The following is a 99,264-nucleotide window of genomic DNA, read 5'->3' as shown; positions in this document are numbered from 1 at the left end:
TGTATAAGATTTTCAATGTTCTTCAATTTAGCCTTGACTTTTTATTTGCAGGCTTAATTCCAGAGTGGTTCCAGTAACACCTCGATCGTACCGCCGCAGACCATGCCTTCTTCCTCCGCATCATCTCCGGTCATATCCACATATTCTGTCTTTAGTCCTGTATTATTTTCATGCATCATGACTCTCGCTTTTCTTAAAACCTCTGCCTCCATACAGCCGCCTCCGATGGTTCCAACACAGCTGCCGTCTTCCAGGATCAGCATCTTGGATCCCACATTTCTTGGTGCAGAACCCTTTCTTGTAATGATCGTTGCAAGCATCTTCTTTCCCGGATGAACGATATCCAGGATTGCTTCCAGCAAGTCTTCCGGATAACCGCAGACTCTCTTGTTCTGATTCTTTATTTCGATGATTTCCGCCATGATCGCCACACCGATCTCCTCTGGTGTCTCAGCACCGATGTTCAGACCAATCGGACTTTTTATCTCGCCGATTACTTCCTGGCTGCATCCTTTTTCAATCATATTCTGCTTTACCATCGCACTTCTTCGCCGGCTTCCGATCATTCCGATATAAGCATGTTCCTTCCCAACGATCTTCTCCAGACAAACCTGATCATATCTGTGACCTCTGGTCAGTACAACAAAATACGTATCCTTGTCTCCTTCGATCTGATCCAGGGCATCTTCAAACGGCTGGCAGATCACTTCCGTTGCACCCGCATTTCTGGCATGATCGGCAAACTGCGGACGATCTTCAAGAACCGTGACCTTCCATCCAAGCATAATACCGATTTTGATCACCGGCACCGATACGTGACCACCGCCACAAATAACCAGATGCTCCTGCCCTCCAATTATATCACAAAACACCTGCTGCTCTCTGATTTCATAAAGTCCACATTTTTTCAAGTCACCTGCTTCTGAAAAATGTGCGGAAAAGAAACCGTTTTCTTTACTTTCCCAGATTATTTTTTTCTCTGCCAAGATTGCTTTTTCTCCGGCTGCGGATCCTTTTGCCACTGTCAAAAGAACGTAATCCCCAAGCTTTGGTAAATCTTTTAATATCTCAAATACATTTTCCATCAAATCTCATCTACCCTACTACATATTTATTCAGTCTGTCAAATGCTTCTTTTAATACGGTTCCATCCTGAAACGGATCGGAATCTTCCGGCATTTCATCTCTCGCATGACATTTTCTTTTATCCCCATCACATTTTCTCTGCCATGCAATACTTTTATTGTAACAAATTTTTCCGCCAAATGAAATAAGAAGGTGCAGCTCTTTTTGTCTGCACCTTCCCTCTTCCTTTATTTTGTGATCTGATTTTAAAAATACTTTGCATTCAGCTTTTTGACTGTCCATGCAAACCATACCAGTACTGCAAGTACCAGCACTAACATCACCCAGAATAATTTTCCTGTACTCTGCACGTAAGTATTATACAGATCTTCTGCGCCGTACAGGATCAGCACTACCGCAAGCACAAGAAGCTTCGGTCCTGCTGCTGCCCTGTATGCTTCCTTATCTTTACACTTCTTTATATTCGTATCTTTTGGTACAAGAATTGATGTATTGATGATTCCTTTGAATTTAAGCTGAAACCATGCATACAGGCTATACAATCCTGCCCCAATACCAATGATACCGAAAATTCCTTCCATTCCGTTCATTCTTTTGCCTTCTCCTGTCTATTTTACGCCAAGAATATTCTTAACGGTCTGCTCCATCTGATCCACATCACATTCCGTATTGTGACGGATCTCGGCATTCATGATCTCTTTGATGGCATTCGGAAGCTCTGTACCGGATACTTTCTGAAGCTCCTCGATCAGTTTGAAATCATCCTGTCCTTTATACTTCGGATCGATCGCTGACATAACGCTTCCTGCAAATTTGTATGGACTTGCTGTGGATGCGATTACTGTCTTTCTGTCATCTTTACTGTCTTCTCTGTAAGCTTTATACACCGTTGCAGCTACCGCCGTATGGGTATCCATTACATAACCGGTATCTTCATATACATCATGGATTGTCTTTGCGACCTGCTCTTCTGTCGCATATCCTGCCGCAAAATCAGCCAGGTTTGCTTTCATCTCACCTGTAATCGCGTAACTTCCCTTTGTCTTCAGCTCAGTCATAAGATCCGTATCTTTTCTTGCATCTTCTCCTGAGATCTTGTAGATCAGACGCTCTAAGTTGCTGGAGATCAGAATATCCATGGACGGAGATGTTGTAAGAACAAATTCACGGTTACGGTCATAAGTTCCTGTCTGGAAGAAGTCATAGAGAACTTTGTTCTCATTGGATGCACAGATCAGCTTTGCAATCGGGATTCCCATATTCTTTGCGTAGTATGCAGCCAGAATATTCCCAAAGTTACCGGTCGGTACAACTACATTGATCTCTTCATCTTCCGCAATCTCTTCATTCTGAAGAAGCTTCGCATAAGCATATACATAATATACAACCTGCGGAACCAGACGTCCGATATTGATGGAGTTGGCAGATGAGAACTGGTAGCCTGCTTCATTTAACTCTTTTTCCAGCTCTTTGTTCTCGAACATTGCTTTCACACCGCTCTGTGCATTATCAAAATTGCCGTGGATTGCAACAACCGAAGTGTTGTCCCCTTTCTGTGTCACCATCTGAAGTTCCTGTACCCGGCTTACCCCATTCTTCGGATAGAATACAATAATCTTTGTTCCTTCTACATCTGCAAATCCTGCAAGTGCAGCTTTTCCTGTATCCCCGGATGTTGCAGTCAGAATGACGATCTCATTCTTCACCTGATTCTTCTTTGCAGAAGTAGTCAGAAGGTGCGGAAGAATGGAAAGTGCCATATCTTTGAATGCGATCGTTGCTCCGTGGAACAGTTCCAGATAATAAGCATCCTCCACCTTCGCAAGCGGTGCAATCTCTTCGGTATCAAACTTACTGTCGTAAGCCTTTGCGATACAGCTCTTCAGCTCTTCTTCTGTAAAGTCTGTCAGGAATTCCTTCATAACTGTATATGCGATTTCCTGATAGGTCATCTCTTTGAGCTCACCAAGCGACACCGGAAGCTTCGGAATCGAAACCGGTACAAATAATCCGCCGTCATCTGCCAGCCCTTTTAAGATTGCCTGGGAAGCTGTTACTGTCTTTTCTGCATCTCTTGTACTCTTATAAAGTAAATTCATGGTTCTCCACCCTTCTTATTCTTTCTGATTCACTTCAGCAATCTGCTAAAGTATTTTCCTATTTAGCGATTATAGCATAAGAACCTTTCAAGTGCAATGCCATCCTTATCTGCGTTTCCACTTTCGTCCACACATCCGGCTCAGAAGAAAACACAGGAGCAGTGCCCCGGTCAGAATAACGCCGATCAGAAATACCAGAATCTTTACATAAGATCCATCTCCGGTTGCAACCGTCTTTGCTTTCTCAGTTTCCTTTGGCTTTTCCGGACTTTCCGGTTTTTCCTCTTCTGCCGGCTTTTCCTTTTTATAGGTTACACTCTGTCCTTCGTCCTCCAGATCTGCGTGCGCTGCAACCAGCTTTTCCTCCAGATACACTTCCTCAAATACAACAACCTGTTCTCCTTTAAGCTTCGTTGCATCAAACGTAAATTCCATCTGAATTTCTCCGAAATCTATATCCGGGATCAGCTTTTTCTCTGCGGTCACTTCTTTTCCATCCTGAAGAACCGGCTTTTTGGTCTCCTTATCCATTAATGTGCCTTTAACTACATATTCTTTTCCAATCTCCAGATTTTTCCATTTTACCTGATCTATGACCGTTACCTGTTCTGTCCGTTTCCCGTTATGCGTTCCCGTTTCCCGGTCAGATGCTCTTGTCCCGATCTCCGGTACGGGATGTTCATCATTTGTCAGTGTCCCCAGATCAATTACTCGCATTTCCTTTGTTACTTCCACCTCAAACGCAGGAATCAGCATCCGGTCTTCATTATTTTTACAAGACAGTTCTTCCACCAGATACGTTCCGTAAGGAAGCGCTCCTCTTGTATTATCCGGAGTTCCTTCCCCAAACCAGATCCCATCTTCACTTGTCTTCCCCTCATTCGTGTTGACGGTATGTGGATTCCAGTACGCACCGGTCGAAGCCTCCCCGTTTTTGTCCGTCAGGATCACATGGCTCTCCCCAGTTGCCTGCGATGTGATCCGAAATGGGATATCCGCCAGTCTTTTCAAGGTTTTATCTGCCGCTTTCACCAGCTTTAAGTCCCCACGGATGAGCTTTTCCTTTATTTCCACTGGATTCCATATTTTCAGGGCTTTATAGCTTCCATTTTGCTCCGTTCCAGTCCTGATACAATGTGTAACGGTGTCCACCAGATACCCTTCCGGCGCATGCATCTCCCATACCGTAATCGTTCCAAGCGGAAGCTCGTTATTTTCAAAAAACGGATCCCCGCTGATCAGGTGCGCCTCATCCATCCGGACCACACCATCCGCATCCGACTTCAGCTTCCAACTCCTGAGCGGCACCTTCACACCGATCTCATTTTGATTGTCAAAAATGCTATCAAAAAATGCCACATGAAATTCTGCTCCCGCAAGAGAAAGTCCTGCCTGCGCCTGCCCTTTCCCTGTTTCCGCATCCTGCTTCCGGAGCAGGATTTCCACCTTTGTCTTTTCCGGTTCATCCTGACACTCATAGGTCACGGTCTGTCCGGCATTCACCGTGATCTGCCGCAGCTTTGTGTCCAGTACATAACCTTTCGGTGCTTTAGTCTCTTTGATGTCATAGGAACCCTCCGGCAGATTTTCTGCCTTCCCGTATCCTTTCTTGTCTGTCCGGATTACGCAGACTGCCTCGGATGTCCCACTTTTACAGACGGTATACTCTGCCCCTTCCAGTGAGTAGAGCTGATTATCAGCCGTAATCTCTGACCTTGCAGAGCTCTTCATGATCTCCAGGCTTCCGTTATGGGTTGTCTTAAAAAGATATATCGTTGATCTGGATTTTGCCACAAGCTGTGAAATCTGATTGCCACTCGACGGAATAGATGCCGAATGCCAGAACCGGTTATCGTTGCTATTATCTCCCCAGAAAAATCCGATATGGCAGTCTGCATCTTCTTCCTCCCAGGAAACCGGCTCAAAATAGATCACATCTCCTTTTTGCGCTTTTCCGCCCGCAAGCAGCTCCTCAATGGTGTTGTAATGATAGGATTCCACGGCATTGTCTGTCATCCAATGAAACCAGTTGCTCGCATTGACCTTGCCGCCACGGAGACTTCCTTTGTCAATTCCTGACAGATCCGCTCCACATTTTTCCAGAACATAAGCGACAAACCCGGTACAGTTCATTGCCCCATTTCCACCGTAGGCTCCGTTCGGACGCATGCAGTTCTCTGCTGTCAGAGGATATCCGCTGTAAGGCGTTCCCAGATAATAACCGTCCTTTTCGTGGTTTTTTAACTCCTCAAGCACTTTTCCCGGCTCTGCTCCTAATTTTTCATCAAGTTTTACAATCGTTTCTTTCTTTGCGATTCTCTCTGCTGAGTTTGCAGATACGACAGGCATACTGCTGCCCGACAATGATACTACCGCCAGAATCACACTTAGTATTCCGGCAAAATGATTCTTTATATATTTCATAAAAGTTTCTCCTTCTGCCTTTTCAGGTCAGAAAAGAGAATATAAAAGACGAGTACCCTTACTATAAAGGAAGAGTACCCGCTTGTCAATAGTATTTTATTGTTGATCTGCCTCCAGAACGATCACACTTCTCGGTCCCACAAGAATTCTTTCCTCCGAAATCCGTACCGGATTCTGATAAATTTCCTGCTTTTTATCTCCAGTATTTGCCGCCACATGCCAACTATATCCGCCCGGAAGTTGTGGAAGTTCTACCCAGACACCTTCCCAGTATGGATTCATCAGAAGATACACACAGTCTTCTTTTGCCATTTTATTATCATATCCGGCAAACATGACTGCCGCCGTCCGGATCTCCGGTCTGGAAAAATCCAGTTTCCACGGCACTTCACCGTGAAAGCTGATCTCCGGAAATCCAAGACTGCTCGCCCCTGCATCTCCTGTGATCGACGGATGCCGTTTCCGAAATGCCGTCATATAAGCACAAAAATCAAATACATCCTGAAACTTTTCTTTTCTTGTCCAGTCCAGCCAGGAAATCTCGTTATCCTGACAGTAGGCATTATTATTCCCGAACTGAGTATTGCCAAACTCATCACCTGCAAGGAACATCGGTGTCCCTCTGCTGCAAAGCAGGACCGCAAAAGCATTTTTCATCATCCGGTGGCGCAGTTCAACAACCATAACCTGATCGGTGTCCCCCTCTGCCCCACAGTTCCAGCTCCGGTTATCGTCACTTCCATCAAGATTTCCCCATCCATTAGCCTCATTATGCTTCTGGTTATACGAATAAAGATCATACAGGGTAAATCCATCATGGCAGGTCAGGAAATTCACAGAAGCATGTTTTCCGCGGATTCTGGTATCATAGATGTCCGGAGAACCGGCAATTCTCTGAAGCGCTGCTCCTGCTGCCCAAAGTCCCCCTTTTAAATATTCCCGCACGTCATCCCGGTATCTTCCGTTCCATTCTGACCATCTGCGGAATGCCGGAAAACTTCCGACCTGATAAAGTCCGCCGGCATCCCACGCCTCCGCGATCAGCTTTGTGTCTGCAAGCAGCGAATCATAGGCAAGATTCTTTACGAGTGGTGGATTTTCCATCGGTGACCCATCCTCATTTCTTCCCAGGATCGAGGCAAGATCAAACCGGAAGCCGTCCACCCGGTACTCTGCCACCCAGTATCGCAGACAATCCTGGATCATTTTGATCACCACCGGATGATTACAATTCACAGTATTTCCACAGCCACTGAAATTATAATATTTTCCATCGGGTGTCAACATATAATAAATCTGATTGTCAAATCCTTTAAACGAAATAAACGGTCCGCATTCATTTCCTTCTGCCGTATGGTTAAACACCACATCCAGGATTACTTCAATCTGGTTATCATGCAGTTCTCGGATCAGTTCTTTTAATTCTACTCCTTCCCGGTTGTATTCCGTTGATGCTGCATAGCTCGTATTCGGCGCAAAAAAGCTGACTGTATTATACCCCCAGTAATCAATCAGTTTCTTTCCATCAACCTCACGGCTCCCCTGCAGTTCATCAAATTCAAAGATCGGCATTAGCTCCACCGCATTAATCCCCAGTGTTTTCAGATAAGGAATTTTTTCTTTGATTCCGGCAAAGGTTCCAGGATGACGGACACTTTTGTCCATCTTCGTGAATCCCCTGACATGCATCTCATAGATGATCAGTTTTTCCATCGGGATCTTATCTGGCTTTTCACTGCCCCAGAAGAAATTATTCCGGACTACTCTGGCACGATATCCCCCTGTATTTAGTGCTTTTCCCCATACACTCTGCCCGGTAACTGCCTTTGCATACGGATCCAGTAAAATATGCTTTTTATCAAACAGCAGACCTTCCTTTGGTTTCCACGGTCCGTCCAGCCTGTACGCATATTCAAATTCTTCAATATCCAGTCCGAATACCATCATGGAAAATACATCCCCGATCCGGCAGTTTTCCGGAAATGGGATCACCGCATAAGGTTCCGGTTCCTTTCTGTGAAACAGAAGAAGTGCACATGTCACTGCCCCTTTTGAATGCACTGTAAAATTAACTGCCGACTGAAATGCAGTCGCACCCTCATCACGATACAGTCCGGGACAGATTTCAAATCCATTTACATTTTCTGTCGGAACCCATCTTGGCATCATTTCTTCCAGCATTTTACCAGCTCCTTCCATGTCATGTTTTCAGTATAGCACATTTTTCCGTTTACACATCTTTCCTTTCTGTATATAATATAAAGGATTACATATTTTTTTGCAGCAGACTCAAGGAGGTTTTTTATGACTGCACAGCATCTATATTATTTATTTCAGTGCTTCTTTATATATGCCTTTTTAGGCTGGTGTACAGAAGTTGCGTTTGCCGCTTTTAAAGAACATCGTTTTGTCAACCGTGGATTCTTAAATGGCCCGATCTGTCCGGTATACGGTTTCGGCGTGGTTGCAGTCATTCATTTTCTGACACCGCTTCGTTCCAACCTGCTCCTGCTATATCTCGGAAGTGCTATTCTTGTTACTGCAATCGAATGGCTGACCGGGTTCATTCTCGAAAAGGTTTTCCATAACAAATGGTGGGATTATTCTAATATGCCGCTCAATCTGAATGGATATGTGTGCCTTTTGTTTTCTCTGATCTGGGGAGTGTTCTGTGTTTTCATCGTAGATGTATTCCATCCACTGATTGACACACTGCTCTCACACATTCCTTTCCTTGTCGGTATCATTCTTGTATGTATTCTGGTGATTGCCGGACTTGCCGATCTCTATGTAACAGCATCCGGTATCCTGAAGCTCAACAAACGTCTTGAAAAAATGCAGGCCATTGCAGACGAACTTCATCAGATTTCCGACAAGCTTGGTGAATCAATCTACAAGCGCACCATTACAGCTATGGAAAAACAGGAAGAGTTCAAAGATACTGTATCTGAGAAGCAGGAAGAATTTAAATCTGCTATTTCCGAAAAACAGGAAGCAATTTCAGACACCCTTGCCGATGTTTCTGACGAAGTAAAAGAACGGATTACTCTTCTTCGCAGAAGCTACCTGGAAAATGTCAAAGCAACTTCTCATATGCAGAAGCGTATCATGAAAGCTTTCCCGAAAATGCAGAGCCGCAACTACAAAGAATCCTTTGAAGATCTTAGAAACAAACTGAAGGAAATGTCTCTCAAAAAATAACAGGCTGTAAAAAATCCATCTGGTTTTCTTTTAAAAAAAGAAATCAGATGGATTTTTTATCTTTAAAATTATGATGTGAGTGTCAAAAGTAAATTTTGCCACTCACTAATGTTTCCTCTTGATCTTGTCCAGATACGGAATCTCGATTGGATCGATTGCATCAAGTGGCTGTTCTTTATTGATCTTCTTTTTGCGTGTGTGCTTTTTCAGAAGTGCACCACCCCGGTTATAAAACCAGAAAGAAAAGATCAGAAGTTTATTGAATTTTCCAATTTTGTCTTTTGTCGTCTTCGTGTAATACTCCCCACCGGACTGGATCTCTCCTTTTTCCCTGATCTGCCGGATCAGATCCAGCTCTGTCTCAATCCGTACCGGAAATTCCGTATACCCCATGCCGACGCAGTCCAGCTTATGCGCATCACTTCCTCCGGTCCCCGGTTTTCCATATTTTTCAGCAAGATACTTCGCCCCTTCATTGGACTGTGGTGGCTCACATGCATTGAAAGTCTCTATAAAATCAAATTTTTCAATCAACTCCGGAGATTTCTGCCATCTTTTCGTATTCGTAAAACTCAGATACTTTTCCCCACACGGATGTGCCGGTCCACAGATTCCTCCATTGTGATGCACAAAATCAATCAGCAGCGAAAGCGGAAGCCCTCTCAGCTCCAGAAGGCGCATCTTTACTCCCTGTGGCATAATGATCAGAATGTGCCCCGCATCCAGTGTATCATACTCTATTCCTTTCAATACGACAAAATCTTTGTATTTTCTCCCTTTGATCGTATTCTTCCAGTGCCGATATCCATTATAGGTGTCATGATCTGTAACCAGCATTCCGCCAATGCCTTTAGACTGCAGCTTTTTAATAAATTCTTCAATCGGCACTTTGCTGTCAATTGATCCTTCTCTTACATGACAATGCATATCTATCTTCATATTTTCATCTCCAGATCTTATATCGTTGATACTATTTTTATTATACCTCTTTTTTTATAACGCTGCAAGAAATACCGGTTTCTTCCAGCCATTCCTGATCAGATACAAAAGAGGATGTATCACATTCTGATACATCCTCTCATCCATCTTATCTATTCTTCATCCTCGTCATCATCATCCAGATCGATCAGCATGGTTCTTGCCATCTCTATTTCTTCTTCTTTTGATGTTTCTTTCTTGATCGCATTTGCTCTTCGAACCTGCTTCTTGTTGATCTCACTTGACTTCATGATAAACTGGATCACGATTCCGATAAATGTAATCACAATCGAAATGATCCACATGAAAATCACATTTTTCAGACCTGCCAGATCATAGATCATCATTCCTGCTCCAAAACCGCCTGCTAATGCCGTCGCAATAATCACAAACGGTTCAAACCAGATCATCGCAAGGATTGCGAAAATCAGTCCGACTGCTCCGCAGACTGCCAGCATGATCCAGTTTCCCGCATTTGTAATCGCAAGTACTGTGCCAGCCATTCCCAGAAAGCATACCCAGAAAGCTCCGAATTTCTTAAATACACTGTTCAGTATTGCAAAAACCAAACCCGCAACACCGGCTGCGATCAGTACCGGAACAACTTCCAGTCCCATAAGATATGTCACGGCAAATCCAAGCAATGCCCCTGCAACGAATCCAATCACTGCATTCCAGACACGGATCAGCTTCAAACCTAAAATTCCAATGAAAACTGATATAACAATTGATACCGCCGAAACAATCACGGCTTCTTTTCCTGCTATAAATACCGCACTGTTTCCCATGATATCCTTCAATACTATACCTATTGATTCCATCCTAATCTCTCCTCCTGTCGTACTTTCCTGTTGTTAAGTCAGACGCTTATTTTGATGAAGAGTCTGAAGATGTATCTGTATCTTCGGTCGTGCTCTTAACCGTTACGCCCTGATCAGCAAAACTGATCGTATTCCATACTTTTTTATGTACTTTAATATCCGTCTTCTTTTTCCATTTCTTACAAATTGACTGATACTGGTCACTCTTTCTCTGTGATACAATGGACTCTTTCTTGGTATCCGTTGCATCACGGTCAAGAAGGCTGACTACTTTTGCAACATAATAGCCATTGTCTGCTTCGATCACGTCTGTTACTTCGCCTTCTTTTAACTTATCAGCAGCTTTGATCAGATCTTCGTTTGGCGATGTCGTATCCGAGTCAAATGTCAGATCGGTGGCTGATGCACCTACTGCTGTTGCAAATACAGAAAAATCTTCTGCCGAAGCCGCATCTTTCTGGAAATCTTCTGCTTTCTTTTTCACTTCTGCTTTTTCGTCATCTGACATATCTGTCGACTTTCCATCACTGCCCGTTGTCTTTGTAGAGAACAGCACATACTGCATTTTCTTCTGTGCTGCTTCCTCATCGGATACATTCGTATCTACATCCGCAGTCATGGCAGTTTCCATCTTCTTCTGAAGTGTCAGAAGTTCCAGTACTTTCTTTACCGTCTTTTCATCGCCCGATACTGCATCTTTTGCAGCACTGTCATTGCTGTCAGTAAATTTCTTCGCAGCATCCTCGATGCTTTTTTCCTCATCATCACTTAGCGAAACTTTATAATCATCCTTGTGCTCATCCAGAATATACATTTCTTCCAGAGAATCCATGATTGAATCCTTATAATTCTCTTCGTAAGTCTTTCCGTCTGTAACTTCTTTTCCCCAAAAATCATCTCCCAGATAACTGCTATATGTTGTTTCAAACTGCGCCTGCTGATATCTTGCAAAAAAGTTCGCCACATCTGCAGTCACTTTCTCATCTCCGACTTCTACCACTGTATCCTGTCCGTTAAACTTGCTTCCACATCCGTTTAAAGATGCAATGCAGGCAACTGCCAGTATACAGGCAACCACTCTTTTTTTCATTTATAAAATTTCCTCCTTGATCTTCTCTCCATTGTAACACTTCTTCACTATGCACTCGTATAGTATATCTTTTTTTTACCTTACTGGCAATCTTTTTCATAAAAAATACACATTATTCTTCAACAAGTCCCTGTATATCTTCGACAATTTTTCCTGCATTTTCAAGAATCTGCTCTGCTTTTTCTTTTTTATTTTTCCGAAGTTTACAATAAATAAAATATGGATTTTCTGCATCTGTCTTAAATGTCAGTTCTCCCTTATATTTTGCCAACAGTTCCGGAATCTTTGCTACATTTACCCTTGCCTTCTCATACATGGTAAATTTGTATTCATCGCCTTTTTGCTCTACCGAAATTACATAAGCCGCATGTGCTTTCGCCTTCAGCTGCGCGATCATCAGAAGCTGCTGCACCTTGCGTGGTGGATCGCCGAAACGGTCAATCAGTTCTTCTAGCATATCTTCCTGTTCTTCTTCTGTCTCAATTGCTGCGATCCGTTTATAGATATCCAGCTTCTGATACTCATTCGGAATATAAGATGTCGGAATATAAGCATCAATATTCAGATCCACGGTTGTCGCATAGGTTTCTTCCGGGATCTCTCCCTTCAGGTGACGGACTGCCTCACTTAACATCTTACAGTAAAGATCGTATCCCACTGCATCCATATGTCCATGCTGTTCCTCCCCAAGCAGGTTTCCTGCCCCACGGATTTCCAGATCCCGCATGGCGATTTTTACACCAGAGCCAAGATCTGTAAACTCACGAATTGCCGAAAGACGTTTTTCTGCAACCTCCCGGAGCATTTTGTCTCTTCTGTACAAAAGAAATGCATATGCCATACGGTTCGATCTTCCAACTCTTCCACGTAGCTGATAAAGCTGGGAGAGTCCCATCCGATCTGCATCATGGATGATCATGGTATTGGCATTGGAAATGTCAAGACCGGTCTCGATGATCGTCGTCGATACCAGAACATCAATTTCTCCATTGATGAAATCGTACATAATATCTTCTAACTTGTGTTCCCGCATCTGCCCGTGTGCATATGCCACATTTGCATCCGGCACAAGTTTCTGGATCTTCGCTGCCATTTCAGCTATATCCTGGACACGGTTATAGACATAGTACACCTGTCCCTGGCGGGAAATTTCTCTTTCGATTGCCTCCCGGACCATCTCATCATTCTCCTCCATCACATAGGTCTGGATCGGCATCCGGTCAACTGGTGCTTCTTCCAGCACACTCATGTCACGGATCCCGATCAGACTCATATGAAGCGTTCGGGGAATCGGTGTTGCCGTAAGTGTCAGAACATCAATATTTTCCTTCAGCTTTTTGATCTTTTCTTTATGCTGTACTCCAAAACGCTGTTCCTCATCAATGATCAGAAGTCCCAGATCTTTAAATGCCACATCCTTACTCAATACCCGGTGGGTTCCGATGATGATATCAACCTGTCCCTTTTTCAAATCTTCGATCGTTTTTTTCTGTTGTGCAGGTGTGCGGAAACGGCATAACAGATCCACCCTTACCGGAAATTCTTTCATCCGTTGCACAAAAGTGTTGTAATGCTGCTGTGCAAGAATCGTAGTAGGGACCAGATAGACAACCTGCTTGTTCTCCTGCACTGCCTTGAATGCTGCCCGGATTGCAATCTCTGTCTTTCCAAATCCCACATCCCCACAGATCAGACGGTCCATGATCTTTGGACTTTCCATATCCCGTTTTGTTGCCTCGATTGCAAGCTGTTGATCCTCCGTTTCCTCAAACGGAAACATTTCTTCAAATTCTTTCTGCCAGACCGTGTCCTTTTCATAGACAAATCCTTCTTTGGACTGCCGTACTGCATAGAGTTCCACCAGATCTTTGGCAATCTGCCAGACTGCTGTCTTTACCTTGCTCTTCGTGCGATGCCATTCCTGTCCTCCAAGTTTGTTAAGTTTCGGCTTTTTAGCATCTGCACTGGCATACTTCTGGATCTGGTCAAGCTGTGTGGTAAGAATATAAAGATTTCCACCATCAGCATACGAAATCTTCATATAATCCTTTGTCACCTTATCAACTTCTATCTTTTCAATTCCCCGGTAGATTCCAAGTCCATGATTCTCATGCACTACATAGTCTCCCGGTTTCAGATCCGAAAAGCTGCTTATTTTCTGTCCATCATAACTTTTTCGTTTCTTTTTCTTCTTTGTCTTTCCAAAAATATCTGACTCAGATATGACAATAAACTTAATCATCGGGTACTCGTATCCGACTTCTATATGCCCGTAGCATACCATGATCTCCCCTGGATTCACTTCTCGTTCCTGATCCTCACTGTAAAAACTGCTCAGATCATAATCACGTAGATCCTCTGCCAGACGTTTTGCCCTTGTTCTGGACCCAGAAATCAGAACCGCCCGGTATCCGTTCCTTTTCAGTCTTTTGAGATCCTGTGTCAGCATCTCAAAGCTGCTGTTATACGGGTTAACGCTTTTTGCCTGGATCCCAAACCGCTTTTTCACAAAAAATGGCTTACATTTCATTTCCAGAGCACACATCCCGATCATACAGAATTTGTTCAGAAATTTTATAATTTCATCAGTCGTAAAAAATTCCGGAGCTTCTTCCATTTCCCCGGTCCTTTCCATTTCTTCTGCACGGTTCTCTCTCGCTTTTTCCACTTCATTTTCTGCCAGACGCCCTTTTTCCAGAAGCCTTGCTGGTTCATCCAGGAACACCAGTGTGTCCTTCGGATCAAAGTAGTTGATAAAAGAAACTTTCCGGTCACTTCCCAGTCTGTCATCTGCCGGATAAATAACGATCTGTTCCAGATTCTCTACAGATCTCTGGCTGTCCACGTCAAAAGTCCGTATTGAATCCACTTCATCTCCCCAGAATTCAATACGGATCGGCAATTCCTCGGTAAGTGGGTAAATATCAATGATCCCACCACGAACTGCAAACTGCCCCGGACCATCCACCTGGGCTTCCCTGTCATATCCAAGTTTTATGATCTTCTCCTTCAGCGATTCAAATTCCAGCGCCTCCCCATTGGAAATGGTCAGAATGTCCCCTTTTATTTCTGCTTCCGATGGCAGTTCATCCATGAATCCGTCAATCGTTGTAATGACCGTAACCTGACTTTTTACCTCCATCATCATCTGCAAGGTTTCCATCCGCTGTTTGACCAGCTGTTTTCCGTGGATATCTGCCTGATAAAAAAGGAGATCCTTTGCCGGATAATAGCTGGTATTTTCATTTAAAAAACGATATTCTTCGTATAATTTTTTTGCTTTATCTTCACTGGAAAGAACGATCAATGTATGCCCATAATCTTTTCCAAGCGCATACATCAAATGCGTTTTCTGTGATGTCACACACCCGGAAAGAAGCAGCATGCCCGGTTCCCGTCCACGCTCTTCACAGATTTCTTCAATCTCTGCCAGTTCAGATAAAGGAGCCGTAAGTGCATGCATCGCTTTTTGCCTCCTCTTATTCTTTCTTTTTCTGGTTATATTCGTTCATTGCCTGATCGATTGCTCCCTGCAAGATCAGAGCAGAAGCTTCACAGGCAAGATCATATCCTTCTTCCATAAGTACACGGTCCTCTTTGGAAAATTTTCCAAGAACATAATCAGCAAGATCATATCCTTTCGGTTTTTCTCCCACACCTACCTTGATCCGTGGAAATACACTACTTCCTAAATTGGCAATGATATTTTTGATTCCGTTATGTCCACCGGCACTTCCTTTTCTGCGGATCCTGAGTTGTCCGACTTCCAGACTGATATCATCATAAATTACAAGAAGTTCTTCTTCCGGATCGATCTTGTAATATTCCACCAGACTACGGATACTCTCTCCACTCAGGTTCATATAAGTCTGCGGCTTCACAAGAAGCACTTTCTGTCCCTCGATCACTCCTTTTCCGATGAGGGCACGGTGTTTTTTAGTATCGACTGCTATCTGGTATTTCTCCGCCAGGCGGTCCACCACATCAAATCCAACATTATGTCTTGTCCCCTGATACTTTTCATCCGGGTTTCCAAGTCCTGCAATTATAAACATTCTATTCACCTCTGCTTTTTCTCTTTCCTGATTCTACTAAATCCTTTCTCTTTTGTCACGCATTTCTCATGCATAAACTATTTTTTCTTTTCATATAGTTTATTAAGCGGCATAACCTGCCGAAATTCCATACTGCCTAAGGAGGTTCTTTATGAATTCCAAAACAAAAATCATCGTACTTCACATGAAAGAAATTATCTATACTGTTATTTTTGCCACTTTAGGTATTCTCATCCTCTGCCTTTTATTCTTTATGTTCTCCGGAGACCGGCATTCCTCTGTATCCGACAAAAAATATACTCCCGGCGTTTATACCTCTTCTTTTACACTCGGAAATGAAGATCTGGAACTGGAAGTTTCTGTCTCTGACACCTCTATCAATTCCATCCGCATTTCCAATCTAAGTGAGACGGTAACTGCCATGTATCCTCTTCTTCAGCCATCTCTTGAGAATCTGGCTGACCAGATCTGTAAATCCCAGTCCCTTGATCATCTTACGCTTTCAAGTGACAGTCCCTATACTTCTCAGCTTCTTCTCAACACCATCCGTGATGCGCTCAAAAAAGCTGCGGCAACCAACTGATGCCGCAGCTCTTTTCCTTTTATTAACCTTCCACGATCAGATACTGTCCGTTCGGAAGTGCGAATACTTCTGAAGCCTCTTCCAGCTCTTCATCACTCATACCACTGATGTCCGCTCCGCTTTCATCCAGATAATCTCTCACATCCTTGATAGAATCTACAACAACCGCCATACAGTCTTCCAAAAACGCTTCTGCCTCTTCCAGTGTCTCTGCAACCGGCTCATCAAAAAGCTGTGACTGCATATTCAGGAATGTCTGCAGACATTCTTCATCATACTCATACATACAGGCAACCCTCCCTTATCTTTCTCACAGAAAAATTTTCTCATCTGAACTATAAATAGTTAAGCAATTCTTCAGCATGTGCAATTGTTGCATCTGCTCCTGTCTCCACAAGAAGTTCTTTGGTCCGGAATCCCCATTCTGCTCCGACTGTAAACATACCGGCAGCCTTCCCTGTCTTCATATCTACATCCGAGTCTCCTATGTATATTCCTTCTTCCGGCGATACCCCTAATTTATCAAGTATCCACAGAAGTCCTTCCGGATCCGGTTTCTTCGGAAATTCACCCGACTGCCCCTGAATATGGTCAAAATATCCTTTTCCAAATGTACTTTCCACTACATCGATCGCCTGCAAATGTGGTTTGTTGGAAAATACTGCAATCTTTATTCCCTTCTTCTTCAGTGAATCTAACATCTGAACAACACCATCATAAGGACGTACATGGTACATACAATTTTCTCCAAAGATTCTGCTGTACACTTCCATACCTTCTTCAATCCTCTTAAGCTCTGTGTCTCCGGACGCACTAAGTGCACGTTCCATAAGGCATCTGGCTCCATCCCCAACGAAGCTTCGGCACTGGTCTTTGGTAATCGTCTCAAGTCCCATTTCTTCTAACGTCTTATTCGTTGAATAAGTCAGCGAATCCAGCGTATTTGTCAAAGTTCCATCCAAGTCAAAAATACACGCTTTATACATTGCTATTCTCCTGTTCTTCTGTTCTATGATTATAATAGTATGAACCTTGACAAATTTCAACTGGAAATCTCTATTTTTCTATTCACTTCGCAGATATTGTCGCATAGCCCTGAGTGCATTCTTTTCCAGGCGGCTTACCTGTGCCTGTGAGATTCCGATTTCTTCTGCTACCTCCATCTGCGTTTTTCCTTCAAAAAAACGAAGTCTGATAATATGCTTCTCCCTTTTTCCGAGTCGGTCCATTGCCGCCTGAAGAGACAGCTTCTCCACCCATCTGTCTTCTTTGTTCCTTTTGTCACTGATCTGGTCCATCACATACATAGCATCTCCATTGTCATTATATACCGGCTCATTTAAGCTGACCGGCATCTGGATCGCATCCAGCGCATAGACGATCTCTTCCTTTGCGATCCCGATTTCCTCTGCAATTTCCTGAACAGTAGGTTCTTTCTGGTTTACTTTGACATAATTTTCTTTCGCGTAAATGGCTTTATATGCCGTATCACGAAGTGACCTGCTAACACGGATCGAATTATTGTCCCGGATGAACCGCCGGATTTCTCCAATGATCATCGGTACCGCATAAGTTGAAAATTTTACTTCCAGCTCCGGATTGAAATTATTGATTGCCTTGATCAGTCCGATGCACCCGATCTGAAACAGATCATCCGGATTTTCACTGCTTCCCGAAAAGCGTTTGATCACACTGAGTACCAGACGCAGATTTCCTTTGATATACTGTTCTTTTGCCTCCTCATCCCCCGCTTTGATCTTCTCAAAAAGCACCTCTTTTTCCCTGTCGCTAAGCAGGGGAAGCTTTGCTGTATTTACACCACAGATTTCTACTTTATTAAGTACCATCTCAATAAACCTCCAAATCTTTACTGGTATAAATTTTTCTCAAAACTGTTTTTATTTATTCGATTCCCACTAAAATATTAAAAATATCGCTCCTTGACTTTTCCCATACTCTTCTGAAAGAATATACATCTTAGTAATATTGTCTGATTTTCTATCATTTTTCTTTAAATTATAGTATAATATACTAAAATAATTTTTACGCAAAGGGGTTGAGTATATGAAACTTACTTTTATCGGTGCCGCCCATGAAGTAACTGGAAGCTGCCATTATCTTGAAGCATGTGGAAAACATATTCTAATAGACTGTGGACTGGAACAGGGACCTGATCTGTATGAGAATCAGGAAATCCCGATCAATCCTTCCATGATCGACTATATCCTCTTAACGCATGCACACATTGACCATTCCGGCAAGATTCCTCTGCTTGTAAAAAATGGTTTTAAAGGAGAAATCATCTGTACATTCGCCACCTCTGATCTGTGCAGCATTATGCTCCGTGACAGTGCACATATCCAGGAATCCGAAGCAGAATGGCGGAACCGAAAGGCACTTCGTTCCGGTGCTCCGCTTTACGAACCACTTTATACTGTACAGGACGCCATGAATGCAGTCGCACTTCTTGCGCCGATCGATTATAACCAGACGATCCAGCTCTGTGAAGGAATCGAACTCCGCTTCACAGATGTCGGTCATCTGCTTGGTTCTTCCTGCATTGAAGTCTGGATCACAGAAGACGGTGTAAGCAAAAAAATCGTATTTTCCGGAGATGTCGGAAATATTGACCAGCCGATCATCAAAGATCCGCAGCATGTGGATGCAGCCGATTATCTTGTCATCGAATCCACCTACGGAAACCGGGTCCATTCTACTGTAAAACCGGATTATATTAAGGATCTTACCAGAGTCCTGCGCGAAACCTTTGCCAAAGGTGGAAATGTAGTCATTCCATCTTTCGCAGTAGGAAGAACCCAGGAGCTTTTATACTTTATCCGTGAGATCAAAGAAAATAATCTTTTGCCGGAATATCAGAATTTTGAGGTTTATGTAGACAGTCCTCTGGCGATCGAAGCAACCAACGTTTTCCAGAAAAATGTACAGTCCTGCTTTGATGAGGATGCAATGGCTCTGATAAGTAAAGGAATCAACCCTCTTCTTTTCCAGGGACTGAAAACCACGATCACCAGTGAAGAATCTAAAATGATCAACTTCAATGACAAACCAAAAGTAATCATCTCTGCTTCCGGAATGTGTGAAGCCGGCCGTATCCGCCATCATCTGAAACACAACCTCTGGAGAAAAGAATGCACGATCCTCTTCGTAGGCTATCAGGCAGTTGGCACTCTTGGTCGCAAGCTTGTCGAAAGCAAACCGGAATCAGTCCGGCTCTTTGGCGAAAATGTAGAGGTTAATGCCCGTATTGAAGTCCTTGCAGGGATCAGCGGACATGCCGATATGAATGGTCTTCTGAACTGGATTGATGGATTCAAAGAGAAACCATCCCACATCTTTGTTGTACATGGAGAGGATTCGGTTACAGATTCTTTCGCTGCTACCATCACAGACCGTTTCGGCATTCCGGCATTTGCACCATACTCCGGAGGCTGTGTTGATCTCGCAACCGATACCATCCTTTCTGAAGGTATCAGGCTTCCGAAAAAAGCAGTTGAAAAGCCGGCCAAAGCACGTGCTCTTACTGCATTCAACCGCGTGGTTGCGGCAGCCAAACACCTCATGGATGTTGTGCTTAAAAATGAAGGTCTTGCAAACAAAGATCTTGCAAAATTCGAGTCACAGATCCAGAATCTTGCCGACAAATGGGATCGTGACGACAGATAAATACCGATCTTATCTTTCCAGAGACCGGCTTCCGACATGGAACGCCGGTCTTTTTCTGTCTTTTTCGACAATTCTTTAAAAAAATCCAGCATTTCAGCATGTCGAATAAAATTATTCTGTTTTTCCCATCTTCTGACAAAATCTGAAACACATCTTTTCTATAATAAAGCATGCTTAAGTACCAAATCTATTTAGCAGCTAAAGAGAAAGAAGGATAAGACTATGCAGTATGAAGTATATCTGGATGTATTGTTTCTGGAAAATATGATGATGGATTTTCTGATTCTTCTGGCAGTAAAAAAAGTATTTCCATGTTCTGCCACTTATGGAAGTCTTCTTGCCGGTTCCTTTACCAGTTCACTACTGACCTGTGCCATTTTATTTTTTCCATGCCCGGTATGGACCCGCTATATCCTGCTGTTTTTCCTGGTAAATTCCTGTATGACAGTGATCGGATTGAAAATCCGGACATTTCCCGTTTTTTTCAAAGCATGGATTCTGCTCTATCTTGCAAGCTTTCTTCTTGGAGGTATCATGAGTTGGCTCCGTCTTTATTTTGGAAAATTTTTCCGGATCATATCTTTTCTTTTCACCCTTGGCATCTGTGGTTTTTTTCTTTTATATCATGGACTTTTGTTTCTAAAGAAACTATGGAAATCACAAGATCATAGTTTTGATGTGATTTTAACTGTAAATGGAAAAGATTTTCATCTGAAAGCCTTTCTGGACAGTGGTAATCATCTTTCTGATCCACTGACCGGAAAGCCGGTTCATATTATCAGCAAAGACGCCTGTCAGAAGATTTCTTCCCAAATCTCACCTGGAAGACTCCGGTACATCCCGTACCGGACTATACAGAAGACGACCAGTATTCTTCCTGTTTTTTCTGTCAAGAAGATGAGAATAACAGGAGAATCTGAATTTTTGATCCATTCTCCACTGATCGGTATTTCCGAACAGAAGAATTTTGGAAACGGAAAATATGAAATGCTATTGCATCCTGAAGATTGTTAGGAGGATTATAATGATGATAAAAGTTGCTGTTTCAGATTGTTTTAAATTGAAAATGATTCCCTCTTTCCGCAGTGTTTTCTTCCCGGAAAAGCAGGAAATCCATTACATAGGAGGGACAGATATCCTGCCGCTCCCACTTAGCAGTGAAGAAGAAGGTCATGCCATTTCCCTTCTCGGAGGCGGGCAGGATGAAGAAGGAAAAAAGCTTCTTATTGAACATAACCTGCGTCTGGTTGTATATATAGCGAAAAAATTTGACAATACCGGTGTAGGCGTAGAAGACCTGATCTCCATCGGCACGATTGGACTGATCAAAGCAATCAATACCTTCAATCCAGAGAAAAATATCAAACTTGCCACCTATGCCTCCCGTTGTATTGAAAATGAGATCCTCATGTATCTGCGCCGGAATAACAAGACCAAACTGGAGGTCTCCATCGATGAACCGCTCAATGTTGACTGGGATGGAAATGAACTTCTTCTCTCCGATATTCTTGGAACTGAAGAAGATACCATTTATCGTGATATGGAAACCGAAGCAGAACACAAACTTCTTGGGAAAGCCATCGGACGGCTTTCAAACAGGGAAAGGGTAATCGTGCAGATGCGATTCGGACTCGGAACCCCCGACGGGGAAGAAAAAACGCAGAAAGAAGTGGCCGATCTTCTTGGAATCTCCCAGTCTTACATATCAAGACTTGAAAAGAAAATTATGCAGAGACTGCGACGCGAAATGGTACGCTATGAACAGTAAATTATGAAAAACAGGGAAACAGTAATTTCTTACTGCTTCCCTGTTATTTCATTCTTATTTCTTGAAGAAATCCGGAATCTTGATAGACTGCTCTTTCACCTTGCTCTGTGGAGTTCTTGCACTCTGAAGCGGTGGTACCTGTGTAGTCTGCTGCTGTACCGGTCTGCCTCCGTATACCGGTCTTTCTACATTGCTGTATTCTCCCGGATTAAACTGTGGACGTGAAATATTGCTTGCTCCCATTCCAGATCCACCGTTCATCATAGCTGCTTTATGTTCCAGTCTTGACTGAAGCTTGCTCTGTGTTCCACCTACATTGTGAAGACCTGTTGCGATAACTGTGATAGTTGCTTCATCTGACTTGGAATCATCATACATTGCACCGAAGATGATGTTTGCATCTTCACCTGCAAGATCCTGTACATATTCTGCTGCATCACTCGCATCCATAAGTGTGATGTCACCTGAAATGTTGATGATAACGTGAGATGCACCTGCGATGGTTGTCTCAAGCAGAGGGCTGGCAACTGCCTGCTTAACTGCTTCAAGAGCCTTGTCATCACCTTTGCCCTGTCCGATACCAATATGAGCAATTCCTTTATCTGTCATAACTGTCTGTACATCGGCAAAGTCAAGGTTGATCAGTGAAGGTACATTGATCAGGTCTGTAATACCCTGGATACCCTGCTGAAGAACTTCATCAGCTTTCTTAAGTGCTTCCGGCATAGTTGTTCTTCTGTCTACAATTTCAAGAAGCTTATCATTCGGAATAACGATAAGTGTATCTACATTTTCTTTTAATTTTTCGATTCCGGCAAGAGCGTTGTTCATTCTTGTCTTGGATTCGAATTTGAAAGGCTTGGTTACAACGCCAACAGTAAGTGCTCCCTGCTCTTTGGCAATACGCGCAACAACAGGAGTTGCTCCTGTTCCTGTTCCGCCACCCATACCACAGGTAACAAATACCATATCAGCTCCCTTGAGTGCTGACTGGATCTCTTCGGCACTTTCCTCAGCTGCTTTTTCACCGATCTCCGGTTTAGCCCCTGCACCAAGACCCTTTGTAAGCTTGTCTCCGATCTGCATAAGAGTCGGAGCTTTACATAACTGAAGAGCCTGTTTGTCTGTATTGATTGCAATAAATTCAACACCTGCAATCTGTTCATCGATCATGCGGTTGACTGCATTGTTTCCGCCGCCACCTACACCGACTACAATTATTTTAGCTGCTGCTTCTGATTCATTTGTTTTAATTTCTAACAAGAGTTTCTCCTCCTTCGTCACCTTATTATATTATACACCCTAAATGTCAATATGCGCTTAGTTATACATAAGACTATAATATATTTTTTTCCGAAAAATATCAATAGAATTTTGTATATTTTCCTATTTTTTTATTCACTTGACACAGATTATGTCCCAAGGTCCGGAATCACATCTTTTTCGAAGGTAATTGTAATATTATCTGTGTTAAAATCTTCCAGATGCAGGGTTCCTCCCTGATCTCCCAGCTTCTCAAGGATCGGCGATATCTGCATGATCCGTTCTTCCAGATTCGTGTGCCCGACATTGACGCATTTGTTTCCAAAAAAAAGATACAGATCTGAACCGGAACAAACAATCTTATCCGGCGCGAGATCACATTTTTTCAGTGTCATCGTCATATCCAGAAGGTTTCCAAATGCTTTTTTGTTCGCCTTGCTGACCGGAAGTGCTTTGTAAAGCTGTACTTTCTTTACTTCCAGCCCTTCAATGCACGGGATCCCATCCCACAGTTCCTTTGTCTTTGCAAGTACGATACCATCCTTGTCAAAATAAATACATTCATCACCTGACACGATATAACCGGCCACACGCTTCTCTTTGATCGTCACCTTCACAGTCCACGGATTCTTCATCGTCACATTTGCCTCTTCCATTGCCGGAAGCAGCTCGTGATTCATCAGGTGGTTCCTGATCATCACATACAGAGAATTGGAAGACCAATTATCATCCTGCACCCAGTCTGCAATCTCCTGTCTGCTAAGATACTGATTTCCTGATACTTCGATTTTCCGCACTTGAAAGAGTAAAAGAAACGTAATCATAGCTATGCAAACCAAAATAATGACCAGAATGGCTTTCATGGCAGTCTGCTTTATGATTCTCTTTTTCCTTTCTTTCTGTATCATCCCATCAGGCATCTTCCTCCTTCCGTCATTTGTATATCTCCTGTTTAGTCTACCACTTGTGACACACTTAGCACAAGTCCCATTTCAATTAAAAGAAACATCACCGATGTTCCTCCATAACTGATAAAAGGAAGTGTAATCCCCGTATTCGGAATTGTGTTCGTCACAACTGCAATATTTAAAATAACCTGAATCATCATATGTGCCATCGCTCCGGTCGCGATCAGCGCACCAAAAAGATCCCTGCTTCCGGATGCGATCAGGAAAAAGCGCCAGATCAGAAGCAGAAACAGAAAAACGATAATCCCAGCACCTGCGAGTCCAAGCTCTTCACAAATAATTGAAAAGATCATATCATTCTGTGCCTCAGGTACAAATCCCAGCTTCTGCACACTGTTTCCGATCCCGACTCCGAATACTCCTCCGGATCCAATCGCGTAAAGCCCCTGCAGAGTCTGATAACCCTTTTCATATTTTTCCGGATTTCTCCAGATAGCAAGCCGTTCCAGCCGATAGCTTTCAAGGGCAAGAAAAATCCCCATAAAGCAGGCGCCTGCGATTCCCATCAAGGCAAATTGCGCATACTTCGGGCTTGCCACAAAGATCAGGATCACACCGATTCCCAGAATAATGATCGCCGTGCTTAAATTACTCGCTCCCACAATTCCCACGATTGGAAGGATCCAGAACATGATCCTGCAAAGTGTCCACATTTTTCCGATTGTTTTTACGTTCTTCGTCACAAGATCCGCCAGAAAAAGAATCAGTGCAACTTTCGCAAATTCTGATGGCTGAAAAGAAAACGGGCCCAAAGCTAACCATCTTTTGGACCCGTTAATTTCTCTGCCAAACAACATGACCGCAACCGAAAGTGCAACTGCTGCCAGATAACCAAATACTGCCAGTCTCTGCCAGATGTGGTAATCCATCCCTGCCACGAACAGCATCAGTACAATTCCAAGCACCGTCGCAAACGCCTGCTTTTTCAGATAGTAAAAGGAATCATGAAATTTCACCTGCCCGTTATATGCACTGGTACTGTATAAGATCACCAGTCCGATCACAACCAGGAGAACAACAATCAACAGAAGCGTGTAATCCATACGCCCCTTTTTCCCTTTTTCCTCCACTTTGTTTCACGCCCTTTGATACAGATTATATGAAATTATTTTATTTCTTTTATAATGCATTCACGTATTTTTTGAATTCTTCCCCACGCACTTCATAGTTCGGGAACATTCCCCAGCTTGCACATGCCGGTGACAGCAGAACTGCATCTCCGGGTCTTGCAAGCTCCACACAGGTATCGAGTGCTTCTTCGAAAGTATCTTTTAAAATACAGTCATGAAATCCGCACTCTGCTGCTTCTTTCTGAATCTGCTCTTTTGTAGCACCGATCAGTACCAGATAGCGGACTTTTCCATCAAAGCTCTGGATCCATTCATGGAAATCGGACTGTTTATCATATCCACCACCGATCAGGATCGTCGGGCGGTTCATTGCCTGGATTCCCTTGATCGCCGCATCCGGATTCGTTCCTTTAGAGTCATTGTAATAGACAACCCCGTTCTTCTCTGCCACATATTCAATACGATGCTCAACCCCCTTAAATGCAAGTACAGACTTACGGATCACATCCAGATCTACACCGTAAGCTGCTGCCATTGCAACCGCTGCCATAACATTCTCATAATTGTGGACGCCAAGGATCTGTAATTCGCCGGTCTTGCAGATGACCGTTCCTTCTTTCTCCTTTTCCGGTTTGTATACAATGTCTTCTCCGTCAAGATAAATGCCCTGTTCCAGTTTATGCTTACTGCTGAAAAATAGAACACTTGCCTGAAATTCATCTGCCATCTTTCTTGTCTCTTCATCTTCATAATTGAGAACGCAGATATCTTCTGGTGTCTGATTCTTCGCAATATTCATCTTTGCACGAATATATGCTTCCATCGTATGATGGCGGTTCAGATGATCCGGTGTGATATTAAGAACTGCGCTTACCTTTGGATGGAAGGTATGAATACTCTCCAGCTGGAAGCTTGAAAGCTCTGCCACGATCACAGAATCTTCTCTGGTATCTGCTGCGGCATTCGTATATGGTGTACCGATATTTCCCACAACAAAAACGCTGTCACGGGCATTTTTCATAATCTCGCCTAAAAGAGAGGTTGTTGTCGTTTTCCCATTGGTTCCGGTAATTCCAAGCACATCTCCTTTTCCACATACATAGGCAAGCTCAATCTCGCCCCAGACAGGAATTCCTTTTTCTTTCATAGCCAGAACAACCGGCAGATCAGTCGGCACCCCCGGACTCATTACAACCAGATCAAGACTTTCCATCTCCTCTTCCGGAAAAGCTCCGAGAACAACGCGGACTTTGCTTCCCTCACCAAGCTGTGCTTTCATTGCCTCGGCATCTTTTTTATCATTTCCATCATACAGAATTACCTCTGCCCCTTCTTTTTCCAGTAATCCGCAGGATCCAATCCCACTGATCCCCGCACCGAATACCAACACTTTCTTTCCTTGTAAATCCATTTTTGTAAGCCTCCTATAATGCCAGCAGTGCAACCAGGCACAGAATTGCAGTTACAATTGAAAAAACTGCAACCACCCGTGTCTCGCTCCATCCACACAGCTCAAAATGATGGTGGATCGGCGCCATTTTAAAGAAACGCTTTCCGCCTGTTTTCTTAAAATATGTTACCTGGATCATAACTGATAAAACTTCTACCAGATAGATCAATCCTACGATGATAATGAATAATGGCATCTGGAGCATGTATGCTGTCGAAGCAACAAATCCCCCAAGAGCCAGTGATCCGGTGTCGCCCATAAATACGCTTGCCGGATAAACGTTGAATAATAAGAATCCCAGCAGCGCACCTACCACTGCACAGGTAATCGGTTCGATCCCACTCTTTGTTCCGATCGCAACAACTGTAAAGAAGGTTGCCACAAGAACTGTTACACTGGATGCAAGCCCGTCCAGTCCATCTGTAAAATTCACACCATTGACGGTACCGATCACTGCAATAAAAAGTACCGGAATGGCAAACCAGCCGATGTTCAGATATTTCCCACCTGAAAACGGTATCAGCATGGTAAGCGGTATCTTTGCCACTTTCACGATGTAAAATGCAAAAATCGCTGTAATCACGATCTGGAGTGCCATCTTCTGCATCGGCATCAGTCCATCTGATCTGTGAAGAACAACTTTCAGATAATCATCCAGGAACCCGACCAGTCCGAATCCAATCGTTACAAAAAGTACCGGAATCACCTTCGGATACTCTCTTACATAGATCAGCGAAGTGACCGCAATCGCAAACAAGATCATCACGCCTCCCATCGTCGGCGTTCCGGCTTTTTTAAGATGCGACTTCACCCCGTCTTCTCTCTCTGTCTGATCCATCTTGAGTCTTCTTAAAACAGGAATTACCACCGGTCCTGCTGCCACACTGAGAACAAACGCGATCAGCACCGGTATGACCATTGTAAAATCCATAATACACCTCTGTCTTTCTTTTGTTTTCAAAATCAGCCCTTACCTTAAAGGCACAGATTCTACGCTTTAGTATAATGTATCTGCCCTGTTTTTTCAACTGCTTCACGGGTTTTCTTCCCGTTCGATTCCAAGATAGGGAAGAATATTGTCGAAAATATCGCGCACAACCGGAGCTGCTATCGTCCCGCCATAATAGATACCCTGTGGGTTGTAAATAATTGCCATTGCTGCTACCTGTGGATCATCTGCAGGTGCAAATCCGATAAAAGATCCTATATAACGGTTCGCACTTCTTGGCAGCGTCTGGCTGGTCGCTGTCTTTCCTCCGATCCGGTATCCTTCGATCTGTGCTTTTTTTCCTCCTCCCTCGGACACAACCGTTTCCAGTATCTTTCTCATCTTTTCTGACGTTTCTTTAGAAAGAATCCGTTTTCTTTTTCCATAAGAAATCGTTTCTTCTTTCTCTCCACTTTCCGCATCATAAACGGCGATGCCAAAATGAGGAGTGATCCTTTTTCCCCCATTCACCAGAGAACATACTGTTGTTGCCATCTGCATCGGTGTCACCTGAAAAGACTGTCCAAACGACATTGTTGCCAGCTCTACCTGCCCTACATTTTCCTTCTTGTGCATGATCGTTGCAGCCTCTCCCGGAAGATCTACACCTGTCTTCCCCATCAATCCGAATTTTTCAAAATATTTATAAAAATCCTCTGTTCCAAGCCGCATCCCTACTTCAATAAAAACCGGATTACAGGAATTCTGCACCCCCTGTACAAACGTCTCGGATCCATGTCCAGTCGTCCTCGCACACCGGATCCGGCGGTCTTCCACAAGCTTGTATCCAGGACAGTAAAAAGTATCTTCTTCTTTGACCACTCCCTCTTCCAACGCCGCCGAAGCAGTAAATACCTTAAAGATCGATCCTGGTTCATAAGTATCATTGATACTCCTGTTCCGCCACATCTGATTCAGCATTGCCTGTTTTTCTTCATCATTCAAAGCGGCATCTGTTCCCTCCGGTAATGTAAACGGGGCATTCAGATCAAACTCTGGAGCATTGATGCAGGCATAGATTTCCCCTGTTTTTGGATTCAGGATCAAAATCACAACTGCATCTGCCTGTTTTTCTTCCATTACTTTTTCCGCAGCCTGCTGTGCATATTCCTGGATATTATAGTCCAGGCTTACCTGCAGAGTGTCTCCGGAAACCGGTTCTACTCTGTCTTCCAGCGTATCCGCAAGCTCAATCCCTCTGGCATCAGTTGTTGTCAGAATCATTCCGTTCACACCTTTCAGATAATTTTCATACTTTACTTCCAGTCCAATGATTCCCTGATTGTCTCCCCCGGTAAATCCAAGAACCTTTGAAGCCAGATTGCCATACGGATAGTACCGTTTAAAATCCTCATCTACCTTCACCCCGTCCAGTTCATATGCACGGATCCGGTCCCCGGTCTCTTTCTCCACATTTGTCTTTATTTTTTCCCTGGAAGAAACTTTTTCGACTCTTTTACGAATCATTTCTTTCTCTATTCCCAACTCATCGGCAAGAACCCGGATCACTCTCTCCGGATCTGTTATCTGACTATGGATAACAGATATGGTGCACACCGCTTTATTGGTCGCAAGGACTTTTCCATTTCTGTCAATGATCTCTCCCCTTGCCGCCTTGATCTCCCTCTCCCTTTCGTGCAACGTTTTTGCTTTCTGCTGATAATACGCAGCATCAAATATCATCAGATACACCAGTCTTGCGATCAGAAAAAAAATCATCAGAAGCGCGCTTAAAAATACTACCAGCATTTTCTTTTTATTATAAGTCTTATTCCGCATAAAAACCCCGAAAAACAGATTCTTACTATTACTGTATGATCTGTCTTCCGGGGTTATACCCAAATTACTCAGCCGGAGTCTTTGTAATATTCAAATACGGAAATGCTTCTGCCATAATATCAGAAGCGAGCTGCGAGATCAGGCTGCTGGTCGCTGACTGATCCGGAGCATTCGGTTCATCGATGACTACATAAATCATAATTTCCGGATTCTCCTGCGGTGCATATCCGATAAAGGATACCACATTCTTATTCTCTCCACGGGGCAATTTTTCCGCTGTACCGGTCTTACCACCGATATCATAACCTTCTACCTGTGCATATCTACCACTACCGTTCTGAACAACACTGTACATATAACTTTTCAGTTTCTCAGAAGTTTCTTTAGAAATTGTCTTCTTCTCCAACACCGGATCAATAGTCTGGATCACATTTCCGTTCTCATCCTGAATGGCTTTTACAAGATGCGGTTCATAATAATCGCCACCATTGATCAGAGAACAGAATCCTGTCGCAAGTTGAAGCATAGTTACGTTAAAATTCTGTCCGAAAGAGTTGGTTGCAAGATCCGTTTTGATCATTCCATCCGGTGACTGCAAAATACCAACCGCCTCACCCGGAAGATCAATTCCCGTATACTGACCGAATCCAAAAATACTCTGGTACTTACAGAATTCTTCCGGTCCGATTGCCAGACCAATCTGCATCAGGGCAACGTTACATGAATTTTCCATAACCTGTGTCAGATTCTGCTGCCCGTGTCCACCATTATCATAAGAGATACATTTAATCTCCCATTCATCGATCTGAAGGGAACCACCGCAGTAATAGGTCTCATCGCCTTTCAGTGCACCAATCTCCAGACCTGTTGCAACCGTAAATGGTTTGATCGTAGATCCCGGCTCAAAAGTATCACTCACGCAGAAGTTTCTCCAGAGTTCATTCAGAGCATCGATCTTATCGTCACTGCTCATTCCGGTTATTTCTTCCTCTGTATAATACTTGGATAGATCTCTCGGATTATTCAGATCATAGGTAGGTGAGGAAGCCATTGCCAGAACTTCTCCGGTATTCGGGTTCATCATGATCACAGCTCCGTTTTTAAATCCCATCCCCTCCTGCGCTTCATCTGTGTGCGCCTGGTTAAACTCTTCCAGATGCTTTTCCACGATAGACTGCAGGTTCGCATCAATCGTTGTTACGATCGTATTTCCATTTATCGGCTCTTTCACCGTGTTTTCAATTGCCGAGTCTTCATTCTGATAACCATATCTGCGTCCATCTGTTCCATTCAACGTTGAATTATAGGATGCTTCCAGTCCGCTTGCTCCCACATTCCCCGATACGCTGAATCCCAGGACATCGCAGGCAAGTGTATTATATGGATATTTTCTGACATAATCCTCTTCCAGCCAGACTCCTTTGATCTTGGAATTTTTCTTCTCTGCCGCTTCAAATGCCTTCGCATCATCGTAGGAAATTCCTTTTTTCAGAATATTGTACCGACTGTCCGGACTGTCCGCGATAATTGCATCCACTGCCGATGCCTTGATCTGAAAATAACTTTTCAGCGCTTTTTTCGTAGCTGCTATGTTCTCAGCTTCTTTTGTCTCGTCTGAAAGTAAGACCTTTGCATCCAGAATCACATTGTATACACGCTCACTTGTCGCAAGCTTTGTGCCGTTTGTATCTACAATATCTCCACGCTTGAACGGAATCGACTGACTCATATACTGCTGCTGATCCAGTACTGTCTTGGTATAATCTTCTCCTGACGAGGCATTGATATAGGTAATTCTTCCGACAAGAATAACAAAAGCCAGTAATATCGCTATAAAGAGCATTACCAGCTTTTTCTGCATTCCAATCGTGAATTTATGCCTCAGAACGGAAGGCTTTCTTTTTCTTCTTTTTGACATGTTATTCACCTTTGTTCATAAACCTATTTATCTGTTGTCTGTCCAAGCACTCCGCTTTTCGGAATACTTTCGTACTGTTTTACATAATCATTAACCGGGTTCTGATATTCAATAATCTGATCCGAAGTCGCATATCCCATACCCAGATCATTGATTGCACGGTCTCTTACTTCTTCCAGATTCACAGAATCCATTACTACGTTATATCTAGTTGTATTCTCTTCTTTTGCATCTGCCAGTTCCTGCTGCAGCTCGGTAATATGCTCTGTCCGGCTTGTAAGCTCTGCACGTACCTGCAGATACCATACACAGACTACAAGTGCTGCCACTGCCGCAATTGAAAGAAACATCACATATGCAGGATTCATCCGCATTGCTTTTCTTCGATTTTTCAAAATCTGTCTGTCCAGTTTTTTCTTTTTATGTTCTTTTCTTGGTTCCTCTTGTCGCTGTGGCATGACTTCTGCCTGGCGAACTGTATTTCCGTATATGTACATTCCTCGGCTTGTTACTGTACGTCTGTCTGCCTGTATTCTATGACTGTATTTTGCCATACAGCACCACCCTTTCAAATTCTATACGCGCTCAAAGATACGCAGCTTCGCACTCTTAGAACGACTGTTCACTTCCATCTCTTCTTCACTTGGAAGAATCGGTTTTTTCGTAATGACTTTTCCTTTGGAAACTTTTCCACACACACATACCGGGAAAGTACTCGGACACGTGCATGGATTCTCATTCTTTTTAAAAATTCCTTTGACAATTCTGTCCTCCAGGGAATGGAACGTGATGATGCATATCCTTCCTCCCGGATTTAAAATATCAATCATATCGTCAAGTGAATCCCTGAGCACCTCCAGTTCCCGGTTACATTCAATCCGGATTGCCTGAAAGGTTCTTTTTGCCGGATGCCCCGACATCTTCTGAAACTTCATCGGTATAGACTGTCTGATAATCTCTGCCAGCTGCCCGGTTGTTTCAATAGGACCTTTCTCTCTTGCCATAACAATATGTTTTGCTATATTCTTCGCAAATTTGTCCTCACCATAGTCGCGAATGATCCGAAAAAGGTCCATCTCACTGTAGCCATTGACAATCTCCTTTGCAGATAAAGTCTGGCGTGTGTCCATCCTCATATCCAAAGGCGCATCTACGCGATAGGAAAAACCACGATCTGCCGTATCTAACTGATAAGATGATACGCCCAGATCGAGTACGATTCCATCGACCTTGTCAATCCCTTTCTCATGGAGCCTCGACTTCATATCACAATAATTGCTCCTGATTATTGTAACTCTCTCCCCGAAGTCGCTTAATCGGGTGCCTGCCGCTTCAATCGCCGCCGCATCCTGGTCTATTCCTATAAAACTCCCCTTGTTGTTTAAACGCCGACATACTTCGTATGCATGTCCGCCTCCTCCAAGTGTGCCATCAACATAAATACCGTCCGGCTTGATGTTCAGTCCTTCGATTGTCTCATCCAGTAATACTGATTTATGCTTAAATGCCATGGTGTCCTCCTAATTAAAAGATCTATTTAGATGCTAAGTCCCAAATCTTCCATGTCACTTGCAATGTCCTCGATATTTTCCTCAACATCAGCTGTACGCGCTTCCCACGCCTCTTTACTCCAGATCTCAACCTTGTCCAGCACACCTGCTAGAACAACCTCTTTTTCAAGATCTGCATAAGCGCGAAGAGAAGAAGATATCAAAACTCTCCCTTGTTTGTCAAGTTCTCCTTCCGTAGCACTTCCAAGAAAGAAACGCTTAAAGTCTCTGGCTTTTTTGTTTGTAAGCGGTAAGGTTCTAAGCTTCTCTTCAAAGGCTTTCCATTCGTTGTCCGGATACAGAAATAAGCAGCCGTCCATCCCTTTCGTAATTACGAAATGTTCTCCCAGACTCTCTCGTAATTTGGAAGGAATAATCAGCCTGCCTTTTGAATCAATACTATGATTAAATTCTCCAGTCAACATAGGATCACCTTCTTTCAAAGTGGTCTGCCACTTTCCATGCCACTTTGCTCCACTTCGCTCCACTTTCTACCACTTGTATCCATTGTACCCCACTTTTCCGCCCTTTTCAAGCACTTTTTCGAATTTATCCATTCTGAAAAAAGTCCGATAAATCATATTTTTTCCCATTTTTCATTCATTTTGTGGTGAAAAGTGGAGCGTTTTATACTCCATTCCCCACACAGTGCATAAAAAAAGTGGAGAAACCGTTCCACAATGGAACCATCTCTCCACTTTCTTCTTTTCATCTACTCAGCAGTGTTAAGTGACTGGACATAATCACTTACAGCAGAATAATCAACTTCTGCTACTGCTCTTGGCTGCTTTGATTCATACATATCATAAGCGGACCATCCAATCCAGACAACGATTGCAAGTGCAATCAGCCCAAGGATCGTATAATCAAAAGCTTTTCGCAAGTTTTTCTTTTTTTCTTCACGCTTTCTATTCGCTTTTGCCTGTTTATAATAATCTACTTTTTTCTGACTCATATCTGCAAGTCTCCTTTGCAATCAATCTAACCAGTATATTTTATCACACTTTTACGATTGATACAAGCTATACTGCAATAATTACCCCGCCATCATTCGCATACATACTACTGACACCTCTGGTATCCAGAATGATAATATCTTTTAATTTCACACGTTCTTCCAACATCTTCTTCACATCCTGTGCTCTCTGCGGGCAGTTACAATGCGAAATTGCAAGTACCTTGCTCTCCGGATCTTTCAGATCTGCGATCACACAATCCACCATATTCTTAAGTGCTTTTTTAATTCCGCGCGCCTGACCCAACTGACAAATCTCTCCCTTCGGAGTAGCCCCCATCACCGGCTTAATATTCAGTACTGTTGCCGCAATTGCTTTTAATCCTGTAAGTCTTCCATTCTTACGAAGAGTCTCAAGCGTCTCAAGAACAAAATATGTGTGCTGCTCTTCAATATATGCTTCTACAGCAGCTACCACTTCCTTGAATGTCATGCCCCGCTCTTCACACTGCGCAATCTTCATCCCGATGAGCGTCTGTCCTACTGATGCAGATTTTGAGTTGAACACATAAATATCTTTCTCACCATATTCTTCTTCATATAAATTCTTGCCCAGTACGGCACTGTTATAAGAACCGCTCAGTTCAGAAGATAACGTAACAGCATATACATGCTCCGCATCACAGTGATATCCTTCCATAAATGTCTCCGGAGACGGACAACTTGACTTTGGACATGTCGGGCATTCAGCTACGTTCTTCAAAAATTCAGCCTGATTGAAAGATTCATCATCAATTATATGACAATCTCCAACCTCCAGTCCCAGTGATGCTGTCTCAAACCGACCTGAAGCTTTCATCTCTGCTGTCAATTCTCCACAGCTGTCCACAATCACTTTATAACTCATAATCCAAACCTCCGAAACGTGTCATTTGCATCCATTATACGTGGTTTTCATTACCACTTATAACATCATATCACACTTTTCTTTGAAAAAAAAGCTTTTTTTACCCTTCCAGTTTAATTCTTCTGGAAATTCCAAGTGCCATTCCCATCTCTATCATCAGGAACAGGATGGATGTACCACCATAACTGATAAAAGGCAATGTAATTCCGGTATTCGGCATCATGTTCGTAACTACCATAACATTGAGAATTACCTGGATCGCGATATGTGACATAATCCCTGTCATGATCAGTGCTCCATACAGATCAGGTGCGTTCTGTGCAATAAAAAGCAGTCTGTAGATCAAAAGACCGAACAAAACCAGGATAATGATCGCTCCAAATACCCCAAGCTCTTCACAGATTGCTGACAGGATCATGTCGTTCTGCACTTCCGGTATTACCGTCTTTTGCACACCATTTCCCAGTCCTTTCCCGAAAAAGCCACCTGATCCGATCGCATATAGTCCCTGTACCGTCTGGAAAGAAATCGTTGACGCATATTTTTCCGGGTTCAGCCAGGCAATGATACGTCTGAGTCGGAAGCTGGTGCTGTTCTCAAGAAGTCTTCCGAGGATATATGATCCCGCCACAAAAACAGCCAGCCCGCCGCCTGCAATCCACAGAAAAATCTTCTGCTTCTTATGTACGACAAAAAGGATACAGCAGGAAATTCCCATTACAATGATCGCAGAGCTTAGATTATCAGTCAGCACATAAACTCCCAGTGCTGCCAAACCTCCCCACTCCACAACTCCCAGCGATCCTTTCAGGGTGTGTACTTTATTCCCCATTCTGCAGATCAGGTATGGGATAAATATGATCACAGCGATCTTCATAATCTCTGCCGGCTGGAATGACTGGTTAGCCGGAAGCCGGAACCATCTTCGTGCACCATTTACCTCAATACCAAGTGGTGTAAATTTAACAAGTGCAAGAAGAAGCATGGATCCCCAGTAGCTCATTGCTGCATATTTGGAAAACATATGATAATCCAGGCGAGAAACCCACATCATCACAGCAATACTTCCAAGTCCGATGAGACCCTGCCTTTTCAGGAAGTACATCCCATCTCCGTATTCCGTTCGCGCTTCATAGGAACTGATACTGTATAGCATTACCAGTCCAAAACACATCAGAAATATAATAATCGCCAGAAGACTGTAATCAAAATAATGAACCGCCTGCTTTTTTACAGCCTTCCTTCGTCTGCTTTTAATTCTTTGTGCCATTTATTCACACTCCTACTTAAGCTATAACTACAAAGTCTATATCTTATAAAGTATACCATAATATCCCCCAGACGCACAAGCTTTCCGCACGAAAATAGAGCAGGCTAACTTCTATTCGATTTGTATACAAAAAAATGGTGCCGCTTCTTTGCGACACCATCTTTGTTTTACCAGCTATTCTTTATTTTTTAGCAGCAACTGCTTCTTTGATCTGTTTGGTAAGTTCTGGTACAATCTTATTCAGATCTCCAACGATACCATAGTCAGCTACATCAAAGATCGGAGCTGTCTCATCTTTGTTGATTGCAATGATCAGATCAGATTCTTCCATACCTGCTACATGCTGGATCGCTCCGGAAATACCGATTGCAAAATATACCTGAGGACGAACTGTCTTTCCTGTCTGTCCTACCTGAAGATCTTTTGGTTTCCAGCCATTATCTACAACTGCACGTGAGCAGCTTACTTCTCCGCCGAGTGCTTCTGCAAGATCTTCCAGGATCTTGAAGTTTTCTGCACTTCCGACTCCACGTCCACCGGATACAAGAATCTTGGCATCCATGATATCAACCGTCTCAGATACAGATTTGACAACTTCCATGATCTCAACGTATTTATTATCCGGTGTAAATCCAGGATTAAACTCTTCTACATTTGCCTTTGCACCTTCGATCTTAGCGATCTTCTGCATAACACCAGGACGAACGGTTGCCATCTGCGGACGATTATCCGGGCAGGCGATGGTAGCGATCGTGTTTCCACCAAATGCCGGACGAGTCATAAGAAGCTGATTGTGCTTCTGCTCTTTTCCTGCTACCGGGTTGATCGGGAAATCACCGATCTCAAGCTGTGTACAGTCTGCTGTAAGACCTGTCTGTACTCTTGCGGATACTCTAGGACCAAGATCACGTCCGATTGCAGTTGCGCCGACTAACATGATCTCCGGTTTATATTTTTCGATAACAGATGCCAGTGCATGTGCGTATGGCTCTGTTCTATATTCTTTCAGTTCCGGATCATCTACTACGATTACTTTATCTGCTCCGTATGCTGCAAGCTCATCTGCAAGTCCTTTTACGTCAGAACCGATCAGAACGGCTGCTACTTCTGCATTTAAGTCTGCTGCAAGGTCTTTTGCTTTTCCAAGAAGTTCAAATGCGATTCCGCTCAGTTTGTTGTCTACCTGTTCAGCAAAGACATATACTCCCTTATATTCTTCTAAGTTCATGATATTCACCACTTTTCCTTCTTATTAAATGATATGTTTCTCTGTTAATTTTCCCATCAGGTAAGATACTGCTTCTTCCGGATCAAGAGTAACTTTTTCTCCTGCCCCTTTTCTTACTTTGTCAGATGCTTTCGCAATCTTTGTAGGTGATCCTGCAAGACCGATATTTGCATCATCCAGGGTAGTAAGATCTGCTCTTCCCCATGTTGTGATCTCAGCATCACAAGCATCAAAGATTCCGCCTGGTGTCATATAACGTGGTTCATTTAATTCTGAAAGTGCAGTGATAAGGCAAGGCATTTTTGCTTTCAGTACATGATATCTGTCTTCGAACTGACGCTGTACGATCACGCTGTCGCCTTCTACTTTGATATCCTGTGCATAAGAGATTACCGGGATGTCCAGATGTTCGGAAATCTGCGGTCCAACCTGTGCTGTATCACCATCGATTGCCTGACGTCCTGTGATGATCAGGTCATAATCGAGTTTACGGAGTGCTGCTGCGATGGTGCTTGATGTAGCCCATGTATCAGCTCCTCCGAGTACTCTGTCTGTTACAAGAATTGCCTTATCAGCTCCCATTGCAAGTGCTTCACGAAGCACATCGGCTGCTTTTGGAAGTCCCATTGTAAGTACAGTTACTTCTGCTCCATACTGGTCTTTTAATCTAAGTGCGGCCTCAAGACCTGCTTTGTCATCCGGGTTCATAATTGCAAGCATTGCAGCTCTGTTAAGTGTACCGTCCGGATTAAACTGAACTCCGCCTTTTGTATCCGGTACCTGTTTTATACAAACAACTATCTTCACGATTCGTACCTCCTATTTCAATAAGTTTCCAGAAATAACCATACGCTGAACTTCTGAAGTTCCTTCGTAGATTTCTGTAATCTTTGCGTCACGCATCATACGTTCTACATCATATTCTCTGATGTATCCGTATCCACCATGTAACTGAACAGCCTTTGTGGTAACTTCCATCGCTACTTCTGCTGCATAAAGCTTAGCCTGGGCAGCTTCGACAGAGTAAACTTTCTGTGTAGCTTTTGCCATGGCAGCTTTGTATACCATCATCTTTGCAGCTTCTACCTTTGTAGCCATATCTGCAAGCTGGAACTGTGTATTCTGGAACTGGCCAATCGTGCGTCCGAACTGTTTTCTTTCTTTTACATATGCGATTGTTCTGTCAAGTGCACCTTCAGCGATTCCAAGTGCCTGAGCGGCAATACCGATACGTCCGCCATCCAGAGTATGCATGGCGATGCCGAAGCCCTTGCCCTGTGCTCCAAGGAGATTTTCTTTTGGAATACGGCAGTCTTCAAAAATAAGCTCGTATGTTGAAGATCCACGGATACCCATCTTCTTCTCTTTGGTTCCGAATGTGAATCCCGGAGTGTCTTTCTCTACGATGAATGCAGAAATCTCTTTCATCTTTCTGCCACGTTTTTCAACAATACCTGTTACGGCGATAATGATGTAAACATCTGCTTCTTTACCGTTTGTGATAAAGCATTTTGATCCGTTTAATACCCATTCATCTCCGTCAAGAACAGCCTTAGTCTGCTGTCCCTGTGCATCTGTACCTGCCCCAGGTTCTGTAAGGCCGAAAGCTCCAAGCTTTCTTCCTGATGCAAGATCCGGAACGTATTTTGCTTTCTGCTCCGGTGTTCCGTATGTCAGGATCGGGTCTATACAAAGAGAGGTATGCGCAGATACGATTACAGATGTTGTGGCACAAACCTTTGCAAGTTCTTCTACACACATTACGTATGTCAGTGGATCGCATCCCTGTCCCTCGTATTCCTTCGGTACCGGAATACCAAGAAATCCATATTTCGCCATTTTTTCAACTGTTGCTCTTGGGAAAACTTCTGTCTCGTCCACTTCCTGTGCAAGTGGTTTTACTTCGTTTTCTGCGAATTCTTTAAACAGAGTTCTCGCCATTTCGTGTTTCTTATCTAATCCGAAATCCATTTATTCTTCCTCCATGTCTTTATTTAGAACATCCATTACTGTGCATCAACCGGAGTTTTTGTGCGGTCTGCATTGTATACATAGAATCCTTTTCCGCTCTTAACTCCAAGGTTTCCACCACGGACCATCTTACGAAGCAGCGGGCATGCACGATATTTGCTGTCGCCTGTTTCTGCATAAAGTACATCCATGATAGCAAGGCAGATATCAAGTCCGATGAAATCACCAAGCTCCAGAGGTCCCATTGGATGGTTTGCACCAAGCTTCATTGCTGCATCGATTCCTGCGATGTCAGATACACCTTCCATCTTGATGAAAGCTGCTTCATTGATCATCGGAACAAGGATACGGTTTACTACGAAACCTGCTGCTTCATTAACCTGTACAGGTGTCTTTCCGATTTCTTCTGCGATCTTCTTGATTGCATCTACAGTTTCAGCCGGTGTATTTACGCCTGCGATCACTTCTACTAATTTCATACGGTCTGCCGGGTTGAAGAAATGCATACCGATCATTGGACGGGTAAGTCCGTTGCCGATTTCTGTGATAGAAAGGCTGGAGGTATTTGATGCGAAAATGCATTCAGGTTTTGCGATCTTATCAAGTTCACCGAATGTAGTTTTCTTAACTTCCATGTTCTCAAATGCTGCTTCTACGATCAGATCACAATCTGCGCAGAGATCTTCTTTGAGTCCCGGAGTAATTTTTGCAAGAATTGCATCAACTGCTTCCTGAGTTAATTTTCCTTTCTGAACAAGTCTGTCATAGCCTTTAGCGATTTTAGCTTTTCCGCCTTCTGCCCATTCCTGTTTGATGTCACAGAGTGCTACTTCATATCCATCTACCTGAGCAAATGCCTTTGCAATGCCCTGTCCCATTGTTCCTGCGCCAATAATTCCTACTTTCATTGAAATTACCTCCATTTTATAAATTTAATTTTCCAGGGGAGAGTTAATTCTCCCCTTTATTAAACGAACTTATTTATTAAGGAAAGCTTCTACTTTTCTCTTTTCAAGGAATGCTGCCATTCCTTCTTTCTGGTCGTAAGATTCAAAGCATCCGCCGAAGAGTTTTTCTTCTACTACGATTGCCTCATCCATTCCCTTTTCAAGGCCTTCATTGATTGCCTGTTTGCAGTGTCTTACTGCGATCGGTGCATTCTTTGCAATGCCTGCTGCCATCTTCTTTGCTGCCGGCATCAGTTCTTCCTGCGGATATACGGCATTTACAAGACCGATTCTGTAAGCTTCGTCAGCTTTGATATTTCTCGCAGTGTAGATCATCTGCTTTGCCATACCAGGTCCGACAAGTCTTGCAAGTCTCTGTGTTCCACCAAATCCAGGTGTAATTCCAAGGCCAACCTCCGGCTGTCCGAATACTGCATTGTCTGAACAGATACGGATATCACAGCTCATGGAGATTTCACATCCGCCACCAAGAGCGAATCCATTAACTGCTGCGATTACCGGGATCGGAAGTGTTTCGATCTTACGGAAAATATCATTTCCTTTCTTACCAAAAGCTTCTCCCTCTTCTTTTGTGAGAGTACTCATCTCAGCGATATCTGCACCGGCTACAAAAGATTTTTCTCCTGCTCCTGTAAGGATCAGGCATCTGACTGCATCAAGATCAACACCGTCGATCGTTGCATCAAGTTCATCAAGAACTGCACTGTTCAGTGCGTTCAGTGCCTTTGGACGGTTAATGGTAATAATTCCAACCTGTCCTTCTACTTCATATGTAATAAATTCCATCATCAACATCTCCTTTTGATCTGGTTTATTAATCACGTTCTACGATTGTAGCGCATCCCATTCCGCCACCGATACAAAGTGTTGCAAGACCTTTCTTTGCATCACGTTTCTGCATCTCATGAAGAAGTGTAACAAGGATACGGCATCCTGAAGCTCCTACCGGATGTCCGAGAGCAATTGCTCCACCGTTTACATTTACTTTATCCATGTCGAATTTCAGATCATGTGCTACTGCAAGTGACTGTGCTGCGAAAGCTTCATTTGCTTCGATCAGATCCATATCATCTACAGAAAGCCCTGTCTTAGCCATTACTTTATTCGTAGCTGCAACCGGTCCGACACCCATGATAGATGGATCTACTCCGCCGAGTGCTCCTGCTACCCATGTTGCCATCGGTGTAACGCCGAGCTCTTTTGCTTTTTCTTCACTCATAACAACGATTGCTGCTGCTCCGTCATTGATGCTGGAAGCATTTGCTGCTGTTACAATACCATCTTTTTTGAATGCCGGACGAAGTCTTGCGATTCCTTCTGCTGTTGTTCCCGGACGCGGTCCTTCATCTGTATCAACTACGATGGTTTCTTTTTTCTTCTTCACTTCTACAGGAACAATCTCATCTTTGAATTTTCCTGCTTCGATTGCTGCGCAGGCTTTCTGCTGGCTTGCTGCTGCAAATTCATCAAGCTGTTCTCTTGTGAGTCCCCACTGTTCTGCTACATTCTCAGCAGTGATTCCCATGTGATAGTCATTGAATGCATCCCAAAGTGCGTCATTTACCATTGTATCGATCATCGGTGCATTACCCATTCTGTATCCATAACGTGCGTTTTTCAGTGCATATGGAGCCATAGACATATTTTCCATACCGCCTGCTACAACGATATCAGCATCTCCTGCCTGGATCATCTGTGCAGCCATGTTCACACAGTTAAGTCCGGATCCGCAAACAACGTTAACCGTAACTGCCGGTGTCTCGACCGGAAGACCTGCTTTTAAAGAAGCCTGACGTGCAACGTTCTGTCCAAGACCTGCCTGGATTACACAACCCATATATACATGATCAACCTGTTCTGGAGCAACACCTGCTCTATTTAAAGCTTCTTTGATAACGATAGATCCTAATTCCGGTGCCGGAGTTGTAGAAAGAGCTCCACCCATACTTCCGATTGCTGTACGACACGCACCTGCTAACACGATTTTCTTTGCCATCACTTTTTCCTCCTTTTACATCTTAATGGTAAGTATCACTTCTTATTAAATATATACTGTTTTACTTTCCGTTTTTAAGATTTTCGCAAGGGACTTTTTTGTCCTCTTTTTTTAATATACTACCCATTTCCTGTTCTGTCAAATATTTATCAATCATTTTTTATCATTTAATTTTCTTTTAACATTTTCACCAACATTTTTTTACAATACATCTGCATTATTCGTCATTTCCAACACACCACTTTTATATTGACCTTTCCCAGATATGGTGCTACACTTAAGATTGTTAAAAAATATTCAACCAGAATACTATAATTAAATTATGAATGAGAAGGTGTGAAAATGAGCAAAAGTTTTGAAGAATTAATCTCAAAAGCAAATCAAAAAACCTTAAAGAAAGTCTCTGTTTCCAACGCACAGGATGAGCCGGTACTGCAGGCTGTCAAAGCTGCAAAAGAGCAAAATATCGCAACAGCCATCCTTGTCGGTGATGAAGCCAAGATCCGCGAGATTGCCGCTTCTATTGATATGGATCTGACAGATTTCGAGATCATCAATGAGCCTGATACCGAAGCAGCTGCATTAAAGGCTGTTGAGCTTGTACACAACGGCAAAGCTGATATCCTTTTAAAAGGATTGCTTGAAACAAAGACATTCTTAAAGAGCGTATTGAATAAAGAAGTCGGACTTCGTACCGGAAAGATGCTTTCCCATGTATGTGTATTTGAGATTGAAGGCATTAACCGTCTTCTGTTCTTCACAGACGTAGCTTTCAATACATATCCAACCCTTGCAGATAAAGTCAATATCATCAACAATGCAGTAGAAGTCGCACATGCATGTGGCATCGAATGCCCAAAGGTTGCTCCTCTGTGTGCAGTTGAGACAGTGAATCCAAAGATGCAGCCAACAGTTGATGCCGATAATCTCACCAAGATGTACGAGGGTGGCGATTTCAAAGGATGCCAGATCTACGGACCACTTTCCATGGATCTTGCGATCGATCCGGAAGCAGCTGTTCACAAAGGTGTGACTAATCCAGTAGCCGGACATGCTGATATTCTCCTCTTCCCGAATATCGATGCAGGAAATATCACATATAAGATTCTTGTCCGCACTGCAAAGGTCAAGATCGGTAACGTACTTGTCGGAACAAGCGCTCCGGTGGTTCTTACTTCACGTTCGGACGATTTTGAAACCAAACTGAATTCTATTGCACTTGCGACCGTAATCGCAGGATCGATCACAGACTAAGGAGGATCTTTTTATGAGCTATAAAATTTTAGTAATCAACCCGGGATCTACTTCTACCAAGATCGGTGTGTACGAAGACGAAACTTTGTTATTCGAAGAAACACTCCGTCATTCCACCGAAGAGATTGCAAAATATGCAACCATCGTTGACCAGAAAGATTTCCGTAAAGAACTGATTGTAGATATTCTCGCAAAGAACAGCTTCGACATCAAATCTCTGAATGTTGTAGTAGGACGAGGCGGACTTTTAAAACCGATCCCAGGTGGAACCTATCCAGTATCTGACGCACTTCTTGCTGACTTAAAAGCAGGTGTGCAAGGACAGCATGCATCGAACCTTGGAGGCATCCTTGCCCGCGAAATCGGTGATGAGATTGGAGTTCCTTCTTACATTGTTGACCCTGTTGTTGTCGATGAGATGGAACCTGTTGCAAGATATTCCGGAATCCCGGAACTTCCGCGTATCAGTATCTTCCACGCACTGAACCAGAAAGCAGTTGCCAAACGCTACGCCAAAGAACAGAATGTATCTTATGATTCCCTGAATCTTGTAGTTGTACACATGGGCGGCGGTGTATCTGTCGGTGCTCATAAAAATGGCAAAGTTGTCGATGTCAACAACACGCTTGACGGAGACGGACCTTTCTCACCGGAACGTTCCGGCGGTGTACCGGCAGGCGCACTCGTAAAAATGTGTTTCTCCGGTCAGTACACACAGGCTGAAGTATATAAAAAGATCAACGGGAAAGGCGGTCTCAACGGATACCTTGGAACCAACAACATGCGCGACGTTGCAGAACGTGCCTTTGAAAAGGGTGACGAAGAAGCAGCCGGTGTATTCCACGCATTCACTTACCAGGTTGCCAAAGAAGTCGGCGCCATGGCAGCCGTACTTAACGGCAAAGTAGACCAGATCCTTCTCACCGGCGGTATCGCATACAGCGACTACGTTACATCTGAGATCAAAGAAAAGGTCGGCTTCATCGCCCCAATCACCGTCTACCCGGGTGAAGATGAACTCCTCGCCCTCGCTCAAGGCGCTCTCCGTGTATTAAACGGCGAAGAAAAACCTCTGGTATATTAATTTTTTTCAAAACCCTAAAAGATGCAAAACGCATATATCTCATCGTAGAAAAAAGTCTGGCACACCTCGCCAGACTTTTTTAGTTACTACGCTTTTATTTAATAATGTCAATAACTTCGAGGGACGCATTATCTTTTGCCCAATTTGTCAACACAACCTAAATTATTCAAAAAAAGAGCAGACACTAAAAAAGTATCCACCCTTTTTTTCTATCCCTAATCTCTTTTAACTACAGCAGAGCATCCCATTCCGCCACCAACACAAAGTGTTGCAAGTCCTGTATGTACATCTTCTTTCTGCATCTCATACAACAAGCTTACAAGGATTCTTGCACCTGAGCAGCCAACCGGATGTCCGAGAGCAATTGCTCCACCATTGACATTCAGCTTACTAAGGTCAAATCCAAGATCTTTTCCAACTGCTACTGACTGTGCTGCAAATGCTTCGTTTGCTTCGATCAGATCAAAATCTCCGATCTCCATTCCCAGCTTCTTCATAACCTTACGTGTTGAATAAACCGGTCCGATTCCCATGATCGCCGGATCACATCCTGCGAGTTCTCCGCCGATCCATGTTGCCATAGGTGTTACGCCAAGCTCTTTTGCTTTTTCTTCGCTCATAACGATAAGTGCAGCTGCACCATCATTGATTCCGGATGCGTTACCTGCTGTAACCATACCGTCTTTCTTAAATGCAGGACGAAGTTTTGCAAGACCTTCTTTTGTGATTCCTTTACGAGGACCTTCATCTGTATCTACAAGAATCGTTTCTTTTTTCTTCTTCACTTCGACCGGAACAATCTCGTCTTTAAATTTACCTTCTGCCATTGCTTTTTCACATTTGTTCTGAGACCATGCTGCAAATTCATCCAGTTCTTCTCTTGTAAGTCCCCACTGTTCGCAGATATTTTCTGCTGTGATTCCCATGTGATAATTATGGAATGCGTCGGTCAGACCATCCTTGATCATAGCATCTTCGATTGTCGCATTTCCCATACGATATCCATAACGTCCGTTTCTCAACATGTACGGAGCCATTGTCATATTTTCCATACCACCTGCAACGATGATATCTGCATCTCCAGCTGCGATCAGCTTCGCTGCAAGGTTTACACAGTGAAGACCGGATCCACAAAGTACGTTGATAGTTGTTGCCGGTACTTCATTCGGGATTCCTGCATATACAGCTGCCTGACGTGCCGGGTTCTGTCCGTTGCCTGCCTGGATAACATTTCCCATATACACTTCGTCAACCTGATCCGGAGAAACGCCCGCTCTTTTGAGAGCTTCTTTGATTACGATCGTTCCAAGTTCTACAGCCGATGTATTTGCAAACTGTCCGCCCATTACACCGATTGCTGTACGACATGCTCCTGCTAAAACAACTTTTCTTGCCATGATAAAAATCCTCCTTTATTTTGTAAATCACCTGATGTTTTTATTATAATCCTCTAAAAAACAGAATTCAATAGATGCTTGATATTTTTTTAACATTTTTTATGTTCTATTCCAGGTACATGCCTCAATTCGATTGAGAGATTTCTTGATAAATGTTAAACTTTTCTCGGTATTTATACTTATTGACATTCACATCATTATTATGTTTTTTCAAAAAAACAAATTTGTCATTGACATTTATATAGCAATTTGTTAAATTAAAGTTGCTCATATGACTGACGGAAGTGGAATGAACCACAGGGAAATATGAGGATTTGATTATTTAGCCGACCGTCTGGGCGATTCAGCTCAGATGCCGGCTTTTTTTACGCATTTTTATAAGATTATCATAAATCAGGGCTATATAAAAGGCGTAAACATCCATCGGTTCTTCTGGCTGAACCTTTTCATATGTCTGGAATTTGCCAGAACTTTCCGGGCATAAACCGCAGCAACACAGTGTATAATAACCGGGTCATAGGTACTATGGCTCACCCACAAGAAGGAGGAATAACCAAATGATGCAGAAAAAACAATGGCAGGGATTTGAAGGAAGACTCTGGAAAGAAGAAATCAACGTTCGTGATTTTATCCAGAACAACTACACACCTTACGAGGGAGATTCTTCATTCCTTGCAGACCCGACCGAAGCAACAAACCAGCTCTGGGGCAAGCTTCAGGAACTCCAGAAAGAAGAACGTGCAAAAGGCGGCGTTCTGGATATGGAAACAGAAGTGGTATCTTCTCTTACCGCTTACGGTCCAGGTTATATCTGCGAAGAACTGAAAGATAAAGAACAGGTTGTGGGGCTTCAGACTGACAAACCTCTGAAACGTGCATTTATGCCGTTCGGTGGAATCAAAATGGCTGAGGAAGCATGCAAAACTTACGGATATGAACCAAACCCGAAATTTCATAAAATCTTTACAGATTATCATAAAACACATAACCAGGCAGTATTTGATGCCTATACTCCGGAAATGAAAAAAGCACGTCACGCAAAAATCCTTACCGGTCTTCCGGATACTTACGGAAGAGGACGTATCGTCGGCGATTACCGCCGTGTTGCCCTCTACGGAATCGATCTTCTGATCGCCATGAAGCAGGATGACCTTGCAAACTGCGGATATGGCTCTATGCGTGACAACGTGATCCGGCAAAGAGAAGAGCTTGCAGAACAGATCCGCGCCCTCAAAGGCATGAAAGAAATGGCTGCTGCCTATGGATTCGATATCTCCGAACCGGCAAAAAATGCAAAAGAAGCATTCCAGTGGCTGTACTTCGGATACCTTGCAGCAATCAAGACTCAGAACGGAGCTGCCATGAGTGTCGGACGTGTATCTACCTTCCTTGATATCTACATCAAGAGAGATATGGAAGCAGGAATCCTTACCGAAGAAGAAGCTCAGGAATTAGTTGACCATATGACAATGAAATTCCGTATGGTTAAGTTCGCACGTATCCCATCTTACAACCAGCTCTTCTCTGGTGACCCGGTTTGGGCTACACTGGAAGTCGGCGGAATGGGACAGGACGGACGTTCTATGGTAACAAAGACAGACTACCGTTTCCTGCACACCCTGGAAAACATGGGACCTTCTCCGGAACCGAACCTGACTGTACTTTACACAGAACGTCTTCCGAAGAACTTCAAGGACTACGCTTCACATATTTCTATTGAAACAAGTTCTATCCAGTATGAAAATGATGATGCAATGCGTCCGGTATGGGGCGATGACTATTCTATCTGCTGCTGCGTATCTGCAACACAGACAGGTAAAGAAATGCAGTTTTTCGGAGCAAGAGCAAACCTTGCAAAATGCCTTCTTTACGCGATCAACGGTGGTGTCGACTGCAAGTCAAAAGATCAGGTAGGACCGGCTTACACACCGATCACTTCTGAATACCTTGATTATGATGAAGTAATGGCTAAATACGACAAGATGATGGACTGGCTCGCCGGACTGTATGTAAACGTACTGAACCTGATCCAGTACATGCATGACAAATACTACTATGAAGCATCTCAGATGGCACTGATCGATACCGATGTACGTCGTACATTTGCAACAGGTATCGCAGGATTCTCTCATGTAGTTGACTCCTTAAGTGCGATCAAATATGCAAAAGTGAAAACAATCCGTGACGAAAACGGACTCGTTGTAGATTTCGAGACAACCGGTGATTTCCCGAAATACGGAAATGATGATGACCGCGCAGATGATATCGCAGTATGGCTTCTTCAGACATTTATGAAGAAACTGAAAAAGCATCACACCTACCGTGAATCCGAACCGACAACTTCTATCCTTACCATTACCTCAAACGTTGTATATGGAAAAGCTACCGGTGCTCTTCCGGACGGAAGAAAAGCAGGCGCACCGCTTTCACCTGGAGCAAACCCAAGCTACGGTGCAGAACAGAACGGACTTCTTGCTTCCCTGAACTCCGTTGCCAAGCTGCCTTACGAATGGGCACTTGACGGAATCTCTAACACCCAGACCATCAACCCGGATGCAATCGGACATACTCCGGAGGAACGCATTAACAACCTGGTAAATGTTATGGACGGATACTTCTCTCAGGGTGCTCACCATCTGAACGTCAACGTATTCGGAACAGAAAAACTTCTTGACGCTATGGAACATCCGGAAAAAGAAGAATACGCAAACTTTACGATCCGTGTATCAGGATATGCGGTTAAGTTCATCGACCTTACACGCGAACAGCAGCTCGATGTGATCGCAAGAACCTGCCACGATCGTATGTAATTACCGAACTTCCACTCTTTTGCCAAACATATCGTTATGCTGAAAGTCATGCATTTTAAAGTGCATGACTTTCGGTACATATAGAGATGCTGCTGGCAGCTTTTCCTGCATACTAAGGCATTTAAAAGACTCTGCCTGATCCGCAGTTTTCCAATCACACAATGAAAAAGGAGATTTTCATATGACTCAAATCAAAGGACTTATTCACTCTACAGAAAGCTTTGGTTCTGTTGACGGGCCTGGGGTACGTTTTATTATATTTGTTCAGGGATGTCCACTGAGATGTCAGTTCTGCCATAACCCTGACACCTGGAATATGACAGATAAAAACGGCGCCACCTGGCGCAGTGCCGATGAGCTTCTTGCGCAGGCTCTGCGTTACCGCACTTACTGGAAAAATGGCGGTGGAATCACCGTAAGCGGCGGAGAACCTCTCCTTCAGATTGATTTTCTGCTGGATCTTTTCAAAAAAGCAAAGGCAAAAGGTATTCACACAACGATTGATACTGCAGGCGGTCCTTTTACCAGAGAAGAACCATTTTTCTCCAAATTCCAGGAGCTGATGCAGTATACCGATCTTCTTCTTGTTGATATCAAGCATATCGATGAAAAATCTCACAAAGAGCTGACCGGAAAAACAAATAAAAACATTCTGGATATGATCCGCTTTCTCTCCGATATCAAAAAACCTGTCTGGATCCGCCATGTGCTCGTACCTGAGCGCAGCGACTATGATGAATACTTAAACCGGTTAAATGATTTTATCCAGACACTTAATAATGTAGAAAGAGTAGAAATCCTGCCTTATCACACACTTGGTGCCTACAAATGGAAAGAACTGGGACTTGATTATCCCCTCGAAGGGATCAATCCACCTTCGAGAGAACGTGTGGAAAATGCAAAAAAAATCCTGCACTGTTCGTAAGACATATTTTAAAAAATAGATGGCAGCTTTCTCTTCATATTTTGCCTGTAATGTGCTATGATTGGTGTAGTGTATTTAAGAGAGGAGAATTATAGCAATGAACGAAAGAATGGAACGCGTATTGCAAAAAATGGAAAAAAAAGGAATCGATCAGTTACTTGTATCTGATCCACTCAGCATCCGCTTTTTAACGGGCATCATGGTACATCCAGGGGAAAGATTGTACGCTCTGCTGCTTCGTACAAACGGAAAGCACACCATGTTCTTGAACTATCTGTATTATGTATCTGATACAGGATTTGAAGAAGTATGGTTCAGTGATATGGATGATCAGATTGGGGTTCTGACCAGTCATATCGACACCAAAGGCGTACTCGGTATCGATAAAGTATTTCCGGCACGTTTTCTTATTCCGCTTCAGGAGCGCTGCCCTGAACTGAAAACGGTATGGGGATCTGACTGTGTAGACGGTGTTCGTGCTGTTAAGAATGAAGAAGAAATCAAGATCATGAGACAGGCATCTGTAATCAATGACATGGTTATGGAAAGAGCTGCTGCCTACATTAAAGAAGGCATGACAGAAAAACAGATTGCTGATTTCATTGAAGCAGAATACTACAAAGAAGGCGCAACAGGACTCAGCTTTGATACAATCGTATGCTTCGGTGCTAACGCTGCTGACCAACATCACTCACCAAGCGAGACAAGAACTCTGAAAGCCGGAGAATGCGTTCTGATCGATATGGGATGCATCTGGAACGGTTATTGCTCAGATATGACAAGAACCTTCTACTGCAAGAGCGTAGACGAAGAACAGGCTGCAATCCATGACCTTGTTCGTACAGCGGTTGAGAAAGCAGAAGCCATCATCAAACCAGGCGTACGTTTCTGTGATATCGATGCGCAGGCAAGAGATCTCATCGGCGAAGCAGGATACGGCGAATACTGGAAGATTCGTCTTGGACATTTCATCGGCCAGGAAGACCATGAATACGGTGATGTAAGCCCGATCAACAAGAACGTAGCTGAACCGGGTATGATCTTCTCGATCGAACCGGGAATCTACATCGAAGGCAAATACGGTGTACGTATCGAAGACCTCGTTCTCGTAACAGAAGACGGATATGAACTTCTTAACGTAGTAGATAAAAAATATAGAACAGTTGGTTAATTGTTCTTCCATTACTTCAATATAGAGCCAAAAAAGACACGCATTACTGCGTGTCTTTTTTGGTCAACCCCTGGATCGCGTTAACAATTTCCATATACGTTTCTTCGATTGCATCCTGTCCGGGAACCCCACGTAAAAGTGTATTTCCCTTCTCTACAGCTGCTTTCAGCTCATTTACGGATTCATCGGTATAGGTCTCTGTATTAATAGATTCTGTGTTGTCAATTAATGCTTTTAACTGCTTCTTGTCTAACTTCTGTGGTGTGATGGTAATTGTATCGCCAACTTTTTGTGTGGTATTCTTTCCCCCACTCAATTCTTGCCGTACAAAATAAATACCTCCACCAATCACCACACATGCAAGAAGTATGACAAGAACAGAACCTATCTGTGTCCCGCGGTCACGATGAGTTTTCTTTGGTCTTTTTACGATAGTTGGATTCGTATGCTTATTCATATAGAAATATCCTTTATAAACTTCAGGTAGCTGTGAGAGAACTCACAGCCACCTGATTAAATTCACATCATCTGTGCTTATTGCTAAGACCAGATTATGCGTTTCTTCTTCTGAAGAATGCTACAACTGCTGCAGCACCTGCAATAAGAAGTGTTGCTACGTATACGAATACGTTGCTATGATCACCAGTCTGAACTGTATCAGATTTCTGCTCATTTGCTTTCTTAGCAGATTCCTTCTTGTTTGTCTTTTTGTCATCTTTTGCTACTGTTGTAGATGTTTTGTCATCTTTCTTGTTCTCTTCAATTGAAGTACCCGGTTTTTCTTCTGGAGTACTTGGTTTTGAAGGATCAACTGATGGCTGATCCGGATCAACCGGAGTTTCATTCTTTTCAAGAACAGCTGTTACTGTGTAGTCATCAGCTACTCCGTATGGGAATGCGATTGATGTTGCATTTGCATCAAGGTTGTAGATTTCTTCGCCGGCTTTGTTTGTTACTTTCCAGCCTTTGAATGCATATCCTTCATTTGCTACTACTGTCGGAAGGAATCCAAGGTTGTATTCTGCTTCCTGAAGGTTTTCGTTATGAAGTTCTGTTGCTCCTTCGTATCCTTCGAATGATCCTGCTACTGAATCGATTACAACTGTTGCATTTGCTACTGCTACTTCTTCTTCATTCTTTTCAAGAACAGCTGTTACTGTGTAGTCATCAGCTACTCCGTATGGGAATGAAATTGATGTTGCATTTGCATCAAGGTTGTAGATTTCTTCGCCGGCTTTGTTTGTTACTTTCCAGCCTTTAAATGTATATCCTTCATTTGCTACTACTGTCGGAAGGAATTCAAGGTTGTATTTGCTATCCTGAAGGTTTTCGTTATCAAGTTGTGTTGCTCCTTCATATCCTTCGAATGATCCTTCTGTTGAATCAATTACAACATATGCATTTGCTACTGCTACAGCCGGTGTTTCTTCAACTTTTTCAAATTCAGGTGTAATTGTTACATAACCAACATTAGATCCTTCTGGGAAATGTGCAAGTCCTGTCACACCAAATGTTTTAGCATCTGCATCCCAATTCTGTGTTTCAGCGCCTTCAACTTTCCATCCAGTAAACTTGTATCCATCATTTGCTTTTACTGCCGGAATTTCAAACTGCTGGTCTGTGTCTGCAGCAATACCTTTGAAAGAAACAACTGTTGATGGTGCATAATCCGGGAATGATCCTTTTTCTGAATCAATAATATTGAAATAAACTTCTACTGTTTTTTCTTCAGCTTTATTCTCTTCAAAAGTAGCTTCTACAGTATAATTTTGAGATTTTGTACAATCAAACATAAGTTCAAAAGTATCTGTTGTAATGTTAGAGTATACAACATTACCTCCTTCATCTTTTACTTTCCAACCTGTCCATGTATAACCATCTTTTGCTACTACTTTTGGAAGATAGCCCAGTTTGCAACCATCATCCTGAAGATTCTCATTTGTAGTCTCATAAGGTTCTTTGTCTCCGTACACTTCAAAGTAACCTTTGTTAGGATCAACTTTGACCGTTGCGTTAACAACTACTTTTTTAGATTCCTCTTTTTTAGATACAACAGGGACTACGGTTGCAAACCCTTCAACTTTTTCTCCATTATCAGAATATGCTGCATTAACATCACTTAATGTAAAAGTTGTCTTATCTTTTGACCAAGTAGTTGTCTCTGAACCTGTTACTGTCCATCCAGTTATTTCATATCCATCTTTTACATTATATTTAGGAATATCATATACTGCTGAATCCTTATTCCAAAATGTAAACTGATCTGCTGGATTTCCTGAAACAAGTGTTGCATTTCCATCAAAACTATTATTAAAGGTTACTAAAGTAGTAGTTTCCTTTTCTGCCGGAGCATCCTTTTTAAATGTAGCTACTACTTTAAATTCTCCGTCCTTTGGAGCAACCATGCATGACTTAGCGCCAACAAACTCAGTATTTAAGTGATTTACAACACCGTCTGGTTCTGTAATATCCCATCCTGTCCATGTATAGCCATCCTTTGGAATAACAGTCGGGAAATAACTAATTGCATAGTTACTATCTTCCAAATGTCCAGCATTATTGGTATTAGTGCCATCTTCAAAAGATCCTTTTTCGGAATCAACTGTAATAATAGCCCAAGCTTTTCCCTTCCATGTCTCATCTGCATTAGTATATGCAGCAGGAGCATTATCAGCTGCAACAACTGGTACAGCATTTACTCCAACGAGCATTACTGCGACAGAGAACGCACATGCCTGATGAAGTACTCTTCTCTTTTTCATCTCTAATTTCCTCTCTTTCTGATTTTAAAAAATGATATGCTTTTTTGCATACGTATCCTATCTTGGTTATTATAAGTCTTAATTTTTAAGAAGTCAATATCATTCTTACCTTTTCTAAGACTTCTACATCTTTTTAACGTATTTTTTAAGATTTTGTTTTTCCTTTTCTTCCCCCTCCCGAAAAAATATCGTTTTATTAACAGTTCCGCTAATTTTGCGATTTTTAATGTTATAATCCATATTTTTCAGTCTTTTAATAATAGGTTTTAATATTTAATAATAGGTAATTCCTTGATACATAATTCGATAAAAAACCACAGTTTTCAAAATTGCGTCTTCTTATCTTTGTGCTTTATAATAAGAAAGGAGTAAATTTGAAAGGAAACCGTTTTCATGAAAGACATTGGCAAGATTCTGAAATATGCCCGTGAGAATAAAAAATATACCCAAAACAAGTAATGGAATTAACCGGCATCCACAGGAAATCGCTTTCTGGTTAAGAGAACAACGTTGCCGAGCCAAATCTATCAACCTTTGCGACTCTTGCCAATCTCTATGGTATTTCTGCCGATGAAGTATTAGATATTGGTGGAAAAGCTTCTTCCGACTCTCTGCCTCAATGTGAATTCCAGGTTCTTTCTTTGAACTTGACCCCAAACATCAGGAAGAACTCCTGATTCAAATCACCGCACTTGTCAGATTTTTGCATACAAAAAATATGGCGCCGCAAGTCTCACAATTCCTATTTCGTTAGAGATCATAGGCGGAAAAATTAAAGTTTAGAGATTAAAGTTTGAATATGATAGCACATGTGTATCTTTAATTTTAAGACTTTTTGATTTATTAGTACTTTTTCTAAGAATTCTACTCTTTTTAACGTCTATTTCTTATATAATAGCAATAGTACATACCACTTCACTTATATTATATATGAAATCTTCGAAAGGACGATCGCCCATGGAACATATAGGAGAAATTCTCCGGACAGCACGTGAAGATAATTTTTATACTCAGAAGAAAGTAATAGAACTGACCGGTATCAACCGCAAGACTCTGTCCGGCTATGAGAACAGTGTAGCTGAACCAGATCTTGACACATTTGCCAGATTACTCCGCTTATATCAACTTTCTGCGGATGAAGTATTAGGAATTAAGACTTCTACCCCCCCCCTCGCATTTTTCCCTTTCGCGCTGCGAATGAAAAATGCTTACTCTTTTCCAAAAATTTGACACCAGCCACCAGGAAGAGCTTTTGATTCAGTTTCAATCTCTCGCAGACTATCTCGATAAAAAATCAAAATAAATTGTCATTGCTTTTTCCTGCTCTGACCATTTATAATGAACTTATACTATGTTTGAAGGGGGAACATTTTCATGAAAGATATTGGTAAAATTCTGAAAAACGCCCGTGAGAATAAAGAATATACCCAGAAACAAGTGATGGAATTGACCGGTATCCACAGAAAATCTCTGTCCGGTTATGAGAATAACGTTGCCGAGCCGGATCTCTCCACTTTCGCAACCCTTGCCAATCTGTATGGCATCTCTGCAGATGAAGCTTTGGAAATTGGTGAACCGGATCCTTCTGTTTCTTTGCTTCGTTTTGAATTCCAAGTTCTTTCTTTATTTAAAGAACTCGATGCAAAGCATCAGGAAGAACTTCTGATCCAGATCACCGCACTCGTCAGATATTTAAATGCAAAAAATATGGTGCCGCAAAATCATCAATCCAGATAATTTTGCGGCACCACCGATTTATACATGTAAATTCTTTTCCATTTCCTGACGCATTTCTTTTCCCTTGAAAAGCACCAGTCCGATCAGCATCAGCACGCCCATCCCAATTGAAATCACAGACGGAAATACAATTCGTACCTTACCAGTCAGCAAAAAGATAAATGGTAAGATCATTCCGTAAAGCGCCGCCATCACAAAGTACACCAGATAGTCCTTCGCCTGACGGTAATACACCCTCGATATGATCAGCATCGAAATCATAATCAAGCCACTGACTCCCGGAAGCACAAAGTCAATCGACCAGCCATGCCAGCCGGTCAGCCAGTCCCAGATAATACAGCCGACTGTCACAATGATCAGCTGCCACATGGCATTCTTCAGCAGATTGTACCGCTTGAAGAAACCGACTGCGAGCGCCAACCACATACTGAACGCACCGCCGCACACAAACAGTGACAGATGGAAATTCGTATCAATGCTATAATCCACTCCCAGTGCCGCCACAATCGCGATCATGCAAAGAAATGTAAATATTTTGAAAATCTGCATTCCTTTCGCTTCTGTCATCACACTTTCCGGATACTCCACTTCAAGGATCTCAGGCTTTACTTCCTGCTCTTTCAGAATCTGGAAAAAATTCTCTTTGATTGCATCACAGTCATATCTGGACGTAAATCCCAGATAAATCTTATCCCGGAAGGAACACATACAAAGCTCTACTTTCGGCGTACTTGTATAAACGCCAAAATACCTGATATACGTCTCATAGCTTTCCGGCATCCGGATGATTCCCATGTTGGAAAAAATAGCGGTCACATCACTTTCTGCCGTCCTCGCCCCGATATTGATACAGACATTTTTCAGTTCCAGCGGCGCAAATTTCAGGATTGGATGCACCTGCAAGGCGAAGTAATCGTTCATCCGCTTCTCCATCTTTTCCGCTGTCAGTTCTTCTTTAAAGCATGCATTTACTTTTTGCACAACATCTGCGAACTCTTCTTTTCCACCCTGAAAATGATATCCCGGTTCGATCCAGTTGAAAAAATTGAGCATTGTATTGGTCGGAAAGAAATTACGCAAATTTACCGGAACCATCAGTACAACCGGCTTGCTTTCCTGCCGTCTTGCCATTGTCCGGTGAATCGCACACAGATATACCGCAGTCAGAAATACCGTCATCGATACACCATAATTCTTTGCCTGGAGCTTCAGTTCTTCGACCGGAATTTCTGCCTCTGTCGTCTGCAGACTTCCAAGCTCACGACTATTTCCGCGAAGCTGATGCGCTGCCGGTTTTTTCTCCTTTTTGCGGTCTGCCTGGCGGGAATAATATCTTTCAAATCCATCCGCTTCCTGATCGGAAAGGCTCTCCGAATACTCTGACAGAACCACATCCTCCAGTCCATCCTCATGATGTGCCAGATACAGATAATTTTTCACCAGCTCCCGTACAAATTCACTGGCACCGGTTCCGTCTGTCAGCACATGAAAGACCTCAAAATTGATTCTTTTTTTGTAATAAGTCACTTCAAAAAGCAGGTCTCTCTTGTCACGGATATAAAGGCTGCTGCACGGCTCCTTATACTCTTCTCTTACAACCGGTCTTTTATTACTCTGTTCCAGATAATGCCAGAACAGTCCCTTTCGCAGCACGGACAGAAAGATCGGATATTTTTCCAGTGTCCTGTCTACTGCCTTCTGCAGGATCTCCTGCTGTATATCCTCTTTCAATTCACAGTAGAACCGGAATACACGGGTATCCCTTTTACTGCTCGCCGCCGGAAAAAGCTTCGCTGCATTGTCCAGCCTTCTCCAGTGCTTTACATTTGTCTGCGGCATTTTCTATTCCCCCTCCAGAAAATGATTGATATATTCAAAACTTTCCTGTACATGCAGACTCCGGATTCCCAGTGCAAAATATCCGTGAAGTGCATCCTTGATCCGGTGTACTTCCACCCGGTTACCTGCCTCTGCAAGACGTCTTCCATACGCTTCTCCCTCATCCCGGAGCGGATCAAATTCTGACGTCAGGATCAGTGTATCCGGCTGTCCTGACAGATCTTTCTCCAGAATCGGTGCAAAATATGGATTTAACTTGTCCTCTTCCGAACCTGCATAAAGATTGATATAATCTTTTAATTTGCCTGCCGTCAGAAGATAATCCTGCCCGTTCTCCCTTACAGAAGAGAACAGACTCTTCTCTGAATAATCATTATTGACTGCCGGATAGATCAGAATTTGTCTCTTTGGCATAAATTCGCCACGGTCCCGTGCCATAATGGACAATGCAGCTGCCAGATTGCCACCTGCACTGTCTCCAATCAGAGTAATATCCTCCGGCTTTGTATCCGGATGCGTATACAATGCTCTTGCCACGGCATAACAGTCCATAAGCCCGGTCGGGAACTTGTGCTCCGGCGCCAGGCGGTATTCTACTGCTGCTACAGTCTGCCCCGTCGCCTGTGCCATCCGGGAACATACTCTCTCATAATTTTCCACATGCTCAGTCGCCCATCCTCCTCCGTGAAGGAAAAGCATGATCTTTCGTCCCTTGATCTGATCTTTTTCCAGACACGATGCTTCATCCGGGAAAAATACCCGGATCGGAACTTCATAATCTCCGTTATATACCTGCAGATCCATTTTTTTATAAAAAATTTTCATCGGATCCAGTCTTTTCAGATCCGCAAGCTGCCTTGATACTTCTACATCAATCCCTCCAAAAGACAGGATTTTCAGGATTGCTTTTGTTGCTATATTGATTGCCATATTTTTCTGTCCTCATTTATTTTTTCATACAGATTTATTCTACCATAGAATGATGTCCCCTACCACTCTTTCTCTTTCCATCTTTGCTACATTAACCCATTTTCAATTTTTCAGATTTCACAATCATCTCATTATTTATTTGACACAGACTGTCAAAACAGTTACCATACACTTATGCACAAGGAGGGTGTATTTGTTTTATGAATAATAAAAAAAATATAGACGACTATTTTGATGACAACTTTGAAGTAACTTATACAGGCGATCTCCCGTCGATCCCTGTGGGGCAGGATGATTATGACGACCGTTATGACGACACAGACTACCTTAACGATTATGAAACTGACGACTACTACTATGAAACAGACAGGCTTGCTCCTGATTATGACGATGATTATGAAGAAGAGGATTCTTATTATGACCGCCAAAGACCAGCCAGACGGACAGAACGGAGAAATTCCCGCAGACGTCCCGATTCCTCTTCCGAAGAACTGGCTGCTCCAATCCGGAATATTGCCCGCACCGGAAGTACTGCCGCTGAGAAACTGACCACTTTCATCCTTCGCCCGGCACCGGTTCTGATGTCCGCCATCATCCTGGCGATTACCTTTTTTTCATTCTGGAATCAGCTGTCTGATTATGGAGATATCAATACACTGACATCCAATCCAGATCTTACTCTGATTGCTTATCTGACTGTCGGAGCGGTTATGCTGATCTGGATGCTGTCTACGTTCTTTTTCACATTAAGTGGCATCCGGCACGGAACCGGACGCGGACTTACTTATTTTGTCCTGGTATATGTTCTGTCCTACCTCTTCAGTCTAGCCGCAGCTGCAATTCCTTCTGATGTTCAGTTGCTGACCGGTATCAGAGGCGGTATCCTGGTATTTGGTTCTCTTTACCCGGCATATTTTCCATTCTGCGTGGTGGGAATTATTACTTGTATTTTGCGGAAAATTTTGAAGTAAAACATTCCTCATACTAATGCCTATTCCTTAGGGCATCCTCATATGGTGTTTTTACTTTATAAGTGAACAACAACTAATTACATGCGAAAAAAAGAGTAAGTCAAATCACTCATCTATCTGATTTGACTTACTCTTTTCTTACTTTTGTTTCATTCCCGATGTGTTTCCCAACTTTTGTACTATTTTTTCTATATCATATTCCGGTGCATAGGTATTGGCAATATCATAGATTCTCTGTATCGTCAAGACATCCTCTTCCAGAAAATCTGCAATTTCCTCTGCTGACATCCCTTTTTGCAATTTTTTTATAACAATTGAAACTAATGCTTCCCTGTACCCTTCTTTACGTCCTTCTTTACGTCCTTCTTTACGTCCTTCTTTACGTCCTTCCTCACGTCCTTCTTCACGACCTTCTCGCATCCCAATTATTTTTGCACTTTTCATAAACGAATTATGATCCCACAAAATTTTTTGTCTTTCTTCGTATTCTCTTCTTTTTCTTTCATCTGCACTCATCTTCTCCAGACATTCATAAGCTTCTTTAATATATTCATTTTGCTCTGCCATCTTTGCAAAATCCTTTCTGTTCTTTCCGCTCATAAATCGCATCCACTGGATGATCCCAGTTTCATTCTGACTTTCCGGTGGCAACTTTTTCAATTCCAGAATATGAATCTGCAGCAAGTCCGTCAGCACTTCTCCAGTCTCTTTATCACAGAACATTCCCGCATGATAACATCTGGTATCATTTTCAAAGAAATTAAAGTCCAAAATTCCAACATGAATGCACGGTTTAATTCTATCATAAGTATCCCCTGTTTTCATTTGATCCGTTACCATCTTTGACAGATAATAAAAGCTCCTCTGAAACCAGAATTCAAATGGCACCACCTGCATTTCCAAATCCATCTGCTCTCCATTTTTCAAGAGAACTCTTACATCCAGAATCCCGTATTTATCTTCCGGATATTCTTTCCTTAAAATTGTTGGCATCAACTTTGTTTTCTGAATTTCTTCTGGATCTTTCTTTAGGATTGCCGCAATCAATCCCTGTCTTACTTTTGCATTCTCCATTAATTCTTTGAAGCAGAAATCTACCGTTGGATGCATTATAAAGCTATCCTGATTTTCTGTTAATTGTTTCTTTTCTTCTGTCATATGATTCCCCTTTCTGCATTGTAAAAATATAGAAAGGAAAATCTGACTTTTCTACTATAAATATTTTAACATACTGTCATCCTTTGTAAAGGCAAACTCCCATACTTCTATATTTTCTTTTGCTTTGTTCATTGTCGGGAGTTTACTCGAAAATTGAGCACCGAAAATGAGATACCTTCTGATTATGGTTAATTAGATACTTTTTCGATTTTAGAACTAAATCGAAGTAAAATAACTCTATCACATTTTCCTGAAATCTTATACCCTGCATAACATTTTCGAGTACTTTCGTTGCATTTCAATCATCAGACCATTTTATATGCATATCCAAAAAAATCCCGTACTCCATGTACAAATCACATGAAATACAGGATCTTTTTATTTATCTAACTAGAATTTGATAACTCCAAGAATTATACCTGAGATCAGACAGATAATACTTACACCCCAGATCCAGAAGAAACTGTTCTTGATGTGATCTTTGATCTCCACACCGGCAAGTCCGGTTCCAAGGAAAGTAGCAGGAACAACCGGGCTGATGAAAGTTGCACAGTTACGGCAAACAACCATTGCAATGGCAATATGTGCCGGATTTACACCGAATTCGTTTCCGATTCCGATCAGTACCGGAAGCATTCCGAAGAAGAAGGAATCGGTATCAAACATCAGTGTAAGCGGTACAGATACCAGACCTACGATAAGCGGTAAAAATCTTCCCATAGACTGTGGAACTACATTTGCAAGTACATTAGCCATATGAGTCATGATCTCTGTTTGCTGCATCACTCCAAGAAATACACCTGCACAAAGAATCGTAGATGCCATGGTAAGTGCCGGACCTGCATGGGATTTAATGATCTTACCCTGCATTTTTGCACCCGGGTAGTTTACAAAAAGTGCTACTGCACATCCTACCATAAAGATATAGTAAGACGGTACCTTTGCAAGAACCAGGTTTACGATCACTACCAGTGTTACGATTACATTGAACACAAAGAGTTTCGGTCTTGCAAGCTCATTCTTTTCATCATCTGTTACGGCTTCATCTTCAATTCCGCCATACTCGATCTTTTCTGCTGAAGAAGTGCCTGCACCTCTCTTCTTTTCGATATTTCCCCAGATAAATGCTGTTCCAAGTGCAATAAAAATACCTACAACCTGCATTGGAATGATCTGTTTCCACAGTGCATTTGGTTCAATTCCAAGGACAGTAGCCGCACGCATTGTCGGTCCGCCCCATGGCAGAAGGTTCATTACACCCATTGCAGATACACAGATGAGCATCAGAGTTGTCGGTCTCATATTCAGACGTTTGTAAACCGGGAGCATTGCCGGAATTGTGATCAGGAATGTAGAGGCACCGCCTCCATCCAGATGTCCGATCATAGCAATGATACAGGTCATCATGGCAACACCGACTACATTACTTCCGACTTTCTTCATCAATGCATTGATGATCTTGTCGAACATTCCTACATCTGTCATAATTCCAAAGAAAAGTACAGAGAAGATAAACAGTGCTGCAGTACCATGTACTCCGGCTACACCAGCTGTTACAAATTCCCCCATTTCTTCAATCGTAAATGTTCCGGTTGCTACAAGGATCGCACCTGTTACAGTTGATACACTGACAAATGCAAGAGCCGGTACCGTTACATTTCTTAAGAGCAACGCAATCACAATAATGATGGTTGCAAATCCCAATAAGGCAAGCATTGCTTCACTCATGGCATTTTCTCCTTCCTTTTGTACGGGTACTTTTTCGTACCATTTATTTGATGATTCCATTATAAAAACCCAACCTTACACTCTTACAGATTCCTCCTTACATTTTGTTAAGGTAAATCTTTAAAAGTATTAAGGTTGGGTTTGTCTTATCTTACACCTTACAGATATCTGCGTCTTTTTTCTTATATCGGCTGGCTGGCACGATTCCGAATTGCCTCGAGAATTGCGGTATCCGATACCGGTTTTTCTACATATCCGTCAATGATTCCTTTCTGCCGGGCCTCTGCCACCTCACGGCTGACTCCATCAATAATAATAAGCTTCAGCATGTCCGGATATCTGCCTGCAAGCGACATACAGAAATCCACTCCACTGCAATCCTCCATCGTCTCGTCTACTACCAGTACATCTGCCTCCTGCTGTTCCAGACATTTTTGCAGTTCTTCTCTTTTCATACAGGTCTGAATCTGGATCCCGATCTTCTCAAAATTCTTTTTCAGCAGCTGCAATACCTTTGCATTGTCATCTGCCACCACGATCCGATAATCCTTTCTGGGAATATTCTGCACAATCTGTGGCATATGCTCTGTATCCAGTACCGGAAGGTAGATATGAAAGGTACTTCCTTCTCCTTTTTTGCTCTCTGCATAAATATATCCCTTATGTGAAGTAATAATCTGCTCCGCAAGTGCCAGTCCAAGTCCGGTACCCTCTCCCCCTTTTTTCGTTGTAAAAAATGGATCAAAAATCTGACGCAGCGTCTCTTTATCCATTCCACACCCATTATCTTTCACCTGGATATGGATATATTTTTTCCATACATCCGAAAGCTTTTCAATCACTCCCTGAGCCAGTTTTTCTTTTTCTTCTGAATGGCAGGATATTCTGATATTTCCTTGATTTTTTCCAATCGCATGCACCGCATTAACGCAGACATTTAAAAGCACCTGGTTCAGCTGTGTCGCATTTCCAAGGATCATTTCATCATCTACACAAAACTCACTTTCCATATGGATCAGAGGCGTACAGACAGATTCCATCATCCTTTCTGCACGCGTCATGAATTTCTTTATCGAAATATTTTTATAAACGGTCTCTACATTCTTTCGACTCAGGGACGAAATCTGGCGCACTACATCCTTTGCTTTTTCCGAAGCCTCATAAATTTCTTTTGCACTGTCCTGTTCTTCTGATCCTTCCGGAAGTTCCATCATCAGAAGCTCTGCATATCCCATGATCGGAGTCAGAAAATTATTGAATTCATGTGCGATACCACCTGTCATAGTTCCCATGATCTGAAGTCTTTGCTGATGTGCGATACTCTGCTCGCTCCGATGCATTTTTTCCAACTGCTCATTCAGTTCTTTCAGATCATTGATCTCCCGCACAGCTCTTCTCATATCACGCATCACTCTGCCAAATAAGACAACCGCAATACCGGCAGCCAACAAAATACCAACAAAAATACATACCATTTTCAAGAAACCTTCAGCTATCGGTTCGTACAGATCATCGTAGTCGATCACCGCACTGACTACCCAGAAGCTGTCTCCGATCTGAACCGGAGAATATGCACTGATTTTCTGTACTCTCGGACGTTTTTCATTTGTCCACCAATACGAATAATAATGAGAAATACCTTCTTTTCTCTTCTTCTGATCCTCAATCATCTTCTCCAGACTGGAGTAATCCAGATCTGGATACATTTTCTTCCTTCCTGCAATAACCGGAATTCCCCATTGTTCTTTCTTCGGATGCATGATGATCGTTCCTTCTGCATCTTTGACAACAATGTATCCATTCGTTCCGATGTGAATTCCCGAAATCAGTTTCTGATAATATTTTTCCGCATCGATCATCAGACAGATCTTTCTCCCATCCTTCAAAACACGCTTATATACATTATAGATTTTCCCACCTGTATCTTTTTCCATATAAATGCTATTCTTTGCCGAGCTTTGAGTGAGCAGCTGTGAACTTACAATCTGTACATCCTTGACACTCTCTGAAAGCTTTCCCTGTTCGTCTTCCAGGTACAGATTCGTGATAAAACTGGTCTGTGTGTCTATAAATTCCCGATATAGTTGTTTTGCCTCATCCTGCGGTCTGTTCTCTGCTGTTTTTGCAAGAAAGCTTAAACTTTCCTCATATTCCTCTGTGGACATCGCCATATTTTCACTCAGGATTCTGGTTGTCAGGAGCATCTGTTCCTCCTGGTTCTGCATCAAAGTATCTCTGTACTTTTTCCAGACACCAAATCCTGCAAATACAAGAATTACGATTAAAAAAAGTGGAATCGCAGCAATCAGTGTCTTTTTGTTTTTCTTCATATATTCTCGTCCCCGGTTTGTTATCAATTGACTTGTTCTCTTTCTAATATTATAATGTTTTTTATAAGTTGTATAGAAATTATATATGTCTTTTTGACTATCTTTTTATATCTTCTTAAATGTCCGTAAAGCCTTATTTTATCGGCTCTACGGGCATTTTGCTTTTGTTGTAAACCTCACATATCTAGGTCTATCTTCTTATATTTTCGCTATCAAGCGTGGTTAAAATCGTGGTAAATACTTCTATGCGATTAGACGCTGAACCTCTGATTTTGCAGTATCTATGGACGCATGAGCATACCAGTTCATTGTGATACTGATGTTTGAATGTCCCATGATATACTGTAAATCTTTTGGGTTCATGTTCTTACTTGCCAGCCTTGTGCAGAACGTATGGCGTAGTGTATGCGGTGTGATATGTGGCAAGGGATTGTCCTTATGGTGCTTGTTGTATTTCTCTACCATACGGACAAAAAGCATATTGTAATCAATCGCAACTTTGGGCTTGCCTTTATGATTTACAAATAGAAAGTTGCCCCGTCCGTCTATCACAAATGGTTCTGCCTTTGGGCGTTTCTTCATAACCCGTTGAAATGCTTGTATCGTTTCTCTGCTTAATGGCACTTGCCTTGCTCCGCTTTTTGTCTTAGGCGTTTCAATATAGTAGCCCTGTTCCTTGCTCTTTAATAACTGGTGGTCGATAATCACAACTTCATTCTTGAAATCAATATCGGCTACTGTCAGTCCGCACAGTTCCGAGATACGAAGTCCTGTCTTTAACAGTATCAGCACATCATCATAATACTTGTGATACACATTGTCCGCCTTGATGAATGAGAGTAGGGCTTGTTCCTGTTCCTCTGTCAATGCGACTTTCTCTTTGGTATCATTTTCTATAACTTCACTTAACTTGAAATCAAAAGGGTTTTTCCTTACACAATCGTCTTGTATGGCGATATAGAATGACGCTTTTAACGAGCGTTTATGGTTGTTAATGGTGTTATAGGAAAAGCCTTTGTCTTTCATGCGTAACGCCCATTCCTTAGCGTCAGAGGGTTTTATCGTATCAATGCTCCTAGCACCTAACTTGTCCTCTTTCAATAACCGCATGAGCTGTTCCCGTTGTTTCTGTGTGCTCTTCTTCACGTTTGCCCTCTGTGTGTTCTGTTTGGCGTAGAGTTGGCAAAGCGTCATTTTCTTGCCTGTGCTGTCGATACCGTCCTCAATATCCCGTCTTATCTGCTGTTCCAGTTCACGAAGTGAGGGTTTTTCCCGTTTTCCCTTTGGTGTCGGGTCTGTGGGTGTCAATCTCCAAGCATACACATATTTTGTGTTTCCAAATGCGTCCACATATTTATATAAGTATTTCCCGTCTGTTCGTTGGCTCTCTCCAGTATGCAGGATACGTCCTTTGCTATCCCGTCTTTTTTCTTTCATGGTGTCTGCTCCTTTCCTTGTTGGAAAGAGCCTTGATATGACTTGTATTCATCATAACACATACAAGGCTCATTTGCATTAGATTGCGTCCAATTTGTCAATGACCTTTTCAAACTGTCGGCGTTTAATCTGTATGCGGTTGCCATTCATAATGAGCCAGCCAGCGTCCTTGTTTTCCTCTGCCAATCGTCTTAACTTGTTTTCTCCGATACGGAAATATTTTGACGCTTCTTCAATGGTAAGGGTGTATTTTTCCCATACGGGAATATCGTTGTTATTCATCAGATACCCCCTTTCCCATGTTTCGTGTTATATTGGATATAGGGGATAAGATCGGTGCGGTCTATCCTCTGTAAGTGGGCGGTTAGTTTACTGGAAAGGGAATTGCTGTATCTTGCCTTATCAAGCATAGTTCCCACTTTTTCCAGTCCACCTAATGCGTCATGTTCTTCCAAGAAGTAAAAACTTTTCACAGCGGAAATCACGCCACCCTCTGTGAGCCATTGCTGTGTTTCCTCAAGAGAATTATGTAGTTTCGGTACTTGCAGTTTTAAGACTTCCATAGCCCCTAAAAAGCGTTCCCAAAACCGACACGTTTTCCATCTGCTCTTATTACTTTCATTTCTGTTTGGCACGACAAAGCGTAGGTTGTTTGCCAATAGCCCGAAAGCCAGTTCCCCAAGTTCCAGCGGTCTGTCTTTGAATGTCATGGCAAAAGCATGAGCCTTATCATCTCGCAGTTGCATTTCTGTCCGTTTCCAACTGCCGACTTCATCAAGTGTCTTATTATGTTTTGAACAGACTTCCTTATCTTTGTCATAAAAGCGGTAGGACAATCCCGATTTACCAGCACCAATATAAACAGTCTTTGCAGTGTCGAAATCATCAAACTTGCTTTCGTCAAAGTGGTAGCCCTCACTATTAGAAATAAATTCCTCTTTTTCGCATTTCTTCTTTATCTGCTCTATGGTAAAGAATGGCTTTTCGTTCTTATCATCAATGGCAATATCAAGTCTTGTGAAATGGAAATTATCCAGTCCGTATCTTCGCTCACAGCGTCGGAACATATCCCCAAAGGTATAATTCCTACTGTCGAGAATACGGAAAATATCATCACAACCTCTGCCAGTCATAACAAGATAACAGCCTAGCCCCTGTGGGTTGTCCTCTGTCTTTCTTGCGTCCCCCGATACATAAATATCTCCAATCTGCCAGCGTGCCTGATAAGTCTTGAATTTTATCGTTGCTGGATAAACATTGAAAATGTCAGTCGGTAAATCTAAAATGTGCATGATTACATCTTCAGCGGTTGCCGTTTCAAATACAATGCTGATGTAATCAATCTTAACGGATAAATTTTTGTGTGTAGTTATAGTGCATTTCTCCTTTCGTATGCCCCGTTTTTTTGCGGGGTAAAAATTGTGTTTTTTCCTTTATTTATCACAGTTTCTAGGTACTATGACATGTATACGCAGGGCGGTGTTACATATACGCCCTTTATGAACGCCTAAAGGCGTTCCCTTTCTTCCTGTGTCTGATCCGTTCTTAACGCTCACGAGCCTTGTAAGGCTCGTGGCTAAACGGAACAGCCCCAGTCAGAAACCTTATTTTCGGTCTGATAGTCTATGCTTATTCATGCTATCAAAATGAAAATACATCTTTTCTATGCTTACTCAAGCGTGTGATTGACCCTAGCGTGCTTAATCACTCTATCTGATACGATAATAACGCCATTAGAATTACTTGTCAAGAAGTTTTTGTTGACTTTTAGATATATATTAAGTATGATATGCTTATAAATACCAAGAAAAGCAATGAAAGGAGTGTTTATACTAAGTCATGGAGCATTACGAAAAGAAAATCAGTTTCTTAGGAGAGAACATACAGACCATAAGAAAGCATAGAGGAATGAAACAACAGGAACTTGCGGACAAAATCGGTATCAATATGCAGAGCCTTTCCAAGATTGAACGTGGCGTGAATTATCCTACCTTTGATACGCTGGAAAAGATAATGGACGTGCTGGGAGTAACACCCAATGAATTATTGTCGGGAGAATGGAAGTATATTGACCACACCGAGCCCTATATCATGGATATTATCAAACGGGAACAAGACTTCAATGTTTCCTTAGATTACCTGTCTGAAAATGAATTTTTCGATGATGAAAAAGAATGCACATTTTACAAGGCATATAAACTCATACAGTATATCCATAACTACATTACCAATGAGGTTACGGAGTTGGAAGAACTTATGGAAATCAAGCAGTTGATACAGCGTCAAAAACTGGAACGCATGATAAAAGTACATAAGGAAATGCGAGGGTTAGACCGATACAGAGAACAGCCCAAAGAGTATAAATACCATGACCCTTATGATGATTGGATATTTCGTCAGCTTGCGGATATAGACAACAGAAACAACATTCCCGACACTTCTCCACAAGTAGACTTCAATGAAGCAGACTATGAAGATTATCTAAAGGCGAAATGGAACAGAGGTCTTTAATTTCCTCTTGCATGGAAGATACAGCAAACAAAAAGCCCAGTAAAGAGTGCAAAGCACCACCAATGGTGGCAAGGCTCTTGACAGGGCTTTTTCTTTTCTGTTGTGGGGTAATCAAGAGGAAGAAAGAAAAAGTGTGCATTTTTGTTCCATAAATGCTAAGGGTATGCTGATTTTTATTGTGGCGGATATATGGAACTGTTATAATATGGATATGAAGAAAGCGACAAATTTGAAAGTGTTAATAATTTTCAAACAGCCTCATTGCATGGAAATAAGAAACAGACTATCCTTAAAGTAGGAGGTGGCACAAATGGCAAATGAAGATAAAAAAGATTTTAATGCTATGTTGCATGATAGTAAGGATATGCCAAAATTTCAAATTATCATAGACCAGAAAAGTATTGAGAAATATGGTGGAAACAAAATGTATTTTGCTCCCCCGATTGACTATGACAAAGTAATGAAAAAAGTTCCGTATGGTAAAGTGATTACGGTTGGAAAAATACGAGAACACTTTGCAAAATTGAGTGGTGCAGATTTTACAGAGCCGATTACAGCGGGTATATTTGTTTCTATTGTAGCGTGGGCGAGTTATCAGCGTTCCGAAGATGAAACACCCTATTGGAGAACATTAAAAGCAAACGGAGAATTAAATGCTAAATATCCAAATGGTATTGAAGCACAGAAAGAAAAATTAGAAGCAGAGGGACATACCATTATTCAAAAGGGGCGTAAAAATATACGATACTATGTAAAGGACTATGAAAATTCTCTTTTTGATTTGAAATAGGCAAATTCTATTTCACAATTTCATATCTCTATACACAAAGCAGTTAGTCTTAGGATTGACTGCTTTTTTCATACCTAAATTTCAGATTGGAGTGATGAAATGGTGTTTGTTAGAGCTGTTCAGTAAGATTATCGGTGCATAAAATTTTATTGTGGTGCAGATATGAAAATGATATAATGTGGATATGAAGAAAGCGACAAACTTGAATTTGTCGAGCTGGTTAGTTCGAGATAATTTTGAGTTTGTTAAGATGTGGTGCACTTGATGGAATCACAGGTACGACATCATATTATGGAGGATGAAATAGATGATAGGTTTGATTGTTGCGAGGTCAAAGAATAATGTTATAGGCAAGAATGGTAATATACCATGGAAAATAAAGGGAGAACAAAAGCAATTTAGAGAGTTAACAACGGGTAATGTGGTTATTATGGGGCGAAAGTCTTATGAAGAAATCGGTCATCCGTTGCCTAATAGAATGAATATTGTTGTTTCCACCACAACAGAGTATCAAGGAGATAATTTAGTTTCAGTTAAATCATTAGAAGATGCATTATTATTGGCTAAAGGACGAGATGTATACATATCTGGTGGATATGGACTATTTAAGGAAGCTTTGCAAATAGTAGATAAAATGTATATCACAGAAGTAGATTTAAATATTGAAGATGGAGATACATTCTTTCCAGAATTTGATATCAATGATTTTGAAGTTTTGATAGGGGAAACACTTGGTGAGGAAGTGAAATATACGAGAACATTTTATGTAAGGAAAAATGAATTGAGTAGATTTTGGATTTAGGGTGTTTTCATAAATATATTGCTTTTTATGCATATATAAATTGTTGTAAGACAAATTCCAGTTTGAAAAGGGGAAATGAAAAAGTGGCAATTTCAAATATAAATACAATTATTAGTAATGATATTCAAAAAGTTTGGAACATTGTTTTAGCTGTTGATAAATATAACTCATGGCGAAGTGATTTGAGCAAAACAGAAATAATAAATGACAAACAATTTATTGAATACACAAAAAATGGATATGCTACTACATTTACCGTTACCGTTGCAGAACCATATAAACGCTGGGAATTTGATATGGAGAATAGCAACATGAAAGGTCATTGGATTGGTGTTTTTATAGACAAAGGGAATGAAACACAAATAGACTTTACAGAAAATGTGATACCTAAAAAGTGGTTTATGAAACCTTTTGTAAAAACCTATTTGAAAAAACAACAAAAGCAATTTGTTCTGGACTTAAAGAAAGCATTGGAATAATAAAATTCAAGATTGGAGGGTTGGAAATGGCTTCAAGTAAAGATTATTTACAATTTGTTTTAGAACAATTATCAGAATTACAAGAAATAACATATCGTGCAATGATGGGAGAATTTATTATTTATTATCGTGGAAAAATCGTTGGCGGTATATATGATGATAGGTTACTTGTAAAACCAACAAAGTCTGCAATTTCTTATATGCCGACAGTTACTTATGAAATTCCATACGAAAACGCCAAAGAAATGTTATTGGTGGAAGAAGTTGATAATAAAGATTTTCTGACGGGGTTATTTGATGTGATGTATGATGAACTACCAACGCCAAAACCTAAAAAGAAAAAATAAACAGCTTCTAGTTTACAATTTCATATCCATATACACAAAGCAGTTAGTTTTAGGATTGACTGCTTTTTAAAAAGACACCATTTAGGTGTAATGATGTCTTTTGGGTGTTATTTTATAGGTCATATCAAGGCTCATTCAATCGTGGTAAATTCGTGGTAAAATGAGTTTTTTCTATACTTCAAAATACTTGAAAGTATAGTGTTTATGCGGATAATCGAAAATTAGATATAAAATTTATGAAAAATTTATTGAAATTTTTACTTTTGGGAGGTTGCCTCAATGGCTGACAAAATACTGATCGTAGATGATGATCCGGCAATCTGTAAGCTGCTGGAAAAAGTAATGCACAGCAATGAGCTAGAAACAACAACAGTAAACTGTGGCATGGATGCGCTGTCCATCCTGAAAAATCATACATTTGACCTGATCCTTATGGATATCATGCTGGGAGATATGGAAGGGTTTGAAGTTATCAAAAGGCTTCGCAATCAGGGGATCAGTACTCCGGTTATGATCGTCAGCGGACGTAATGAAGACTATGATTCTCTGTACGGGCTTTCACTTGGAGCGGATGATTATATCACCAAGCCGTTCCGACCGCTTGTACTTGGTGCTAAAGTAAAAGCACTGATCCGCCGCAACAAGAATCTGGTACTCGACAATTCCGATACTCTGGAATGCGGTCCATTCAGCTATGATACCACAACCATGCGTTTTTACAAAAATGGCGAAGAACTTATCCTTTCTTCCAAGGAGTCTGCACTTCTTCTGCTCTTTATGAAGCATCCGCAGCAGGTTTTCACCAAGGACATGATCTATGAGCATGTCTGGGGCAATACGGTTGCCGTTGATGACAATGCAATCATGGTCTACATCAACCGGCTTCGTGGTAAGATCGAGGACGACAGACAGAATCCGGCGTATATCCTGACGATCCGCGGACTGGGATACCGTTTTGTTCCGTAAACGACCTTTTCATCAAGAAGAGGCTCCATCCTGAATCTTCTCCTAATGAATAAGAAAGAATGTGCCTCGGCACATTCTCGCGCCGAGCGCGTTGCTGAGCGCCAGTGGCGCTCGTTAAGCAACGACCGAAGCGGAGCGTAGACCGCTTGCGACATTCTTCATCTTCGTGCGAGTGCGCATCTCCGGCACGCAGTGCCTTTTATTTCATAGGAAGTTCCTTTGGAATTTCCTATGAAATAAAAAGATGACTTTTCACCCACTCATTTGTGAAAAGTCATCTTTTTTATTCCTCACCAGTCTGGTGCAGTCCATATTCATGGCAGAAAATTTGATTCCCGTTCTCAGTTATTATACGCTCTATTTTACAACTGGAAAGAGGTTCAGGATTGCCCCGTTCTCGTTTGGAATTTTATTGCACAGCATCGCAAGAAACAGTGAGGTGGCAAGTAGATCGGCACACCCACCCGCGCTGATACCACGCTTTATATAATCCGCATCCATGCGGATCAGTTTGTCTAACGCATCTTCTGAGTAGGCTCCGCCTTTCTCCAGAAACTGCATCGCTTCCATCTGTACCTGATAGAGTACTGACGGATTCTTTCTCGATAAAATGTTGGAATCCTGCACCCGGCTCATCAGTGCAAAAAGGATCTGTAATTTGATCCGGTTCCACTCCATTCCCCGCAAAAGTCCATCCTCCAGTACCGGAAGCGCAATATGAAAAACAGATGGGTATCCGGCAAGCGCTTCCCCGCGAATCCCTGTAGTCCCGTATTGTACGAGATTTTTCTCACCGTTACTTTTCGCAGGTTCCTTTCCCAACATCTCAATTTCGGCTCTTAAGATCCTGGCAGTCATCTTCTGCTCCATCCGAAGGATGGATTGCAAAGTAACCGTTCCGTCTTCCTGGATACATCTTCCCGCTGCCGCACTGAATATTCCAAGGGTAAAGATCATCCCTTTATGTGTATTCACATGTCCGGTTGCCCGATACATGGCTTCCTCCGCAAGCATTCCGGTCTTACGGATTTCACGGAAAAGATCTTCCGGCGTACAGGTCAGCTGATATCCCTGGTATGCCATTCTGACAAACCACGGATACAACGCCTCTGCACTTCTTTCAAAGGTCTGCACATCCATATCAGTGTGGGCACCACAGGAATACGGATCTACAAGCCCCGGTTTGGGAACCGTATAGACTTCCTCAAGCAGCGCCTGATACGCCATCCGGCCAATCGATTCTGCAAGGTATTCTGCTTTCTCCACTGCCTGATTCTTTCCCATACGGTTCTCCTTTTATATCCAATAGCCAATAACCTGTAAGTTTTCCGATCAGAATTTAATCATCAAATTCAAACGGCTTGATCTGACGGACAACATCCATGATGGTGCCATCACGGCTTTCAATGACACCGACAACACGATCTCCAAACTGTACCTTCTGTGGTTCCCCCGCGATAGAGTAAGCGATATCACGTAATTCTTCGATGGTCTTAAACGGAAGGTCTACATCTTTCATTGCTTCGATCAGATCCTGTCTCTTCGGATTGATTGCAATACCATAATCTGTGATGACAACGTCTACACTTTCTCCCGGTGTTGTGACGGTTGTTACGTCTGTACAGATTGCCGGTGTTCTTCCCTGAAGAAGCGGTGCGATAACGATGGCACATTTTGCTCCGGCTGCTGTATCCGGATGTCCACCCTGCGCTCCTGTGATCATACCATTAGAATCTACAACAACATTACAGTTGAAGTGTACGTCAACTTCCAAAGCTGCAAGAATTACGAAATCCAATTTATTGACAACTGCCCCCTTGTTGAACGGGTTCGCATACTCACCTGCACTGATCCGGAAATGATGCAGATCTTTTACAGATTCTACGGCTGCAAGGTCAAAGTCCTGTGTATCCAGAAGTGCATCTACCTGACCGTTGATCAGAAGGTCACACATCGGCTTTGTAAGACCACCCACACCAAAACGCATGCGGATATTTCTTTCTTTCATTACCTTTGCAAGTGAAATAGTAGATGCGATAGAAGCTCCGCCGACACCTGTCTGATAAGAGAATCCATCTTTGAAATACGGTGTATTTACAACGAACTGTGTACAGTAATCAGCCATCATCAGCTTTCTCATATCTGTGGTCGGTTTTGCTGCACCTGTTGCGATCTTCTTCGGATCACCGATCTGGTCTACTTCTACAACATAGTCTACCTTTGTCATTGAAATATGTGCCGGAAAGTTCGGGAACGGAACCATGCAGTCTGTGATTGCTACGACTTTGTTTGCATGGAAAGCATCTGACATTGCGTAGGAAAGTACACCACAGTCAGATTTTCCACCGATACCACGGCAGTTACCGTACTCATCACAAGTAGGAGTTCCGATAAATGCGATATCGATCTGTGTCTCACCTGTTACCAGGGCACGTACACGTCCGCCGTGGGAACGCATGATCGCAAGACCTTTTAATTTACCATTGGAAATAGCTTCTCCGATCTTTCCACGCACACCGGATGACTGGATATTTGTAATGGTTCCATCTTCAATATACTCTACCAGAGGATCATGTGCTTTTCCAAGAGAGCTTGCACAGATAGTAATGTCCTTGATCCCCATATCATGGATCTCTTTCATTACCATATTTACAACGTAATCCCCTTCACGAAAATGGTGATGGAAGCTGACTGTCATACCGTCTTTGATTCCACATTTTACAAGGACATCATGGATGCTGTCTACCATCTTGCTTCCGTTGGAATTGATCACACATTCGACTTCCGGTCCGTGTTTTTTATAGACATGTCCGTCAAAATGATGTACACCCTGAAATACTTCTTTACCAGTTGCTTTTAAAATCTCTTCCGGGATATCTCTACCTACTGCGTTAATCATCTTATAAATCCCCCTTATACACACCTGAAGCTTTTGCAAGCTCGATTGTTCTCTTTGCTCCGTCATAGAAAGCGATATCGATCATCTTACCATCTACTGTAAATACACCGATTCCCTGTGCTTTCTTTGTATCAATTTCACGGACAACTTTTTCTGCGAAAATGATATCTTTCTGTTTTGGTGTAAAGATCTCATGTACAATGTTGATCTGTCTTGGGTTGATGATGGATTTTCCATCGAATCCCATCAGGTGGATATTCTCAACATCCTGACGGAAACCATCCATATCATCCAGATCTGTGTATACGGTATCAAAGCACTGTACACCAGCTGCTCTTGCTGCGATCACCATGTTCTGTCTTGCTCCCATAAGCTCGATTCCGGTTCCGGTGATGTGTGTCTGAAGGTCTTTGGTGTAATCTCCACCAGAAAGGGCAATACCGAAAAGTCTTTCGGAAGATTCGCAAATGTCAAGTGCGCGCATGACACCACGTGCAGACTCGATCGCTGCCATGATCAGAACACTTCCTTCTTCACGTCCGAAATCCTTTTCAGCCTGGATAACTTCAGCTTCTACGACTTTTACATCCTGTGCGGATTCTGTCTTTGGAATACGGATCGCATCACAGCCGCCTGCTACTGCGCAGCGGATATCTTCTTTCCAGTAAGGAGTATCCAGTCCGTTAATTCTGACAACACGTTCACATCCTCTATAATTAATCGTCTTAAGTGCATGATAAAGAGAAAATCTGGCTGCATCTTTCTGGTTTTCTGCAACCGCATCTTCCAAATCAAGCATGATGGAATCCGGTTTGTAAATGTAAGGATCTTTGATCAGTCCCGGTTTCTGTGCATTTAAAAACATCATAGTTCTTCTAAGTCTTTTTTTATTCGGATTCATTATCTGATCGCACCTCCCCACGGTAAATCTTCGATCTGTCCTACCGAACGGTAAACAGCTGCTTCGATTCTTGCTTTGATCGTACAGTCAAGAGCTCCTTTATCTACGATTGTAAGCTTTACATTATCGATTCCCAGATTTTCCAGTGTTTCATAAGCTACTTTCTTAATCTGGTTTCCATACTGATTGATCACTGCGCTTTCCAGTGAAAAATCAACTTTTCCTTCTCCGGCTTCTACTGTTACCTGGCAGTCACTGGATTCTAATGTTCCTGCAATTGCAGGTTTCTTGATTTCCATTCGTGCTTCCTCCTTAACATCCATTTGCATTAGTATTTGCTTCGTTGTGTTTATCATAGGGCTCTTACCTTACAGGAACACCTATGGTTTTCTTAATAATTGTTAAGATTCGCATATTTTTGCTGTTACAACTGGTCTTTCCAGTGCCTGTGAATTCATATTCACCCAGCGTTTCATATATACCCTGTCTTCTTTCCATTCAAAAGACACATGATCAAAAAAAGCCATCTCCGGATAGCGCCATTCCATCATCAACACATTTTCTGATTTCCAGTAAGCACATGCAGCAATTTTCATTTCATCCATCTCATACTGATGGTGCAGATATCCACCTGTCATAGAGGTTTCCCCATGAATCCAACAGTCCAGTCCTGCTTCTACAAAATGTGTTCCTCTGTTATCTTTCATCCAGAATATTACTTTATCTTCTAAAAATTCCAGACCTGTTTTTTCTATTCTATCTTCATTCTCAAAAGGTTCCATTTCTATTTTCCGATTTCCTGAAACCATTTTGTTACTGACAGATCTGTTTTTATTTTCCAGAGACATCCTGAGACCTTTATTTTTTAATACATTCCACATCTTTTCAGCGAAATTTCTTTCTTCTTTCATCGGATCCAAAATCTCTTTTTGAATCAGTTCCGTCTCCAGGTAATTACTGTCTGCCGCAGTAATAGCAATTACCATATTTTGTTCCGGAACAATCGCACAGGTCTGCCCAAACATTCCATCTGCACACCAGATATCACCCGTATGTGTCCAGTGAAAATTATAATCTTTTTCTCCTGCTTTCCTTGGTTGTGGATCTTTTTTACCGAGTGCAAGATTCACCCAATCAGCACTTAATAATTGTTTTTCTCCCCATTTTCCTTGATTCAGATAAAGTAACCCAAGTCTGGCCATTCCTTCTACCGTAATGCTCACACCATTTCCACCTGAACAGATTCCTTCCGGACTTTCTCCCCAGCTAAACTTCTCCAGACCAATGTACGGTGCCAGTTCTTCTTCGATCAATTGATGGCATGTTTTTCCTGTAATACGCTGTACGATCGCTGACGTAATATAAGAATTCCCACTTGAATACATAAATTCACTTCCCGGCTCTTTTACAAACGGTACTTTAAAATATGCATCCAGCCAGCTGGTTTTTAATGGTCTCCATTCATTTCCACCTATACTTCTTTCCTGTCCACTGCGCATCGTAAGTAAATTCCGTATCGTAAGCTTCTGAAGATACTCATTTGCTGCCTCACGATATTCCGGAAAATAATCAAGTACCTTATCCTCCAGCTTTATGAGTCCTTTTGTATATGCAATTCCCGCCGCTGTATTTGTAAAACATTTTGTAAAAGAATGGACAATATGTGGGATTTCCTTCCGATACGGTTCATTATATGCTTCAAATATAACTTTATTGTTTCTCAAGATCATGATTCCATGGATCTCTGCTTCTCTTTTTTCCATCTCGTTCAGAAAATTAATAATATATTCTGATGATACGCCTTCCTCTTCCGGAGTTGAATAGGTTAATTCTTTGTTCATGCTGCCACCTCATCTAACTTTATTTTAAACTGGAAACGGGGGACAAAATTTTGCCCCCTTTGTTATACATAACTCTTTTCTGTCTTTTAAAAGAACGGGAATACCAATGGAAGAATTCCTACACAGCATATAAAACTGATAATAACCAATGGCCATCCAAATTTTGCAAAGTCAGTAAATTTTAAGTTTGTAAAGATCATTAATGTCTGATTTGTTCCTGATGCGATCGGTGTCAGGAAAGAGCATCCTGCTCCGATTGCAATTGCAAGAACAATTGCCTGTGGGTTTGCTCCCATTGATTCTGCAATAGAGATCCCAATCGGGGCAAGTACTCCTGCGGTTGCCATATTGTTCATAAACTGTGTTGCAATTGCCGATCCAAGGAACAATACTGCTGTGATCAGATACAGATTTTTCGTATCTCCAAGAATACTCAGCACAACAGCTCCAAACACTTCCCCAAGTCCACTGTTCTTCATAACTGCAATGATCAAATTGATACCTGCACAGAAAAGTACCATATCAACACCGAATGAAGTGATTACTTCTTTTGGTTTTACAACAGTTGTAAGAACCGAAACCGCGATCAGTGCATATCCGATAAAATTCGGGTTCACTGTAATATCTGTAAGCGAATCCAGAATCAGAGCAAGTACAAATAACAGGAAACTGATTCCTACAACCATCTGTTTCTTTTTCATCTCAGGTGTAATTTCTGTAGCTGCCTCTATCTCTGAATTGCTTGGCACTGTTTCCTCATAAGACGGGCACCAGCGGTTCATCACGATCATATAGATTCCACCCAGGATAAAAATCGGAATACCTACCCAGGCAAAATCAAACATGCCAAAAAGCTTAAGTCCAGCTTCTTCAAGCGCTGTATTTGCATAAATATTTGTCGGTGTTCCAATCAGGGTACAAGCACCACCTAAAGTACTTGCATAAATTACAAACAAAATCATTTTTGAATGACTGATCTTATTTTTCTTAGCTATACTGAAAATCACCGGTAAAAATGCCATTGCAACATAACTGTTCTGCAGAACAAATGATACCAGTCCTGATGCAAGATAAAGAATTGCAAAAATTAACATTTCTTTTTTCTTTCCACTTACATTACCGGTTAATTTATCTAAAGCATTTCCCATTACGATATCAAGCCCTGTTGCAGCAATCATTCCTGAAAACATACATATAATTGCCATCAGATGAAAACTTGAACTGCTTAACACGGCATATACTCCGTCTGCATCCATTGTTCCTGTAAATACAACGATCGGTGCCATGATCAAAAAACAAAACCAGTTTGGTAATTTTGGCGTTGCAAGAACTGCAACGAAAACTATTAATGTCAGAATCGCTCCTATTGTAGCCATACTCATCTTTCTTTTCCTCCGTATACAATAAGCTTTTCGGAATGCGCTTTTCCCAAAACTCTCATTCTTCTCTTGTATGATGTTTACCGGTTCATCACGTTAACCTTATTATAATCATCCGGTACTCTTTTCACCAATGCCAAAGAAAAATAGGGGCATAGCTTCATGCTATGCCCCTACATTTCTCCCTCTTTGATTTTTTCTTTCAAAACAGCTATACAATACTTTTCCTGTCTGGAAAGAATTTTATTTTTCAAATACATAATTCCTGTTTTTGTTTTTTTAATCTTGTTTTTCCCAATACAAAAAAGATCAATATTTTCTGTATTCGTTAAATACGGAAGAAACACTTCTGAAATAAAACAGCATCCCATTCCCCGCTCAAGTGTCTGCATCGCAAGCATCGAACTGTTTACGATCATTTTTGGTTTTAATTCTTTGCCCTGTTCTTCAAATATCTGATCAATCTCCTGTCTGACATGACAGGATTCATCCTGTATGATAAACTCGTCCGGCATTCTTGAAATATCCATCCATAGATATTTTTCGCCTTCTCTTTTTTCTGCTTTCTGAAGCATCTTATACTTTTTGGGAACTGCAAGCAACATATAATCTTCTACAATAAGATCAAATACGATTGACGAATCTTTTTCACTTATATCAGGTCCAAGTGCAAGATCGTATGTCCTGTTTTTTAAACCTGTTATAATTTCCTTTGCCATGACATTTGAAAATGTTGCCTTACAACCGGTATATTTTTTACTGATCTTATCCTGAACTTCCATTGCTAACAAAAGACTGGCACTTAGAGACATACATACATGTATTTCCTGTTCTTCGGATAGTTGAAGCTCCTTTAGTTTATGTTCCATTGTGCTGTTCAAACGTTTGATTTCTTTTCCATACTCAACATAGATTTCTCCAGCCTCAGTCAGACTGATTCCATTCGATTTCCTCTCGAAAAGTAAAATTCCCAGTTCCTGTTCCAGACTGGATATAAATCTGCTGAGTGATGGTTGTGAAATATATAAAAGTTCGGCAGCTTTTGAAATGCTTTTGCACTCTGCAACCGCTAAAACATAGGTAAATGATTTTAAATCATCCATTTTTATTCTCCTGTGATCTCACTAAACAAATTATAGGCTTCTTTATTTCAAAAGCGCAAGACTTACTCTTCCTCCATAAAACTCCTCACAGCACCACCTTGCTATGAGGATCTTTCTTTTTCTTTATTTCTTTTCCTTACACTTCCGTAAGTGCCCCGGTCTCAGAATCCATAATAAATCCCTTGATTTCAATATCCTTCGGCATCAGCGGATGGGTCTTCAGTGTATGCACAGTCTCTTCTACTGACTTCTCTACAGATTCAAATCCACCCAGCCATTTTTCCAGATCAATTCCACTGTGTCTCACGATATCGATGTGCTGCTTGTCAATTCCACGCTCTACCAGTTCTTCTAACAGCTCACTTCCATCCATTCCCTGTACACCGCAGTCAGTATGTCCGATGACCATAACCTGCTCCACACCAAGCTCCAGGATAGCAACCAGAAGGCTTCTGACCACACTTCCGTATGGATGTGTAATGACTCCACCTGCATTCTTGATAATCTTCGCATCTCCGTTTTTCAGTCCCAGCGCTGCCGGAAGAAGCTCTGTCAGACGGGTATCCATACAGGTCAGCACGGCAAGCTTCTTGTTCGGGTACTTGCTGGTCAGGTACGGCTCATAACCTTTATTTTCCACGAATTTCTTATTATACTCTACAATCTGTTCTATCATCCTGTGTAACCTCCCATTTGATTTTCGCAACGATATTTCATAAAACAGATTATAGACTTCTTCTATCAGAAAGTGCAAGGTTTCTTAACGAATTTTAATGAAGAATCTTCTGTCATTTGTTATCATCCACAGCAAATTTCCCACTGTCTTTACCGCATCATAATCCATCAGGTTATTGTGTCTTCTTCCAGTACCGGAAAAATGCCTCCTCCTGCTCTGAGCGGATTCCATACTTTCTTCTCGCAATGTAGAATTTGGAATTCCACCCTGAAGTCTTCACCGGAATCGTCACCACATTGTGCAGCCGCACGATATCCATATACGGCAATACGGAAATCCCGAACCCATTCTCCACAAGTCCTGTGATAACTTCAATCTCTTCCGCAGCACATACCGGCTTTACCTTAATTCCTTCTTCTGCAAAATCTGCTCCTGCAGAGTACGGAAACCGCTGGTCTTGGAAAACATGATCTGTGGGTATCCAGCTGTCTCTTTCAGACTGATCCGTTCTCTATTTTCAAGCGGATGTCCCTTCGGAACCACTACTGCGATATATGAATCCCGAATCGGATAATATTCGATCTCATCCGATTTCAAAAGATCCGAGCAAAAGCCGATATCATATTTTCCATCCAAAAGTCCTTCTGCAATCTCCGGTGTCATCCGATTGTAGATGATAAATGGAAATGTCGCCCCAAACTCTTTCAGCATATGTGGAATCGTCCCCGGTGCCAGAGGATACACACTGCCGATCCGCACCGTTTTCTCTTCCGTCCGAAGTCCTACCGCCCGCTCTTCCAGACGAAGATACGCTCCCAGAATTTCATCCACATCCTTCATCAGCTCTTTGCCGTAATGACTCAGGCTCACATTTCGCCCTTCTTTTTGAAACAGCGGAACTCCGTACTCTTCTTCCAGCGACTTGATCGCATGACTGAGTCCCGGCTGTGAAATATTCAGTGCCTTTGCCGCCTTTCCGTAATGCTGGATTTTTGCCAGCTCTGAAAAATATTTTAAATATTCGATATTCATATATTCCCTCTTTTATCTTCCGCAGTCATCTTATTTTTCAAAATCAACTCTTTACTCGCTATTATCTTAGCATATTTCATTCTATTTTAGAATCAGTTCATTCAAAATAATCATTTGTTTTTATCAGTTTTCTTCATTATAATGAGAAACAGCTTAAATATAAAATTTTTGTAAATTATTATCTATCAGGAAAGAAGGATTTGTACCTATGAATAAGAAAAAATTTCATCTGGCCGGAGAAGTCGCTCTGCTCATTGTCCTGCTGATCAATTCACTCGGCGTGGATCTGATGTCAAAAAGCGGATTCGGGATCTCAACGATCTCCTCAGTGCCGCTTGTATTTAACATCGCCTTCCCGGTGTTCAGTTTCGGAACATGGAATTATATTTTCCAGACACTGCTTGTCATTACACTAATGATCCTCAAGCGTTCATTCTGCCCCGGCTACCTTTTCTCTTTCGTAGTCGGGATCGGATTTGGAAAAATGATCGACGTACACAACGCATGGATCCAGGCTCTGCCGAACTCCCTGCCTCTTCACACGATTTATTTCCTGGCAGGATTCTTACTGGTGTGCTTCGGTATCTGCCTTGCCAACAACTGTATGCTTCCAATCATCCCGACAGATATCTTCCCTCGCGATCTGTCCGGTATTGTAAAAAAGAACTATAAAATCGTTAAGACAACCTTCGATCTCACCTGTCTGACGACTACTGTGGTTCTTTCCCTTGCAATCCTCCACGGATTCTACGGCATCGGAATCGGCACTGTCTTCTGTGCATTCCTGACTGGAAAAACCGTTTCCGCCATCCAGAGTTTTCTTGGAAAACACGTGGAATTCTACCGTGCAACTGGGAAGAAGAGAGTTGCTCTTGAAAAGAATATGAGACATGCATAAAAGAAAAAAGATTTCAATTTTGATACATACCAGATCGGATACATCAAAACTGAAATCTCTTTTGGATTCTGTAGCCAATCTTATTTTCTCAACTTCTCCTGTCGCATTGACAAACCTTTTTCCCATCCCGTATACTAGAAGCAGACTAATATCCTGCAAGGAGGCTTAACTACTATGATTATCAAAAACGGACTTGTCATCGATCCTGCTTCCGGACTTTCCGAAAAAATGGATCTTCTGATTGAAGATGGCATCATCAAAGAAATGGCATCCCTGATTACAAAAGAAGGAGAGGAAGTCCTTGACGCAGCCGGACTTGTGGTTGCACCGGGACTGATTGACACCCACGTTCATTTCCGTGATCCGGGATTTACTTATAAAGAAACCATCCACACCGGCGCACTTGCCTCTGCAAAAGGCGGTTTTACTTCCGTGATCTGCATGGCAAATACTTCCCCGACTGTGGACTCTGTTCCGGTTCTCAAAGACAACCTTTCGCGTGCTTCCAAAGAAAAGATCCGTATCTTCCAGGCTGCTTCGATTTCCTGCAACCTGAAAGGGCAGGAAGAAACCGATATGGACGCCTTAAAAGAAGCAGGCGCATGTGGATTTACCGATGACGGGATCCCGCTTCTAAACGCAGAATTCTGCTTCCACGCAATGGAAAAGGCGGCAAAGCTTAACGTACCGATCAGCCTTCACGAAGAAGATCCTTCTTTCATCCGCAACAACGGAATCAGCCACGGAAAGGTATCCGATGCGCTTGGCATCTACGGTTCTCCTTCCATTGCAGAAGAATCTCTGGTTGCAAGAGACTGCATGCTGGCACTGAAATCCGGCGCCGATGTTGTGATCCAGCATATCAGCTCCGGTATCTCTGTCGATCTGGTTCGTACTTATAAGAAAATGGGTGCAAAACTTCACGCCGAAGCCACACCGCATCATTTTACACTGACGGAAGACGCAGTCCTTGAGCATGGAACACTTGCGAAAATGAATCCGCCGCTCCGTACCGAAAAGGACCGTCAGGCGATTATTCAGGGACTTGCAGATGGAACCATCGACTTGATTGCCACCGACCATGCACCGCACAGCAAAGAAGAAAAAGCAAAACCAATCACCGAAGCTCCAAGCGGAATCATCGGTCTGGAGACTTCCCTTGCCCTTGGCATCACAAGCCTTGTAAGACCGGGACATTTATCTCTTATTCAGCTTCTGGAAAAGATGACCATCAATCCGGCAAAGCTTTACCACCTTCCATACGGACAGCTCGCCGAAGGAAAGGCAGCTGACCTTGTGATCTTCGATGAAAACGAATGTTGGACTCCAACCGAGTATGCATCCCTTTCATCCAACTCACCATTTACTGGAACGCCTATGTATGGCAAAGTGAAGTATACGATCTGTAGTGGAAAAATCGTATATCATGATTAAAAAAATCCACGGACTTTGAATCTTCTAAAGTCCGTGGATTTTTCCATCTTCTTATTTTTCTTCCAGCATAAAGTATTTCATACTTGTTCCGCTTTCCGCCACATCCGCAAGATTGATACAACTGTTTCCCATACGGTCGATCAGATGCAGGATATTGGTAAACGGAGCAGTAAGACTCGCCTTACATTTTCCTTTATTGACACGCTCAATATGCGCTTTCCGCATCTTGATATCCAGATCCAGAAGCTTATCCTTTCGCTTCATCATCTTGCCTGGTTCAATACCATCATCTCCCTGCAGTGCCTTCAGAGAATCACAGAACATCTTATTCAGAACCTTCAGACTCTTCTGCAGCTCATCCATCGCTTCCGGTGTATATTTATACTTCCTGTCTGATCTTTCCAGCATACATTCTGCCATTTCCACACTTAAGGTTCCCATACGTTCCACATCGCTGAGCACACACATGAGGCTCGCCGTCTGCGCTGCCTGCTGCTCAGTCAATGAACCGGAAGAAAACAAAGCTGCAAGATATTCGGTAATACATTTTCCAAGGCGTTCAACCTGTTCTCCGTTTTCTTTCAGACCGTCAATGGATTTCACTTCTTCATTTTTCACAAGCTCAATCGTTTTCTTCAGAATATCTCTTACCTGGTCACTCATACGGAAAATCTCTTTTGCTACAAGCTGCAGCGCTGCTGCCGGCTGACTGATGATATTTTCATCCAGATAAATCGGGCTGCCTGGATCTTCAACACCTTTTTTGCCATCCGGGATCAGTGTCATGACAATCTTCACCATCAGTTTAATCAGGCATACCCAGATCAGTGTCATTGTGATGTTAAATACAGTATGTGCATTTGCAATCTGTCTGGAAATTGCTTCAATCTCCGGACCTTTCGGCGAAATGTTCTGGATCAGTGCCGCAAATGGTTTTACGAACCAGATAAACAAAAAGCAGCCGGAAATATTAAAAATACAATGCGCCACAGCGGTTCTCTTTGCATCTTTTGACTGTCCGATACTGGCAAGGAGTGCTGTGATCGTTGTACCGATATTATCACCTAAAAGAATCGGGATTGCTCCTGCAAGCCCTATTATACTCGTAACCCCGTCCGGCCCCGGCTGGGAAGCAAAGTTCTGCAGTACCGCAATGGTCGCACTACTGCTCTGTACAACCAGCGTCATAAATGTACCAACTGCCACACCAAGTACCGGAATATGTGCAACCCGTCCGATCAAGTCTGTGAATACCGGACTGGATGCCAATGGTTTCATGACATCTCCCATTGTTTCAATTCCAAGGAACAAAAGGCCAAAGGCAAAAATCGTCTGGCCGATACTTTTTACTTTCTCTGATTTTGTTACAAATGAAATCAGAAATCCTATAAAAATAATCACATAAATATAGTCACTGATCTTAAACGCAATAATCTGTGCTGTCATGGTTGTACCAATATTTGCACCAAAAATGATGGAAATTGCCTGTGGCAGGTTCATCAGTCCCGCACTTACAAAACCGATCGCCATAACTGTCGTCGCACTGCTGCTCTGGAGTACCGCGGTTGTGAGCGCACCGGCAAGCACTCCCAGAAGCGGATTCTTCGTCAGAAGTGCAAGAATGCTTTTCATCTTATCGCCTGCCGCCTTTTGCAGACATTCACTCATCATGTTCATTCCATAGATAAAAACTGCCAGACCGCCAAGCAGTCCGAAAATGATCTGAATTTTCTCGTTCATGTTAATTCCTCTCTCAATTTACCCTGTGTTTGTTAACATCTTTTAAACTTACTTCTTACAATGATGTCTTCCCTTTCAGCTCATTTTCCATTTTATCTGTGGTCTATGCAATCCCAATCAAATCTATGTTAAGTTTAGGTTAAATTTTCTTTCTTCTATCATTTTTTCTTTTCCATGATTATAGTTATGTAAAATCGCATTAAAAAAGATTGTGCCTCGGCACATTCTCGCGCCGAGCGCGTTGCTGAGCGCCAGTGGCGCTCCTGTTCTATCTATAAATCTATCCAATCCCAAGCACACCATATCCAACTATTCCAAACACCGCCGCAAGAATGATCACCTTCGGTACTGACCAGTTCTTCTTCAATATCAGATAGAACATCACCACTCCGATCCCGCACCCAAACCAGTCAATCCTCGCATCCGGAAAATAATTTTCCTGCATCAGATCCAGAATCACCGCAAGGATCATTGCGATGCAGATCGGCTTGATCACATTTAACATACAGCTCATAATATCATTGCCACGGAACTTTGCGAAGCACACCGCTACGCCAAGCGTCAGCGTATAAGCTGGCATCAGCACGCCCATAACCGCTGCAATCCCACCCAGAACACCTGCCGTCTGCATCCCGGCAAAAGTCGCACAGTTAATCCCAAGCGGTCCCGGTGTCATTTCTGCGATAGCGATCAAGTTAGTCAGATCCTCCGCTGTCATCCACTGATTGACCTTCATCTCCTGCATAATAACCGGGATCATCGACATTCCGCCAAAGCTGGTAAATCCGATTTTCATAAACGCTGTAAAAAGTCTGAGATAGATCATGCCGTCTGTCCTCCTCTTGTCTTTTTCACCGCTCTTATAGAAAGCGCCAGTATCACTCCCGCTACGATCATCACCACATTACTGATATCCGTAAATACACAGAGTACCAGTGCTAACGCACAGATCGGGATTGCTGATTTTCTGCGGAACGCTTCTTTCCCCAGTGAAAGTGCCGCACTTCCCATAATCGGAACTACCGCACAGCGGATTCCGCGAAGTGCCGCATGGCACCAGACATTACTTTTCATCACCTTATAAAATGCAGTAACAAACGACAGGATCAAAACCGCCGGACAGGTCATTCCGAGCACTGCACAGACACCTCCGAACCAGCCACCTACATAATAGCCAAACAGCATACTGATATTGGTGATCATAATTCCGGGAACTGACTTTCCAACCGCAACCATATCCAGCAGTTCCTCTTTTGTGATCAGCTTCCGTTTATCTACAAACTCCTGCTCCATCTGCGCCAGAATACTCCATCCGCCTCCAAATGTAAAACATCCTATCTTAAAGAAAAATGCAAACAGCATCAGTCCATTTTTGATTCTCTCTTTACCCATCTCTTCTTCCTCCTGTTTCTTTACTTTATCATCTCTATTGACATTAGTAAAATATATGTTTTATTATTAAAAATATAGTTTAAACCTATGGAGGATTTTTTATGAACTGGAATCAGCTGCAATATGTCATCACCATTGCCGAAGAAAAAAGTATCACCAAAGCGGCGCAGAAGCTTTATATTTCCCAGCCTTCCCTTTCCTTAAGCATTCAGGCTCTGGAAAAAGAAAACGGAACCCCTCTTTTTGAGCGGAACCGTGGCGAAATGAAGCTTACCTATGCGGGCGCCCTTTTCTATGAATGGGCAGTTTCTACCCTCCACTCTCATACCCAGTTGGAATGGAAGCTTGGTGATATCGTTTCCGGTTCCCGGACACTGATCCGGCTGGGTCTCAGTCCCCACCGAAGTGAACGGCTTCTGGCACCGGTTCTGGAACGCTTTTATTCCATGTATGAGAACTGTGATATCCAGATCATTGAGCAGCCGACCTACATCCTGCGGCAGATGCTGGAAGAAGACAAGCTGGATCTGATTCTCGATATTTCCAGCCCGGATACTATCAATTTTGAGAGTGAGCTTCTGGTAAAGGAAAGTTTTATCCTGGCAATCCCTGACTCTCTGTGTCCTTTTTCCGATCCATCACCAAAAGAGGAGGGCATCTCTGCCACTCCTCAAATTCATTTGCCTGCGTTATCTGCAGTTCCTTTTATTCTGCTTTCAGAAGATCACGATCTCGGAAAGATCAGCCGGAAGATCTGCGATACTGCTGCTTTCCATCCAAATATCCGCTGCATCTGCACCAGCAGTAATACTGCCTTTTCTCTTGCAAGACGAGGGATGGGGATTGCCTTTCTTCCTGAAATTTATGCACGGACTACTTCCTTTCCGGACATTCATTTCTTTACCCCGGATCACTTTCATGACACCAGGGACATCTGTGCTGTCTATCGGAAAAATATTTATCATCACGCACAGTTTCAGGTGCTTCTTGCTCTCCTCCGCGAGATTGTTCCGGCAATCTACAGGGCAGCATAGTCTGCCCTGATCCGTACCTTAATTCTCTTCTTTTACTCCCTTACTCTACATTTTTCAGTGCCCCATCCATCGGCACATGTTTAATCCTTCGATATTCTATCATTGCCACAACTGCATAGGTTCCGATCCCGATCAGAAACATTTCCGCATAAATCTTCGGATCGATCCAAAGTGCGATCCATCCAGAAATACTCGTCAGCATCATTTCCCGGAACAGCACATTCATAACTGCTTTTTCAATCGGCAGGCTGAGAAGCAGACAGATGACCACCACGATCGTCGTCGGCCAGATATAAAGCCTGCTGATCTCTCCATTGGTATATCCCAGGATCTTCGTCATGGAAATAGCCTGTGCATTTTTCTCAATAATGATCTTGGATAACAGATAGATCACGACCATGTAAATTCCAATTGCAAAGGCATTGACCATCCCCATCATATTTCCCATAGATACATCCAGCTGTCTCGAAATCTTTGTCAGTGCTTCCAGATCAAGCACAGAGCCAATGTATTTCTCATCAATATCCTTGATCTTCGAATTGGAAAAATATCCACTGAAATAATCGTTTCCCATATCAAAGGTATCATTCAACTGCTCCTGTGGCATAAATACACAGATTCCACCGCTGTATTTGTAGATTCCTTTAACCTTGAATGTATACTTTGTCTTTTCATATTTTTCTTTCAACGTGATTGAATCGCCCGGCTTCAACAGAAACTTCTCTGCATAGGCACTGGAAATATAGACACCCTCACTGTCCTCCAGATCTGCATCGATATATTTACTGTCCGGTTTGATTCCGTACAGGATCACTTCATCTGTCTTATATTTGCTCGGCAGTGTTTCCAGCGAATACGCACTGAATGCTTCCGCGTCTTCATTCTCCGTCTTTGTTCCATAAGAGAACTGTAAAAGCTCCAGCATACTGTCCAGTTTGTTTCCGCTCATCGCACTTACCGGAACCTCCAGCATATACTGGTATTTTGCAAGCATATTGCTCTGGATATCCTGCTGATAGTGCGAAAGTACTGACGGCAGCAAAAGTCCAAAGAATAAAAGCAGATTCGCAAATATGATTCCAATAAAAAGTACAATGTAATTGCTCATATTCTGGAAGATCACACGGAGCCGGAATCGATGGAAAATTCCAAGCTTCGGACTTAGCCGGACTGCTCTTTTCCGCCTGCTTCCAGAAAGATCTCTTCTCAGGAATTTCAGCGGTGAAAGCCTCAGCTTGTAACGAAGGATTCCATAGTTGACTACCAGCATGATCAGCACCGGAACCACCGTTGTCATCCAGAAAGCCTCTGCATTCCATACTGTCACATAGGTCGGCAGACTATAGCTTCCATAATACATCCCCGCACATACATTTTTCAGTGCTGTATAACCCAGAATATTTCCGACCACCGCACCGATCAGCGTAACGATCACCGGAAGTGCCATGTAATGTCCGATCAGTTCTTTTCTTGTATACCCGGAAGCCCGCAGAGTTCCGATCACGCCTGCTTCTTTACGGATCGTATTGCTGATCGTGATTCCAAATACAAACGCAATGATCACAATGATCATATAGAGGAGCATTGTGATCATTGCACGGTCACTCCCCATATCATCACCGGTAAATGTAATTGCCTGGTTCAGATACTGTGGCACAAAAGACTCCAGAGTGACTTCTTCCCCCAGTGCTTCCATCAGATCTTCCGACATCTTTTTTTCCTGTTTTTCATTTTTCGGTTCTTTGTCATACACCCAGGAATAACTGTACTGAATCTTATCCTGATTCAGAGATTCAAACTCTTCCGGTGTTACAACCGATACCCCGAATTTGATTGCATCAAACATGCTGTCATTATTGTTCTGGAACAGGCAGCTATAGTCAGACAGTGCCACAAATCCTGTGACTTTCCACTTTTGTGAACCACTTTTCAGTGTATCTCCGACAGAAATCTTATTATTGTCCGCATACATACGGTCAATTGCCATTTCTCCTGCTTTTTCAGGAAGCTTTCCTTCCATCAGGCACACCAGGTTGATCTCTTCCCTGTTTTTGAAAATACGCATGGTACTTCCATTATCCAGTGCCTCTTCCAGATAAAAGTTTTCATACAGTGTCACACCATTTTTCTCGATGTTTTCCTGTTGTGCTTTGGTAATTTTTTTCTTTACCCGGAAATTTCCATCTTCAATCTTGTATTTCTCAAAGCCTTCATTATATGCTTTTATCATGCTTCCGTCAGCAACCAGAAAGCCGGATACAAACCCAATCGTTGCAATCATAAGGATCAGAACCACCAGGTATTTTCCAATTTCTCCCTTCAGTTCTCTCGGAAGCCGTTTTCTCAACGGACTCTTCATAACACGCGTCCTCCTTACCATTCCAGCTCACTTGCAGAAAGTTTATGCTCATTACAGTAATTTTTGCGGATCATTCCATCACGAAGTTTTACCACCCGGTCTGCCATATCCTTGATTGCATCGTTATGGGTAACCATAATAATGGTATTCCCATATTTCTGATTGACTGTTTCGATCAGCTTCAGGATTTCCTTGGATGTCTTATAATCCAGCGCACCGGTTGGCTCATCACAGAGCAGGATGTCCGGATTTTTGACAATTGCACGTCCAATCGCGGTTCTCTGTTGCTGTCCTCCGGAAAGCTGGTTCGGCAGCTTGTTCTGATGTTCATAAATACCCAGCGTTTGCATCAGCTCATCCACATCCAGCGGACGATTACTTAAATAAGCACCAATTTCAATATTTTCTCTAAGTGTCAGGTTTGGAATCAAATTGTACATCTGGAATATATAACCCAGATGCTTTCTCCGGTACAGGGACAGCTTCTTCTCTGTCATATCCTCCAGCTGTTCTCCATCAATCGTAATACTTCCTTCATCTGCCCCGTCAATACCGCCTATAATATTCAGAAGAGTCGATTTTCCGGAACCAGATGGTCCCAGAAGCACACAAAACTCTCCTCTTTCAATTTCCAAATCAAATCCTTTCAGAACATTTACCCGGCTGTCGCCTGTTCCAAACGACTTTTTGATCCCCTTAATCTCTAAAAACATTCCTCTACTCCTTCCTTTAGTTACTCATATCGTAGCAATGTTATATTTCATACACTTATGTTAGTTTAGGCTTACTTTTTTGTCAATATTTTAATTGTTATTTTTTAAAAAAGATATTGACAAATGGAAGGAAAATTTTTAAAATAACTATCTGTGTAATTTTATACCAAAATCTTTGTGGATTTTTCTGGATATCAAAATAGATATCTACTTTTCGCCACATAACTTGTTGCATACAGCGACAGTTATGTGGCTTTTTATATATCGGGCTTCTGCCCTTTTTTACAGATTTTGTACCTTATGCTTTACATTTATCAGGAGGAATGTTTATGAACCAGACTTACATGAAAGAAAAACCGATTCTGCCACTTCTGATTTCCATGGCTCTGCCAATGGTGATTTCAATGATGGTCAACTCTCTTTATAATATTGTTGACAGCTATTTCGTTGCACGGATCAGTGAAGAAGCAATGACTGCTCTGTCTTTAGTCTACCCGATCCAAAATTTTATCACCTCAGTCGGTGTCGGCTTTGGAATCGGAATCAATGCCGCCATCTCCTTTTTCCTTGGCGCCCAGGATCAGAAAAAAGCAGATGCAGCTGCCACACAGGGACTTTTTCTCTCTGTCATCCACGGTATTGTTCTTACCGTAGTCACAATTGCCGTAATGCCGCTGTTTTTACAGATTTTTACAAAAGACGTGACCGTTATTCAGATGGGAAATGCCTACTCCCGGATCGCATTTGGATTTTCCATTGTAATCTCTCTTGAAATTACCTGGGAAAAAATTTTCCAGGCAGTCGGACGGATGCGCGTGTCCATGATCTGCATGATGAGCGGATGTATTTTCAATATCGTACTGGATCCACTTCTGATCTTCGGAATCGGACCGTTCCCGAAAATGGGAATTGAAGGAGCCGCACTTGCAACCGGTCTTGGTCAGGTTGTCACACTGGTACTGTACCTTGCCTTTTATTTTACCAGACCGCTTCCGGTGAAGATTCATAAAATCTGCCACGTAGACCGTGCCATGGCCGGACGGCTTTACGCGGTTGGAATCCCTGCCACTTTGAATATGGCACTTCCATCCCTGCTTATCACCGCACTAAATGGGATTCTCTCCGCCTACTCCCAGATTTACGTGGTGGTGCTCGGAATCTATTACAAGCTTCAGACCTTCCTGTATCTTCCGGCAAATGGAATCATCCAGGGAATGCGTCCGCTGATCGGATACAACTACGGTGCCGGTGAGACAAAGCGTGTCCACAGACTGTTTGCCGATACCCTTTATCTGAGTCTTGGGATCATGCTCTTTGGTACCGTTTTCTGCCAGCTCTTCCCGGATTCACTGATCGCACTGTTCAGTTCTAATCCGGAAACCATTCAGGCAGGAGGAATAGCACTTCGGATTATCAGCCTCGGATTTTTAGTTTCTTCCGTGTCCATCACCAGCTCTGGTGCACTCGAAGGACTTGGAAAGGGAACACCGTCCCTGCTCATCTCACTGTGCAGATATACGATTATCATTATTCCGGCCGCATTTATCTTAAGCCGGATCTTCGGGGCTTCCAGAATCTGGTACGCATTCGGAATTACCGAATTTGCAACTGCTGTGATCGCCTATATGACTTACCAGCGGGCAACCATAAAAAACTAGGCATATCTGCATCAAAAAGTTCTACTACTTTTTCGATACAACAAAAACCGTAAATCCGGATTTGCTCTTTACAATAATGCAAATCTCCGGATTTACGGTTTTTAATTTTCTCTTTATTTTACTTTTCCATCCCAGTCCGACTTTTTATTTGCAGACTATTCTTCTTCGCTGATAATATGTCTCGCAACATAAACACCACTTGCAGATGCATGGGACAGAGAATGTGTAACACCACTTCCGTCACCGATCACATACAGTCCCTTATGGCAGCTTTCCAGATTCTTATCGATCTCTACTTCCATATTGTAGAATTTAACTTCCACACCATAGAGAAGGGTATCGTCATTTGCTGTACCAGGTGCTACCTTATCCAGAGCATAGATCATCTCAATGATTCCATCCATGATTCGCTTTGGAAGAACCAGACTCAGATCACCAGGCGTTGCTGATAAGGTTGGTGTTACCAGACCTTCTTCAATACGCTTTTCTGTACTTCTTCTTCCACGTACCAGATCACCAAAACGCTGTACGATCACACCACCGCCTAGCATATTGGAAAGTCTTGCGATACTTTCACCATATCCGTTACTGTCCTTAAATGGCTCAGAGAAATGCTTTGCAACCAGAAGGGCAAAGTTGGTGTTGTCCGTCTTTTTTTCATTTCCTTCATAGCTGTGTCCGTTTACTGTGATGATACCGTTGGTATTTTCATTTACCACAATACCGTTCGGATTCATACAGAAAGTACGCACATTGTCCTCGAATTTTTCTGTGCGGTATACGATCTTGCTCTCGTAAAGCTCATCTGTCAGGTGTGCGAAGATCACTGCCGGAAGTTCTACACGGACACCAATATCCACACGGTTTGATTTGGTCGGGATTGCAAGATCCTTGCAGACTTTTTCCATCCATTTGCTTCCACTTCGTCCGACAGAAACCACACATTTCTTACATTCATAAGTGCCATTTTCACATATAATGCGGTATCCGCCATCAGTGATCTCGATTGTCTCAACCGGTGCATCAAAGAAGAAGTCCATTTTATCCTTCATCTGATCATAAAGATTCTGAAGAACGACGTAATTGATATCTGTTCCCAGATGACGTACAGATGCATCCAGAAGATTCAGCTTGTTCTGAAGACAAAGCTTTTTAAATTTTGTTCCGGCTGTGGAGTACAGTTTTGTCCCTTCTCCACCATTTTCCATATTGATCTCATCGACGTACTTCATCAGCTCAACAGCCTGTTTTTTACCGATATACTCAAATAAAGTTCCGCCGAAATCATTGGTGATATTGTATTTTCCATCTGAAAATGCTCCGGCTCCGCCAAATCCGCACATGATCGAGCAGCGTTTGCAGTTGATACAGCTCTTTACTTTTTCGCCATCAATCGGACATTTTCTCTTTTCCAGCGGATAACCTTCTTCAAATACTGCGATCTTGCAGTCTGGTTTCTTTTTCATCAACTCATAAGCAGCAAAAATTCCGCCTGGTCCGGCACCGATAATAATTACATCATACTTCATCCGTATATCTCTCCTTTTATTTGCATGATAAAATGATGATACCAGGGTCAAAAGGTCAGAAAGCCGATGCAAGTTTGCTTGCAAAAGGATTTTTGACCTCTTGACCCGCCAAAAACATGAGTAAGTAGCCATTTTTCAAAGAAAAATGAGCGGATTACGAATGTTTTTGAGGATTGCGAGAGTGCAAAGCACGTAGCAATCTGGTATCAAAGGGGTCAAAATACCTTTTGACCCTGACATCTTATGATATGAGTGTCAAAAGTAAATTTTGCCCCTCACTGGTGTAATCAGATTGCTCCATTGCTAAGCAATTCCCGCAATCCTAATATGTCACATAATAAAACTGCCGTATATCCGTCTGTGTCCAGATGATTATGCACGGCAGTTGTCCTTCTTTTGCACAACCTTTCATATTTTAAGAGAAATCTTTCTTTTCGTCAAGGTGTTTCTTTCTTTTTTTATATGAATTTTGCATGAATTTATTTTCTTTTTTATATAGATTTTGTAATATTTTTCATTATCCAGTTTTTATATTTGCACTGTCAAAAATCTTTCTGTTTCTATATTGCTGTTTCTGCTACCCTTTTCGTTTTCTGGCGGATTTACAGCTTCACAATGGTCGGCTCATGTTCCATTGCCGGAATAATCTTCTCCACCAGATCTTTTGTCCGAAGTCTGAGACTCGATGTATTGATGCATGGATGACATCCGATATATTCTCCTGTAAGCACATCTTCATCGATCAGAAGCCGTACCATCCTGTCCTTATCATTCATCAGTCCAAGCACACTTAAAGATCCCGGCGTGATGTCCAGATATTGTTCCATATACTCCGCTTTTGCAAAAGAAAGTCTGGACGAACCGATCTGCGCTGACAGATCCTTTGTTTTAAACACCTTATCTCCCGGAAGCATCAGTAAATAAAACCGTGTCTCCTGCCGATTGCATAAAAGTAGATTCTTGCAGATCGTCGCCTCCAGCATCCGGTCAATTTCCTCGCATGCTTCCATTGTCATTGCGGCTTCGTGGTCGATTCTCTGGTATACGACTCCAAGCGAATCAAGGACGTCATATACGCGGATCTCCTTGTCCATTCTGCCCTGTGTATCTGTTGGTCTTCCGTTTACTAATTCCATGTATTTCTCCTCCGTCCTAGACTTTATTCTTTTTAAACATTTCATTCTCTGCATACTTGTATAGCAAATGTTCATCGCGGTGTAAGATTTTTCCAAACAGCTCTATCTCTCCATCAGAGTATCCTTCTCCCCAACAAGCTAATTATATCATAAGTCCTTTTATATCAAATATTTTTCTATCAGATTCTCTATTATCTTTGAATTCAATACATTTTGTTCTGTCTCAAAAGTTATAATCAACCGATCGCCTGGATATATATGATTTATTTGATACAATTCTATTTTTCGCACAGCTGCTCTTGCATAACGATTTTCTCCAAATGTTCTTGCTCTTGGATAAGCATATTTTTTAATTTATACATAGACTATCCCCCTTTATTTGAAATTGTTTTTATCTATCGTTTTATTTCTTTTTGATTTATTTTCGTGTTTTTGGAATACGATATGATCAACATTTCCTGTCGCTTCCATTGATTTACTTTAGATATTTGTGGATTACAATCAATTTTCTTCTTCATCACAATTGACTTATTTCTCATTCCATAGAATATCATCAATTTTTTTCCACTATTATTGATTTGTTTTAGATTTTAATAACTTGCAATCATCAAAGTCTCCTAAAATTAAAGACTTTGACTTGTTTCCATGAAACATGGAATGCATTCTTTACCAGAAAAAATCTTCCCGATAGAAAAATCCCCCTGACATCCATTTCATAGATATCAGGGGGATTCTATTATTCATTATTCGCTATAATATCTGTATATGCTTATTTTGCATTCTTCTGAGCGATTGCAGCCTGAGCAGCAGCCAGACGAGCGATCGGTACACGGAATGGTGAGCAAGATACATAATCAAGACCAATGCTGTTGCAGAATTCTACAGAGCTTGGATCTCCACCATGTTCTCCACAGATACCAACGTGAAGTTTCGGATTAACCGGTTTTCCGAGTTCGATAGCCATCTTCATAAGTTTACCAACACCTGTCTGGTCAAGTTTAGCAAATGGATCGTTCTCGAAGATCTTAGCGTCATAGTAAGCGTCAAGGAACTTACCAGCATCATCACGTGAGAATCCGTATGTCATCTGTGTAAGGTCGTTTGTACCGAAGCAGAAGAAGTCAGCTTCTTTTGCGATGTCATCAGCTGTAAGAGCAGCTCTAGGAATTTCGATCATTGTACCAACTTCGTACTCAAGGTCGCTTCCTGCAGCAGCGATTTCAGCGTCGGCTGTTTCTACTACAAACTTCTTAACATATTTAAGCTCTTTGATATCGCCAACCAGCGGGATCATGATTTCCGGTTTAACATTCCAATCCGGATGAGCTTTCTTAACATTGATAGCAGCACGGATAACTGCGCTTGTCTGCATCTTAGCGATTTCCGGATAAGTTACAGCAAGACGGCATCCACGATGTCCCATCATTGGGTTGAATTCGTGCAGAGAGCTGATGATTGCTTTGATCTGGTCAACAGATTTGCCCTGTGCATCAGCAAGTTTCTTGATATCTTCTTCTTCTGTTGGAACGAATTCATGAAGCGGTGGATCAAGGAAACGGATAGTAACCGGATTTCCTTCCAGTGCTTCATAAAGTTTTTCGAAGTCTCCCTGCTGTTCCGGAAGGATCTTAGCAAGTGCAGCTTCTCTTTCTTCTACTGTTTCAGAGCAGATCATTTCACGGAATGCATCAATTCTGTTGCCTTCGAAGAACATATGCTCTGTACGGCAAAGTCCGATACCTTCAGCACCAAGTTCGCGGGCTTTCTTAGCATCAGCTGGTGTATCAGCATTTGTACGAACTTTCATAGTTCTGTACTTGTCAGCCCATCCCATGATTCTTCCGAATTCACCTGCGATTGTAGCGTCTACAGTCGGGATGATTCCGTCATAAATGTTACCTGTAGATCCATCAAGAGAGATTGCATCTCCTTCATGGTATTCTTTTCCACCAAGTGTGAATTTCTTGTTTTCTTCATCCATGTTGATATCACCACAACCAGATACACAGCATGTTCCCATACCACGTGCAACAACGGCTGCGTGTGATGTCATACCACCACGAACTGTCAGGATACCCTGAGCAGACTTCATACCTGTGATATCTTCCGGTGATGTTTCAAGACGTACAAGAACAACTTTTTCTCCTCTTGCAGCCCATTCTACAGCATCATCAGCTGTGAAGACGATCTTACCACAAGCAGCTCCTGGAGATGCTCCAAGTGCTTTAGCCATCGGTACAGCAGCTTTCAGTGCAGCTGCATCGAACTGTGGATGAAGCAGTGTATCAAGGTTACGAGGATCGATCATAGCAACTGCTTCTTCTTCGGTTCTCATTCCTTCATCAACGAGATCGCAAGCAATCTTAAGAGCAGCCTGAGCTGTTCTCTTACCATTACGTGTCTGAAGCATGTACAGTTTACCATGTTCTACAGTAAACTCCATATCCTGCATATCTCTGTAATGTGTTTCCAGAGTCTTGCATACTTCTTTGAACTGTTTGAATGCTTCTGGGAATTTCTGTTCCATTTCTGAAATGTGCATTGGTGTACGAACACCTGCAACTACGTCTTCTCCCTGAGCATTTGTAAGGAATTCTCCGAACAGTCCGTTATTTCCTGTAGCTGGGTCACGTGTAAATGCAACACCTGTACCACAGTCATCACCCATGTTACCAAATGCCATCATCTGTACGTTAACAGCAGTTCCCCATGAATACGGGATATCGTTGTCACGACGGTATACATTTGCTCTCGGGTTGTCCCATGAACGGAATACGGCTTTGATAGCTCCCATTAACTGTTCCTTTGGATCTGTCGGGAATTCAGCACCGATTTTTTCTTTATATTCTGCCTTGAACTGGTTAGCTAATTCGTGAAGATCTTCTGCTGTAAGTTCAACGTCCTGTTTAACGCCTCTTTCAGTTTTCATCTTGTCGATCAGTTCTTCGAAGTATTTTTTACCTACTTCCATAACTACGTCAGAGTACATCTGAATAAATCTTCTGTAGCAGTCCCAAGCCCAACGTGGGTTGCCTGATTTTTCAGCAAGTACATTGACAACGTCTTCGTTAAGACCAAGGTTCAGGATTGTATCCATCATACCAGGCATAGATGCTCTTGCACCAGAACGAACGGAAACAAGAAGTGGATTCTCTTTATCACCGAATTTCTTTCCTGTGATTCCTTCCATCTTTGTAATAGCTTCCATGATCTGAGCCATGATTTCTTCATTGATCTGTCTTCCGTCCTCATAATACTGAGTACAAGCTTCTGTTGTGATTGTGAAGCCCTGTGGCACTGGAAGACCTAAGTTTGTCATTTCAGCAAGGTTAGCGCCTTTTCCACCAAGCAGGTTTCTCATATCGGCATTACCTTCTGTAAACATGTAAACCCATTTTGTTGCCATTTTACAATTCCTCCTCGTTATTGGTAATTGATATATATAAAACTTGAAAATCACAGTCAGACTGGTAACTGTCTGCTCTTTTCATATCTTATATCGCCCTTAAAAAACGGATTTTACCGCACTAATATTGTAAATGTTTTAACTGTGATAGTCAACCCTTATGCACTTTTTTTCGTACAAAAAAAGTGAATTTATAGAAGAGTTCAATTTCTTCAAGTGATTTCTTCTATAAAAAAATCTCCGTAATTAAATTTCTTTTATATACTATAAATTTTGTTATTATCAGAAAAAAATCAGGCAAAACCGGACTGTATCCATTGTTTTGCCTGAGTTCTTTTCATCTCTTACATATTCAGAAGGAATGCTCTGTATCCCTTTACTGCTTCATACACATCAGCTTTGCTGCTGACTTCATAAGGTGCATGCATGGAAAGTACAGCAACACCGCTGTCAATCACTTCCATACCATAATTTGCCATAATATATGCGATGGTTCCGCCGCCGCCTACATCGACTTTACCAAGTTCTGCGAACTGGTAAGTAACGCCTGCATCGTCCATCACCTTGCGCAGTCTTGCAAGATATTCTGCATTTGCATCATTGGATCCGCTCTTTCCGCGGCTTCCTGTAAACTTG

General features: G+C 42.3%; 84 protein-coding genes, 1 pseudogene and 1 riboswitch (1 of these 86 running past the window's edge). Of the genes and pseudogenes, 23 read left to right on the top strand and 62 right to left on the bottom strand.

The features are described from left to right. Nucleotides 1–53: 53 nt before the first annotated feature. The 6 genes from PGU50_RS01940 to glgX form a co-directional block, all read right to left on the bottom strand. Nucleotides 54–1,085, bottom strand: coding sequence for an XdhC family protein (locus PGU50_RS01940; protein WP_195501968.1), 1,032 nt, complete (start codon nt 1,083–1,085; stop codon nt 54–56). Nucleotides 1,086–1,095: 10 nt separating this feature from the next. Beyond that, the gene (locus PGU50_RS01935) at nt 1,096–1,368 is read right to left on the bottom strand and encodes a hypothetical protein (protein ID WP_195501969.1); all 273 of its coding nucleotides are present in this window, start codon (nt 1,366–1,368) and stop codon (nt 1,096–1,098) included. Beyond that, nucleotides 1,332–1,676, bottom strand: a complete 345-nt coding sequence (locus tag PGU50_RS01930) for a hypothetical protein (protein WP_022220753.1) — start codon at nt 1,674–1,676, stop codon at nt 1,332–1,334. The genes PGU50_RS01935 and PGU50_RS01930 overlap by 37 nt, the downstream gene beginning before the upstream one ends. A gap of 18 nt (nt 1,677–1,694) precedes the next feature. After that, complete coding sequence (gene thrC, locus PGU50_RS01925) at nt 1,695–3,185, bottom strand: threonine synthase (protein WP_270246050.1); 1,491 nt, start codon at nt 3,183–3,185, stop codon at nt 1,695–1,697. A gap of 105 nt (nt 3,186–3,290) precedes the next feature. Beyond that, a complete protein-coding gene (locus tag PGU50_RS01920; RefSeq protein ID WP_270246048.1) occupies nt 3,291–5,609 on the bottom strand; it encodes a VaFE repeat-containing surface-anchored protein in 2,319 nt (772 codons plus the stop codon). Nucleotides 5,610–5,705: 96 nt separating this feature from the next. Continuing rightward, nucleotides 5,706–7,790, bottom strand: a complete 2,085-nt coding sequence (gene glgX, locus PGU50_RS01915) for a glycogen debranching protein GlgX (RefSeq protein ID WP_243272606.1) — start codon at nt 7,788–7,790, stop codon at nt 5,706–5,708. Between the two features lie 123 nt (nt 7,791–7,913). On the opposite strand from glgX, the gene PGU50_RS01910 reads away from it, so the two are divergent. Beyond that, nucleotides 7,914–8,810, top strand: a complete 897-nt coding sequence (locus tag PGU50_RS01910; protein WP_117555730.1) for a putative ABC transporter permease — start codon at nt 7,914–7,916, stop codon at nt 8,808–8,810. A 105-nt stretch (nt 8,811–8,915) separates the two neighbouring features. Here the strand turns inward: PGU50_RS01910 and PGU50_RS01905 are convergent, their stop codons facing one another. The 5 genes from PGU50_RS01905 to pth all read right to left on the bottom strand — a co-directional run bounded on the left by PGU50_RS01905 (nt 8,916) and on the right by pth (nt 15,754). Beyond that, a complete protein-coding gene (locus PGU50_RS01905; protein WP_117555728.1) occupies nt 8,916–9,749 on the bottom strand; it encodes a PHP domain-containing protein in 834 nt (277 codons plus the stop codon). A 152-nt stretch (nt 9,750–9,901) separates the two neighbouring features. Beyond that, complete coding sequence (locus PGU50_RS01900; RefSeq protein ID WP_195251603.1) at nt 9,902–10,609, bottom strand: hypothetical protein; 708 nt, start codon at nt 10,607–10,609, stop codon at nt 9,902–9,904. A 46-nt stretch (nt 10,610–10,655) separates the two neighbouring features. Then, a complete protein-coding gene (locus tag PGU50_RS01895; protein ID WP_117555724.1) occupies nt 10,656–11,699 on the bottom strand; it encodes a peptidylprolyl isomerase in 1,044 nt (347 codons plus the stop codon). 112 nt (nt 11,700–11,811) lie between these two features. Continuing rightward, complete coding sequence (gene mfd / locus PGU50_RS01890; RefSeq protein ID WP_270246046.1) at nt 11,812–15,162, bottom strand: transcription-repair coupling factor; 3,351 nt, start codon at nt 15,160–15,162, stop codon at nt 11,812–11,814. A gap of 16 nt (nt 15,163–15,178) precedes the next feature. Beyond that, on the bottom strand, nt 15,179–15,754 hold the full coding sequence (gene pth, locus PGU50_RS01885) for an aminoacyl-tRNA hydrolase (protein WP_270246045.1): 576 nt from the start codon (nt 15,752–15,754) through the stop codon (nt 15,179–15,181). Nucleotides 15,755–15,905: 151 nt separating this feature from the next. Here pth and PGU50_RS01880 point away from each other — a divergent pair, with 151 nt between their 5' ends. Then, a complete protein-coding gene (locus PGU50_RS01880) occupies nt 15,906–16,337 on the top strand; it encodes an FMN-binding protein (RefSeq protein WP_055246492.1) in 432 nt (143 codons plus the stop codon). 22 nt (nt 16,338–16,359) lie between these two features. On the opposite strand, the gene PGU50_RS01875 is transcribed toward PGU50_RS01880, so the two are convergent. The 3 genes from PGU50_RS01875 to sigG form a co-directional block, all read right to left on the bottom strand. Continuing rightward, on the bottom strand, nt 16,360–16,623 hold the full coding sequence (locus PGU50_RS01875) for a hypothetical protein (protein ID WP_008371877.1): 264 nt from the start codon (nt 16,621–16,623) through the stop codon (nt 16,360–16,362). 49 nt (nt 16,624–16,672) lie between these two features. Next, nucleotides 16,673–17,323: an HAD family hydrolase gene (locus tag PGU50_RS01870; protein ID WP_270246044.1), complete on the bottom strand. Its 651-nt coding sequence runs from the start codon at nt 17,321–17,323 to the stop codon at nt 16,673–16,675. A 78-nt stretch (nt 17,324–17,401) separates the two neighbouring features. After that, nucleotides 17,402–18,184, bottom strand: coding sequence for an RNA polymerase sporulation sigma factor SigG (sigG, locus tag PGU50_RS01865; RefSeq protein WP_270246043.1), 783 nt, complete (start codon nt 18,182–18,184; stop codon nt 17,402–17,404). A 217-nt stretch (nt 18,185–18,401) separates the two neighbouring features. Here sigG and PGU50_RS01860 point away from each other — a divergent pair, with 217 nt between their 5' ends. The 3 genes from PGU50_RS01860 (at nt 18,402) to sigE (ending at nt 21,789) form a co-directional block, all read left to right on the top strand. After that, complete coding sequence (locus PGU50_RS01860) at nt 18,402–20,021, top strand: MBL fold metallo-hydrolase RNA specificity domain-containing protein (RefSeq protein WP_117834438.1); 1,620 nt, start codon at nt 18,402–18,404, stop codon at nt 20,019–20,021. Between the two features lie 222 nt (nt 20,022–20,243). Beyond that, nucleotides 20,244–21,035: a sigma-E processing peptidase SpoIIGA gene (locus PGU50_RS01855; RefSeq protein WP_270246042.1), complete on the top strand. Its 792-nt coding sequence runs from the start codon at nt 20,244–20,246 to the stop codon at nt 21,033–21,035. A gap of 10 nt (nt 21,036–21,045) precedes the next feature. Next, the gene (sigE, locus tag PGU50_RS01850) at nt 21,046–21,789 is read left to right on the top strand and encodes an RNA polymerase sporulation sigma factor SigE (RefSeq protein ID WP_008371883.1); all 744 of its coding nucleotides are present in this window, start codon (nt 21,046–21,048) and stop codon (nt 21,787–21,789) included. Between the two features lie 54 nt (nt 21,790–21,843). Here sigE and ftsZ read toward each other — a convergent pair whose 3' ends face one another. From ftsZ to PGU50_RS01755, 19 genes are all read right to left on the bottom strand, one after another. Continuing rightward, the gene (gene ftsZ, locus PGU50_RS01845; RefSeq protein ID WP_022220760.1) at nt 21,844–23,052 is read right to left on the bottom strand and encodes a cell division protein FtsZ; all 1,209 of its coding nucleotides are present in this window, start codon (nt 23,050–23,052) and stop codon (nt 21,844–21,846) included. 149 nt (nt 23,053–23,201) lie between these two features. Beyond that, on the bottom strand, nt 23,202–23,960 hold the full coding sequence (locus tag PGU50_RS01840) for a cell division protein FtsQ/DivIB (protein WP_270246041.1): 759 nt from the start codon (nt 23,958–23,960) through the stop codon (nt 23,202–23,204). 44 nt (nt 23,961–24,004) lie between these two features. Beyond that, the gene (locus PGU50_RS01835; RefSeq protein ID WP_270246040.1) at nt 24,005–25,090 is read right to left on the bottom strand and encodes an FtsW/RodA/SpoVE family cell cycle protein; all 1,086 of its coding nucleotides are present in this window, start codon (nt 25,088–25,090) and stop codon (nt 24,005–24,007) included. A gap of 49 nt (nt 25,091–25,139) precedes the next feature. Beyond that, entirely contained in the window at nt 25,140–26,501 is a 1,362-nt protein-coding gene (gene murD, locus PGU50_RS01830) for a UDP-N-acetylmuramoyl-L-alanine--D-glutamate ligase (RefSeq protein ID WP_055157375.1), read from the bottom strand. A 13-nt stretch (nt 26,502–26,514) separates the two neighbouring features. Beyond that, nucleotides 26,515–27,471 carry a phospho-N-acetylmuramoyl-pentapeptide-transferase gene (mraY, locus tag PGU50_RS01825; RefSeq protein ID WP_055157373.1) on the bottom strand — a complete coding sequence of 319 codons (957 nt, stop codon included), beginning with the start codon at nt 27,469–27,471 and terminating at the stop codon, nt 26,515–26,517. A gap of 102 nt (nt 27,472–27,573) precedes the next feature. Next, nucleotides 27,574–29,307 carry a peptidoglycan D,D-transpeptidase FtsI family protein gene (locus PGU50_RS01820; protein ID WP_270246039.1) on the bottom strand — a complete coding sequence of 578 codons (1,734 nt, stop codon included), beginning with the start codon at nt 29,305–29,307 and terminating at the stop codon, nt 27,574–27,576. A 64-nt stretch (nt 29,308–29,371) separates the two neighbouring features. Then, the gene (locus PGU50_RS01815) at nt 29,372–31,225 is read right to left on the bottom strand and encodes a peptidoglycan D,D-transpeptidase FtsI family protein (protein WP_270246038.1); all 1,854 of its coding nucleotides are present in this window, start codon (nt 31,223–31,225) and stop codon (nt 29,372–29,374) included. A 23-nt stretch (nt 31,226–31,248) separates the two neighbouring features. Then, on the bottom strand, nt 31,249–31,779 hold the full coding sequence (locus tag PGU50_RS01810) for a hypothetical protein (protein WP_008371901.1): 531 nt from the start codon (nt 31,777–31,779) through the stop codon (nt 31,249–31,251). A 21-nt stretch (nt 31,780–31,800) separates the two neighbouring features. Then, nucleotides 31,801–32,736: a 16S rRNA (cytosine(1402)-N(4))-methyltransferase RsmH gene (rsmH, locus tag PGU50_RS01805; protein WP_008371903.1), complete on the bottom strand. Its 936-nt coding sequence runs from the start codon at nt 32,734–32,736 to the stop codon at nt 31,801–31,803. A 26-nt stretch (nt 32,737–32,762) separates the two neighbouring features. Beyond that, the gene (mraZ, locus tag PGU50_RS01800; protein ID WP_022220764.1) at nt 32,763–33,200 is read right to left on the bottom strand and encodes a division/cell wall cluster transcriptional repressor MraZ; all 438 of its coding nucleotides are present in this window, start codon (nt 33,198–33,200) and stop codon (nt 32,763–32,765) included. Between the two features lie 287 nt (nt 33,201–33,487). Continuing rightward, the gene (locus PGU50_RS01795; protein ID WP_008371907.1) at nt 33,488–33,730 is read right to left on the bottom strand and encodes a hypothetical protein; all 243 of its coding nucleotides are present in this window, start codon (nt 33,728–33,730) and stop codon (nt 33,488–33,490) included. A 67-nt stretch (nt 33,731–33,797) separates the two neighbouring features. Continuing rightward, nucleotides 33,798–34,637: a DegV family protein gene (locus PGU50_RS01790; protein ID WP_008371909.1), complete on the bottom strand. Its 840-nt coding sequence runs from the start codon at nt 34,635–34,637 to the stop codon at nt 33,798–33,800. A gap of 100 nt (nt 34,638–34,737) precedes the next feature. Next, the gene (locus PGU50_RS01785) at nt 34,738–35,907 is read right to left on the bottom strand and encodes an FtsW/RodA/SpoVE family cell cycle protein (protein ID WP_055157364.1); all 1,170 of its coding nucleotides are present in this window, start codon (nt 35,905–35,907) and stop codon (nt 34,738–34,740) included. Nucleotides 35,908–36,088: 181 nt separating this feature from the next. Then, entirely contained in the window at nt 36,089–37,135 is a 1,047-nt protein-coding gene (locus PGU50_RS01780; protein WP_008371912.1) for an electron transfer flavoprotein subunit alpha/FixB family protein, read from the bottom strand. Between the two features lie 24 nt (nt 37,136–37,159). Beyond that, nucleotides 37,160–37,942, bottom strand: coding sequence for an electron transfer flavoprotein subunit beta/FixA family protein (locus tag PGU50_RS01775; protein WP_055246468.1), 783 nt, complete (start codon nt 37,940–37,942; stop codon nt 37,160–37,162). 12 nt (nt 37,943–37,954) lie between these two features. Then, nucleotides 37,955–39,106 carry an acyl-CoA dehydrogenase gene (locus tag PGU50_RS01770; protein ID WP_008371917.1) on the bottom strand — a complete coding sequence of 384 codons (1,152 nt, stop codon included), beginning with the start codon at nt 39,104–39,106 and terminating at the stop codon, nt 37,955–37,957. Between the two features lie 35 nt (nt 39,107–39,141). Then, nucleotides 39,142–40,014: a 3-hydroxyacyl-CoA dehydrogenase family protein gene (locus PGU50_RS01765; protein WP_055246466.1), complete on the bottom strand. Its 873-nt coding sequence runs from the start codon at nt 40,012–40,014 to the stop codon at nt 39,142–39,144. Nucleotides 40,015–40,083: 69 nt separating this feature from the next. Continuing rightward, nucleotides 40,084–40,860: an enoyl-CoA hydratase-related protein gene (locus PGU50_RS01760; RefSeq protein ID WP_022220767.1), complete on the bottom strand. Its 777-nt coding sequence runs from the start codon at nt 40,858–40,860 to the stop codon at nt 40,084–40,086. Between the two features lie 28 nt (nt 40,861–40,888). After that, entirely contained in the window at nt 40,889–42,070 is a 1,182-nt protein-coding gene (locus PGU50_RS01755) for an acetyl-CoA C-acetyltransferase (RefSeq protein ID WP_022220768.1), read from the bottom strand. Nucleotides 42,071–42,412: 342 nt separating this feature from the next. Here PGU50_RS01755 and ptb point away from each other — a divergent pair, with 342 nt between their 5' ends. Then, nucleotides 42,413–43,324 (top strand): phosphate butyryltransferase, encoded by a 912-nt coding sequence (gene ptb, locus PGU50_RS01750; RefSeq protein WP_117555700.1) that lies wholly within the window; start codon nt 42,413–42,415, stop codon nt 43,322–43,324. 13 nt (nt 43,325–43,337) lie between these two features. After that, complete coding sequence (gene buk, locus PGU50_RS01745) at nt 43,338–44,408, top strand: butyrate kinase (protein WP_055246465.1); 1,071 nt, start codon at nt 43,338–43,340, stop codon at nt 44,406–44,408. A 215-nt stretch (nt 44,409–44,623) separates the two neighbouring features. Here buk and PGU50_RS01740 read toward each other — a convergent pair whose 3' ends face one another. Next, complete coding sequence (locus PGU50_RS01740; protein ID WP_022220828.1) at nt 44,624–45,805, bottom strand: acetyl-CoA C-acetyltransferase; 1,182 nt, start codon at nt 45,803–45,805, stop codon at nt 44,624–44,626. Between the two features lie 261 nt (nt 45,806–46,066). After that, nucleotides 46,067–46,152: riboswitch (ZMP/ZTP riboswitch) on the top strand. A gap of 210 nt (nt 46,153–46,362) precedes the next feature. Here PGU50_RS01740 and pflB point away from each other — a divergent pair. The 3 genes from pflB (at nt 46,363) to PGU50_RS01725 (ending at nt 50,711) form a co-directional block, all read left to right on the top strand. After that, nucleotides 46,363–48,615 carry a formate C-acetyltransferase gene (gene pflB, locus PGU50_RS01735; protein ID WP_270246037.1) on the top strand — a complete coding sequence of 751 codons (2,253 nt, stop codon included), beginning with the start codon at nt 46,363–46,365 and terminating at the stop codon, nt 48,613–48,615. Nucleotides 48,616–48,796: 181 nt separating this feature from the next. Continuing rightward, nucleotides 48,797–49,540, top strand: a complete 744-nt coding sequence (gene pflA / locus PGU50_RS01730; protein WP_270246036.1) for a pyruvate formate-lyase-activating protein — start codon at nt 48,797–48,799, stop codon at nt 49,538–49,540. Between the two features lie 97 nt (nt 49,541–49,637). Continuing rightward, complete coding sequence (locus tag PGU50_RS01725; RefSeq protein WP_270246035.1) at nt 49,638–50,711, top strand: M24 family metallopeptidase; 1,074 nt, start codon at nt 49,638–49,640, stop codon at nt 50,709–50,711. Nucleotides 50,712–50,754: 43 nt separating this feature from the next. Here the strand turns inward: PGU50_RS01725 and PGU50_RS01720 are convergent, their stop codons facing one another. After that, nucleotides 50,755–51,168: an FIVAR domain-containing protein gene (locus PGU50_RS01720; RefSeq protein WP_175305693.1), complete on the bottom strand. Its 414-nt coding sequence runs from the start codon at nt 51,166–51,168 to the stop codon at nt 50,755–50,757. A 94-nt stretch (nt 51,169–51,262) separates the two neighbouring features. Next, on the bottom strand, nt 51,263–53,473 hold the full coding sequence (locus PGU50_RS01715) for an InlB B-repeat-containing protein (protein ID WP_270246034.1): 2,211 nt from the start codon (nt 53,471–53,473) through the stop codon (nt 51,263–51,265). 957 nt (nt 53,474–54,430) lie between these two features. Between PGU50_RS01715 and PGU50_RS01710 the strand changes: the two genes are divergently transcribed. Together PGU50_RS01710 and PGU50_RS01705 are read left to right on the top strand one after the other, a co-directional pair. Then, nucleotides 54,431–54,703, top strand: coding sequence for a helix-turn-helix domain-containing protein (locus tag PGU50_RS01710; protein WP_242854864.1), 273 nt, complete (start codon nt 54,431–54,433; stop codon nt 54,701–54,703). Nucleotides 54,704–54,847: 144 nt separating this feature from the next. Next, entirely contained in the window at nt 54,848–55,210 is a 363-nt protein-coding gene (locus PGU50_RS01705; protein WP_022220639.1) for a helix-turn-helix domain-containing protein, read from the top strand. Between the two features lie 18 nt (nt 55,211–55,228). Here the strand turns inward: PGU50_RS01705 and PGU50_RS01700 are convergent, their stop codons facing one another. Then, on the bottom strand, nt 55,229–57,049 hold the full coding sequence (locus PGU50_RS01700; RefSeq protein ID WP_270202842.1) for a DUF6320 domain-containing protein: 1,821 nt from the start codon (nt 57,047–57,049) through the stop codon (nt 55,229–55,231). Nucleotides 57,050–57,052: 3 nt separating this feature from the next. After that, on the bottom strand, nt 57,053–57,979 hold the full coding sequence (locus PGU50_RS01695) for an alpha/beta hydrolase (RefSeq protein ID WP_008371960.1): 927 nt from the start codon (nt 57,977–57,979) through the stop codon (nt 57,053–57,055). A 200-nt stretch (nt 57,980–58,179) separates the two neighbouring features. Between PGU50_RS01695 and PGU50_RS01690 the strand changes: the two genes are divergently transcribed. After that, complete coding sequence (locus tag PGU50_RS01690) at nt 58,180–58,950, top strand: hypothetical protein (RefSeq protein ID WP_270246033.1); 771 nt, start codon at nt 58,180–58,182, stop codon at nt 58,948–58,950. Nucleotides 58,951–59,088: 138 nt separating this feature from the next. Here the strand turns inward: PGU50_RS01690 and PGU50_RS01685 are convergent, their stop codons facing one another. The 6 genes from PGU50_RS01685 to PGU50_RS01660 form a co-directional block, all read right to left on the bottom strand. Further along, the gene (locus PGU50_RS01685) at nt 59,089–60,108 is read right to left on the bottom strand and encodes an Rpn family recombination-promoting nuclease/putative transposase (protein ID WP_270205332.1); all 1,020 of its coding nucleotides are present in this window, start codon (nt 60,106–60,108) and stop codon (nt 59,089–59,091) included. Nucleotides 60,109–60,498: 390 nt separating this feature from the next. Continuing rightward, a complete protein-coding gene (locus PGU50_RS01680) occupies nt 60,499–61,836 on the bottom strand; it encodes a CitMHS family transporter (RefSeq protein WP_055157528.1) in 1,338 nt (445 codons plus the stop codon). Between the two features lie 182 nt (nt 61,837–62,018). After that, nucleotides 62,019–64,166 carry an ATP-binding protein gene (locus tag PGU50_RS01675; protein WP_117555684.1) on the bottom strand — a complete coding sequence of 716 codons (2,148 nt, stop codon included), beginning with the start codon at nt 64,164–64,166 and terminating at the stop codon, nt 62,019–62,021. Nucleotides 64,167–64,409: 243 nt separating this feature from the next. Continuing rightward, nucleotides 64,410–65,603, bottom strand: a complete 1,194-nt coding sequence (locus PGU50_RS01670; protein ID WP_009243571.1) for a site-specific integrase — start codon at nt 65,601–65,603, stop codon at nt 64,410–64,412. A 78-nt stretch (nt 65,604–65,681) separates the two neighbouring features. Continuing rightward, nucleotides 65,682–65,885, bottom strand: a complete 204-nt coding sequence (locus PGU50_RS01665) for an excisionase (RefSeq protein WP_002610247.1) — start codon at nt 65,883–65,885, stop codon at nt 65,682–65,684. Continuing rightward, entirely contained in the window at nt 65,885–66,946 is a 1,062-nt protein-coding gene (locus tag PGU50_RS01660) for a replication initiation factor domain-containing protein (RefSeq protein ID WP_259317195.1), read from the bottom strand. Before PGU50_RS01660 ends, PGU50_RS01665 begins: the two co-directional genes overlap by 1 nt. Nucleotides 66,947–67,442: 496 nt before the next feature. Here PGU50_RS01660 and PGU50_RS01655 point away from each other — a divergent pair, with 496 nt between their 5' ends. The 6 genes from PGU50_RS01655 to PGU50_RS01630 all read left to right on the top strand — a co-directional run bounded on the left by PGU50_RS01655 (nt 67,443) and on the right by PGU50_RS01630 (nt 71,498). Next, on the top strand, nt 67,443–68,114 hold the full coding sequence (locus PGU50_RS01655) for a helix-turn-helix domain-containing protein (RefSeq protein ID WP_002322214.1): 672 nt from the start codon (nt 67,443–67,445) through the stop codon (nt 68,112–68,114). 310 nt (nt 68,115–68,424) lie between these two features. Next, nucleotides 68,425–68,904: an MGMT family protein gene (locus PGU50_RS01650; RefSeq protein WP_002322212.1), complete on the top strand. Its 480-nt coding sequence runs from the start codon at nt 68,425–68,427 to the stop codon at nt 68,902–68,904. A 307-nt stretch (nt 68,905–69,211) separates the two neighbouring features. After that, entirely contained in the window at nt 69,212–69,706 is a 495-nt protein-coding gene (gene dfrF, locus PGU50_RS01645; protein ID WP_002322211.1) for a trimethoprim-resistant dihydrofolate reductase DfrF, read from the top strand. Nucleotides 69,707–69,789: 83 nt separating this feature from the next. Then, entirely contained in the window at nt 69,790–70,185 is a 396-nt protein-coding gene (locus tag PGU50_RS01640; RefSeq protein WP_010775277.1) for an SRPBCC family protein, read from the top strand. A gap of 26 nt (nt 70,186–70,211) precedes the next feature. Next, complete coding sequence (locus PGU50_RS01635; RefSeq protein ID WP_004612621.1) at nt 70,212–70,532, top strand: TfoX/Sxy family protein; 321 nt, start codon at nt 70,212–70,214, stop codon at nt 70,530–70,532. A 279-nt stretch (nt 70,533–70,811) separates the two neighbouring features. Next, nucleotides 70,812–71,498: a response regulator transcription factor gene (locus tag PGU50_RS01630; RefSeq protein ID WP_008371972.1), complete on the top strand. Its 687-nt coding sequence runs from the start codon at nt 70,812–70,814 to the stop codon at nt 71,496–71,498. Nucleotides 71,499–71,855: 357 nt separating this feature from the next. Here the strand turns inward: PGU50_RS01630 and citG are convergent, their stop codons facing one another. The 9 genes and pseudogenes from citG to PGU50_RS01585 all read right to left on the bottom strand — a co-directional run bounded on the left by citG (nt 71,856) and on the right by PGU50_RS01585 (nt 81,329). Beyond that, entirely contained in the window at nt 71,856–72,782 is a 927-nt protein-coding gene (citG, locus tag PGU50_RS01625) for a triphosphoribosyl-dephospho-CoA synthase CitG (protein ID WP_270246032.1), read from the bottom strand. 55 nt (nt 72,783–72,837) lie between these two features. Continuing rightward, a complete protein-coding gene (gene citF, locus PGU50_RS01620; RefSeq protein WP_008371975.1) occupies nt 72,838–74,397 on the bottom strand; it encodes a citrate lyase subunit alpha in 1,560 nt (519 codons plus the stop codon). 1 nt (nt 74,398) lies between these two features. Further along, a complete protein-coding gene (locus tag PGU50_RS01615; RefSeq protein WP_173686733.1) occupies nt 74,399–75,298 on the bottom strand; it encodes an aldolase/citrate lyase family protein in 900 nt (299 codons plus the stop codon). Continuing rightward, nucleotides 75,298–75,597, bottom strand: a complete 300-nt coding sequence (citD, locus tag PGU50_RS01610) for a citrate lyase acyl carrier protein (protein WP_044998939.1) — start codon at nt 75,595–75,597, stop codon at nt 75,298–75,300. Before citD ends, PGU50_RS01615 begins: the two co-directional genes overlap by 1 nt. 102 nt (nt 75,598–75,699) lie before the next feature. Further along, nucleotides 75,700–77,139 (bottom strand): serine hydrolase domain-containing protein, encoded by a 1,440-nt coding sequence (locus tag PGU50_RS01605; protein WP_270246031.1) that lies wholly within the window; start codon nt 77,137–77,139, stop codon nt 75,700–75,702. Nucleotides 77,140–77,225: 86 nt separating this feature from the next. Then, nucleotides 77,226–78,521 (bottom strand): SLC13 family permease, encoded by a 1,296-nt coding sequence (locus PGU50_RS01600; protein WP_175305703.1) that lies wholly within the window; start codon nt 78,519–78,521, stop codon nt 77,226–77,228. A gap of 170 nt (nt 78,522–78,691) precedes the next feature. Beyond that, nucleotides 78,692–79,621 carry a LysR family transcriptional regulator gene (locus PGU50_RS01595; RefSeq protein ID WP_173686736.1) on the bottom strand — a complete coding sequence of 310 codons (930 nt, stop codon included), beginning with the start codon at nt 79,619–79,621 and terminating at the stop codon, nt 78,692–78,694. Between the two features lie 136 nt (nt 79,622–79,757). Beyond that, complete coding sequence (locus PGU50_RS01590) at nt 79,758–80,297, bottom strand: beta-class carbonic anhydrase (protein WP_270246030.1); 540 nt, start codon at nt 80,295–80,297, stop codon at nt 79,758–79,760. Nucleotides 80,298–80,469: 172 nt separating this feature from the next. After that, a pseudogene (locus PGU50_RS01585) lies at nt 80,470–81,329 on the bottom strand (LysR family transcriptional regulator). A gap of 208 nt (nt 81,330–81,537) precedes the next feature. On the opposite strand from PGU50_RS01585, the gene PGU50_RS01580 reads away from it, so the two are divergent. Together PGU50_RS01580 and PGU50_RS01575 are read left to right on the top strand one after the other, a co-directional pair. Further along, on the top strand, nt 81,538–82,227 hold the full coding sequence (locus tag PGU50_RS01580) for a DUF6198 family protein (protein WP_008371998.1): 690 nt from the start codon (nt 81,538–81,540) through the stop codon (nt 82,225–82,227). Between the two features lie 174 nt (nt 82,228–82,401). Continuing rightward, a complete protein-coding gene (locus tag PGU50_RS01575) occupies nt 82,402–83,661 on the top strand; it encodes a dihydroorotase (protein ID WP_270246029.1) in 1,260 nt (419 codons plus the stop codon). A gap of 51 nt (nt 83,662–83,712) precedes the next feature. On the opposite strand, the gene PGU50_RS01570 is transcribed toward PGU50_RS01575, so the two are convergent. The 3 genes from PGU50_RS01570 to PGU50_RS01560 form a co-directional block, all read right to left on the bottom strand. Beyond that, nucleotides 83,713–85,401: a Na/Pi cotransporter family protein gene (locus tag PGU50_RS01570; RefSeq protein ID WP_270246028.1), complete on the bottom strand. Its 1,689-nt coding sequence runs from the start codon at nt 85,399–85,401 to the stop codon at nt 83,713–83,715. Between the two features lie 280 nt (nt 85,402–85,681). After that, nucleotides 85,682–86,227 (bottom strand): chromate transporter, encoded by a 546-nt coding sequence (locus PGU50_RS01565; protein WP_195368209.1) that lies wholly within the window; start codon nt 86,225–86,227, stop codon nt 85,682–85,684. Next, nucleotides 86,224–86,793, bottom strand: a complete 570-nt coding sequence (locus PGU50_RS01560) for a chromate transporter (protein ID WP_270246027.1) — start codon at nt 86,791–86,793, stop codon at nt 86,224–86,226. The genes PGU50_RS01565 and PGU50_RS01560 overlap by 4 nt, the downstream gene beginning before the upstream one ends. A gap of 101 nt (nt 86,794–86,894) precedes the next feature. Between PGU50_RS01560 and PGU50_RS01555 the strand changes: the two genes are divergently transcribed. Continuing rightward, complete coding sequence (locus PGU50_RS01555; protein WP_270246026.1) at nt 86,895–87,827, top strand: LysR family transcriptional regulator; 933 nt, start codon at nt 86,895–86,897, stop codon at nt 87,825–87,827. A gap of 40 nt (nt 87,828–87,867) precedes the next feature. On the opposite strand, the gene PGU50_RS01550 is transcribed toward PGU50_RS01555, so the two are convergent. Both PGU50_RS01550 and PGU50_RS01545 read right to left on the bottom strand, forming a co-directional pair. Next, nucleotides 87,868–90,186, bottom strand: a complete 2,319-nt coding sequence (locus tag PGU50_RS01550) for an ABC transporter permease (RefSeq protein ID WP_270246025.1) — start codon at nt 90,184–90,186, stop codon at nt 87,868–87,870. A gap of 14 nt (nt 90,187–90,200) precedes the next feature. Further along, nucleotides 90,201–90,899 (bottom strand): ABC transporter ATP-binding protein, encoded by a 699-nt coding sequence (locus tag PGU50_RS01545; RefSeq protein WP_117822769.1) that lies wholly within the window; start codon nt 90,897–90,899, stop codon nt 90,201–90,203. A 329-nt stretch (nt 90,900–91,228) separates the two neighbouring features. Here PGU50_RS01545 and PGU50_RS01540 point away from each other — a divergent pair, with 329 nt between their 5' ends. After that, on the top strand, nt 91,229–92,557 hold the full coding sequence (locus tag PGU50_RS01540) for an MATE family efflux transporter (protein WP_270246024.1): 1,329 nt from the start codon (nt 91,229–91,231) through the stop codon (nt 92,555–92,557). Nucleotides 92,558–92,712: 155 nt separating this feature from the next. Here the strand turns inward: PGU50_RS01540 and PGU50_RS01535 are convergent, their stop codons facing one another. The 4 genes from PGU50_RS01535 to PGU50_RS01520 all read right to left on the bottom strand — a co-directional run. Continuing rightward, entirely contained in the window at nt 92,713–94,086 is a 1,374-nt protein-coding gene (locus tag PGU50_RS01535) for an NAD(P)/FAD-dependent oxidoreductase (protein ID WP_117834464.1), read from the bottom strand. A gap of 602 nt (nt 94,087–94,688) precedes the next feature. Then, a complete protein-coding gene (locus PGU50_RS01530) occupies nt 94,689–95,222 on the bottom strand; it encodes a prolyl-tRNA synthetase associated domain-containing protein (RefSeq protein ID WP_270246023.1) in 534 nt (177 codons plus the stop codon). A 769-nt stretch (nt 95,223–95,991) separates the two neighbouring features. Beyond that, nucleotides 95,992–98,628, bottom strand: coding sequence for a pyruvate, phosphate dikinase (ppdK, locus tag PGU50_RS01525; RefSeq protein WP_117822757.1), 2,637 nt, complete (start codon nt 98,626–98,628; stop codon nt 95,992–95,994). Nucleotides 98,629–98,972: 344 nt separating this feature from the next. Then, on the bottom strand, nt 98,973–99,264 hold the 3' end of the coding sequence (locus PGU50_RS01520; protein ID WP_270246022.1) for an aminopeptidase. Its footprint extends 1,109 nt past the window's final position; only the last 292 of its 1,401 coding nucleotides appear in the window; the start codon falls outside the window, past its right edge; it ends in the stop codon at nt 98,973–98,975.

Origin of the sequence: Coprococcus sp. AM11-30B (assembly GCF_027674365.1) — a bacterium.
Classification (GTDB): domain Bacteria; phylum Bacillota; class Clostridia; order Lachnospirales; family Lachnospiraceae; genus Allocoprococcus; species Allocoprococcus comes.
This window is presented reverse-complemented; position numbering and strand designations above follow the sequence as displayed.

Coding starts and splice junctions, on each gene's coding strand:
- PGU50_RS01940 (WP_195501968.1), bottom strand. CDS start 1,085: ATGGAAAATGTATTTGAGATATTAAAAGATTTACCAAAGCTTGGGGAT.
- PGU50_RS01935 (WP_195501969.1), bottom strand. CDS start 1,368: ATGGACAGTCAAAAAGCTGAATGCAAAGTATTTTTAAAATCAGATCAC.
- PGU50_RS01930 (WP_022220753.1), bottom strand. CDS start 1,676: ATGAACGGAATGGAAGGAATTTTCGGTATCATTGGTATTGGGGCAGGA.
- thrC (WP_270246050.1), bottom strand. CDS start 3,185: ATGAATTTACTTTATAAGAGTACAAGAGATGCAGAAAAGACAGTAACA.
- PGU50_RS01920 (WP_270246048.1), bottom strand. CDS start 5,609: ATGAAATATATAAAGAATCATTTTGCCGGAATACTAAGTGTGATTCTG.
- glgX (WP_243272606.1), bottom strand. CDS start 7,790: ATGCTGGAAGAAATGATGCCAAGATGGGTTCCGACAGAAAATGTAAAT.
- PGU50_RS01910 (WP_117555730.1), top strand. CDS start 7,914: ATGACTGCACAGCATCTATATTATTTATTTCAGTGCTTCTTTATATAT.
- PGU50_RS01905 (WP_117555728.1), bottom strand. CDS start 9,749: ATGAAGATAGATATGCATTGTCATGTAAGAGAAGGATCAATTGACAGC.
- PGU50_RS01900 (WP_195251603.1), bottom strand. CDS start 10,609: ATGGAATCAATAGGTATAGTATTGAAGGATATCATGGGAAACAGTGCG.
- PGU50_RS01895 (WP_117555724.1), bottom strand. CDS start 11,699: ATGAAAAAAAGAGTGGTTGCCTGTATACTGGCAGTTGCCTGCATTGCA.
- mfd (WP_270246046.1), bottom strand. CDS start 15,162: ATGCATGCACTTACGGCTCCTTTATCTGAACTGGCAGAGATTGAAGAA.
- pth (WP_270246045.1), bottom strand. CDS start 15,754: ATGTTTATAATTGCAGGACTTGGAAACCCGGATGAAAAGTATCAGGGG.
- PGU50_RS01880 (WP_055246492.1), top strand. CDS start 15,906: ATGAATTCCAAAACAAAAATCATCGTACTTCACATGAAAGAAATTATC.
- PGU50_RS01875 (WP_008371877.1), bottom strand. CDS start 16,623: ATGTATGAGTATGATGAAGAATGTCTGCAGACATTCCTGAATATGCAG.
- PGU50_RS01870 (WP_270246044.1), bottom strand. CDS start 17,323: ATGTATAAAGCGTGTATTTTTGACTTGGATGGAACTTTGACAAATACG.
- sigG (WP_270246043.1), bottom strand. CDS start 18,184: ATGGTACTTAATAAAGTAGAAATCTGTGGTGTAAATACAGCAAAGCTT.
- PGU50_RS01860 (WP_117834438.1), top strand. CDS start 18,402: ATGAAACTTACTTTTATCGGTGCCGCCCATGAAGTAACTGGAAGCTGC.
- PGU50_RS01855 (WP_270246042.1), top strand. CDS start 20,244: ATGCAGTATGAAGTATATCTGGATGTATTGTTTCTGGAAAATATGATG.
- sigE (WP_008371883.1), top strand. CDS start 21,046: ATGATGATAAAAGTTGCTGTTTCAGATTGTTTTAAATTGAAAATGATT.
- PGU50_RS01840 (WP_270246041.1), bottom strand. CDS start 23,960: ATGATACAGAAAGAAAGGAAAAAGAGAATCATAAAGCAGACTGCCATG.
- murD (WP_055157375.1), bottom strand. CDS start 26,501: ATGGATTTACAAGGAAAGAAAGTGTTGGTATTCGGTGCGGGGATCAGT.
- mraY (WP_055157373.1), bottom strand. CDS start 27,471: ATGGATTTTACAATGGTCATACCGGTGCTGATCGCGTTTGTTCTCAGT.
- PGU50_RS01820 (WP_270246039.1), bottom strand. CDS start 29,307: ATGCGGAATAAGACTTATAATAAAAAGAAAATGCTGGTAGTATTTTTA.
- PGU50_RS01815 (WP_270246038.1), bottom strand. CDS start 31,225: ATGTCAAAAAGAAGAAAAAGAAAGCCTTCCGTTCTGAGGCATAAATTC.
- PGU50_RS01810 (WP_008371901.1), bottom strand. CDS start 31,779: ATGGCAAAATACAGTCATAGAATACAGGCAGACAGACGTACAGTAACA.
- rsmH (WP_008371903.1), bottom strand. CDS start 32,736: ATGGCATTTAAGCATAAATCAGTATTACTGGATGAGACAATCGAAGGA.
- mraZ (WP_022220764.1), bottom strand. CDS start 33,200: ATGTTGACTGGAGAATTTAATCATAGTATTGATTCAAAAGGCAGGCTG.
- PGU50_RS01795 (WP_008371907.1), bottom strand. CDS start 33,730: ATGAGTCAGAAAAAAGTAGATTATTATAAACAGGCAAAAGCGAATAGA.
- PGU50_RS01790 (WP_008371909.1), bottom strand. CDS start 34,637: ATGAGTTATAAAGTGATTGTGGACAGCTGTGGAGAATTGACAGCAGAG.
- PGU50_RS01785 (WP_055157364.1), bottom strand. CDS start 35,907: ATGGCACAAAGAATTAAAAGCAGACGAAGGAAGGCTGTAAAAAAGCAG.
- PGU50_RS01780 (WP_008371912.1), bottom strand. CDS start 37,135: ATGAACTTAGAAGAATATAAGGGAGTATATGTCTTTGCTGAACAGGTA.
- PGU50_RS01770 (WP_008371917.1), bottom strand. CDS start 39,106: ATGGATTTCGGATTAGATAAGAAACACGAAATGGCGAGAACTCTGTTT.
- PGU50_RS01765 (WP_055246466.1), bottom strand. CDS start 40,014: ATGAAAGTAGGAATTATTGGCGCAGGAACAATGGGACAGGGCATTGCA.
- PGU50_RS01760 (WP_022220767.1), bottom strand. CDS start 40,860: ATGGAATTTATTACATATGAAGTAGAAGGACAGGTTGGAATTATTACC.
- PGU50_RS01755 (WP_022220768.1), bottom strand. CDS start 42,070: ATGGCAAAGAAAATCGTGTTAGCAGGTGCGTGTCGTACAGCAATCGGA.
- ptb (WP_117555700.1), top strand. CDS start 42,413: ATGAGCAAAAGTTTTGAAGAATTAATCTCAAAAGCAAATCAAAAAACC.
- buk (WP_055246465.1), top strand. CDS start 43,338: ATGAGCTATAAAATTTTAGTAATCAACCCGGGATCTACTTCTACCAAG.
- PGU50_RS01740 (WP_022220828.1), bottom strand. CDS start 45,805: ATGGCAAGAAAAGTTGTTTTAGCAGGAGCATGTCGTACAGCAATCGGT.
- pflB (WP_270246037.1), top strand. CDS start 46,363: ATGATGCAGAAAAAACAATGGCAGGGATTTGAAGGAAGACTCTGGAAA.
- pflA (WP_270246036.1), top strand. CDS start 48,797: ATGACTCAAATCAAAGGACTTATTCACTCTACAGAAAGCTTTGGTTCT.
- PGU50_RS01725 (WP_270246035.1), top strand. CDS start 49,638: ATGAACGAAAGAATGGAACGCGTATTGCAAAAAATGGAAAAAAAAGGA.
- PGU50_RS01720 (WP_175305693.1), bottom strand. CDS start 51,168: ATGAATAAGCATACGAATCCAACTATCGTAAAAAGACCAAAGAAAACT.
- PGU50_RS01715 (WP_270246034.1), bottom strand. CDS start 53,473: ATGAAAAAGAGAAGAGTACTTCATCAGGCATGTGCGTTCTCTGTCGCA.
- PGU50_RS01710 (WP_242854864.1), top strand. CDS start 54,431: ATGGAACATATAGGAGAAATTCTCCGGACAGCACGTGAAGATAATTTT.
- PGU50_RS01705 (WP_022220639.1), top strand. CDS start 54,848: ATGAAAGATATTGGTAAAATTCTGAAAAACGCCCGTGAGAATAAAGAA.
- PGU50_RS01700 (WP_270202842.1), bottom strand. CDS start 57,049: ATGCCGCAGACAAATGTAAAGCACTGGAGAAGGCTGGACAATGCAGCG.
- PGU50_RS01695 (WP_008371960.1), bottom strand. CDS start 57,979: ATGGCAATCAATATAGCAACAAAAGCAATCCTGAAAATCCTGTCTTTT.
- PGU50_RS01690 (WP_270246033.1), top strand. CDS start 58,180: ATGAATAATAAAAAAAATATAGACGACTATTTTGATGACAACTTTGAA.
- PGU50_RS01685 (WP_270205332.1), bottom strand. CDS start 60,108: ATGACAGAAGAAAAGAAACAATTAACAGAAAATCAGGATAGCTTTATA.
- PGU50_RS01680 (WP_055157528.1), bottom strand. CDS start 61,836: ATGAGTGAAGCAATGCTTGCCTTATTGGGATTTGCAACCATCATTATT.
- PGU50_RS01675 (WP_117555684.1), bottom strand. CDS start 64,166: ATGAAGAAAAACAAAAAGACACTGATTGCTGCGATTCCACTTTTTTTA.
- PGU50_RS01670 (WP_009243571.1), bottom strand. CDS start 65,603: ATGAAAGAAAAAAGACGGGATAGCAAAGGACGTATCCTGCATACTGGA.
- PGU50_RS01665 (WP_002610247.1), bottom strand. CDS start 65,885: ATGAATAACAACGATATTCCCGTATGGGAAAAATACACCCTTACCATT.
- PGU50_RS01655 (WP_002322214.1), top strand. CDS start 67,443: ATGGAGCATTACGAAAAGAAAATCAGTTTCTTAGGAGAGAACATACAG.
- PGU50_RS01650 (WP_002322212.1), top strand. CDS start 68,425: ATGGCAAATGAAGATAAAAAAGATTTTAATGCTATGTTGCATGATAGT.
- dfrF (WP_002322211.1), top strand. CDS start 69,212: ATGATAGGTTTGATTGTTGCGAGGTCAAAGAATAATGTTATAGGCAAG.
- PGU50_RS01635 (WP_004612621.1), top strand. CDS start 70,212: ATGGCTTCAAGTAAAGATTATTTACAATTTGTTTTAGAACAATTATCA.
- PGU50_RS01630 (WP_008371972.1), top strand. CDS start 70,812: ATGGCTGACAAAATACTGATCGTAGATGATGATCCGGCAATCTGTAAG.
- citG (WP_270246032.1), bottom strand. CDS start 72,782: ATGGGAAAGAATCAGGCAGTGGAGAAAGCAGAATACCTTGCAGAATCG.
- citF (WP_008371975.1), bottom strand. CDS start 74,397: ATGATTAACGCAGTAGGTAGAGATATCCCGGAAGAGATTTTAAAAGCA.
- PGU50_RS01615 (WP_173686733.1), bottom strand. CDS start 75,298: ATGAATCCGAATAAAAAAAGACTTAGAAGAACTATGATGTTTTTAAAT.
- citD (WP_044998939.1), bottom strand. CDS start 75,597: ATGGAAATCAAGAAACCTGCAATTGCAGGAACATTAGAATCCAGTGAC.
- PGU50_RS01605 (WP_270246031.1), bottom strand. CDS start 77,139: ATGAACAAAGAATTAACCTATTCAACTCCGGAAGAGGAAGGCGTATCA.
- PGU50_RS01600 (WP_175305703.1), bottom strand. CDS start 78,521: ATGAGTATGGCTACAATAGGAGCGATTCTGACATTAATAGTTTTCGTT.
- PGU50_RS01595 (WP_173686736.1), bottom strand. CDS start 79,621: ATGGATGATTTAAAATCATTTACCTATGTTTTAGCGGTTGCAGAGTGC.
- PGU50_RS01590 (WP_270246030.1), bottom strand. CDS start 80,297: ATGATAGAACAGATTGTAGAGTATAATAAGAAATTCGTGGAAAATAAA.
- PGU50_RS01580 (WP_008371998.1), top strand. CDS start 81,538: ATGAATAAGAAAAAATTTCATCTGGCCGGAGAAGTCGCTCTGCTCATT.
- PGU50_RS01575 (WP_270246029.1), top strand. CDS start 82,402: ATGATTATCAAAAACGGACTTGTCATCGATCCTGCTTCCGGACTTTCC.
- PGU50_RS01570 (WP_270246028.1), bottom strand. CDS start 85,401: ATGAACGAGAAAATTCAGATCATTTTCGGACTGCTTGGCGGTCTGGCA.
- PGU50_RS01565 (WP_195368209.1), bottom strand. CDS start 86,227: ATGATCTATCTCAGACTTTTTACAGCGTTTATGAAAATCGGATTTACC.
- PGU50_RS01560 (WP_270246027.1), bottom strand. CDS start 86,793: ATGGGTAAAGAGAGAATCAAAAATGGACTGATGCTGTTTGCATTTTTC.
- PGU50_RS01555 (WP_270246026.1), top strand. CDS start 86,895: ATGAACTGGAATCAGCTGCAATATGTCATCACCATTGCCGAAGAAAAA.
- PGU50_RS01550 (WP_270246025.1), bottom strand. CDS start 90,186: ATGAAGAGTCCGTTGAGAAAACGGCTTCCGAGAGAACTGAAGGGAGAA.
- PGU50_RS01545 (WP_117822769.1), bottom strand. CDS start 90,899: ATGTTTTTAGAGATTAAGGGGATCAAAAAGTCGTTTGGAACAGGCGAC.
- PGU50_RS01540 (WP_270246024.1), top strand. CDS start 91,229: ATGAACCAGACTTACATGAAAGAAAAACCGATTCTGCCACTTCTGATT.
- PGU50_RS01535 (WP_117834464.1), bottom strand. CDS start 94,086: ATGAAGTATGATGTAATTATTATCGGTGCCGGACCAGGCGGAATTTTT.
- PGU50_RS01530 (WP_270246023.1), bottom strand. CDS start 95,222: ATGGAATTAGTAAACGGAAGACCAACAGATACACAGGGCAGAATGGAC.
- ppdK (WP_117822757.1), bottom strand. CDS start 98,628: ATGGCAACAAAATGGGTTTACATGTTTACAGAAGGTAATGCCGATATG.